Here is a 115,343-nt window from a genome sequence, read left to right as displayed (position 1 = left end):
CGCGCGCAGATGCAGAAACTGCGCATAAGCTCGGCCATGATGTCATCGTGCATATGCCGATGGAGCCGAATAAAGGCAAGCGGGAATGGCTTGGCCCAGGCGCGCTGACGACTGATCTCAGCGATAGCGAAATCCGCAAGCGGGTAGAAGCGGCGATCGACAATGTGCCATACGCGGTCGGAATGAACAATCATATGGGCTCCAAGGTAACGGCGGATGAGCGCGTGATGCGCATCGTTTTGACCGTTTGCAAAGAGCGGGGGCTATTTTTCCTCGACAGCCGTACGACGTACAAAACGGTGGTGCCGAAAATCGCCAACGAGCTGGGCGTACCGCTGCTCTCCAACCATGTGTTTCTTGACGATGTATATTCCGTCCAGCATATTGCCAAGCAAATCGGCGTGCTGCGCAAATATTTAGAGGAGCATGAGAACTGCGTCGCCATCGGCCATGTTGGACCTCCAGGCAAGAAAACGGCCGCAGTTCTGCTTCAATCAACGCCAGTGCTTCGGGAAAAAGCGGTAATCGTGAAGCTGTCCGACCTAGTCCAGCGAACCGACGAGCAGCAAATATTGCCTTAGGCCGTTCGCAATCGCGGAAGCCAGCTTCGTTTGTGAAACCTTATTCGTCAGCATTGCGCGATCGCCAGTATGGGACAGGAAGCCCATTTCCACAATAACGGCGGGCTGTTTAACCGTTTTGAGCAAATAATAAGGTTTCCCGATTACAGGCAGCGCACGCGTATGCTGCAATTGATTCAAAGCGTCCTGTATGCAAGAAGCCAGCAGGGCGCTTTTTCCATTGTCTTGATGCAGGACGAGGGGGCCGCGCTTTCCATTATTTTTGGCCCAATTAACATGCAGGCTGACGAATAGGGCAGTTTCAATCTCAGCGGTCAGCTGCTTGCGCTGCGACAGGTCGCGCCGATGGCGGGAAGAGGTCTGATGCCAGCGATTATCATCGCTTAAAGCATAGTCGCCGGTACGGTTCAGAATCGCGTTAATCCCTTGGCTGCGCAGCAGCAAATAGAGCTTTTGGGCAACGGCAAGATTAATATCCTTCTCAAGCGTGTCGCCGAATACGGTACCGCCGTCAATGCCGCCATGGCCGGCGTCGATTAATATGGCAGCGGTCGGAAGCGCGCGCTTGTAGTTGGGCGGATCGCTCTTCGCGTCCGCAGCAGCAGCTGCTGCAAGATCATTTTTAGAAAACGGAATGGGACTCCATAACAGCGTCATTATGACGATGGGTACGATCAATCTACGTGTATGCCAAATGTGCTTGAACCGATCTGAACGTTTGTTTGTAAGCTCTGATTGTGTTTGTTGGTTTTCCAATTCCGTCATCCCCTCTAGCCAAACTGCATGTGATCTGCACTTAGCGTGGCTCGCTGGATGGGAATTCATGCATGTTTATTGTAATGGAATCGCGGGAATGCTGTAGAGGCGAAGGGCAATGAAAGATTAGCGGATAAGCGCAATCGAGGAGTGATAACGAAATGGCAGATAAACGAGATGAACTCATTAAATATATGGCAGGACAATTCGTCCATTATATCGATACGCCAGCGGAAGAGCGCGAGAGAAGACGTCTTAGCAAACAAGCAGCCAAGTCGAGCCGTGAGCCATGGGTGACCCGTTGGTTCGGCTTGGCGCCGGTAACGTTATTCACTTGGATGCGGGGCAGCCGTGGAACGGCGCCGTCAGCCGTAAAAGCGGCCGAAAGCCGAGAGCAAGGATAATCCGATATAGCGCCTATAAGAAAGCCCGGTGCCTTCTGGATCGGGCTCTTCAAGCTGCAAATAAACGGCATGGTTCGACCATTGCTGGAAGCCGGTAATGCCCCATACGAACGTTGCCGATTGATCAAACAGTTCAGATACGTAACGTATCGGACGATTCGCTTCGATTGGTTTGAGCAATTGTTCAGCTTGCTTCAGCGAAACAGCAGGCGATGTCAGCCACGGCAAATCGGCATAGATATCGAAGGAGCTTCCCCGATAGGCACGAAAGACATGCGACTGCAGTCCGGCCGATACCGGGAATAACGCAGACTGTTGGATATGTGCTGAGGCGAGCTTCCAAGAGCGATCGTCGGCAGGCAAAATATCGCCGGTTGCAGCATCCGCATACAAAATCTCGCGATCAGAAGTGACGATACGCCATGCGGCTAATAGCCCATTTACATATAACCGCTCCGCTTGAAAGCTCGGCTGTTGGCTGCTTGGAATAACGCCTTGCCGTTCCAACGATACGCGCAGCGTTTGCAAGTCGAACAACGGACGCTTTCCTACGCCATATTCCCCTAACTCGAATCCGCCGCTAGTCGTCGCATTAACGATCATATATCCAACGGTTTTACCGCTTATCGTAATGATTACATACCAGGCATGCGTGCCTGGGCCAAGCGGCTCTATGGCGTATTCCGCTCCTGACCAAGAGGCAAAGGAGGGCTGCTTCGCCAGCTCATCCATCCATAACCGAACTTGATTTTCCAGCTTCCGCGCATCTGCCTTGGGAATTGGCTCGGTTGTTACAGCGGCCTGCACAGATGATGAACTGGGTGCTGCGCTCGCGATCGCAAGCGGTTGAAGCATAGCTGCTCCAAGAAGGGCTATAAGGAAAAGCTTTCTCGTATTGGGATGTCGCATCGTCATCTCCGCCTTTCGCTGGGGTTTGAAGCCGCTTACGTTCCTCTTCATTGTACGGACAAGCTCCCAAGAATGCTGTTGGAAGCTGTCGCGGAGACGCGTGCGGTATCCGTTCTAATTTTGTTGTCCGCTGTCAATCGATACCCGCGAGATGAAAAATGCCGCAGTTGATGGCAGACGCTGTAACGCGGGGCTCATATTGCCACCGGATTTCGGCTTGGCGTTTCTCGAATTGCTCGGCAATTGCTGCTTTATTTTCTTCAATCGCGGTTTCGATCAAAGGCTCGTAATAATGCTGAATGCGCCCAAGCTCCTCATCCAGCCGTTCGCTAGCCGCTGCTGCCCAGCTGTAATCCTGCTGCTTCAGCTTGCGCTCAATCGCTTGCTCAATCATCGACATTGCTTTGCTGAGCGATACGCCATTTTTCGTAATATGGACATTGGGCGGCAGCTTCGGCGTCAGTTTATAGGAAAGAAGCCTGTCGTGGAACCGTTCGACGACTTGTCCAGAAGCAAGGGAAACGCCGATCGAATGAAACTCATCCCGCTTGCGGTCGCAGGCGAATTCGATCTTCAGATTGACGCCAAGCCATGCCGTATAAGGCGTTGAATCATAGGGAAGAGCATGCTTGCGCTCCGGCTCCTGAAACAGGTACACATAGCTCCCGCTCGCGCTGCTCGCATCGAACAGCTGGTCAAGCTTGCGCGATCCAAAATGCAAATCCTCCCGCGGCATACGAACCGTATTCATCGCGCCATGAACGAAGCCGAACGACCGCCCAATGGCTGCTTCGGCGGCAGGAGTAAGCCCGCTGCTTATTGGAGCTGGCGCTGAGCCCGCTACAGGCACCATGCCCGTTGAGCTGTCGGCGCCGCCATTGCCGGTCGCTGGCGAGGAAGCGAGCTGCTCTTGAGCGGCAGCCTCGGCAGCATCATATTTGGCTTTATCCGTCACGAATAACATCGACATCGTCTCAGGATCGGCGCCCGTCCGATCGACAAAGCTCCAATAGTACGGGCGATTGGTGAGCGCGCGGTCGGCGGCAGGAGAAAGCTTTACCTTAAAATGGGAGGGCGACTTCTCTAGAATGGCGCATTCCGTTGCCTCGAGAAACCGCTGAACGTATTTGTGAACCTGGCGTTCGTTCATGGGCTCGCCTCCATTGATATGGTTTGGCCGACAGCATCGAGCATGTCAGCGAGCGGATTGTCTTCTTCGATAATTTCGGACTGCACCTCGTCGCGAATGCGGCTGAGCGAGCTGCCCAGACCATCGATACGATGCTGAAGCTCCGAGACATTGCCGGATTCGGCGACCATCTGGGCGATTTGCTGCTCGAGAGATAGCTCCTGCTTCTCGAACCGTTCTAGGATATGGTCCAATTCGCCGATGACAAGCTCGAACAGATTGATTTTCTCATGGAGCAGATTCACGATATGCTCCTCGATCGTTCCGAGCGTGCACAGGTTGTAAATGCGCACGTCATGCTTCTGGCCTAGGCGATGGACCCGTCCGATTCGCTGCTCGACGCGCATCGGATTCCACGGCAGATCAAAGTTGATCATATGGTGGCAAAATTGCAGATTGATGCCCTCGCCGCCGGCTTCTGTAGCGATGAGCACTTGCGCGCGTCCTCGGAACAGGTCCATCATCCAATCCTTCTTGCCGCGATTCATGCCGCCGCGATATGGCACGGCTTGCAGCCCGTGCGAGCGGAAATATTGCAGCAAATATTCTTGCGTTGCACGATATTCCGTGAAAATGATCACCTTATCATCGATCTCGCGAATGAGCTCCATCGCTTTTTCGGCCTTCGTATTGGCGGTAATCGAACGGATAACCTCAACAAGCGCCCAAATCTTCGCGCGGAGCGGAGAGTCCTCGGCCGTTTTCTTAAACAGATTAACCAGCGTTAAAAACACCGCATCGCGGCTGGAGCAAACCTCCCGCTGCAGCGTAACGAGCGACAGCATGCTTGCCATATCCGCAACGGTTTCGACTACGCGTTCTCGCACGAAAGCTGTGACGCCATCGTAGAGCGCCTTTTCCTCCGGCGATAGCGTGAGCGGGATGTTGCGGACGATCCGCTTCGTAAACTGAATGCCTCCATCGCCGCGGCGATTGCGTATCATAACGGCAGACAGCGCTTCCTGCAGCTGATCCTCATTCTTCGGCAGACGCTTATCGACGACGAAATTCGCGGCAAATTCGCTTTGGCCGCCGAGTTGGCCCGGCTTAAGAAGGGTAATCAGGTTATAGAGCTCGTCCAGATCGTTCTGTACAGGCGTTGCGGTTAAGAGCAGGCAGTACTTTTTGTTCAGCTGCGTGACGAATTGATAGTTGGTCGTTTTTTTATTTTTGAGCTTATGCGCCTCATCAATGATGAGGATGTCATATTCCTGCGCCATCAGCTTCTCCCTGTGAGGGTCGCGCTTGGCGGTGTCCATCGATGCGACGACGACATCGCATGCCCACGTATGCTCTTTTTTCTGAGCGACGGCCGGTATGCCGAATTTTTGATTCAGCTCGCGCACCCACTGCAATACGAGAGAAGCAGGCACGAGAATGAGGGCGCGCTTCACGAGTCCGCGCATCATATATTCCTTGAGCACGAGTCCGGCTTCAATCGTTTTGCCAAGGCCGACCTCATCGGCGAGAATGGCGCGGCCGCCCATCTCATGCAAGACCTTGCTCGCCGTCGAAATCTGATGCGGCATCGGCTCAAGCGAAGGCAGGCAGCGGAGGCAGCGCAGCTCGTCAAAGCTGCTCACTTGCTTCGCTAGTTCGGCTTCGACGGCAAGCTGGTAGAGCGGCCAGCTGTCCCAAGGCCCGTTGCGATTTAGTCGGCCTTGCAGCTCATCGAACCAAGAACGGTCAAATCGCCAATCGACGAGCGGGGTAAGCTTACGGTTTGCTTCTGCCGGTTCGGAGCGGGACGGATTCGTCGGCTCAGTCGGTTGCGTCATAGATGAGCTCCTTTTCTGCCATGCGGCGGGCGTGATTTCCATAGTATGGCCTTGTCGTCGGCAATTCATAAGAGAGAGAAAACGAGCGTAACAGAAAGGGACGAAATACAGAGAATAGACGAGGATGGACAAGCACGGGGAAGCATAGTAGGCGGAAGTTTACAAATTTCGGCGAAAACAGCGATCTGAGGCGATGTAGATCCATATCTGGTATAGTATAATGAGTAGCGCACACAATATATGGTACCAAAATCATACAATATAGATAACTTCATGGGCTGCGGGACCAAGAATAACGGGAGGTTGTCGACAGATGGTGACGACGCGAAATAATCGATTAGAAGGACTAAGCGAGAAAATATTTTTGGATCGCTACGCATGGAAAAATGCGGACACGAACGAGACGAAGGTAGGCGACGTCGTCCTGGTGCTGACGAAGGATGACCCGAAATTCCCAACCAAGGAAGTAGGCGAAGTCATCGCGCGCCGCGGCAGCGACGTGACGGTTAAGCTGCGCAGCGGGGGCACGATCGAATCGTCCGTAGAGAAGCTGACGCTGACCGTTGAGAAAACGCCGGAAGAAATGTGGGATCGCCTCGCAGGCGCAATGGCATCGGTCGAGAAGGAAGAGAAGCGGAAGGAATGGACGGAACGGTTCCGCTATATTCTCGATGACTGGAAGCTCGTGCCGGGCGGCCGGATTGCGGCTGGTGCAGGCGCAAGCGAAGAGCTGACGCTGTTCAACTGCTATGTTATTCCTTCACCAAAAGATAGCCGTGGCGGCATTATGGAGACGCTCACGGAAATGACTGAAATTATGGCGCGCGGCGGCGGCGTAGGCATTAATCTGTCGTCCTTGCGTCCTCGCCGTGCGATTGTTGCAGGCGTGAATGGCTCCTCGAGCGGCGCTGTTTCATGGGGCGGGCTATTCAGCTATACGACGGGCCTGATCGAGCAGGGCGGCAGCCGTCGCGGCGCGCTTATGCTTATGATCAACGACTGGCATCCGGATCTTCTCGATTTCATTACCGTCAAGCAAACGATGGGGCAAGTGACGAACGCGAACTTGTCGGTATGCGTGAGCAACGGCTTCATGAAGGCGGTCAAGGAGGATCTCGATTGGGAGCTTGTGTTCCCTGATACGAAGGCGACGGGCTATGACCAGTTGTGGGACGGCGATTTGGAAAAATGGCGCTCCAACGGCCATCCGGTTATCCCGTACAAAACCGTACGCGCTCGCGATGTATGGCATACGATTATCGAATCGGCTTGGAAATCGGCAGAGCCTGGCGTTGTGTTCATGGAATACTACAACCAGATGTCGAACAGCTGGTACTTCAATCCGATCATTTGTACGAATCCATGCGGCGAGCAAGGGCTGCCAGCTTGGGGCGTATGCAATCTATCGGCGATTAATCTGTCCAAATTCTATGATGAGGGCAAGGACGATGTGGATTGGAACGAGCTGGGCCGCGTGACGCGCTGGTCGGTGCGTTTCCTCGATAACGTCATCGACAAGACGCCGTATCATTTCCCGGAAAATGAAGCGAATCAGCAAAACGAACGCCGCGTCGGATTGGGCACGATGGGACTGGCAGAGCTCATGATTAAGCTGGGCATCCGTTACGGATCGCCCGAATCGCTCTCGTTCCTGGATAAGCTGTACGGCTTCATCGCCCGTGAATCGTATCTGGCTTCCTCCGAGATTGCTAGCGAGAAAGGCTCGTTCCCAGCGTTCGAGGCAGAGCCATACTTACAAAGCGGCTTCATGCAAAACATGGTCGAGGAGTACCCGGAAGTAGGCGATGCGATCATGAAGAGCGGCGTACGCAACGTAACCGTATTGACCCAAGCGCCAACGGGCAGCACGGGCACGATGGTCGGCACTTCTACAGGCATCGAACCATACTTCGCCTTCGAATACTTCCGCCAAAGCCGACTCGGCTTCGACAAGCAGCTCGTGCCGATCGCGCAAGAGTGGATCGATGCGCATCCGGGCCAAGAGCTGCCGGATTATTATGTAACGTCGATGTCTTTATCGGCGAAGGATCATATCCGCGTGCAAGCGGCGATTCAACGCTGGGTAGACAGCTCGATTTCCAAAACGGCGAACGCGCCGAACGACTTTACGGTCGAAGAAACGAAGGAGCTGTATGAGCTTGCATTCGATCTCGGGTGCAAAGGCGTAACGATTTATCGCGACGGCAGCCGTGACGTTCAGGTGCTGTCGACCTCTTCGAAGGATGAGAAGAAGGACGAAGCCGCAGCAGCGGTGGCAGAAACAGCAACAGCGGCAGCTGTTGAAACGACGACCGTCGGCGAGCTGAACGCAACGCTGAACGCCGATGTAACGCCGCAGCAGGAGCAAGTATTTGATAAAGAATACAAGCGCCGACCGCAAGTGCTGCGCGGCGCTACTTATAAAGTAAATACGCCATTCGGCATGGCGTACATTACGATCAATGACATGAACGGAACGCCAAGCGAAATCTTCCTCAATGTCGGCAAAGCAGGCTCTGACGTATTCGCGATGGCGGAAGCACTCGGCCGCGTATGCTCGTTGTTCCTCCGTTATGGCGATCACGGCAACAAGGTGAAGCTGCTCGTCAAGCATTTGAAAGGCATCGGCGGCTCTGGGGCGATCGGCTTCGGTGCGAATCGCGTGGAATCCATCGCGGACGCAGTCGCGAAGGCGCTTGAGACGCACGCGGAGACGGCAGAGGAAGCGGCAGCGTTGTACGCGGAGCCAGCAGCGGCAGCATTGCCAGCTGCTGCAGCACCGGCTGCACCAGCTCTGGCGGCTGGGAATGATGCTGGCGCGCATGCGCATGCAGGTCAGTCGTCGTCGCGCGACCTTTGTACGTCATGCGGATCGGCATCGCTGATTAATATTGAGGGATGTAAGACTTGTAGTAATTGTGGGTATAGTCGTTGTAATTAACTTTTCTCGGATCATAACATCATTACAGTAAAAAAGCCCACCATACATAATGGTGAGCTTTTTTACTGTGAAACATCTTAGATTCTTAAAATCCGTTCTATTTTATTGGTCTAAATTAACTCTTCAAACATTGTATTTTTATATTTTTATTGAGAAATTGTTAATTAGATTTTCAAATTCATTTACATATGCATTACTTAGCATTTTGCTTGGAGTGTGATTTGAATAATCAATATGATTTAATATTTTCATGTTATCGTATTTACCTACTTCTTCTGTTTTAAGAGTAGTTGTAAATATGATTTGAATATTTAATCTCGAGAAAAGCTCTAATACAATTGATTCTTTTTCTGTTGATAAGTCTTCAGCTCGAAACGAATCTACAATTATAGGTAAGTTGTAATGCAAGAGTGTCGCAAATGAGTATAGCTTGACTAAATGATACACTGTAGCTTCACTACCTGAAAATATCTGATTGTTTTTTGTGAAGATAGATTCGAAAATAATATTTCCTGCAGGATCAATTTTATTATATGTAGTATTCATTGTATCTGTAATCTCTTTTATTAAAGCTTGTTGTTGTTGTATCACGTCTTCTGAATCAATTTTATTATTAATAATAGCATTCTCTAAATTCTTTATTTCATCATCAATAACAATTATACGTTTTTCAGCATCAGTAGCATTAAACATATCATCTTTATAGGCAACTAATACTTCTAAACTAATTTTATCTTGCACAAGAATATTATTAATCTCTTCTTGACGCTTATTTATTTGATATGTAAATATCTCGATTTCTTCAGTATAAGCATTTATTTTTTCAGCAATTGACTCTAGAATTTGATTACGAATCTCAGGTGTTGAAACTTCAAAGCTATACGAATGTTTTCCTGAATTATTGTAACTAATATGTGTCGAATTGCACTCCATGCATCTTAGTTCCCCAGAGTCTATTGTTCTATTTAGTGATTTTAATTCTTTAATTGTAAGTTCATATTTATTTTTTCTAGATAGAGCATTGCTCCTTAATTTACTGTATTCTAAAATTTGTTCTGTTAGGGTTTCAATTTTTTCTATTTTTGATTTAAGAGTCAATTTATCGTTTACACTACTTAAATAAGTTGCAGCGGTATTAGTGGATTTTAAAATCTTATGCTGTTTAAGTAGCGTTTTTCTTTCATCTTTTAGATCATTAATTTTTCTCTTAACGAGATCAAAGTTTTCAACAGTATCAGTCACATTATTAATATTAACAAAGGAAAATAGCATGTTATAAAAATCTAACTTATTGTAGTAACCTTTATTAGTTATATTAGAAGTATCTTTCTTATCTTGACCTACAAAATTAAGTTGATAATATAGTTCTGGATCTACAATCCTTTCAATACCGTTTTTAGTGATTATAGGGAGTTTGAATATATTTCTTGTCCAATATCTTTTTAATTCAGATATACTATCGAAAACCATCAAAGTATTATTGGTTTTTAAGATAAATGAATTCGCTCTTCTACAAAGACTATATTGTACATCTTCAACTGAAAAAATAACGATGTGATAATAATCCAAGTAATTGAATGTAGATGGAAAAGCAGGGACATTGCCTAAACAAAACAAAAGGCTCTGAATTAGTATAGTTTTACCTCGATTATTCTCATCGCTTGATATAACATTCAATGCTTCTGTGAACGATGATTCAATGTATGCTTCACTAGAGTTACCGATTGCTACTTTTTTAATAATCATTATTGTATTCCATCCTTCACAATAGAAATAAAGTATTTTAAAGAAATAGCATCAAAATCACTTCTGTTAACAAATTCATTGTCTAGTTTGCTTAGTATCATATTGAGATTATCATGAGGGTTTGAGGAAATAATTGAATATATGTTTTCGAATAAGGACCAAAAATCATCGGCACGGTTTTTATTAAAAAGGGCTCTTGATAAAGCGATCTGGCAATCTTCTAGAACTGATCTTCTTTTTTCTTCAGGAGCTCTATTCAAAGTCGACATAAAAGAAATAGGCAAACCTTTATCGAACGGGTTTCTGTTAATTATTCTCCCTAACACTAGTAGTTTTATTTCGCTACTTGTTAAATGGTGACAGAAATCAAGGGCTTCAGAACTGGTCTCAATAGTAATGTTTTCAACAACACCAATATTTTTTTTACTTGACTGTTGATCTCTTATTTCATTAAAGATTGCATTTAGTGTATCTTCGTTTGGAATAATACGAGGATGAACGTTAACGATTGATTTGACGTATTCACTCGGTTTCTTATCATCGATAATAAATTGAACTTTCCCTAGGAATGTATTGATTTCTTCATCAGTAATTGAATGATGATCAATGTACGTTTTCTCTTTAGATTCCTCTAGAAGTCCTTCTTTAATTTTATTAATTGCTTCTGGTTTAATATTGCTAATATCAAAAATGTTAATAGTATTATTTAATCGGACTGTGTTTGAAACACCGCCCATAAAAAGAAGGAAATAACTAAATTTCATCTCACTTCGAAAATTTTTAAACAGTGTAACAAGTTCTTTACCAATAGCTTTTGGGGATGTAGTTTTAGCGCCCTTGGATTGCATATCCCACAGTTTTGTCCCCATCTTATCCATTCCAGTTAAGTCATTAAAAAAATCAACAACAAAAAAATATATATCATTACTGTCGTTTCTGAAATTCATTAAATATAGCAATGCTTTGGTTTCATATTCAGCGCCTGACGGTCGTAGTCTCTCTGAAGAAGTTACTGTATATGCCATTACCAACTAAACTCCTTTCCAATTAAACTTTCGCTAAATTGGTTACTTTTATCCCTCATATTAACATTGTTTCCACCTGAATTGCACCGAAAATATAGAAGTTGTATATATATGATATATGGGGTATATATAGATATATTAGGAGTCATGGTTTTTATTTGGTGGTCAATTAAAAATAGATACATTATTGAGTTTCTACTTAATAGTTAAATATATGTTATAATAGAATCAATAGGATAATAACGAAAAATAATAATTGTGAGATGAATTCATGAGAACTTTGTGCTTTTAAAGCGAATGGATTTATTTTTGAGAATGGAAGAAAGAAATTTATTATGGAATTGTCGAAAAATTTGAACCATAATTGGAGAATTATAAGATGGACTATTTTGTTGATGTATATAATCTCTATATAAAGTTTGATTCGATTAGTAAGTTTTATATTACTTTGGTTATTGGGCTATGTGCTTTTTTGTATAAGACTTTTTTAAGTATGCACTTAGAAGAACAGAAACAAAAAGAATCTATAATTCAAAAAAAAGTAGAGATTCTATCTCAATTTTACGCTTCGATTGTAATTTACATGAATAGCACGCAAGAGCAGGCTGAGCAAGAAAAGTTGATTGAAAAAATAGGAGAATGTTATCCATACCTAGATTATAGAACTAAAATGAAGATTGAAATGTATTATGCAAATCGATCCATATACACTTTAAATTCGTTAAAGGGAATTATTAAACAAATACTAAATAAATATGAGACCATTGGAGAGAATCAACTGGAATTTGAAAAATTATTTTCGATATTCTATAGATTACTTAAGCCGGTACTTCCATTGATCTTTATTCTAATAGTAATAATTGTTGGTGTGTCAAATTTTATTATATTTCATGATGCAAAAAGTAATTGGGAAAAATACTGTATTGTCTCAGATTATGCTTCGATATTGTTTTCACTTACAATTTTAATTAGCTTAATAAATTTAGTATTGCAGAAGTGGAGTGAATTTAGAAATCCAGGTCTTAGATTTTGGATTGGAACTTTCGTAGTAATCGTATGCCCTTATGTAATACTACTTATTGATTCCAACTATTTATATTTGGCTTTTGTAATTCAGATTTTATGTATAATTATATTATTAGTTCTTGATTTCAAAGTAAGGGAAAGTAGGTAGATGAATCTCTAATAAATGAGATAGATCATGTGTAATAATGTTGTAGAGATAATATAAATTCAGCTAATAACAGGACAAAACCCTTCCGGTACTTATTGGAGGGGTTTTGTCTTTTTGAAGCACTATAGTCAGACATAGTGCACTTATAACTAGCAATTTAGAAAACCTTATGCACAGTTCGACAGTCTTCTAAATCCCAAAGACTTATAGTAAACCATAACGAGATAGGGAGTGAAGCCGACTCCTCCATGTACAATTACACGAGCAATCTCAACTGGGGGATAAATCACTAAAATAAAAAAGGAGCGTTACCATGTCCAAAAAAACCGATTTCCCGCAGTCACTGTCCGAGTTGCTAGAGATAGACGACAAGGTGTATGAAAAGGATACGCGGCCTTGGGGGGAGGTTACCGAGTCCTCGATGGCTTGTTGGACGGAGCGCGGCACCGGCATCGAGCTTGAGCGTTCAAAGCTGATGCCAAACGCTTATGTGCTGAAGTCGCCGAGCGCGATCAATTTCGGTCTTCCTGTGCTTGAGAGCCGAGCGAATCCGGTGCGCACGCGAACGATGACGGAGCGGTTAGCGGTTGCTGAGCGGCGGCGACTTGATCGGTTTGAACGCACGAACCGCAGGTTCGAAACGTTGGGTGAACCGCATTGTCCAGAAGGGGTTCCGACAGGCATTCACCCCAAAACGGTTCCCTCCATTGATGCAAAGCGCGTTGGCCTAACATCGCGAGGGGCGAAGACGCTGCTGTCGGCAGACCCGCACGCAACGATCATCAACGGCGAGTCACGTCAATTCGTCTATCCGGATCGATATCCATACACCGCAGTGTGTAAGCTGTATATTAGCTATCAGCCTGAACCGGGCGCATCTTGGCGCCAGTCCGGTGAAGCGACCGGTTACCTCATCGGGAAAAGCACATTGATGACAAGCGGACACGTCCAACCGCTATCGGGCAGCGGCTGGATGATCAAAGTCGTCCCCGCGTGCTGGGCGGGCAGGTCAGTATTTGGAATCGGTTTCGTGACCTATGTCCGATCCACGCACTGGTGGAATTCGGATTCGGGCAGCGACATTCAGATTTGTCAGCTTTATGATCCGATCGGCGAACGAACCGGGTATTTTGGCTATCGCAGCTACAATTCGGACTGGGAGGATGGCGCATATTGGCACATGGCAGGGTATCCCTATGACCGCAGCCTAACCTCGATGTCGCGCCAGTCCGGCATCGCCGTTCGGGACGATGATGATGGCGACAACATTAACGTCAATGGCGACGACTATGACACGACGCAAGTGGAAAGCGATGCAGACGAAGCATCCGGCGCTTCGGGGTCGCCATTATGGGGATATTGGTCGGGCAAGCCCTATGCGATAGGCGTACATCATGGCGTGGAGCGAGACGGAACGATTTATGGCACCGAAATTTTATCATGCGCCTCGGGCGGCGACGGGTTTACCGCTGCGGCTCATTGGGGCAGGAGTATGTGGTCGTAGCCAGCAAGAGGTTTGTCATCAAGATAAGAGGTAAACAAGACCTTATCTAACGAATATTGAAGGAAAAAGCTGACATTTGTCGAATACCCCCTTTTATCAGAGTTTCATGAAAAGGGGAGCAGTGGCAGCATGAATCGAATCATACGCTGGGTCATCATCTTATCTCTATTCGCAGCTTTCATAGGGTATCAAGGAACGACGTCGCAACAATCCGTGGCTCATGCAACTGAGCAAACAATAGCAGATGGCTACACGAAGGATCAATTGGATGCTTTGAACTATTTGAATCAGGTTCGGTCCAAGCTGGGGCTTCAAACGGTGCAGCTGAACGCCAACATTACGAAGGCCGCGAAGCTGCATGCCCACTACTACAATACGAACCTTAGCAACGAGGAAGTGTCCTTGAAGGCGCACAAGGAGCAGAAGGGACTGCCCGGCTTTATGGGAGAGTCCGCTCCCGATCGCTTGAAAGCCTCGGGATGGGTAGCGTCCTATCAGGGCGCTTGGATCGGCGAGGTGATGCATTTTGGCCAGGGAACGAGCACCGATGCGATGAAAGCTTGGCTGGATAGCACTGCATACCATCGGACGATTATTCTCGATCCTGCTATTGTCGAAATCGGCATTGGCCTTGAGGAGGGCACCGCTGTTGTTAACGTAGCGGGTCCTTATCTGAACAAGCCGATGCGGGATGGAATCGCGGTATATCCGTATGACGGAATGACGAATGCGATCATTGGCTTCTACGGCAATGAGATTCCGAATCCGCTAACGAAGTTTGGCGTGAAGTATTCCGGCACGATTATTTCGGCGACGACGCCGGCCAAGCGGGTATGGTATAACGCGGTAATTACCGACGAGAAAGGCAAAAATGTACCATTTTACGCCGAGGATTATGATGATGAAACGCTGTATCTCTATCCTAAAAACGTACTGCAAGGGTACCAGGCGTATAAGGTTTCTTTGACCTATCAGCTAGAGGGTTCGGATGAGAAGCTGAACAAAACATGGTCGTTCAAAACAGGCGTAGGCCATAAGCTTATTGCTCTCCAGTCCAAATATGCGGAGGTCGTCGTGAACGAAGGAGGCGTACAGCCGCTTTCGATTATCAATCGGTATGATGACGACTCTTACGACGATTTGACGAATGTGACGTATTCGGTAACGCCTGTAACGGGGCTAACCGTTTCCGCCGATGGCATGGTGAAAGGGATCAAAGCGGGAACGTACACAGTTTCGGCAAAATCCGGCTCCATCAAGCTGCCTGTGAAGGTGAAGGTGCTGGCGAAGCTGAAGACCAAGGCGTATCCGGCAGCTAATCCATCCACGATGACGGACATCGCGAACCATCCCGCTAAATCGTCGATAGAATGGGCCATGCGTGAGGGTGTAATGACGGGTGCAGCGAAAAACCTGTTCAAGCCGGATGCTGCGGTGACGGAAGCCGAGTTTTGGACGATGTTTCTGCGGTTGTATAAGGTGAATTATGAGGCTTACAGTCCCGCAGCGAAGGGGCATTGGGCGGACGGCGCGTATCGAATTGCCACGGAACGGAACTTCCCGCTGGATGGCCTGAAGAAGAAGGAAGCGAAGGATGGCAAAATAACGCGGCTGAAGGCTGCGGAAATTATAGCGGCAGCCGACGGCGTGAATTACATCAGTACGAACGCGATTTGGTACGTCATTGCGATGGATTATGCTAGAGGCGTTACCGAGCGTTCGGTGGAAGGGTTTCAAGCTAATACGGCTTTAACGCGAGCGGAAACCGCGAAGATGCTGCAATATCTTGCGCCTAAACTGAAGGAAATGCGAGGACGTCCTACGGCGATCACTTCCGGGAAGACGTTGCCGAAATTGCCGTCGCGTACGTTGTACGTCAAGCCGGATAAGCTGGACGATTATTCAGTGTTCGCAGGCTATAGCGCTGACCGGAAGCTTACGGTTGAAGGAAAGTTTGTGAAGCATGCCGGCGAAGCTGTGCGGCTGCTCGTACAAGCAGATGGCAAGGCGCTGGAGGAGCAATCGATCGTACTGGACAGCAAGGGAGAGTTCCGCGTGACGCTCCCGGGGCCTTATCAGCAGAGCAAGTTGTCGATCTATGTGAACATAGAGAACGAAGCGTATTATGCCCTTGAGATTGAGGAAAACACGATGTATCTAGCGAAGTTCAAATAGGCAACAATATCGAAGTGTTTCGTAACGAAAGGAAAAGCAGCACGTCTTTTGATTAAGATGTGCTGCTTTTTTGGTTAAACATAGCGCATGAGGAGGCAATGCTGTGAAAATCGATTCGCATCTGCATTTTTGGAGCTATGATGAGCACGAATATGGCTGGATGTCCGAGCAGCATGCATGCATCAAATCAGATTTTCTGCCAAAGCATCTGAAGCCGCTGCTGGATCGCATCGGTTTCGACGGTTCGATATGCGTGCAAGCGAGGCAAACCTTGCAGGAAACGGAGTGGCTGCTCGCGCTTGCCGACCAGCATCCGATCATTAAAGGCGTTGTAGGCTGGGTGGACTTATGTGCGCCCGACATTGTTGACCGGTTGGGTGCATATGCGGCTAATCCGCTGCTGAAGGGCATACGTCACATCGTGCAGGACGAACCGGATGATGCATTTTTGTTGAGGGAAGATTTTCAGAGGGGCATTGCTGCGCTTCAGCCGTTCGGTCTCGCGTACGATCTGCTGCTGTTCCCGAAGCATTTGCCTTATGCGGTTGAATTGGTTATGAAATTCCCGAACCAGCTCTTCGTACTCGATCATATCGCGAAGCCGGATATCGCGAACCGACAGTTCGAGCCGTGGCGGCATGATCTGGCTGCGCTCGCTGCCCATCCCAACGTGTATTGCAAAGTGTCCGGCATGGTGACGGAGACGACGTGGGCGCAATGGGACGAAGAGGATTTCACGGACTATTTGGATGCCGTGTTCGCTTGTTTTGGTACGGGGCGCGTGATGATTGGCTCGGATTGGCCGGTTTGTACGCTGAGCGGCAGCTATGAGCGGACGATGAACATCGTGTTGAACTATGTGAAGCGGTTTTCGCTTGAGGAGCAAGCGCTTGTGTTGGGCGGGAATTGTGCTCGGTTTTATGGGGTTCTAAAATCAAATGATTTCGTCTTATCAGGAAGATTTCGGGAGCGATGCCATTCAATAGCTTGCAATACCAGCGGTGATGATTGGATTGCAGTGAGATCATTTAGCGGCATCCAAACAGCCTCACAGGAGTCTTGACCCTCGAAAGAGGCAATCGAAGCGATAGGCATGTTAGAATCTACGTTCGTTTCATATAGAATTGCAATATGGTGCACAAGTTCATCTTCTTTATTTCGAAGCGTCCACGTAACAAAGAAATCACAGACGCCAATAGGCGCCAGTCTAAGCAGTTCATAGCCCGTTTCCTCTTGAAACTCACGCTTAATGGCTATTTCCAGAGATTCAAATGGCTCCATTCGTCCTCCTGGCAGATCAAATTTTCCAGTATAGGGGCCCAGCGTTTTTCGAATAACGAGTAGTTGTTCATTAGAAATACAGATTCCATACACACCGATATGTCTGTGAAAATGATCGATTGGTTGTTCCATTTGGCGACTCCTTACTATACCTGATTTATATTCTCATAATTCCATTTATTAATAATAAATTCCTGCTTTTGAAGATTGTAAGATGTATGGTCCTATATAAAAAAACAGAGGGAGCGCGGAATATATTCTGCGCTCCCTCTGTTTTATTTGGATTGATGAGGCACCCTGTCGCTCGTGTCTTCAAGCCGATCGAACATCGCATAATAGATCGCCGCAGCGAATACCGCAAGCAGCGCGAGCAAAGCGAACGTCCATTTGAAGCCGATCCAGCCGGCGAGCGGGATGGACATCGGCGCAATCGTGCGGCCTAGCGTGAATCGCAGGCTTGCTGCGGCAAAATATTGCCCGCGCATCTCTTGCGGAGCGAGCCGTGCGACGAATGCCTGCTGCGGTCCGGCAGACATGAGCTCAGCCAGCGTGAAGACGGCGATGGCGGCCGAGAAGCCCCAGAACGTAGACATGCTGCTGAACATCAGCATGCCTATGGCATAAATAAGCGCGCCGCCAATAAATACGTAACGGTCGCGGTACATCGCCATCCATTTCGTGACGAGTAGGGTAAATACAGCAACAAACAGGCCGTTTTCCGAGACGATGAGGCCAAACAGCTGCTGCCCGGTCATCGTGAGATCCCAGTCACCGAAGGCGAGAATGGTCGTCTGGGAGACGGTTTCTTCCAGGAAGACAGGGAACAGCAGATCGAGCTGCATGAACGTCTGCGCGAGCAGCACGCCTGCGATGCTGAAGAGCAAGAATACGCGGTCTGCGGCTATGATTTTGTAATCGCGAAGCTGCGTGCTAATGGAGGAAAGCCAAGGTGCTCCGTCGCCCGATCGGCTGCGGTTTGCAACTTGCTCGGGGCGTGTCTCGCTTAGCTGACAGCTCATGACCATGGCGATGAGGGCGCAAATGATCGCCGCTGCCGCAAGCACGACATAAGGATTGTCATGGTACAAAAGTGACCCGAGCAGCGGACCTACGACGACAGCGATGTTCGCTGCCGTATAGAAGATTGCGAATACGCTCGACTGATCTTTTTCGTCGACAACGTCTGCAACCATCGCTTGGCTAGCTGGCCAATATAAGGCGCCGAAAAGGCTCGCTAAGGTGAAGCCGACAAAGCTAGCGACAGGCATGTTCACCCATGGGGACGCAGCGCAGGCAAACAGCGCGTAGCCCAGCGATTGGCCGCCGGCCGCGAATACCATCATCCGTTTGCGGCCGAATCGGTCAGCGCAATAGCCGCCTACTAGGTTCGCGAGCACGGACAGCAGCTGCGAGAGCACCAGCAGCAGGCCTGTCCAGCCTTTGCCGAACGCATCTGTAAAATAGATGGACAGGAACGGGAAAAATGTCCAGAAAATAACGTTGAAAGCCGCTTCGCCGCCAAGGCGAATTTTTAAATTGTGATCCCAATCTCTCATTCTCATGCTGTAACTTCCTCTAGCTGTTCGATTTCTATATGCAAGGCTTACTCATTATACAGGTTCGGCGGCAGGGGCGATATGCGTTTTCGGCTTTTCGCTTCGTCTAAGCGGGTGGTAAATATTGCGTTTCGCCATCTTGCGTTATTTGCGAAGCTTCGAAGGAATGACACCCTTATACTGCTTAAACAGCTTCGTAAAATAGTTCGGATTATCGCAGCCGATCTTCCCCGCAATTTCCGTTATGGAAAGCTCGCTCTCCAGCAGCAGTCGCTCCGCCTCGTTCACTCGGCACACGTTCACGTATTCGATAAACGTTCGGCCCGTCAGCTTTTTGAACATTTTGCAAAAATGATAGGGGTTCAAATTCAACCGTTTCGCGGCCTCTTCCACAGTGTGCTTGTCCCCAATATTCGTTTCGATATGGTGAATGAGCGATTTGAATCGATCTCGATTTTGAATATAACGGCGGTTTGCCGCAGGAGGGAGCTGCTCGGGTAGAAAGGCTCTTGCGAGCATCGTCAACAGGATATGCAGCTGCGATTTGATGATGAGCTGGAATGCCGGCCGCTTCGCGTTGAACTCGGAGATCGCTTGATCAAGAATGGCAAAATAGGTCGCACACGCGGGATCGACCTCCGCAGGCTGGACCGGAAATTGCACGCGTTCTTGCAGATAAGGGAGCAGAAAGCTCGCATGAATCGGATCATGCAGCCAGTCCTGAAATAAAGAAGCGTTAAACACAATCGATAGGAACGCAACCTCGCCTTCGCTGATGCTGTATCCGACATGCAGTCCACCGGCAGGAACCATTAACACATCACCGGGATGTGCGGTGTACGGCTGGCTGTCGATATGAAAAATGGCGCTGCCCTTCTCCATCCGTATGATCTCGAAGTGCTCATGCCAGTGGAGAAAGAGGATTTGCTGGTTTACTTTGACGTCACGATTGGCATTAAAGAAAAACTGGAACGGATAGGCTTTCCCGTCCAATGGGGTCGTTTCATGCAGTTCCCTAGGATAAGCCAATGCCGGATCAACTCCCACAAGATTAGACTATTATTGCACAAGATTAGAAGAGCTAAGCTTGATTTATAAGGCTATACTGAAGCTGACTTCAGAATCATACACCAATATAGGAGTGCTGCTCAAGATGGCGAGTCATCAGCTTCGTATAGGGGTATCAGGGAACGATTGATATTGAGAGCTGGCATGACCCGGTCAATAGCGGCGAGGATTTTGTCCCGAATCCGGTGTAATTAGCTAAAGGGAGGCTATTGAAGATGATGGGCGCAAAATACAAGGTGGCTGTCGCTGGCTGCGGCGGCATGTCAAACGCTTGGATCGACTACGCATTGGGTCGGCCGGATACCGAAATTGTAGCCTTGGTTGATATCAAACGGGAGTTTGCGGAAAGCATGCGAGAGAAGAAAGAGTTAGCCTGTCCGACCTTTACCGATATTGCCCAGGCGATCGAACAGACAGGGGCCAACCTCGTGTTTGATGTGACGATTCCGGCGAGCCATTTTGCAATCAGCAGCACGGCAATGAGGTTGGGCTGCAACGTGTTTGGCGAAAAGCCGCTCTCGGAGACGATGGAAGCGTGCAATACAATCATCCAGATCGCAGAGGAGACGGGCCGTTCCCATGCGGTTATGCAAAATCGCCGCTTTGATCCTCGTATTCGGTCGCTGCGCCAGCTGATCGCTGCGGGCACGATCGGCAAGCTGGGCTTTATCGGGGCGGATTTTTTCATCGGCGCACATTTTGGCGGGTTCCGGGATGCGATGGCAAGCCCGCTGCTGCTCGATATGGCGATTCACACCTTCGATCAGGCTCGCTTGATTACAGGCGCCAATCCGATATCGGTTTACTGCCAAGAATTTAATCCGCACGGGTCATGGTATGCCGGTAATGCGGCTGCGATTTGTATTTTTGAAATGTCCGATGGCTCGGTGTTTAATTATCGCGGCTCATGGTGCGCGGAAGGCGTCCCGACCTCATGGGAAGCGCAGTGGCGCATCACGGGCGAGAAGGGAACCGCGATTTGGGACGGGCAGGGCGAGCCATATGCAGAAGTCGTGGCGCCCGGCGATCAGGCTGAGAAGTTCATGAAGGATTATGTTCGAATCGATGCGGAGAGGCATTTGGCGGAGGACGGATACCTGTGGGGCCATCAAGGGTGTTTGGAGGAAATGTTCCAATCGCTGGAGGAAGGCAGATTTGCTGAGACGGATTGCAGGGACAACCGTTACAGCATGGCGATGGTGCTCGCGGCGGTTGAGAGCGCGAGAATCGGACAGAAGATAGATGTGGGGCGATTGATGAAGAGGTAGATCGTGCTGCCGCCCGGCAACACAACAGCAGGACGGTCGCGATTGTACCTGATGCAATGGCAGCGACAGTTTTATCGTATTGTTCATGCTGTGATTGCAGTTTGTGCAACCGTAAGTGGACATATCATGTGAAAGACACCTCCCGACAGAGGGATTCGTGAATGGCGTTGTATAATCTGCAATGATAAATCGTTATATCGATTGAAACGTATGCGCTCATTGTACAACTTGCAATGAGCGTTTTCGCATCGGTACATGAAGGATCCGCTCTATCTGGAATCAGCCAAGCGGCAAGCCCGTTACTTCTTCGACCGGCTGTCGGCTGACGATGTCGTTTACCGGGATTTCGATGCGCCGATTAATGAAGAGACGAAGCGGGATAGCTCGGCCTCTGCCATAGCGGCTTGCGTAGCACTGGAGCTGTTGTCCCTGCTGCCGGAAGGCGATAAGGACCGCATTGAATTGGAGCAAAATGTACAGCGCACAATGACCGGTTTGGTCCGCTCGTGAATTTGAATAGAAGTGGATGGACCGTACATGGCGAATGTGCGGTCTATTTTTTTGGAGATGCAGCACCCAATTATTCGATCCTGTGGTAAAATGTTCAAAATCAAATTGAATAGCTGGAGGGTTTCTATGCAAAAGCAAGGGTTCAACGCATTTATTCGTGACCGCTTCGGCCACCTATTGGACATGTTTCAAGAAAACGAAGAGTACGGCTGCCATAACTTCGGCGACTCGGACGATATTCGGAGCGTAGGCTATACAACGAATCTTACGCCTGAGGTCATTCAGCTTGCGGCAGAAGCTAAGGTGCAGCTTATTCTCACGCATCATGATGCGTGGGGGTTCATGCATGGCATGAAGGCGGAATGCTTGCGATTGCTGGAGGCGCACGGCATTGCCCACTTTTATATTCATTATCCATTGGATTTCGCCGAATTCGGGACATGCAACTCGCTGTTATATGAATTAGGAGCGAACGAAATCGTTCAACAAACGGCATTTAAAGAGCAGGCTGAAATCATCGGAATCGGACGATTAGCGGAGCCCGTTTCCTTCGAACAACTAATTGCGACGGTCAGTCGTCAATTAGGGGAAGAGGTGAAGGCGTGGAGGAATAATGCGAATCCGCTCGTTCGCACAATCGGCGTTTTGACAGGAGCGGGGCATTCAACCGATCTGATGAAGCAGGCGAAGGATGCGGGCTGCGACGTGTATATGACGGGCGAGAAGACGGTTTATTCCGTTCAATATGCCAAGTTCATTGGCTTGAATCACATAGTAGGGAGCCATACGTTTACGGAAATGTTTGGCGTGCGGTCATTGGCTTGCAAGCTGAAGGAAGCGTTCGCGGATGTCGACATTATTGAGCTGAAAGAAGAGCATTTCGAGTAACGACTACAAGGGGGAGCTGCTATGCAACGACAAGTTTTGCCGCTTCAATTACGGAATAAGGGGAAAACAATCAGGGGTTGGAGCGCAGCGCTGCTGATTTTCTATTCGATAGTTCTCATTTATTGGATGTTCTTTGCGTTCGGACGCGCGGAGCATGTCTCAGCTTCATATCGCTATAACCTAGTGCCGCTGCGTACCATTGGTTACTATTTTGAGCCGGAACGGCTGTTTCGTATCATATGGATGATTAACATAATCGGGAATATCGTGGTGTTTGTCCCGTTTGGCTTGCTGATGCGTTATGCATTTCGTTGGCGGCTTGCGAAGGCGGGCAGCGTTTTTGCGATCGGCATGCTGCTATTGGAGCTATTGCAGCTCGTAACGAAGCGCGGAACGTTCGACGTGGACGACTTGCTTATGAATTTGGCTGGGTTTTGGCTCGGCTGGCGGGTGGCCGAAAGGATAATAAATTAGCTTTTCGACTGCAGCACGGAATTGGAAAAGCAAGAAAGATCTAAGAAATATAGCTATCCAGTTCAATAATGTCGCCTATTATTGGAAATATGCGTTTGCTATGCTGGTGAGGCAGGTCTTGGAATACGAACGGAGGGCTTGCACGCTGCAGCGAGGCGGCACCCTGAGATAGGAGGTGGCTTAAACACGAATCTGTAATCGCTTACATTATGGAAGCTAACCTATGCATCAGCACACAGAAAGGGGCATTTCTAATGAATGCATTGCGCTAATTCGCATCAGCATGGACCATTCGTTGGATATGCGCGGAATTCGATCAATGAATCATCAATCTCAATTACGGGAGGTTTACCGATTCATATGAACAAGTTGCGTAAGAAAATATCAACGGTCACCGCTTTAGCGTTAATTACGAGCTTATGCTCGATTTTTCCAGTCGTAACGAGTGCAGCGATTCCATCATCGCCAGCGAACTCGACGATTTTGGGACCCAATGTTTATGTGTTCGATTCGTCGATGGCTGCCGCTGATATTCAAGGCGTAGCTAACGGCATTTATGGGCAGCAGGAGACGAATGAGTTCGGCGGCCAACGGTATGCGATGCTGTTCAAGCCTGGCGCCTACAACGTGAACTTCAATGTCGGCTATTACACATCCGTTGCAGGTCTGGGGCAAAATCCGGGTGATGTGAACATCAATGGCGGCGTGAATGTGAACGCGGATTGGGACAACGGCAATGCAACGCGCAACTTCTGGCGTTCGATCGAGAACCTGACCATTACGCCTGCCGGCGGCAAGACGCAGTTCGCAGTATCGCAGGCTGCGCCGATGCGGCGGGTGCATATTAAAGGCGGCTTGGACCTGTTCGACTTTGACAGTAATTGGAACGCGGGCTGGGCAAGCGGCGGCTATATCGCGGATACGATCGTAGATGGCGCTGTATTGCCGGCTTCGCAGCAGCAGTTTTTCGCTCGGAACAGCCAATGGGGCAGCTGGGCGAATGGCGTGTGGAATATGGTATTCGTCGGCGATAACAATGCACCGACGGGCCAATTCCCTGATCCTCCGTATACGGTCGTCGATAAGACGCCAGTTATGCGGGAGAAGCCTTATCTGTATGTGAACAACGCAGGACAGTATCAAGTGTTCGTACCGTCGCTGCAGACGAATACGCAAGGCGTTACTTGGGCGAACGGGTCGACGCCAGGCCAATCGCTCTCCATCGACCAGTTCTATATTGCGCAGCCAGCAACGGCTACGGCGGCAGCAATCAATACGGCATTGAGCCAAGGCAAAAATCTGCTCTTCACGCCAGGCGTCTATCACCTGAACGATACGATCCGGGTTCAAAATGCGAATACGGTCGTGCTTGGCATCGGAATGCCAACGCTGGTACCAGACAATGGGCAGGTTGCCATGTCTGTAGCGGACGTGGACGGCGTGAAGCTGGCTGGACTCGTATTCGATGCAGGCCCGCAAAACTCGATTTCGCTGCTTGAGGTTGGCCCGACGGGCAGCGCGGTGAATCATGCTGCGAATCCAACGTCGCTGCACGATTTGTATTTCCGCACGGGCGGCGCTACGGCGGGCAAGAATGACACGGCGCTCAAAATCAACAGCAATCAAGTGATCGGCGAGCACTTCTGGATTTGGCGCGCGGACCATGGGGCGGGCGCAGGCTGGACGACGAACGTATCCAAAAACGGATTAGTCGTCAACGGCGCGGACGTGACGATCTACGGCCTGTTCAACGAGCATCATAATGAGTATCAGACGTTATGGAACGGCAACGGCGGGCGGGTTTACTTCTATCAATCCGAAATTCCGTATGATGTGCCGAACCAGTCCTCCTGGATGAGCAAGAACGGTACGGTCAATGGCTATGCTTCCTATAAGGTAGCGGATAGCGTAACCAGCCATGAAGCTTGGGGCGTCGGCGTTTATTCGTACTTCCGCGACGCGGCGGTTAAGCTGAACAGCGCGATCGAGGTGCCGAACGTACAGGGCGTGAAAATCCACCATATGACGTCCATCTGGCTCTCTGGCATGGCAGGCAGCGAGATCACGCATGTCATTAATAACATTGGCGGCACGGTGTACGCGAACAACCCGACTACCGCCATGCGGCAGACGGTGAGCGAATTTGCGGGCACGGGAGCTGGCGATACAACAGCACCGAGCACGCCTTCGAATCTGACAGCTGCAGCTGCCTCCAGCAGCCAAATCAATTTGAGCTGGGGCGCGTCGACGGACAACGTGGGCGTAGCGGGCTATGATATTTACCGGAATGGAGCTGTAGTCGGCTCGTCAGTAACGACTACGTACAGCGACACGGGATTGGCGGCATCGACGGCATATAGCTATACAGTCAAAGCGAAGGACGCAGCTGGCAACAGCTCGGCAGCGAGCAATACAGCCAGCGCGACAACGCAAGCAGGCGGCGGAGGCACAGGAGCGGCGCTTGACCGCACGGGATGGACAGCAACTTCCACGCCATCGAGCGGCGATCCGACTTCTAACCTGTTCGACGGCAACTTGGCTACCCGTTGGAGTGCGGGAGCGCCAATGGCAGCGGGCCAAAGCTTGGTGATCGACATGAAGGCAGCGCAAAGCTTCAGCAAAATCGTCATGGATTCCACAGGCAGCGCGAATGATTACGCACGCGGTTACGAGGTGTATGTATCGAACGATGGCACAAGCTGGGGAAGCGCCGTTGCGACGGGCACAAGCACGGGAGCTGTCGTAACGGTTAACTTTGCCGCACAAAACGCTCGATATATTAAAATCGTTCAGACTGGAACGGCGACAAGCTGGTGGTCGATCCATGAATTGAATGTGTACGGCACGAGCGGCGGCGGTGGCGGCACTGGCACGGTCTATGACCGTACGGGATGGACGGCATCTTCAACGCCAACGAGCGGAGACGTGGCGTCTAATCTGTTGGACGGCAGCATGGCGACGCGCTGGAGCACGGGCACCGCTATGGCGCCAGGCCAATCGCTCACTGTGGACATGAAAGCGGCGAAGAGCATCAGCAAGCTCGTGATGGACTCGACGGGCAGCGATAACGACTATGCGCGCGGCTATCAGGTGTTTGTTTCGAACGATGGCACCAATTGGGGCAGCGCGATTGCAAGCGGAGCAGGCACAGGGCCGGTTGTGACCGTTACATTTGCTGCCCAGAACGCAAGATATGTCAAAGTGGTACAGACCGGAACAGCGACGAGCTGGTGGTCGATCCGCGAATTGAATCTGTATAGCTAATGCTTAGACCATTCCTTGGCAGCTGCGGGCGATGACCCGCGATGCGGCTAGGAATGGTCTTTTTTATACGATGTTTTCGATAGTTAGGGAAATCGCAACATCTAAAATTCGATGCTATTCATCTGAAATCTGATGCCTGTCTATTGGTTCTGCCATTTTATATCATTTTAAGTGTAAGCAGCAGGTTTCTTGTCGCATTATGCAACAACCGAGGGAGAATTAGGTTTACAAAATCTTGCTTCAATCTAGTCGTTGCATATGTCAAGGGGGTGACATTCAGCCTGTTGCACTACGTTATCGTTTGATCGATCTTCTACATGATTTACAGCATCGCCATCCTGTTCAATTACTGGAGGTACAGAGACGCATTATGAACAAAATGAAAAAAGTAATTTCATCCTTTTCGGTGTTGGCGCTTGTCTTGAGCTTGTGTTCGGTCTTCCCGGCCGTTTCGAGCGCGGCAACTGCTGCGAACAACACCATTTTCGGACCGAATGTGTACGTGTTTGATCCGTCGATGTCGACTAGCGACATTGAGGGCGCAGCAAATGCCGTATTCAACTCGCAAGAAACGAGCCAATTCGGCAATCAGCGTTTTGCGCTGATGTTCAAGCCTGGCACGTACAACGTTAACATCAAAGCGGGCTTCTACACGCAAATCGCTGGCTTGGGCCAAAACCCTGACGATGTGACGATTACGGGCGGCGCGAACGTCGATGCCAAATGGTGGGGAGGCAACGCAACGCTTAACTTCTGGCGTTCCTTCGAAAACTTCGCGATTAACCCTTCGAGCGGCGAGACAAAATTCGCAGTTGCTCAGGCAGCTCCGATGCGCCGCATGCATATTAAAGGCAATTTGAACCTGTTCGACTTCGACCAATGGTGGAATGCAGGTTGGGCGAGCGGCGGTTATATTGCGGACTCGATCATCGACAAGACGATCGTTCCGGCGTCGCAGCAGCAGTTCTTCTCGCGGAATAACCAGTACGCGACTTGGACGAACGGCTTGTGGAACATGGTGTTCGTAGGCGACTCGAACCCACCGCAAGGCACATTCCCCGAGCAGCCGTACACGGTAGTTGACCAAACGCCGGTCATGCGCGAAAAGCCTTACCTGTACATCGATAACGCAGGTCAGTACAAGGTGTTTGTACCGAACGCGTCGTCGAATACGAAAGGCGCAAGCTGGACGAATGGCTCGACGCCAGGACAATCGATCTCGATCGATCAGTTCTATATCGCACAGCCGAACACGGCTACGGCAGCAAGCATCAATGCAGCGCTGAGCCAAGGCAAGAACGTGATCTTCACGCCAGGCATCTACCACCTGAATGATACGATTCGCGTTAACAATGCGAACACGGTCATCCTCGGTCTCGGCATGGCGACGATCATGCCGGATAACGGACAAGTTGGCATGAGCGTGGCAGACGTTGACGGCGTTAAAGTGGCAGGACTGCTCTTCGACGCTGGTCCGAAGAAATCATCCAATTTGCTGGAAGTTGGACCAAAGGGCAGCGCGTTAAACCATGCAGCGAACCCGACATCGCTCCATGACCTGTTCTTCCGCGTTGGAGGCGACATTCTCGGCTTGGCTGAAACCGTTGTCACGATTAACAGCAACAACGTCATTGGCGACCACTTCTGGGTATGGCGCGCGGATCATGGCGCATCCGTAAGCTGGGAAACGGCTTCGACGAACGGCTTGATCGTTAACGGCAACGACGTGACGATGTATGGCTTGTTCAATGAGCATCATAGCGGCTATCAGACATTGTGGAACGGCAATGGCGGACGCACTTACTTCTACCAATCCGAAATTCCTTACGATCCGCCAAGCCAAGCAGCTTGGATGAGCAGCAATGGCACGGTGAACGGTTATGCTTCCTACAAAGTAGCTGACAACGTAACGAGCCATGAAGCTTGGGGCTTGGGCGTATACTCCTTCTTCCGCGACGCTGCGGTTAAGCTGAACAGCGCAATCGAAGTGCCGGATGTGCAAGGCATCAAAATCCACCATGCGACGTCGATTTGGCTGGCGGGCATGGCAGGCAGTGAAATCACGCATATTGTCAACAATCTCGGCGGCAAAGTAACGGCGAATGATCCAGCTGACGCGATGAGACAAACGCTGACGGAATTCATCGGATCGGGCGCTGCAGACACGCAAGCGCCGACGGCACCAGGCAACCTGACGGCAGCGGCATCATCGAGCAGCCAGATTAACCTGAGCTGGAATGCTTCGACGGATAACAAAGGCGTTGCAGGCTACGATGTCTACCGCAACGGAACGCTTGTAGGTTCTTCCGCTTCGACAACTTACAGCGATACGGGCTTGACGGCATCGACAGCTTATAGCTACACGGTAAAAGCGAAGGACGGAGCGGGCAATGCTTCGGCAGCGAGCAATACGGCAAGTGCAACGACGCAAGCAGGCGCAGTTTCCGGTACCTTGCTTGACCGTACGGGTTGGACGGCTTCCTCTACGCCAGTAAGCGGCGATTCGCCAGCGAATATGCTGGATGGAAGCTTGGCGACACGCTGGAGCGCAGGCACGGCTATGGCGCCTGGCCAAAGCGTGACAATCGATATGAAAGCAGCGAAAAACATTACGAAAGTCGTCATGGACTCGACGGGCAGCGACAATGACTATGCACGCGGCTACGAGGTTTACGTTTCGGCTGACGGCTCGAACTGGGGCAGCGCAGCAGCTAGCGGCACGGGCGCTGGCGCAGTGATTACAGCTAACGTATCGGCTCAAAACGTTCGTTACATCAAAGTCGTGCAAACAGGTACGGTTTCCAACTGGTGGTCGATCAGCGAACTGAACGTTTACAGCTCCAACGGCACAGGCGGCGGAGACATGCAAGCGCCAAGCGTGCCGGCGAATGTAACGGCAACTGCTGTATCCAGCAGCCAAATCAACCTGACTTGGGCAGCTTCGACTGACAATGTCGGCGTAAGCGGGTACGACGTTTATCGCAACGGCTCGGTAGTAGGCTCTGCAACAGCAACTTCTTATAGCGACACTGGCCTGACGGCTTCGACGGCTTACAGCTATACGGTGAAAGCGAAGGATGCAGCAGGCAACGCTTCTGCAGCTAGCGCAGCTGTTAGTGCAACGACGCAAGCTAGCGGCGGCAACAATGGCGGCAGCACCGGCGCTGCGCTGGATCGTACGGGCTGGACGGTTACCTCGATGCCGACCAGTGGTGATGGCGCAGCCAACATGATCGACGGCAGTATGGCAACGCGCTGGAGCGCAGGCACAGCAATGGCTCCAGGACAAGCCTTCGTCATCGATATGAAAGCAGTAAAGGGCTTTAACAAAATTGTGATGGACTCGACGGGCAGCGACAACGATTATGCGCGCGGTTATGAAGTGTACGTTTCCAATGACGGCTTGAACTGGGGAACGCCAATCGCGAGCGGTACAGGCACTGGCGCTGTCGTAACGGCAAGCTTTGCTACGCAAAATGCGAAGTACATTAAAGTGGTGCAAACCGGCACAGCATCGAGCTGGTGGTCCATCCGTGAAGTGAACGTGTATGGCGCAAGCGGCGGCACAAGCGATCCAGGCACTGGCGGCGGCAGCACGGGTACGGCGTATGACCGTACGGGCTGGACGGCAACGTCTAACCCGGTCAGCGGCGATCCTGCTTCCAACCTGCTGGATGGCAGCATGGCAACGCGTTGGAGCGCAGGCACGGCAATGGTTGCTGGGCAGTCGATCATCGTGGACATGAAAGCGGCTAAAAGCGTGAGCAAAGTCGTGATGGATTCGACGGGCAGCGACAATGACTACGCTCGCGGCTATGAAGTATACGTATCCAATGACGGCACGAATTGGGGCGCTGCGGTTACGAGCGGAACGGGCAACGGTCCGGTTGTAACGGCTAGCTTCGCAACGCAAAATGCGCGTTACATCAAAATCGTCCAAACGGGCTCGGCATCGAGCTGGTGGTCGGTGCGGGAGTTGAATGTGTTCAACTAACTAAAAAACCGGCATGAGCCATCATGAGAGGGAGAGATGCCAACTCCCTCTTTCTTTTTACCCAAAAAGGAGGATTATGAGGATGAAACGAGTTTCACTACCGAAATGGTACAAGAAAAAGGCGGTCATGATGATGACCTCGCTTAGCTTGCTAGCGACTTCGCTGCCCGTTATGGCAGCGCCGGCAGCAGCGGCAGCGGGCGATTATTTGCTCTCGCAGAACCGCCCAACGTATGCTTCTTCCGTATTGGGAGGCGGCGGCGCGAATCTGGCGGTCGATGGCGATATGAGCTCTCGCTGGGAAAGCAAGTTCGGCGTGGACGGACAATGGATCTACGTAGACTTGGGCGCTTCCGCAAACATTTCGCGCGTTCTGGTCAAATGGGAGGCCGCTTATGCGAAATCGTTCCGAATCGAGGTTTCGAATGACGAGTATACGTGGACGCCGATTTATACCGACACGAACGGTACCGGAGGAACGACGGACGTTAACGTCACGGGTACAGGGCGTTATGTTCGATTGTATTGCACAGAACGTGTACTCCCGGGGTATGGCATATCCGTGCATGAGTTCCAAGTGTTTGGCAACGGAGGCGTAAACCAGCCGCCGAAGACGCCAATGCCGAACGTCGCGCTGAATAAGCCAGCTTTCACTTCATCGATCCAAGACGATGCTTGGTACTTGCAGCCGAAAGATTATGAGACAAGAAACGTCAATGACGGCGACCGTTCCACGCGCTGGTCATCGCTTCAGACCGATCCGCAATGGGTGTATGTCGATTTGGGACAAACGACGCAGATCGGGCAAGTGACGCTGCGCTGGGAAGCGGCATATGCGAGAGCGTTCGATATCCAGGTATCCAATGATGCGCAAAACTGGACGACGGTTTACCGCGAGCTCCATGGCAAAGGCGGCGTGAACGAAATTCCGTTGTACACGAGCGGCCGTTATGTCCGGATGAACGGCATTGCGCGCGGAACGAATAATGGCTACTCGCTCTATGAGATGGAAGTATATCCATATCGTGCAGGCGATGCGCAGCCGACGTATGCCATTCCGGCTATTCCGCAGGCTTCCACGGTGAATGTGGGCAGCGGCAGCTACGAGATCAACGATATTACGCAGCTCGAAGCGCTTTATCCGAGAAATAAGACGTCCAATGTTCAAGGGCCAATTCCTTCGAATGACTGGTGGCAAAATTTGCTCGTTGAGCATCTCGGCAACAGCACGGGCATCGTGACGCTACCGCTGAAGAACAAGTACACGATCAATGGCCTCGGCATTATGAATCCGGGCGCAGGCTACATTAACGGCGACGGCGGGGCAGTTAATGCGGACGGCGAATCCGACTTGTTCCTGATGGCAAACAATATGCAGAACATTCCGGCCATCGAGACCAAAGTAGACGGCTACGGCGATTATTCCGTTAACGTGATCTTGAGCGACGACAATACGGCGAAGATGAAATCGACGTTCGTCAAAGGCTCGCCTTATGTATACAACACGTTCGCTGATCCGAATTCGCCGGAAATTTACTCCCTCGGCATGACGAAGCTGTTCGATGACAACGGCAATCCGATTTTGACGACGAACGGCTCGACGTATACGGCGGACCATATCGGCATTGAAGTAACGAATCAGGACTATGCAGCGACACCGCATACGTTTGTCCGGAATTATGGCGTATTCGTCCCGCCGGGAACGGTGTTCACGAAGGCTGGCAATAAGATCAAGATCAAGCTCGGCAGCGGCCAAAACTACATGTCTGTCGCGTCGCTCCCGGCTAGTACGGATTTGAACTATTATTATCAGCATGGCTATGCCTTCGTCACGGATACGAAGGTTGCTTATAACTACGATATGGCTAATGCCAAAATTACGACGACGTTCAACTCCGTTACAACATCGAAGCGCAGCGGCTTCTCGAATGATACGTTGCTGACGATGCTGCCGCATCAATGGAAAATTTCCAATGCGACAACGACTTCCCGCAGCTATGCATCGGTGCGCGGTCAGCTGAAGGTGCATGAAGGCAACACCTTCACGACATCGGATAAGTTCAACGGCATTCTGCCGCAATTCGCGGAGCCGAACGATTCCAGCTACTCGCGCGAGACGTTGATGTCGTATATGGATGTACTGGATACCGAGCTGGCGAACACGGGCGGTTTGATGAACCAAGACCCGTATTGGCAGGGCAAGGTGCTTCATCCTGCAGCGCTTGGCGCCATTATCAGCGACTCGATCGGCGACTATGCGCGCCGCGACCGTTACCTGTCCACGCTTCGCAAGGTTTTGGTTGATTGGTACACGTACTCGCCGGATGATGTGAAGCACACGTACTACATGCACTATTCGCCAGAGTGGGGCTCGATTTTCCCATGGGCAGCAGGCTGGGGCATTAATACAGGCCTGACTGACCATCATTACACGTACGGCTACTTCGTTTATGCGTCGGCAGTCCTGGCCGCATATGACACCGACTTTAAGAACCAGTACGGCGGCATGGTCGAGAATCTGATTCGCGACTATGCGAACCCGTCCCGCACGGATTCGATGTATCCTTGGCTGCGCAGCTTCGATCCGTATGAGGGCCATTCATGGGCTGGCGCTTATGCGGATAACAACAGCGGCAACAACCAAGAAGCGGCGGGCGAATCGCTCAACGGGTACGCTGGCGTATATCTGTGGGGCGTCGTAACGGGCAATGATACTTACCGTGACGTAGGCGCGTGGATTTTCACCACGGAGCTGAAGGCGATTGAGCAATATTGGTTCAACTACGATCAAGACAATTGGATCCCCGAGTACAAGCACGGCGTTGCAGGACAAGTATGGGGCAGCGCGAACGTCTATGGCACGTACTTCTCTGGTGCGCCTGTCAACATCTACGGCATTCACTGGCTGCCAACGGGCGAATGGATGAGCTATTACGGCAAAGATCCGCAAAAAGCGGGAGACCTGTACGCGGCATTCCTGAAGGATAACGGCGGACCTGAGGTTGGCTGGGAGCATATCGTATGGCCGTTCCAATCGTTAAGCGATCCGCAAGGCGTTATTAACAAATGGAATCCAAGCTTATTGCAGCAAAATGAAGTGTTCAATGCCTACTGGTTCATTCACAATATGAACAGCTACGGACACCGTACGACGGAAATTTGGGCGGATAACTGGTCTTCGGTAGGCGTTTATAAGAAAGGCAATGTGTATACGGCTCAAGTTTGGAACCCGACATCCGCGCCGATTACGGTACAGTTCCGCAATGCATCCGGCGTGACGGGCTCGGTAACGGTAGGCCCGCACTCCTTGATCAAAGCGGACCCGACGAAAAACATCGGCGGCGACACGCAGGCTCCGACGGCTCCTGCTAACGTGACGGCTGCAACGGCTGGCACGACGCAGATCAATTTGTCGTGGAACGCATCGACGGATAACAACGGCGTGTCCGGCTATGACATTTTCCGCAATGGCGTGAAAATCGGCTCGTCCCAAACCTTGTCGTTCGTCGACAAAGGGCTGACGCCGCTCACAACCTACACGTACACGGTGAAAGCGAAGGATGCGGCTGGCAACTTATCGGCTGCAAGCGCGGCAGCTACCGCGAAAACCAAAGGCTTGCAGGTTGCACTAAACCGCTCAACCTGGACAGCGACCGCTTCCACAAGCAGCGGCGACGCGCCAGCCAACATGCTTGACGGAAGCTTGGCAACCCGTTGGAACACGGGAGCAGCTATGGTGTCAGGACAAAATGTCATCATCGACATGAAGAGCGTCCAAACGTTTAACCAAGTCATTATCGATGCGAATGGAAGCGGAGATTACGCGCGCGGCTATGAGCTGTATGTTTCGAACGACGGCACGAATTGGGGCAGCGCGATTGCAAGCAGCACGGATACGAGTCCGTTGATTACGGCTAATTTTGCAGCCAAAAATGCTCGTTATCTGAAAATCGTACAAACCGGCACGAATCCGAGCTGGTGGTCGATTCATGAATTGACCGTACTCGTCGAGGACGGCACGACGGGCGGCGGAACGGATCCGGGCCCGACAGATCCAGGCACGGGGACTGGTACACCTGTATTGCTGGATCGGACGGGCTGGATGGCAACATCCAATCCTACGAGCGGCGATGCAGCGGCGAACCTGCTGGATGGCAGTATGGCGACACGCTGGAGCGCAGGCACGGCAATGGCGCCAGGCCAATCGTTGACGATTGATATGAAGGCTGCAAAAAGCGTAAGCAAGGTGGTCATGGACTCGACAGGCAGCGACAACGATTATGCTCGCGGCTATGAAGTGTACTTGTCCACAGATGGCACGAACTGGGGCAGCGCAGTTGCAAGCGGCACCGGCACTGCTGCAGTAATTACGGCAAACTTCACGGCTCAAACTGCGCGTTACATTAAAGTTGTTCAAACGGGCACCGTATCCAACTGGTGGTCGATCAGCGAGCTGAACGTATATGGCGCAAGCAGCGGAACTGGCGGCAATGGCGGAACGTCATCGGGCGTTGCTCAGGACCGCACAGGCTGGACGGCAAGCTCGAACCCATCCAGCGGCGATGCAGCGGCGAATTTGCTCGACGGCAGCATGACTACCCGGTGGAGCGCAGGAACGGCGATGGTTCCGGGCCAGTATCTGACGGTCGATATGAAGGCGACGAAAAGCATCAGTAAGCTGGTCATGGATTCGACGGGCAGCGATAACGATTATGCCCGCGGCTATGAGGTGTATCTGTCTGCGGATGGCACAAACTGGGGCAGCGCGGTTGCAACCGGAACAGGAAGCGGCCCGGTTATTACCGTAAACTTCACGCAGCAGAATGCGCGTTACATCAAGGTTGTTCAAACCGGCACGAATTCGAGCTGGTGGTCGATTCAAGAGCTGACGGTGTTCAGCTAACGAAACGGCGGCAGGCGCTCGAACGCTAGTATTCACAATATGCTATAACAGCTAATAACAAGTAGGGCGGAGCATCGCTATAAGCGGCTTCGCCCTATTTTTCATGTAGCGCAGAATCAAAAAAGAAGGTGTCCCGCAAGCTTAATCGCAGGGACACCCTCTTCCATTTGGTTATAGCTTTAGACAGGTAGCTCTAACGGACCGAGCAGCCTTTATTTGGCTCCAATCTGTCCCATCTGAATTCTAACGGACTCAGCTGCTGTTATCTAACTAATTTAGTTCCCATGAAGCTCCAATATGGCGAAATAACGGCTGTGAGGTCCGTTACATTTGCAATTGGGCGCGTTAGGAGCGATATAGCGGCTCTACGGTCCGTTAGCCTATTCTTTCTTAATTCGCACCACCATTTTTTTTGAATTGCGTAGGTGTGAGCCCGGTCCACTTTTTGAATGTCATACTGAAATAACGTTCCTCCTGATAGCCGACCATCTTGGCTACCGCATACATCTTATAATTTTTGCGCAGCAGCGACTTGGCATGCTCGATTCGGTATTGATGCAAATAATCGAGGAAGTTAATGCCGAGTTCCTGCTTGAACAGCGAGCTGAGATAGGTGTTGGATACGAAAACTTCCTTCGACACGGAATCGAGCGTCAGGTTCGTATGGTATTTGGCATGAATGATATCGAGCGCGCCTTGTACGGTGCGGTGAGTAGGAACCTGCGAGTTCAAGCCTGCTACGAGCGATCGAATGAGCTTCTTCACGAGCGTGGACAAGTCCTCCAGCGTTTCCATGTTCGGCACTTGCTTGATCAGGTCGACGATCCGTTGATTGGATTCCAGGGCGTTCACGTGCTGCTCTTGCGCAAGCTTTTGCAGCTCAAGCATGAATGCGGTAGCCCGCAAGCTTACTTCCGATTGGTCTGTCAGCGGGCCCCGGTGAAGCTGCTGCAGCCAAACCTCGGTTTGGTCCAACGCATCCTCGAACTTCATCGTTCGGAGATGGTGGAGGATGCTCTGCTCGAGCTTCAGCATTGATTTATCTTCGAAAATCGTTGCATCCGATGATGCGCCGTCAGCATTTTGCGCTAATTCGCTGTAGAGGACAATCGTTCCTTTGCCGGAATAGAAGCGGGTTTCGATCGCCTTCCAAGCTTGTTCATAGGATAGATGCAGATCATCGACGCTGCCGACCAGATTGCCTACGCCAATACTGACGGACATTCGCAAATATTGCTCTAGATTGATTTTTAGCCGGCCTAAGCTCAGCTTCGTTTCTTGAATCGACAGCTGCTTCTTCGGCGGGTTGGCGATCCATATGAAATCGTTACCATCGCGCACGACAACTACGTTATGGTCGAAGATGGGGTTAAACGTTTCTTGAATAATATTGAAGGCTGCGTATCGAATCAGCTCTTGATCGGTTTTATTGAATACCCGGTTGCCAGACGAATCGTCGACGCGAATAATGCCGGCCAGCAGATCAGTTGGTCGAATCGGGCTATTCCACTCCTCCAGCTGGTTCGAGCGGTTTTCAAGCTTCTGCCGCGGGCTGCGGACCCAACGCAGCAGCGACTGCTCGATAACGGTCGGCAAGCTGCGTTCCCATTTGTTCTGAATCGAGTGCATGGACGTTTGCGTTTCACGAATGGCCGTAATTTTCATCTTGGTGCTTACGATCAGTTGGACGAGCTCTTCCGTTCGGCAAGGTTTCAGCACATAGCCGTTTACCCCGAGCTGAATCGCTTTTTTGGCATATTGAAAATCGTCATAGCCGGACAGGACGATGACTTCAACGTTAGGCAGCGTAGCGCGCGCGGCTTGAATGAAATCAAGGCCGTTCATTTTTGGCATATGTATATCGGTAATGATGAGATCGGGAACAGGTCCTGCGGCTATGCGCTCGAGCGCTTCCAGTCCATCGCCCGCTTCCCCGCATAAGTGTAATCCGTTTTCCTTCCAAGGTATGGTATCTCTAAGTCCTTCACGAATCGTAATCTCGTCCTCAACCAGGAGTACATTCATCATGATCTCGGGTCTCCTCCCATGGAATGGCGATGGATGCAGTCGTCCCTCGTCCTTCTTGGCTGTCGATTCTTAGCTGCACCTCGGGGCCGAAAGCAAGCATAAGCCGTTCCTGTAAGTTTCTAATGGCAAAGCTTTGAGATGGATTCGTTGTCGTTCCTGCATCGCTTCGTTTCGTAATTTGCACGAACATATGGTTCAGCTCAGCCAATCGATCATAGGGAATGCCCGCGCCATTATCAGTGACGCTTATCATGAGCCGATCGCTGTCGATTTGGCATTTGACTTGAATGAAGCCATCCCCGTTCAAAGGCTCGATGCCATGGATGACAGCGTTCTCAACTAACGGCTGGATAAGCAGCTTCGGCACTTGCGCATGTCGCGCTCTTGGATCGATGTCCAAATCGAAGGTAATCCGGTTTTTGAAGCGCAGCCGCTGAAGATGCAAGTAGTGCTGGACGAGCTCCATCTCTTGCTCAAGCGAAATGATCGATCGACCGCCGCTTAACCGAAGACGAAACATGCGGGATAAGGAGTAAACCATCTCGGCGATGGCGGTTTCGCCGTTTCGCTGTGCAGACAGATAGATCATATCCAGCGTGTTGTATAGAAAATGCGGGTTAATCTGCTCTTGAAGCGTTTTTAATTCTGCTTCTCGTTGCTTAAGCTTCGTATTGTACACATCGTCGATGAGCTCTTTGATGCGTTCGACCATGACATTATAGCCGCGTCCCAATTGACCGATTTCATCGGTTGCCGAGAAATGCACCCGTTGGCTGAAGTCGCCGGTCTGCAGCATCCGCATCGATTTCAGCAGCTTCCGCATTGGCGTTGTGATGAATGATGTAGCGATCCACGAGAACAGCAGAGCGGTGAGCAAGCTGACGCTCATGAATATAATCGTAATCATGCTGATCCGATTCAGCTCTTGCAGCAGCGTATCCTTCGGTTGAATGACGACGGCATGCCAGCCGGTAAGGTCAGAGGAGGCTGAGGAGATGAGCCAATCTGATGATTGCAGAGTAGTAGGCATATCGCTTAAGGAAAGCTGCTTGATCTCTTTATTCGGTATGTTGCGATAGGAATGGCCAATCCAAGTCGATTCGGTACCGGTAAGGATCGTCCCGGCATCATCCAATACGAGCGCCTGCGCGTCGATGGAGTTAATGAGCTGCTTGCGCAGCTTGCTCTCCTGGACACCGACGATGATCATGCCTTTGGTTCGCAGATCAACGCTTTTGATCAGCTTAGCCAATACGATTTTGTTGTCGCTGTCGCCGACGAACAGCTTCTCAGAGGGCGGGATAAAGCCCCATGTTTCTTTGCCGTTCAGCTCGAGCGCGCTTTGAAACAGCTTGCTTTTTGAAAACAATGGATACGGCATGGCGCTGGTAAGCCCGGTCTGGTCAATGGCAAATGGCTGCCCAATCGATTTCATGCTGTTCGGTTCGAGCGGATAAATGATGAGGGATTGGATCGAATTGCGCGTAACCATTAAAGCAGAGAGAGTTGTAAAAGCTCTCCTGTGAACCTCGGGATCATCAGGCTTGGACAGCAGTTCTTGAACCGTTTCGGACAGTAAGAGATAGTTAGAGAAATCGATTGCATCTTGGGCGATGTTATTGAAATGGTCGATAGTTTGCCTTGTGAGATTCGTCTGATTTTGCCCGGCTTTGCTTAGCGCAAGCTGTGATGCGACGTAATAGGAGAAGTAACCGGTAAGGCCGATCGTAGCGATTAATAAAGGCGCCATCCAGCTAAGCAGTTTTAATCGAATAGGCCAGTTCCAATAGATGCGCTTCCAAGTGTTGAACAGGTGTAGTGCCTCCTCTGCGAAGTCATCTATAGTAGTTAAATTATACCGGATGTGCAGGAAGAGCGGGATAGGTTTGCAAAAAGTTCTTGAAAATGTATACCTAACTTCTAAAGTTCTCACTACAATATCTTAAAAATAGCACATGTTAAGAATAGGCAACAAGCGATATGATAGAGAGAAGAATTGCCATCGACTAGATAAGGTGGTCATCCATGAAGAAACCAGCAGTTATTCTCGCAGTTTTTGTTATTCTGCTATCGGTTGCCGCGTGCGGCGACGGCCGTACAAGCGGGCTGACAGGAGGGCGCGACATCCAGAACAGTGACAGTAGCATTGACGGGGAGAACGGACAACCGCAGACGATCACATTGAAGCTGTTTACGGCGTTATCTGATCGAATGAGCGGCGCAGGGAAAGTTGAACAAGCGATTATTGATCAATATATGATCGAGCATCCATCGATCAAAATCGAGGTGGAGGCGCTTCAGGACGAGCCCTACAAATCAAAGATGAAGATCTATTCCTCGACGAATTCGCTGCCCGATATTATTCAAACCTGGGGCCAGTCGTCGTTCATTAAGCCGCTCATCGATAACAAGATGCTGCTTGAGCTGCCTGCCCAGAAATTTGCGGAGAGCGGGTTTATTAAAGGCGCGACAGAAGGCTTCTCGCAGGACGGCAAGCTGTACGGGCTGCCTCGCTCAACCGACTACTTGGTTCTGTACTATAACAAAAAGATGTTTGCCGACAACAAGCTATCGGTTCCAACAAGCTTCGATGAATTGAAAGCGCTTGTAAAAACGCTCCGCGCAAAGGGGATCAATCCGATTGCGGTCAATGGCATGGATCGTTGGGTGTTCCCGATCTGGTTCGAGTATACGCAGCAGCGCCAGACCGGCAGCTTTGATCGGATGGATGATGCCTTGGCGCGTAAGATAAAGTTTACCGAACCAAGCTTCATAGCAGCAGCGACGCAGATGCAGGAGCTGGCGCAAGCGGGAGGATTTGCCGACGGCTATTTGACCGCGGATTATGGCGCAGCTAGAAACCTGTTCGGTCAGGGCAATGCGGCGATGTATCTGGTCGGCAATTGGGAGCTCGGCATTGCGACGGATGCGAATTTCACGCCGCAGTTCCGTCAATATGTCGGTGCGTTTTCGTATCCGGCATCGGATAAAGGGGCAGCTACGGACGTAGCTGCATGGTTCGGCGGCGGTTATTCCGTTTCAAGCGCCTCCAAGCATCCGGAGGAGGCGCTGCAATTTTTGGAATACTTCTTCAAGCCGGAGCATTGGGCGAATACGCTATGGGCGAATGGCGTGGGGACGCCAGCCTCTCGCTTCGTAAGGAGCAGCAACGAAACTGCGCTGCAGCAGGAGCTGTTCGAAATTTTCAGCAGCATGACGTCATCCAGCGGCACGCCGGTTCTCGATACATCAACGGTGGACTGGAAAGAGGCGATAATGGATTTGAATGCGAGGCTGCTCAACGGACAACTTACGCCAAAGCAGTTCGTCGAGGAATTGGACAAGGCGGCGGATATCGCGGCCAGCGTCCAATATTAAGGACAGCGATCGCTTACAAAAAGGAGATGCGCGCCGTGCCGTCAGGCTCGTCGCGCATCTCCTTTTTTGATCGGCGACTATGACGTTATAGCCGCTTGCCGTACTTGCGCAAATAATCCTCCACATCATTGTAGCTGCCGCTTTGGTTCGCATAACGTACGAAGTTTTTGGCGGTACGCAGCCATTCCAGCGTCGAAGGCGTTACCGTCTGCAGCGCACGCTCCATGTCCCGCATCTGAATGGGGCGCTCGACGTTCGTCTCCATGATCTCCTCCAGCACGAATTCGACTGCCCGCTCGCATACCTGTTCGATGTCGGCGCCAGAGAAATATTCGGTATGCTTAGCAAGCCAGTCATAGGCAATTTGTTCAGCCATACGCCCGTCCAACTTAAGCCTGAAAATAGTTTCGCGCGCGTCCTCATCCGGGGGCGCTACAAAAATTAATCGGTCGAATCGGCCGGGCCGCTTGAGCGCGTTATCGACATCCCAAGGCATGTTGGTCGCCCCCATGACGAGCACCTGATCCGTCGAGCTATCGATGCCTTCCATCTCTGTCAGGAACGTATCGACCAGCCCGCGGAAATTGGCTGAGGATTTGGAGCGGTCATGGCCGATCGCATCGATTTCGTCGATGAACAGAATGCTCGGCTTTTGCGCGCGCGCTTTGCTGAACAGCTCATGCAGGTTTCGTTCGCTCACCCCGATGTAAGGATCGAGAATATCGGCGATATGAATCGGGTAAAAGTTGGCGCGGCATTCGCCGGCAGTCGCTTTGGCGATAAACGTTTTGCCGCAGCCTGGCGGGCCGTAGAGCAGAACGCCGCCGCCCGCTTTTTTGCGAAACTTGGAAAACAGCCCTTGATTATAGAAGGGGCTGATGATTTTCATATGGATCGTTTTCTTCAGATCGCTTAGCCCCGCAACATCCTTGAACGAGATGCTCGCCGCTTCTGCGGCTGGCGCAGCAGTTGATTGCCCGCCGCTAATCACTTGGAACGGATGCGATCCCCGGTCACTGCGTTCGACAGGTCGTTCGTTCGAAGCAGGCGACACGGAGGGTGAAGCCGATTGAACGATTGCGACCGGCGGTGCAAGCGGTGAAGGCTCAGACGCTGCATGTGCGGATTCGTCTTGCGGGAGTTGCTTCGCCGGAAGAGAGGCGGCGAGTGCCAGTTTCTGAAGAAACAAAGGCTTTTGTTGCTCGTCCGCGATTTTCAGCCCCTCTGTGAAAGCAAGCACAGCTTCCATCGATTGATCGTTTTCCATATGCTCCACGCCCACCCAATACCAAGCCTCAGCTTGCTCGGGATGCGATTGTGCCATTTGCTGCAGCCAGCGTAATCGATTCATGATAGGCTCCTTCGTTTTGTCATTTTGTTCGCAATCAACCGACTGCCGAATATGAAAATAAGCCCTACTAGCGGATTTAAGGTCGCAATGCTGAACAGGATGCCGGCTAGCAAACCTAACACACGAATAGAGGTCGGTGAACCAAACATTGTTTTAAGAAAGCTGCGATTCGTATCTTTGGCCTCGTAATAGACCTGAACGACCACATTAGCGAAAATTAAGTAGAGCATAAATCCGATAGCAGCGTAGAACGGCCAGTGCACCGAAGGGCTGACGAAAGGATAAGAACCAAGCACAGCGACCGTGATCCAAAACCATAGGAACGGCATGCCGCCGATTCGATCCGCCAGATGATAGGGAAAGAGGAGCGCGTTCGCTTTTCGCTCGGCAATGCGCACGTTGCGCAGCAAAGACTCGTTCGTCGGATTTTTAATATAAGCTTCTCGAAAATGGCTGCGTGCCAGCTTGTAATTGCCGCTATAGAATTCCTTGATGCCAAGCTCGACGAGAAGAGCGCTCTCATCATCCTGATGCGTCACAAGCTTCTCTAGATGCATCATTTTGCTATGATCATGATTTCGGGCAATATCATAATAGAGGCTGTGCTTGAGGACGTTCGTATTGTTCGGGTCAATCCGCCGCGCTTCCGCTAACAGCTCGAGCCCACGCTCGCGTTGCCCGACTTTTATGAGCAATGAAGCATAAGAGGCAAGCACATTAACGGCGTTAGAATGGATGGCTAGAGCTGCCAGATAGCATTCTTCAGCCAAGCTCCATTGCTTTTCGGACGCATAGATGATGCCTAGCAAATAATGCACGTCGATTGGCGGATAGCCGGATTGATAGGCTTGCTGGAGATGCGTTCTGCTCGTCTCGTGCTCATTTAAGTGAAAGTAGGCGAGCGCGGCTTGATAATGCAGATGAGCATCCAAAGGATCTTCGGCAAGCGCAAGGTAGATAAGCTCTGAAGCTCTGCGGTAGTGGCTGATGCTCATATAATGATCGATTAAATGATGGACGTTTTGCTGCGAATGGTCCAATCCGGCGCCTCCTTTCACTTCATAATGGAAGACGTAACGATGGTTAAGTCAATGGCAATGCTGACTGCGCCGATGAGGAGAGCGATGCCTCTATGAAACAAGTAATGATAGTTGCCATGATAAATCATATGAAGGCGATAAGGCGTTTTGAGCATATGATAGAAAAACAAAAAGAGCAGCAGGTCGGGGAGCTTGAACAAAGGAAATAGAAGCCGATGATCCACCTCGAATGCGACAGGCAATAGCAGCGCCTCATAAGCGATTTTGACAGCTACAAACAGAATCGAGACTGTCCAAAGCAGCGCTAGCTTTTTCCCTTTGATCATGAGCATTCGGGCATTCAGGAGTCCCATGGCGGCTGCTGTAATCGCTCCGCCGAACAGCGCGGCATAGAAGAGGCTGGCAATGCGAAAGCTTCTAGTTTCGCGTGGGGAATACGTAAGAATCGGTTTATGTTCCATGCGGTCTCCTTATGTAAAGTTATGCCAAACCATATGCTTGATCATATCAAATAACAAAAAAATCCTCAATTGGTAGACTGGAATGGATAGATTAATCCGCTCACGAGGCAACAAAAGCATAAAAAAGCCGCTAACGGCAATGATGCCGAAAGCAGCTTGCTGCTTGCTTTATTTCATAATGACTTGCTTCATTCGCCATCCGGCCGAGGTGCTCTCCCGTTCGAACGTGAACGTGTAGGTCGCACGGTGTTCGGATTCATTTTGTTTCAATAAGGAAACGGATAATTGGACCTGCGCTGAAAGCGATTGGTCTTCGGGTATAGGAGGTTTACGATCCTTGTTCTTGTTGACGCGTATCGAGCGGATCGCATGCATCTCCGTCAGTAATGAGGCTTGCTCGCTATCGGGCAGGCCGATCGCAAGCTCCAGCAGCAAATCCTGATCGTGATGGTTAAGCGCTTCGACGACGCTTTCCGCTAATTGGAGAGGGGAAGCGCCATCCAGCATGCTGCGCAGTTGGCCGCCTGCCTTGTGAACCATTAATTGATGCGCGAGGTCAGGCGTTTCGGATTTGTGGGTGGTGCTGCCAAGAAAATGAAGGCAAAAATGGCCGGAAAAATCGTTGTCGGGTATGCCGTCCCCGCCGTGCGGCATGCCGTTCATCGACCCCGCTATCCAATATTGACCCGAGTGGACAAGCACGGCTCGGCGATTCCAGCTCCAATGGTCGTTGTAAATTTTTTTCATCATATGCGAATCTGCTTTGGATATCGGCTGCACATCCGCATGATCGCTGCCAGCTCGACGCTGCACGCGGAAGGACATCCCAGTGCCCATATCGGTAATCGTGAAAATCTGCTTCAGCGGCACAAGTTTCCGAACATCCGACCATTCGATCATTGCGCCATAATGGTTCGAGCGAAGCTGATTAGCGTAGGCGACCAGCTTATGGGCTGTAGCAGCATCAGGCACAAGCCTCTGCTGTGCGGCGGGGTCCCAAAGCATGCCTGTCGGCTCCAAGCGATAAATCGATTCCTTCTGGCCGTTAACGAGGCTAACCGCGACATCAGGCAGCCCGATTACCCCAGAGGCAGGCTCTCTTTTGGCCTTGGTCAACGCATGCGCAATGCTAACGCTCTCGATTCCTAAGCTGCTTGCTAACTCGTCGTGTCCATATCGGACGGTCAGGATCACCTTGCTTCCTTCCGGTTTAGGCGCACCATGGACAGGAGGGGCTATCACAGCTGTTAGAAGCAGAATGGATAAGATGGCGAGCAGTCGAGCGGACCGTTGACGAACAACCTTCACCTTCATGAACCTCCTCTGCTGCATCGAATTGGCTACTTCAATTCGCATGTAATTGCCGGATATATTGTTCGCTCTCGCTCGTTCAGATATGTAGGGGAGAAGTGGCCGACTGCTGGTACTTGTTGGTCGTAGCATAATCCGTCTCCTGTTGATGCACATTAGCGTTGAAGCTTACAGGAGGAATGCTTGCATGGTGCTGAAATGGATGGTTGCCGCTTTGCTGTTTACGCTACCCGCTTTGCCTAATCAGCTGCCTGAGCGTCTAATTGTGACACATGAGGGCCAGCAGCTGGCGGAGCTTGATCGTGCGAAATATACGGTGCCAATACCCGGGATTCCCGTTGCGGACGAAGCGCGCTTCAGGAAGCTGATGATAGAGCTGGAGCGCAGCACCAATCGTCCTGCTATGAATGCGGGTTTGAATGGATATGGCGGCATTACCCAAGAAAAGATCGGAAAAAAGCTGGATCGGAATCGATTCACGGAACAGTTTTATCGCTTCATGATTGAGGGCGGCGACAATCACATCGAGTTGCCGCAGCAGTCGATCTATCCTAAGGTAGACAGCGAGCTGATCTCGGTTATCCGTGAAAAGCGGATCGGGTATTACACAACCTATTACAACTCACGAAATGCGAATCGCTCGCATAATATCGCGTTAGCCGCGAAGGCGATTAACAATACGGTCGTTTTCCCCGGGGAATCGTTCTCGTTCAATGAAGTAGTCGGCATGCGTACGGTCGATAAAGGGTATAAAAGCGCGCCTGTCATTGTGCGGGGAGAGGTGTCGGAAGGGATAGGGGGCGGCATATGCCAAATCTCTTCGACCTTGTTCAACGCGGTTGACCGCGCAGGCATCCGCATTATTCAACGGTATTCGCATAGCCGCAACGTACCGTATGTACCGCCGGGCCGCGATGCGACCGTGAGCTGGTATGGGCCGGATTTTGTATTCCATAATCAATATAACCAGCCTATTTTGATCCGATCCTATGCGAATGTGGGGACTGTTCATATTGAAATCTATTCCTCTGAGCTGGTTCATTTCAAGCCGAAGGAAGTACCCCACGCCTCGCAGCAGCTCCCGGAAGAGGTAAAAGCGGAGCGCGGCGTTCATCGCCACAGTGCGGATTGAGGTCATAGTCTGGAATCGTGTACACTTGAAGCATCCGACCGGACAACCGGAGGCTGGCCGCTTGCGGCGAGCCTCTTTTTTTTTTGCAGGCATAACATTCATGGGAAAGGGTGTTTGAGGATGGATCGGCCGGCTCGCTGCCAACGAGCGTCAGCCGTGCAGCCGGGTTGGCGTTGACGAAGGCGATGAGCAAGGATCTTGCGCCAGCAGGCATCCGCGTGAATGCGGTATGCATCGGACTGATTCGCAGCGATCAAATCGAGCGAATGTGGCAAAGCGCAGCGCCGGAGCTTACGTGGGAGGCGTTCGCTGTCGATAGCCGCTTCCAAATTCCGCTCGGGCGGATTGGCGATGCGCAGGAGGCTGCGAATGTCATTACGTTCCTGTCGTCGTCGGCTGCTTCATACGTGACAGGCTCTGCGGTTAATATCGATGGAGGCACCTCAGCAGTTTTATAATCGGCTTTGTGTTGACGGTCTATAATGTAACTGATATAGTTACATTATAGACATCAGAACAATGAACATGACGCCTTATAGGCGAATACACGATCGAAGGAGGTGGAACAGGTGATTAGCAGTCGGTTTACGGTAGCGATTCACATTTTAGCGTTAATCGAAATGAGCGAAGGCTCCATAACGTCGGCGTATATCGCAGGCAGCGTGAATACGAATCCAGTTGTCATCCGGCGAATCATGAGCTTGTTGAGCAAGGCTGGCTTGATCGAATCGCGTCCCGGCGTTACGGGTATGAAGCTGGTGCGTCCGCTCGAGTCGATAACGTTTTTAGATGTATACCGAGCCGTAGAAGTACCCGAAAATGATGTGCTATTCGCCATCCATCAAAATTCAAATCCGCAATGTGTTGTCGGACGAAATGTTCAAAACGCATTAGAGGAGCCGCTGCTGGAAGCCCAGCGCCAGATGGAGCTGTCGCTTGCGAACACAACGGTTGCGCAGGTTGTGCGCCAGATGGAATCGAAGCAATAATTTTTTTTGCCACAATTAGTAACAACTTAGGTTACTAAACAAAATGTACCGTATCGATTATGCCTGTATTATTGCAATAAAGGATCGTTCTAATACAACTATTCGGAGGATGATGAACATGAAAATCGCAGTTATCGGAGCAAGCGGCAAAGCCGGACAATTGATTACGAAGGAAGCGGTTGATCGCGGTCATGAGGTGACGGCGATCGTGCGGAGCGCGGCTAAATTCCAAGGCGAAGCTGCTCATGTTGTAGAGAAAGAAATTTTTGATTTGAAAGCAGCTGACCTGTCGGCATATGATGTTGTCGTCAACGCATTCGGTGCTCCGCTCGGGCAAGAGCAGCTGCATCTGGAAGCGGGACGTGCGTTGATCGCTGCGCTGAAAGAAGCGCCGAATACACGTCTGATCGTCGTTGGCGGCGCGGGCAGCTTGTTCGTGGACGACTCGCATACGACACGTGTCTTCGAAACGCCGGAATTCCCCGAGTTCGTCCTTGCGACAGCGAAGAACCAAGGCCAGAACCTGCAAGAGCTGCAGCAATCCGAAGGCATTCAATGGACGTTCCTCAGCCCATCGGCTTTCTTCGACCCGGAGGGCAAACGCACAGGCGCTTACACGTCAGGCCTAGACCAATTGCTCGTGAACTCGCAAGGCAATAGCTACATCAGCTATGCCGATTATGCCATCGCGGTCATTGACGAGATCGAGAAGCCGCAGCATGTAAACCGCCGGTTTACGGTAGTAGGCGAAGCTGAATAAGGCGAGATAGCAGGCTCACAAGCACGGCACCCAGGCGGGTGCCGTTTTTCGTCTGAACGAGATGCTAATTACGCTACCCGGTCCATTCCTGTTCCAGAATGCTGTATAGGAGGGAGTCTCGCCAGCCATCTCGCATGCGCATGCTTTCCCGGATTTTACCCTCTAAGGTCAAGCCAGCTTTGACTAGAACTCGCGATGAGCCTGCGTTTCTCGGGTCGCAGGTGGCGTATCATGGTCTTTGATAGCAATAGCGAATACATATCTTGTTCGTGGCTCTTGTAAAGCATCGTTAATGACTTGTCTAACAAAAGCTTCCGTTTCGCCTTCCGTGTTCGGTCCCCAAGGCTGGTACTTGCAAACGATCTCCTGTGATGCGTATCGATGAACATCCATCCAGTCTTCATGCGTTAATTCTCTTAATTGTAGTTCGTTGTTCGGGTAGATGATTGTCATAGGTTTGCGCTTCATCCCTTCCGTTTTTTAATAGAATAGTTAGTTATTTACGGTTTGGCAACTGTTTCTAGGGCTTCAAGATGCGGGAGCAGGAGGGTAGCGCTGAATGTCGAAATCTACTTAAGCCGTCCCAACGGAAGGCTTGGAGGGAAAATGATGACTGCTTATACGATGCCGTTAGGCATTATTTTTGATATGGACAATACGCTGCTTCGATCGCATATCGATTTTCCTGCTATGAAACGGGAGGTGCATGCTTGGCTGGCAGCACGCGCGTTTGCAGCCGCTTCGCTCGATCTGAACCGATATACGACATCGATGCTGATTGAGGAAGCCAAGCAGGCTGGCATGTCCGCTGGGGACTATGAGGCAGTCATGCGAATAACGGCGGAGCATGAGGTGCGCGGGATGGCGGGCGCTGGACTTGAGCCGGGCGCAGTCGAGCTGCTCGATGCGCTGCACGGCCGATACATGCTGGCAATCGTGACGAACAATGCCGAGCAGGCAGCGGAGCGGGCGCTTACGGAGACGGGAATCATCGATCGATTCACTATTATCGTCGGGAGGGAAAGCATGCAGGCGATGAAGCCTTCGCCGAGCGGGTATGAGACGGTGCTGCGCCAAAGCGGGATTTCGGCATCAGAATGGCTGTCGGTAGGGGATTCTTGGATTGATGGAAAAGGCTCTGTCGATGCAGGCATCGCTTTCATCAGCTATGGGACAACATTGGAGGCAATGCGCTCGCGCGGCGTTGAGCCGATTCACAGCATTGAGGAGCTGATGGAGTTGGACCGATGGCTATCGCGCATAGGTGTGAAGTAAACAATGGGGTTTATAGGAGCATCCAAAAGAAAAAAAGTGAAAAAAGCTGCGTCTACTTCGAAGTAGGCGCAGCTTAGTTGGCGTTAGCTTAACGTGCCAGCCATCCGCCGTCCACGTTCAAGGCATGGTCGTTCAAATAGTCCGAAGCGGAAAAGCGAGGAATACGACAGGTCCCTACAGGTCATTCGTCTTCGGGCATGTCGAAGTAGAAGTACCCTCGGATCGGCGGTTATGCGTGTGGCATGGCATCATCGATCCTACCGACTTGCTTTATTTTAGATGAAACTGGATCGTGCGAGTGGACGCATCCCAGTGGGATGCAATTCCTAATGAGCGGCACACGAATTGGAACGGGAGCATGGTAATGCTGCTGGATGATGCACCGAATACGACGATTTCGGGCGGGTTCGTCATTTTGATGCCATTGACCGTGACTTGAGGGCCATCTGATGTTTGGAAGAAGGCGACAGATTGATCGCCACGCGTTAATGTCCACGTCGAATAGGAAGCATTATAGCTGTTAGGATCTGGCTTTGTAGTCGAATAAGAGACGTTCACGCCAAGCTCCTTCCATAACGCAGAGCGCGGTACCATGAGCGTTCCCTTGTAATAGCCCGCAGATAATGGCATGGAAACAGGCTGCCCGTTGACCACGAATCGAATCGGATCGGGAACGAGCTCCGGCTTGCCTTTGCTTTCCTCGGAGAAATAATGTCCTGCGCCAGGCAGGGCAGCTTCACCCCAAGTATAGAGCTTGCCTGCCTTATCCAGCGCGAGGCTCGAATCTGTACCTGCCGCGATCGATGTGATATGGGAGAGGCTTGAAACTTGCAGCACACGGTTCATTGCTGCGGGCGTACCCCCGGCTTGCCAGACTGTCCCGTCCGATCGCAGCCCAAGCAGATGAGAGGGACCGGCTTTGAGCGATACGATATGATTGAATCCTTTGACTTGCAACGGTTTGACGCTAACCGTTGATTTTTTGCCGGCGGGACCGAATTGTCCCGAATTGTTTTTCCCCCAGGCCCACACGGTGCCATCGGACTGCAAGGCGGCAGATACGTACTTAGCGGCTGCAATGCGGGTTACTTTACTTAATCCTTTTACCTGCTGCGGCAGGAATTGAAGCTCCTTGCTGCCATTGCCTATTTCGCCGTAATAGTTATAGCCCCAAGTCCAGACCGTGCCGTCCTTGCGCAGCGCCATGGCATGGTAATCTCCTGCATCTACGGCTATAATATCCGATAAACCTGGAACTTGTACGGGGATAGCTGCTTCAGTGGTCTCGCTATGTAAAAGATCGTTTCCCCATGACCACACCGTTCCGTCAGGAAGCAGCGCTAATGCTGCAGCACCGCCAAGCGATATGGATTGAACCTTTGGCGGGAGCCCGTTTTGCTTCTGATAAATCAAGTTATTGGCATCTGTCGCGCGTTCTGAGCCCGGGCATCCATTGCCGCTGCGCCAGACCGTGCCGTCTTGAAGAAGCACAAGCGAGCAAGCGAAGCCAGCTGCGGCTTGTTTGACGTTCTGCATGTCCGGAATGTAAGCGGGAAGATATTGATCATATACCGTGCCTAGGCCGAGCTGCCCATCTCGATTCCAACCCCATGCGGAAAGCGTCGCATCTGCACGGATAAAGACGGCGTGCCCATTGCCCACATCCATCGAAGTAATTTTAGTATGAATTGCGGGAGCAGTCGGGGATGCTGTTGCCGTGCCGGTCACTCGCGCTGCAGTTGAGGCTTGTTGTTCGGATTGCGCCAGTGCAACTGCAGAGGTTGACAAAAGAAATAGGCTTGCGATAAGCGATATTGCTAGCTTGCTGCATTTCATCATGGAACGTTCTCACCTCATATGGGAATAATTAACTCGCAATCAAGTAGACGCAGGTTCGGTAGGGAAGGTTGCTGACGAGTATTTTGTCGAGCTGAAGGATTCAGGACTTCCGAATGTCGAATGAGTAATCAACTAGGATGACGAAGAGAGGCTGTGACTTCATATGAATGCGAAACGATTGGCTGCTGAAAAAGCCGTGACCTATATCGACAATGGGATGGTTGTAGGGCTAGGAACAGGCTCGACCGCCTATTATGCCATCCATCATATCGCGAAGCGAGTTCAGGAAGGGCTGCGCATCCATGCAGTCGCCAGCTCGAAGCAATCGGAGACGCTGGCGCGCGAGCTGCAAATCCCGATCATTCCATTCTCGGACATCGAAACCATCGATATCAGCATTGACGGGGCGGACGAGGTGGATCCCCGGGGCAATCTCATCAAGGGCGGCGGGGGCGCGCTGCTGCGGGAAAAAATATTAGCCGTTAACAGCAACAAATTTATCGTTATCGTCGATGATTCCAAGGTTGTCCCCCAACTAGGCAAATTTCCGCTGCCGGTAGAGATTGTTCCCTTTGCATTCGAGCTGACGATGGGCAAGCTGAATCGGCTGGGGAGCAATGGAATACTGCGTATGCAAGGCGATCAGCCTTTTGTTACGGATAACGGCAATTATATCGTTGACTGTCATATGGAGCGCATTGCGGACGCAGCCCGACTAAGCGAGCAGCTGCATGCGATTCCCGGCGTAGTCGAACATGGCTTGTTTATCCAGCTGGCGGATACGATTATCGTTGGTTCCGAGGAAGGAGCCGAGCTGCTCAATCGGAATGGCGGTCAGAATTTGCAGCTGCCCGCCGGATTAGCGAAGCCAGCGCAACGCGCGCTTGCGGGTGCGGGCATTGGCAATCTGGAGCAGCTTGCCAAGCTGAGCGAGTCGGAGCTGAACCGGCTGCATGGCATTGGACCGAATGCAGTGCGTCAGCTGCGCCAAGCGATGGAGCATAACGGGCTTTCATTTCGCTAAGCTTGGGGAATGATAACAATAAGCGTTTTATCGGACGTTAGCCTAACAATTTTGATGCATTATAGTATTGACGTTCGGATTGTCGTATAATGATAGAAAGCGCTTTCTGGAGGGTTACGCTCATCAGCGCGCAAGGAGGAATGGTTTATGCACAAAACCGTCTGGATGATGGTCATCGTACTCGCCGTTTCCTGGGCGTTGGCGGGCTGCTCGAGTACGGAGGGGGAGAATCGTAACGCCGAAGCAGGCACGACTGCTGCTGGCTCGAATCGAAGCGAGACACTGACTGTGCTAACAAATCGGGTTGATTTGATTGAGAATGGCACCATGCGCCAATATGCAGCGCGATTCGAAAGCGAGCATCCCGGCACAACTGTCGAGTTTCAAGGGCTTAGCAATTATACCTCTGACATTATGGTGCGCCTGTCCACCCGCAATATGGGAGATGTGCTGCTGCTGCCAGCCAATCTGATGGCACAGGATTTACCGCAATATTTTGAGCCGCTGCCGAATGCCATGTTCGATTCGATTCGCTTTAAGGACTATAAGTCTTACGAGGGCATCAGGTACGGCATGGCGACCGGGGCGGCAACGATCGGGATCGTCTATAACAAGAAGGCGTTCGAAAAGGCGGGAATCCGCGAGCTGCCCACGACGCTGACGGCTTTCTATGCTGCGTGCGAGAAGCTGAAGAAGGCAGGGATAACGCCCGTATACATCAACTATGGGGCGCAATGGCCGATGAAGCTGTGGGGAGAAGAGCTGCTTGGGTTTATGACGGGCGACTCCTCTTATTTGAACAAAATGGCGGATACCGACAATCCGTGGCAGGTGGATAATGCATGGGGCAAGTCGATGAATATCGTTCAGACGCTGATTAATAAAGGGTACACCGAGTCGGGGCTGATTGCGAATCAGTGGGAAATATCCAAAAAGAAAATTGCTTCCGGCGAAGCGGCGATTTATTTCAATGGCAATTGGGTCATTAAACAGGTGATCAATGCAGGGGCGCATCCCGAGGATATCGGATTTTTCCCATTCCCTTATGATGATGGCCCTCAGCGCTACGCGCCGTTGGTGCCGGATTGGTTCATTGGCGTCAGTAAATTCAGCAGCAAGAAGCAGCTGGCGAAGGAATGGGTGGCGTTTTTCGTCAAACAATCGGGTTATGTAGAGGATGAGGGGTACTTGTCGGTAAAGGAAAATGAGAAAATTTCCGCTTTGCCGCAAGTTGAGCAGTTTCTTTCGTTCTCGCCGACATTCGTGGAGAGTGAGCCGCCGAGCGATCGATTCCTCCAAATCGCCGAGAAAGCGAATATATCGCTCTGGTCAGGGGAGTACATTCAAGAGTGGATCGCGTCCAAGGATTTGCGCAAAACGTTCGAGCAATACAACGAGAGATGGCGGGCAGCACGGGCGCTTGTGCATTAAGTGAGCAAGGATATCGCGTGCGAGTAGGCGAGAGGTTTTGATGTGAGAAGGGAGTCCCGAAGCTTACGCTTTGGGACTCCCTTTATTTTGTAACGGACCGTAGAGCCGTTATAGCCCTCGAAACACGCAGAATTGAAATGTAACGGACTCCACCGCCGTTATTTCGCCATTTTGGTGCTTGGTGAGGGCTGTTTGGGCCAAATAGCGGCCGCTCGGTCCGTTACAGCAAAAAGATGACTGATTAGGGTCAAATAGCGGCTCCTCGGTCCGTTACCGCAAGTCAAGTCGGCGTCACAGCAGCAAGAAGCATGTTGCATCATCAGAGCAAGTTGGCATCAGAGCAGCAGGCTGCACCAGAGTCAACACGGCGTCACCGGAGCAAGCCGCTTAGCCCTTGGTCCCGCGCCATCAAACCGTCAATATCATCGAGCGAGACGCTCCAGCATTTCGAAGCATGCTCGGCCGTTGTGGTAAGGGCATTTCCACGCGCCCACCTTCGGGTGGCCTTCCGTTGGAATGCCTTCGCGCGTGACGCTCCAGTACCATTCGCCGTTTTGCCGATCGATGAGGAATGATTCAATGAACTGCCACGATGCGCGAGCGGCTTGGGCGTACTGTTCGTCTCCGGTCATTTGGTAGGCGTTATAAAACCCGACGACCGCCTCGGCTTGCGGCCACCAATCTTTGTCCGTATCGATGAGGCCGGAGCGGTCCGCTTCGTTCGGAATGCCGCCGTCTGGGTCGACGCCTTCGCGCAGCGTAGCCTCAGCCATGGTTAACGCAATCGCTTTAACGGATTTCGTCAACGCTTCGTCTCCGAGCACCTCGGCCGCCTCAACAAGCAGCCAGCTGCCCTCGATATCGTGGCCATAGGAGATGTGGTCGGACTTGTTGTTCCAGCTTTCATCGAAAAACAGCTTAAAATGGCCGGTGCCGGCATCGACAATATGGTCAATCGTCACGTGAATGAGCGCTTCGAGCGAATGGCGAAGCTCCTCGGATGGCCATACCCGATACAAATTCGTATAACCTTCAAGCACATGCAAATGCGTATTCATCGATTTTTTCTCATTCAAGTCTTTATTGCTCAAGCTGAGCTCGTCTGTCGCGGTCCAATCTGCTGCGAGCGCTTCAAAGTAGCCGCCGTGAACGTTGTCGCGCCCGTGGCGTTCGATGAGCTTGAACAGGGCGATGGCCTCATCCAACGCTTCGCGATTGCCCGTGGCACGATAATATTCGGACCAGGCATAGATGGCGAAGGCTTGGCCGTAGACCTGCTTTTTATCCGAGGTCGGGTTGCCTTGCGCATCAAGCATCCAGTACAGCCCGCCATTACGCGAGTCGAAGAAGTGCTCCTTCAAGTAAACAAACGCGCGGTCCGCGATGAGCGCATAGGCCGGTTTGCGGTAAAGCCGATAGGCTGACGCGAAGGTCCACAGCATGCGCGTATTCAGGACGAGGCTTTTCTCTGCATCGGTCACCCGAATCATATCCTGCGTAATCTCGCCAATGAAGCCGCCGTTGTCGTCCAGGGCATGCTTCATCCAGAACGCGAGAATATTATTCTCCAGCTCCTGCCGTATCGCATGGGACCAATCCTGTTTCCATTGTGGTTGTGTCGTCATTGTCATCGTCATGTGATCGATTTCTCCCGTTCTGCTGTCTTTAACGTATAGTAGTCGCGGACGACGGTCTCCGCTTGCTTGCCGAACATGCAGTAGTCATCATTGCTCGAAGCTTCATTCTCGGCATACAGCTGGGCTGGCCAATCCCATAGCATGAAGCCGCCAACCCAGTCGCGCGTGCTGCAGCGGTCAAACGCCGTCTCAAAATAGCGCTTTTGGACCGACTCGTTTGGATCGCCTTGCAGGCCCCAATCATTCGGCAAATGTTCGGAGCCTTGGCGGCTCGGGCAACCTGCTTCCATGAAGAAGAACGGCTTGCCGTGCTTCTTAACGACCGCTTCGATGCGATCCAGCTGCTGATCCCAATCGTTGATCGGATAATAGCCGCTGGAGGAAATGACATCGACGGCATCCCACCAGCGCACCTGATCCTCTTGATATTTGTCGCAGTTATAGGTAACGATGCCGCTGTATACAGCTCTGACCTTCTGAATTAACGCGCGCCATTCCGATTCTCTGCGATCGGTCTGTACCATTTCGCAGCCAATGCACAGCATCTCGCAGCCGAGCTCTTCGGCAATCGCGGCATAATGCAGCATGAATGTAGTGTAGGAGGCGAACCATTCAGACCATTTGGGCTCGCACGGCACGTCATTGTCGAAAAAGTTAATATGCGCGCGCCATGTTCCATCCGTGCAATTGACGACGGGCTTCAGGCACACCTTAAGGCCATGTCGTTTCGCTTCGGTAATCATGCTGCGCACTTCCAGATCGGTTACCGTAGGTTCCTCTTGATACGCGATTGTTGTTGCTTGAGGATGCGCTTGCATTGCAGCGAAAGTGATAGCCGTCCAATTTACGTTCAGACGATCGACCATAAGCGCCATCGATTGGCGCGCTTCTTCGTTGTTCCAAGTGCCTCTAACGCCAGTCCAGCCCCATGTCATCCCGCCGATAAAGTGATCTAGCTTGCTCATGAACATCTCTCCGTTACTCATAATGAAAGGCTTAGTTGATTGCAAACTCAAATGAAGTTAGCATAACAAAAATGTGTTTTGTTATCACAAGTAAACATCAAGAACCCTCGTTTGGCAATAGGCTTGGGACAAAAAAATAATGTAAGCGATTAAATAAGCGAAGTCAGTCGGGAAATTACCTATATAAAAGGGGGAATGGTAAAATACAGCGCTTTCACATAAACCTGTTAGCTAGTTGTTATTATTGATGCAAAAGGTAAATTGAAGACCAGAAAACAAAACGTAGACCATTTTATCGATATCGATAAGGTTATATACTCAATTTGCAAGCGGTAACAAAACGATATGAGGGGGATAAAAAATGAAAAAGGCATTTTCGTTATTATTGGCAAGCGTTCTTATGCTAACAATATTAGCGGCATGTGGCGGAAAAGATAAGGAAGAAGTAAAGCCATCTGACAACGGCAACACAACGCCGACGACGGAAGCGACGGATAACAAGGGCGGGGAAGAGATTAAAGGCAAAATCGTTTTCCTGACGCAGCGCACGGACATGATCGGCAAAGAGTTTAAGGAATACAAAAAACGTTTTGAAGAGAAATACCCAGGCGTCGAAATTCAATTCGAAGGCGTGCTCGATTACGAGAAAACGTCGAAGGTACGGATCGCTTCCGGCAAATTCCCAGACGTTATTTTGATCGGACCAGGCATTGCAAACTCGGAATTCCCAAAATATTTTGCTCCGCTTGATGATATTCAATTCTCCGGCGACATTCGCTTCAAAGACTTGAAAGCGTTTGAAGGCAAAATGTATGGCGTTTCCTCCGGCAACAGCACGGTAGGTATCGTGTATAACAAAAAAGCATTTGCAAAAGCAGGCATCACGGCAATTCCTAAAACGCTTGATGAGTTTTATGCAGCGGCACAAAAGCTGAAGGATGCGGGCATTATTCCACTTGCTTCCAACTTCAAAGACAAATGGCCGCTTGATACTTGGGTTTACGACGTACCGACGATGATCGGCGGCGCATCGGATCACCAAAACAAACGCGCAGAAACCGACACGCCGTACACGATGGATGGCGTATATGGCCAATCGTGGTCCATTCTTCGTACGCTGCACGAGAAAGACTTGCTGGAGAAAGATATCAACTCGTCGAACTGGGAGAAATCGAAAAAAGACGTTGCGCAAGGCAAGTTCGGCATGTATTTGCTCGGCAACTGGGTCATCAATCAAGTCATTGAGAACGGTGCAGCATCCGAAGATATCGGCTTCTTCCCATTCCCTGCCGACAATTCAGGCTCGCTTAAAGCGCCGCTCAATCCGGACTGGTTCTATGCGGTTAACAAAGACGGCAACGTTCCTGCTGCTAAAGCATTCGTAAAATGGATGGTTGAGGAGTCGGGATACGAGGATTTCGCAGGCTTCATTCCGACGTTGACGACCAAAGAATCGAAGCTGCCGCAGCTGGCGGAGTTCAACAGCTACAATCCGCAATTTATCGAGCTTGGCGCATCGAACGATCTGGCGACTTCCATTCAAAATGACGCGCAGATCGATCAAAGCAAGTTCCTTCAAGAGTTCGTGCTTGTTAAAGATCCGCAAACGGTATTGGATAAGCTGAACAAGCAATGGGCTAAAGCGAAAAGCAAAGTAGCCAAGTAAGTTAAAGCGTACGCCGCCTAAGGAACGATGCTCCCGCTTGCGGAGCATCGATTCCCGATGCGGTGCGAAGCTCCTTCGAGCAGAGAGATATCTAGAGAATTTGGAGAGGATGGGATCCCATGCTCAGCAGGCTTCCTTTTGAAACGCAAAAAAGAATAATAATTGTCTCGTTTATCGCATTGCCCCTTCTCCTGCTGCTGACGTTCTCCTATTACCCAGCGCTTGAGCTCATTCGGCTTAGCTTTACGAACTGGGACGGCATGAGTCAGGAGAAAGATTGGATTGGCTTTGCTAACTATCGCGAAGTCTTTACGAATCCAGAAATTTTTGGCGTTTTTAAACATAATATCGCGTATTTCGTGGTTGGGATTGTGCAAAATATCGCGGCGATCTACTTCGCGATTGTGTTGAACGGGAAACTGAAAGGTCGTTATTTTTTCCGGCTGCTGCTTTTTCTCCCGTACATTTTGAACGGTGTAGCAGTTGCATATTTGTTCGGATACGTATTCGATACGACGGACGGATCGCTGAACTTTCTGTTAGGCAAGCTTGGGCTTGGCGGGGAAACGAGCTGGCTCGGTTCTGAATCGTTTGTGAATTACACGTTGGCTTCCATTGGCTTCTGGCGGTTTATGGGCTTTAATATGGTCATCTATCTGGCAGCGCTTCAATCGATCCCTGCCGATCTATATGAAGCGGCGTCCATTGACGGCGCGAACAATTGGCAAAAATTCCGTTTCATTACGGTTCCTAATATTTACAAAATCATTGAGCTAAACCTGTTCCTGACCGTAACAGGCGCGTTGGAAGTATTCGACCTTCCATTCGTCCTAACGAACGGCGGACCGGCTGGCGCGAGCGAGACCTTTGTTATGAAAATTATCGAGACAGCCTTCCAGTTTAACGACTATGGATTAGCATCAGCGATGAGCGTGGTCTTGTTGATAGCGGTTGTTGTTGTGTTGTCCATTCAGCGGTATTTCTTGAATAGAGGGAGAGACTAGCGATGACGAAAGCAAATCCGATATGGATCGGTATGAAATATATCTCGTTATTGATCGCGGTTTTCGTCGTCTTATACCCGCCTTATATCATTGTAGCGAATGCGTTTAAGACGCCGGACGAGTATTTGACGAAATCGACGATGTCGCTGCCGGACAGCTTTGTGCATTTTAGCAATTTTGCCGATGCGTTCAGCCAGGCGGATATGGGGCGTGCATTCGGGAATACGATCATTATCGTCTGCGTTACGCTTCTCTTGAACGTGCTGATCGGCGCCTCTTTCTGTTACGCGGTGACCCGATTTAAGTTCAAGCTGCAAGGGCCGCTGGTCGGTTTGTTCCTGTTTGCGACGATCATTCCTCAAATTACAACGCAGGTCATCAACTTCAAAACGATTCAAGGCTTGGGGCTGACGAATCATTTGATGGGACCGACACTGCTGTACGTTGGCGCAGATATTTTGCAAATATATATTTACATGCAGTTTATACGCAACATTCCGTACGATCTGGATGAAGCGGCGATGATGGAAGGCGCATCCTTGTTCAAAATTTTTTATGTGGTTATCCTGCCATTGCTGGGACCGGCAACGGCAACGATCATTATTTTGAAGACGATCTCGATTTATAATGATATGTTCACGCCGTTCTTGTACCTGACGAAGCCGGAGCTTGTCGTCGTATCGACCTCGCTTATGCGTTTCTTCGGTTCGAACAGCGGGAATTGGCAGATGGTTTCCGCCGCGATTCTTATCATCATGATTCCAACGGCTGTCATGTTCGTGTTCCTGCAGCGGTATATATTTGCAGGCGTTACCCAAGGTGCCGTTAAATAGCGTTAGCGCAAGTTAAATCATAAAGCTTTTGCCCGTTCATATACTGGCAAAAGCTTTTTTTATGTTTATTAGCATGATCATGCATATTGTTAGGTAAAAAAGCGTGTTGTACAATAACGATTAAGTGCATAGGCTACCGATATGTCGTATAATGTAGAGATTATTCGACAGAACAACGGGGCGGAAGGAATGTGGTGATGGAAACGAGACGATGGTGGAGGGGACTAAGATCTGCGCTGACTGACATGCCGATGGAACGCAAGCTGTTGATCGTGTTTCTCGGTGTGATTTCGTTGCCGTTAACCTTTATTGGATATCTTTCTTACTCGAATTACACCCATTCCATCGAGCGAACGACGGTGTCCTACTCCACAAACCTGCAGGAAGCGATGATGGAGCGCATCGACGATTATATCGAAGATATGATGCGCATTTCGTCCATTCCTGCCTATCAAGCCGAGATTAAACACAATTTGATACGCTCCAACCAATACTATGGACAGAGGATGAAGGCGAATTCGACATCGGTGACGGATTCGGTGCCGGAAGATTTTAATCAACTATTGTCCATTCAACGAGGCATACAGTCTTCGGTCAAGTTTATCAATAATATTAAACGCGGCGCGAATGTCGTCTACATTTTCGATGAATTTGGAAACGGATACTTTTCTACTGAGTCTGGCGCTGTTCGTCTGGATTTGGAGAAAAGCTATCGGCAATGGAAAGCGCAGGCGGAGCAATCTGGCGGTGAAGCGCTTTTGTTCGGTACGGAAACCTATACAAGCAATCTGAACAGCGTCAGAAGCGCCTTTACCGTCGTTCGTAAAATATTGGATGAAGCTTCGCTTCAGCCGATCGGTCTCATTGCAGTGGATGCGGATATTCGTGTGATCGAGGATCAAATTATCGATTTGGACAAGCTGACGCATGGCAAATCGTTCATTATCGATAAACAAGGCGGCGTTATTTACGATAGCGATAAAAGTCAGCTGTCAAAGCGAATCGACACCCCGATTATACGGCAAGCAAGCGGTAAAAGCGGCAGCTTCTATCAAACGGTTGACGGCCAAAAGCAGCTCGTTATTTATACGACGTCACCCGATACCGACTGGAAGCTATTCATTCTTATACCCGAACGGGAGTTAAACAAGGATTCCATTCGGATTCGAAACGCGACGCTGGCCGCTACCTTCGTCACTATCGGCGTTGCCTTGCTAATCTCGATCCTGCTGTCCTTCGCCTTAACCAAGCCGCTGCGCAAAATGATGCGTCTCATGCGGACCGTGCAGGAAGGGAATTTCAAGGTGCAGTTTCCGGTAAAGCACCGGGATGAAATCGGCCAGCTTGGCCATCAGTTCAACCGGATGATCGTTCGAATCGATCAGTTGATCCAGGACATCTATGAGATGGAAACGAAAAAGAACGAAGCGGAGATGCACGCGCTCCAAAATCAGATCAATCCTCATTTTATGTACAACACGCTCGAAACGATTCGCATGGTTGCCGAATTGAACGATGACGATGCCGCTGCGGATATGTTATCGGTGTTCGGCAAGCTGCTGCGATACAGCATCGGAGATGTGCGGGAGAAAACGACCGTCAAGGCGGAATTGGAGCATGTCCGCAATTATATCGAGATGCTCAATTATCGGTATCCGAACCGGTTTGACCTGCAGATGCACGCTGACCCGGCGTTCCATAACGTCCTTACGCTTAAGCTGCTGCTCCAGCCGATCGTAGAGAATGCTATCTACCACGGACTGGACGACCGCAAGGCGCGAATGCGTATTGCCATTATTGTTGAACATACCGAGCGCTTTCTCTTGATTCGTGTCGTAGATAACGGGCTCGGCATGACGGCGGAGACGCGCGAACGCCTCAATCGCTCCTTCTCTGGCATGGAGGTTAACGGAGAGAAGCGAGGAGGGATCGGGCTGAAAAATGTTTGTGAGCGCATCAAGCTGCATTACGGCCACAGCTACGGCATGGAAGCGCTAGAGGGGCTGGATGGGGGCACGGAGATTGTCCTTCGTTTGCCGGCCCCGCAATCGGAACTTGACACGCCATTCATTCATGGAGGGAAGACCAATGACTAAAAAAGTAACGATGCAGCAAATCGCGGATCATTTGGGCGTATCCAAATATGTGATCTCCAAAGCGCTCTCCGGCAAGAAAGGCGTCAGCGGCGCAACGCGAGACCGCGTTATCCAAACCGCGTCCCAACTCGGCTATTTCTCGCAAACCAGCGGCTACGTGAAGCCGATCAAGACTGTCCGTCCTGAAGAGACGCTCACGGAATCGGATGTAAAACAATCGATGTTTGTTCTGATGCCGAATATTCGGTTCCAAACGAAAGATTCCGAGTATTGGGGAAAAATACTCGACGGGATTACGAAACGCTTGGAGGAAAAAGGGATTGGCATGTTCATCGTGATGGAGCAGAACGTCGAAAGCTTCCTTCATTTGTTGAATCCAGAAGGCATTATGGGCTTAATCGGCGTAGGCGAGATCGCCACGTCCATGCTATTGGAAATTCATCGTCTAGGCGTTCCGATGGTTCTGGTTGATCATGAGGATCCATTGATTCCGTCCGATACCGTTTTCGTGAACAATTATGATTGCATGTACAGGCTGACCAAGCATCTGATCGGAATTGGGCATCGAAACATCAGCTTTATCGGCAATGACCGATATTCCAGAAGCTTCTTTGATCGCTGGAACGGATTCCGGAACGCAATGGAGGAATTCGATCTCTGGGTGAAGGATGACCATCTGACCGCGCTGGACAGCATGGAGCATTTTGATGAGCCGATCAAGGCTTGGGCTATGAGGAGGAAGAAGCTGCGATCGCTCCCGACGGCCGTGGTCTGCGCTAACGATTCGATCGCGATGGATGCGGCAAGAGCGTTCCGCGAATTAGAAATCGACGTGCCTGGCGAGATTTCCATTACCGGCTTTGATAACATCGATACCGTCAAACATACGCCTTCCTTGACGACGGTTAACGTCCCCAAGGAAACGCTTGGCGCGCGCGCAGTTGATAAAGTGCTGGAGCGTATCGCATATCCTAAGGAGCCGTTCGAGAAAATACTGATCAGCGGAGAAATGATTTATCGCGATTCCATCGGTTCTGCCAATTCGAAGGCCAGACTGCTATAGCGCAGCAAGCTCCGAAGAAGGAGTGTCATGAATGAAAGTGATGATCGTAGATGATGAAGAGATGATCCGGCTCGGGCTGGAAAAAATCATGTCCAAGCTGCATCCCAATCTGTCGGTTGTTGGATCGTACAGTAACGGCGCAGTCGCATGGGACAACTTTGCCAAGCTGTACAGCGATGGGCTGGATCTCGTTGTTACGGATATTAAAATGCCTTTCATGGACGGGATCAAGCTGATTGAGAAAATCAGAGAGGTCGCTTCCGATGTTCAAATTATCGTGCTGAGCGGGTTTGAGGAGTTCGAATATGCACGGGCCGCTTTGCGTTTTGGCGTGAAGGACTATCTGTTGAAGCCGGTTGATAAAATTCAACTGCAAGAGCGGCTTGTCGAGATTGAATCCCTCCGGCAAAAAGCGCTGGCTAACAAACCGGAAGAAAGCGCCGCGCCAATCGAGGATCGCGAGCATCATGCGGTGGAGCAGGTGAAGCATGAGCTTGAGCAATCCTACGATCAGCCGTTTGAGCTAGAGAAGCTTGCGCAATCCGTCGGAATGAACGGCAGCTACCTGAGCAGATTGTTTCGCATCCAGACGAATATGACTATGACGGATTACGTCATTCAGCTTCGCATTGAGAAAGCGAAGGAGCTGCTGATCGGCAATCCCGCGCTTCGCAACTATGAGATTTCACAGCTGGTTGGCTATCATGATCCGGTCTATTTCAATAAGTTATTTAAGAAAACGGTCGGCGTCACTCCGAAGGATTATAGAGAGGGAAAACGCGGAACACCGGGATCCTAGCACATAAAGCCGATGGCAAACTTTCCGAGAGGAACAGAAGTGAAAACGCTATTCTCTTCCTTGCGCGAAAGCTACTCCGTCGGTTATACTTTAATCAACTTGTCTGACAACCTGATATTATATCAACCGTTCTTGCGGCGGGCGAACAGGGGTGCAACATGAAAGTATCATTATTTATAACTTGTTTAAGCGATGCGATTTATCCGAATGTGGGCGAGTCGATGGTACGATTGTTGGCCGAATACGGCGTGAGGCTGGAATTCCCTCACGTTCAGACCTGCTGCGGGCAGCCGGCATTCAATAGCGGGTACTGGGACGATGCGAGGAAAACAGCGGCAACGATTATTGAAGCGTTCGAGGACTGCGATTTTGTTATCTCGCCATCAGGCTCCTGCACGGGCATGATTCATCATTATCCGAAGCTGTTCGAGCAGGATGCTTCGATGCTGGAGAAGGCGAAGCAGCTGCAGGCGAAGAGCTACGAATTTACGCAATTTATCGTGCAAGTGCTCGGAATTACCGACCTTGGGGCTTCCTTTCCTCACAAGGTTACGTATCATCCTTCTTGTCATGGCAGCCGATTGCTGGGCGTGAAGGAGGAACCGATCGCTTTGATGGAGAACGTTCGCGGACTGGAGCTGGTGCCGCTTCCTTTTGCAGAGGATTGCTGCGGCTTTGGCGGAACCTTTGCCGTGAAGATGTCCGATATTTCTGGCGCGATGGTGACGGAGAAGGTCGATCATGTATTGGAGACAGAAGCGGAAGTGCTGGTGGGCCTTGATATGGCTTGCTTGATGAATATAGGCGGCAATTTGCGATATCGGAATAAGCCGGTACGCGTCATGCATTTGGCAGAGCTTCTGTATGAAGGGGTGAAAAACGCATGAGCGGATCGCATAAGACGAGAAACGCAACAGTGAAGGAACGAGCGGGCTTGGCGTTGAATGACGAGTTTCTGCGCAAGGCGGTTAAATTTACGACGGAACGGCTTCGTTCAGGCAAAAAAACGGCGTCCGAGGAGCATGGCAATTGGGACGACTGGCGGGAGCGGGGCAGGCAAATTCGCATGCATACGATTGCGCATTTGGACTATTATTTGAATCTGTTTGCCGACAATGCGCGCGCCAATGGCGTGCATGTCCATTTTGCAGAGACGGATGTTGAGGCCGTGAAGATTGCACTGGCGATCGCAGAGCGCAAACAGGCAAAATCAGTCGTGAAGTCCAAATCGATGGTGACGGAAGAGCTGCATTTGAACCATGCGCTGGCAGGGATCGGCGTAGAGGCGATCGAGACGGATTTGGGCGAATACATTATTCAGCTGGCTGGCGAGACGCCATCGCATATTATTATTCCTGCGATTCATAAAAATCGGTACCAGATCGCAGACCTTCTTTCGGCGGAAGCGGGCGAGACGCTGGCGCCGGATACGCAGATTCTAGCCGGCTTTGTTCGGAAGAAGCTGCGCGAGAAGTTTCTGGAGGCTGATATTGGCATGACGGGCTGTAACTTTGCGATTGCGGAGACAGGCTCTATGGTACTGTTCGAAAATGAAGGGAACGCGCGAATGGTCACCACAGTGCCGCGTACGCAAATTACGCTGATGGGCATGGAGCGGATTATTCCTTCCTTCGAAGACCTTGAAGTGATGGCGACGCTGCTGCCGCGTTCTGCAACCGGCCAGAAGCTGACCGTATATATGTCCGGCATTACAGGGCCTAGGCGGGAGGAGGATGCTGACGGCCCTGATGAGATGCATATCATTATCGTCGATAACGGCCGTTCCAACCAGCTTGGCGATCCGGAATTCCAAGAGCTGCTGAATTGCATCCGCTGCGGCGCCTGCTTGAATGCCTGTCCGGTTTATCGGCATATTGGCGGTCATGCCTATGGCGGTACCTATAGCGGACCGATTGGCGCCGTGTTGACGCCTGCGCTGCAGAAAAATGTTGCGGAGTGGGACGATATTGCGAATGCGTCGAGTTTATGCGGGGCTTGCTACGAGGCCTGTCCGGTCAAAATTCCGCTGCATGACATGCTCGTTTATTTGCGGAGGCGAAAGGTCGAGGGCGGCCATGGCAATAAACTGGAATCGGCCGGGATGAAAGGCTTCTCGATGCTTATGGGCAATTCGAGGATGATGCGCGGCGCTTTGCGCTTCGGACAGCTTGGTCAGAAGCTGGTCGTGCGAGGCGATGTGATTCGAACGAAGCTTGGGCCTTTGAAAGGTTGGAACACCTACCGAGTGACGCCAAGCTTGCCCAAGCAAGCTTTCCGTGACCGGTGGACGGAGATTGAAAGCCAAACGGCTTCGAGCGCCAAGCCGATGGCGGCGTCGACCCAAGCGCGCATGGAAGCGATCGTACAGCATCGGAATGAAAGGGGGGGCGGACATGGCGGACACGCATAGAGAATGGCTCGATCAGATGGATGCAGCCTCACGGGCGAAGCAGAAAACGTTTATAGACGGGCTGACGGAGAAGCTGGGACGACCGAGGGTTGCCGAGGCGCCGGACCATCCGTTCCGCGGCGCGCCTGCGTTCTGGCGCAGCTTCGATTGGCCGTTGGAGGAGCGGGTGGAACGATTCGGGGCAAATTTCAAGGCGGCGGGCGGCCACGTTGCGCGGTTGGCGGACTGGGAGGAAGCGAAGCAGTATATCGCGGACAAAGCGTCGGAAATGCGTGCGCGATACGTCGTGCGCCAACGGCAGCCTGAGCTGGATGCGATGGAACTGGAAGCGGCGCTTTCGGAAGCGCAGGTGAAGGTATGGAACAGCAGCTCGGAGGAAGAATGGAGCGCACGGGCGGCGGAAGCGGATTTTGGCATCGTCGTTGCGGATTATGCGGTTGCTTACACGGGTTCGCTTGCTGTGTTATCATCGAAGGATAAAGGGCGTTCGGTTAGCTTGCTGCCCACTGTTCTGTTCGCGCTTATTCCGATTGATCGGCTGAAGACGAGGTTAGGCGAGCCGTTAATGGCGTTTGATGCGCTTGGACGAGAACAGCTTCCTGCAGGCATCCATTTTATTTCGGGACCGAGCCGCTCGGCAGACATCGAGAATGACCTGACGATCGGGGTCCACGGGCCAGGCATCGTATATGCGTTAATTATTGGTTGAAACAGCTGGGAAGCTGAAAAATAGATAGGAGCAAGTGAAATGGACGTAGCAAAGCTGGATAAACGCAATCATTACGAGGAAATTACCGAGCAGATTAAAGCGCTCATCGGAAGCGGTAAGCTGAAGGTGGGAGATAAGCTCCCTTCAACCAAAGAGATGTCGGAACGGTTCGGAGTCGGCCGATCGACGATGCGTGAAGCGCTGAGCGGGCTGAAGGCGATGGGATTAATCGAAATCAGACAAGGCGGAGGCTGCCGGGTCGTGAGAGAGCAGCCGCTTGCCGAACCCTCATCGGCACTGGCGTCCATGCGGCTGGATGGAACCTCCTTGCTGGAGCTCCTTGAAGCGAGGCAAGCGCTAGAGATATCCAACGCATCGATAGCTGCCGCTAAACGGAGCGAATCTGACATTGAACAGCTTCGACTGATCGTTGCAGATATGGTGGAAGCCGCAGGCGATGATGCTGCTGGCGAAAGGCTTGATGTGGCGTTTCATCAGGCAATTGCTCATGCAACCGGCAATTCCATTCTGGTACAGCTGTTTGACACGATTACACAGCAGACGGAGTCTGCCATTCGTGATGTGCGGCGGGCCGAAATGTATGCGAATCGAGCGGTTGCAGACCAATTACTGTGCGAGCACAACATCATCTGCGAGGCGATAGCTACGGGTGATGAGGCGCTCGCTGGTTCTGCTATGCGGGAGCATTTGCAACACGTTGCACGCATTGTGAACAAGCATTCAACGTAAATCGAAGAGACCGTTTCTTGCATGCACGCTCATGCAAGAAAAACGGTCTCTTCCTGTTTGCATCGGCCGTCAGATGGCGCGGAATGCATAAAGACGTCCCTGCACATTCTCGCTGCCGCTTCCGTCCGATGTCCACGCAGATTCGTATTCGCCAGCGAAGGAATAGCCGCAATCCCTTACGCTGCGAGTGATTTGAGGCAGATCAGGCGTTAGTTCGTCGAAGGTAAGCACAAGCAAGCCGCCTGTTTTGAGCGTACGGCGGAATTCTAATAAAGCTTCTCTGGCATCTGCTTGTTCCAGTCTTTCAATGACGGATAAACAGAATACGGTATCAAACTTCTCGTCATCGTACGGCAGCCGAGTGATATCCGAGCGAATAAATCGAAGCGCGTCGCGCTCCAAGCGCTCTTGAATCGCAGCTGCATCCAGCGCGGGCTCCTCTTCATGCTGCATATGCTCGAATACGGATTGCAAGGATACGATTCGAGGGTTATGACGGGTTTCGTAATCCGTCTGATTGGAACGGATAATGCCGCGGCTAAGCGAGGAATCTAAGACGACGCGGTGAGGATGAACGAATAGGCCCGACCATGCCCATTCCTCCGACCGAGTCCACCATGCGGCGGGCACTTTAAAAGCGAACGGGCGGTTCGCAGTGTTGGAATCGACGCGCTCCTCGTCAATCCAACGTGCTTTCCAATTGTGATCAGCGTTCATGTTCGGCTTGATCCTCCTTCGACGGCGCCAGTGGAATAGGTAGGCGTATTATTACGATATGATCGATTGTTTTCGTCTTATGCAATAATACTGACAATCTGTCGTCAACATTGCTGATATATGCTTACTAACGATAATGGAATACAGTCGGAAAGGGAGAATAGAATGAATACATTGTCGGGCAAAGTAGCAGTGGTCGCAGGGGCAACGCGGGGAGCTGGCCGCGCGATCGCTGTATCATTGGGCGAAAAAGGGGCAACGGTGTATTGCACGGGGAGAAGCACGCGCGAGCAACAATCCGATATGAACCGTCCCGAAACGATCGAAGAGACAGCAGAGCTGGTTACAGCCAGCGGCGGCTGCGGCATAGCCGTGCGAACCGATCATACGAATGAACAGGAAGTGCAGGCATTATTTGAACGCATACAACAGGAGCAGGGCGGCGTGCTTGATATTATGGTTAACGATGTATGGGGCGGAGACCCGTTAACCGAATGGGGAGCGACGTTCTGGGAGCATTCGCTTGCCGACGGGCTTCGAATCCAACGCCAAGCGGTTCATTCGCATATGATTACGAGCTACTATGCAGCCCCATTGCTGAAGGCAAGCCCTTCCGGACTACTAATTGAGGTGACGGACGGATGGGATTATCGGTATCGCGGCAACCTCTATTACAGCCTTGCCAAAATTAGCGTGATTCATCTGGCGCAAGCGATGGCAAGCGATTTTCGAGATGCAGGGGTGACGAGCGTCGCTGCAACGCCAGGCTTTTTGCGTTCAGAAGCGATGCTGGATCACTTTGGAGTGACGGCTGACAATTGGCGGGATGGCGTCGCAATCGAACCCCATTTTGCCCAATCGGAGACGCCTTACCTGCTTGGCCGCGGACTTGCTGCATTCGCTTGTGATCCGCAGCGCATGGAGTGGTCAGGGAAAGTGCTGACGAGCTGGGATTTGTCGGAGCGCTATAATATTGCAGATGCAGACGGCGCCCGGCCCCATTGGGGAAGGTATGCGAAGGAAATCGGCGTTTTCGACCCAAGCTAGGCAAAAGTCTTAGGTTGCAGTATAGTTAGTCTTATTGAGCGAACAAACCTGTGCGTGAAGGAGGAGATAGTCGGTGACGACGATTCGTAAACCGTGTCCGCCCAGTTTTCGTACGTTTGGGCTAGCTATACAAGCGCTTGTCGTACTTGCTAGCAATGAGCATACTTGTCCAAGCTGTACGATAGCGGATCAATTGCAGTCAGAAGCGACGCTGCTTCGCAAAATATTAGCGACGCTTGCGCGTGCGAGCTTAATCGAGACTAGAGAAGGGCGAGACGGCGGGTATCGGCTGCTGCGTCCAGCGGAGCAGATCACGTTAGCGGAAGTTTATCAAGCGCTTCAAATTAGCGAGGAGCTGGGGCGCAGCATGGAGGAAGCGACTGGGTCGCATCCGTTTGGCATCATGATGCAGGGCGTTTTTGCCAGCTTGGTAGCGGAACTAGACGAGAGTACGATGAAGGTGTTGGAGAAGCATACAATTGCCGAATTGATATCCCGGGCCTGAAGGATGGCTGTTCGCAAAAACGGCGCCACATCCTATTGACAGCATCTTTTCTTTGCAATATACTGTGTACAGAAATGAACAGTTACTCGCCTTTTTTTGAAGTTAACTGAGCGAAAATAGACACAGATTAATGGAGGGATTGTTAATGAGTGCAAACCAAGCTGTGAAACAAGATTTTATGACGGTAATTAGTGAACGCCATTCCGTTCGCAAGTATGACCCAACGGTTAAAATTTCCCGCGAAGAGCTGACGACGATGCTGCAAGAGGCAACGTTGGCTCCTTCTTCGAGCAATATGCAGCCATGGCGTTTCCTCGTAATCGAGGATCAGAAGCTGAAGGAAGAGCTGCTTCCGATTGCTTACAACCAACAACAAGTCGTAGACGCTTCGCATGTCATCGCCGTATTGGCTGACAAAGAATCGTATCGCCTTGCCGAGACGATCTATGACCGCGCTGAGCAAGCGGGTGTTATGGATGCGACTACGAAACAACGTATGCTGGGCAGCATCACAGGCGAGCAATCCCCTTACCGCAAAGAGGCGATCGCGAAGGATATCGGCCTTGTTGATGCAGGCTTGATCTCGATGCAGCTGATGCTCGTTGCCAAAGCGCATGGCTATGACACGGTGCCAATGGGCGGCTTCGTTAAATCGCAATTCAACGAAAAGTTCGCAGTGCCTGAGCGTTATGAGACGGTAATGCTCATTGCAATCGGCAAAGCAGCCGTTCCGGCTCACGCATCCGTTCGTCTGACGGTGGATGAAGTAACGTTCTGGAACAGCCTTACTTAATACGATGCAGCTAAAAATGCTTCGGCAACCAAGCCTAACGGCTTGTAGCCGGGGCTTTTTTTGTTTAATAAAAACATATTGAAATCGATTGCTAGCGCTGCTGTTCCATACGTATAATAGGCTTTGTGGGGAATTGACCCAATATAGATGCATCTACATATAATAACTTGATTATGACATAGGAGCAGTGATCGAATGGCTTATGAAGCGACGGAAGGATTATTTTACGGAGAGAAAGCGATATGGCTCCGAGCAGGCAAATATGAAGCAGCATTGCTGCCGAATATGGGTGCCAACCTTATAGCATTTCGCGATGTAGAGGCGGGATACAAGTTTTTGCGCGAGCCTGAGGAGCAGGAGATGGACATCTTCCGCGAACACCCGGCCATCTATGGCATTCCGGTGCTCTTCCCGCCAAACCGATACCGGGATGGCAAATTCGAAGTAGCGGGCATTAAGTATGAGCTGCCTGTAAACGAGCCGGCAACGGGCAATCATCTGCACGGTTTCTTCTACAATAGGCCATGGAAGGTCGTGGATAAAGGGACGGACGGGCAGGAAAGCTTCGTCGTGGTCAGCTACACCGTGGATGAAAACGATAACATTTACCAATACTTGCCGCATCATTTCGAAATTCGCATTCGGTATTGTTTATCCAAGAACGGACTTACGCAAACAAGCAGCGTTACGAATCTTGGAAATAAATTGATGCCTAGCATGCTTGGCTTCCATACTGCATTTAATGCGCCATTCGCGCCGGGGAGCAAGCGTGAGGACATAACCGCTCATGTCACGACGGGCGTACGGTGGGAGTTGGATGATCGGAGTCTGCCGACGGGCAAAACGATTCCGATGTCCCCAGCTGAGCTTGCCATAAAATCGCCGGCAGGCGGATCGCCGTTCGCGGAGCAGTTGGACAATCATTACTCTGCGGAGCCGGTAAACGGTCGCAATGTCGCAGAAGTGGTCGATCACCGAATTGGCGTCAAACTGGTATACGATGCGGGCACCAAATTTAAGCATTGGATGATTTGGAACAATAAAGCATCCGTCAATTACTTCTGTCCAGAGCCTCAGATCAATATGGTAGACGCGCCGAATCTTAATCTTCCTGATGAGACCAAAGGATTAGTCATTCTTCGGCCAGGCGAAGCGTGGACCGAAACAAGTCGTTTCTATGTCGAAACAGTGTGTTGAAAATTGTTGAATAGAATGAGAAAAAGCAAGCATTCGCTACTGCGAAATGCTTGCTTTTTTAGTCATTTTTTACGTGTTTCTTCTATTATAATAGTGCTCCGTGCAGCGACCTTGATTTGCCCGACAGCGGGCTGCCCGCTTAACAGCTCGGTGCCTTGAACGTCACCCAGTTCAACCGTTTGCACGGTGTCGTTATGATTCAAAATAAACACATAGGATTGGCCGTTCTTCGTTCTGCGAGTCGTTTCCATTCCAGACTTCGACGGCAGTATCGACAATATTCCGCGTTTTTCGCAAATTTCGCCGAGCAAGCCTTGCAAGAATGCTGGCTCCGGACTGGATGCCACGTACCATGCTTCGCCTTGGCCGAATAGGTTGCGAGTGACGGCAGGCATGCCTGCATAGAAGTCTTGTCCATATTCTGCAATGATATCAGCGCCCTCGACATGCAGCAGATCGCATAGCAAACCGCATTCATAGCTGCCGGTCAACGCGCCTAGCTTATCTTTTATAATGATCTGATTTCGCTGATCAGGGTATAGGGCATCGATTTCTTCTACCCAAATGCCAAGCATGTTGCGTAATTCGCCGGGATAACCGCCGAGCGTGACGATATCGTTCTCGTTGACGATTCCGCTAAAGAAGGTTGTGAGGAATGTGCCGCCATTACGAGTGAATTGTTCCAGCTTGGCTGCTAATCCCGGTTTCACCATATATAGCACCGGGGCGATGAGAATGTCGTAGGAACGGAAATCCGCATCGAGACCGACCATGTCGACTGCAATATTTTGCTGATAAAGCGCATCGTAATACTTATGCACTTCGGCCGTATATTGGAGTGCAGCGGATGGACCGCTGGAGTATTCGATCGCCCACCAATTGTCCCAATCAAATAAGATGCCGACCTTCGCATCGCTGCGCGCATCGAGCAATTTATCGCCCAATTGCTGCAGTTCACTGCCTAATTGCGCACATTCGCGGAACACGCGCGTATGCTCGTGACCGACATGCTCGATTAGTGCGCCGTGGTATTTCTCGCATGCGCCGATCGAGCGGCGAAGCTGGAAGAACATGACGCTGTCCGCGCTATGCGCGACCGCTTGATAGCTCCACAGCGCCATCACGCCTGGCCGCTTCAAGGCGTTATAGGCTTGCCAGTTTTGCTGGCTTGGCGTTTGCTCCATCAGCAAAAACGGTTGGCCTTCTTTTAATCCGCGCATCAGGTCGTGCATCATTGCCGTGTAGCTGAACGGTGTATCGGCAGAAGGATAGTTGTCCCATGAGACGATGTCCATATGCTGTGCCCATTTGAAGTAATCCAGCGGCTTGTATGCGCCCATAAGATTCGTCGTGACGGGAATGTTAGGCGTATGTTTCTTGAGTTCAGCATATTCTAGCTTATAGCAGTCAAGCATGCTGTCCGAGTTAAATCGCGTGTAATCAAGCGAAATGCCTTGGAAGCAGGTGTGGCGGGCGGACCATTGCTCACTGAGCATGTTGGGCGGCACGATTTCTTCCCAGTCATAGAAGGTGTGGCCCCAGAAGCGCGTATTCCACTGCTCGTTTAGCTTATCTAGCGTGCCATATTTGCTTCGCAGCCATACACGAAAAGCAGCAGCGCAATTATCGCAATAACACTCGCCGCCATATTCATTGGAAACATGCCACAGCAGCAGCGACGGATGGTCTTTATAACGTTCAGCAATTTTCGCTGCCAATTTTGTCGAATAAGTGCGGTAAACAGGGCTGTTCGGGCAAGAATTATGCCTGCCGCCGAACTTGCGTTTGCGACCTTCAAAGTCAGTTCGTAAAATCTCTGGATATTTGCGGGCCATCCATGCAGGATGGGCGCCCGTGCTTGTCGCAAGGCAAGCGTGGATGCCATTCTCCTGAAGCATAGCCATAATTTCGTCTAATGTGGAAAAATCATAGGTTTCATCATCAGGCTGCAGCATTGCCCATGAGAATACATTGACGGTTGCAATATCCATCCCTGCCAATCGAATCATTCTCATGTCTTCCGACCATACGCTGCGATCCCATTGCTCAGGGTTATAGTCCCCGCCATATAAGATTTTGGTTAATTTTGACGACAGCAAACTATCAGCTCCCCTTAATCGTTATGTCTGTATTTTACAGCATCAAAACACTGTCATACATATAACAATTAAAGGCCAGTATATAATAATACGGAACAAAGTTCAGTTGAACACTGCGCTTATCTTCGACCGACCTCTGACCATATGTCCGATACTTCAACCCGCAGCTCGGAAGCGATCAGCTCTGCTGTCAAACGCTGTGGCTTCGTAATTTTGCCATTGCGAAGCTTGGAGATGGTCTGAATGGAGATGCCGGTCGATAACGAAAGCTGGCTTGTCGAAATATCTCGTTTGGCCATCCAAATTTTGAGTTTCATGCCAGGCTGCCCGGAATCATTCGCTTCCTTCAGGTCCCATACGGAAAACGCAAATTCTTGAATGGCACCAAACCCGTCAAAAATCGGACATATGGTTGCTCTCATCTCCAAGCCGCTCATGTCCTCGAAGCTTACGGTTCGAACGACAATCTCCCGAGAGGAGCTGTCGATGCTGGCATTAGATAGCTGCTCCCTGATCATCTCGTGAACATTCGGATCCAGAAAGTCGAAGATCGATTGATGCAGAGGAGAATGATCTGCGCCTGTAAGCGGAGAGTAGTTCTGGTGAAACTTGCGTACGATATACTCATGATCGCAAATGCCGATGTTAAGCGCTTTTGCGACGGATGATTGTTGTTCTAGCCATTTGTCCGCACTCATATCCTTGGCAATGATCAGGTAATAGGTGCGTCCGGTTGCGTCCTCGTCACAGCAAGGTAGCGGCTTGATTTCCATCGTGATAGGTTTGACGCTTCCAAAGCTAGGCTTAAGTGTCGTCTCGATAATCCCGTGAACCAAAGCAGGCTGCTTGTTGCTATAAAGCTTGGGGAACAGCTGTCGAATCTGTATCGCTTGCAATCTATCGATCTCATAACCGGTCATTCGTATAAATGCAGGGTTGGCTTCGGTTATCGTAAGGGAACGGCCAGACCGTCGAACGACAGCTAGTGGTTGCTCCATCGTGTCGAATATATGCCGAAATATGTCCTACCATTCCTCTCTGATTTTATTTCTATCACGGTACAAGTATAGGCTTGTTGGCCCTTACGGACAATGATTCTTTTTAGCTAAAATGGTAAATGATTTGTTTCGTAAAGGAGATGAGGATTTAAAAAATTAAACCCGACCGTAGATAGAAGACGATAGTACGCCAAAGGGACCCAATCAAGGGATGACTCGGCCTCTTTCGTCTCTTAGCGTACTTTATCGTGGGAAGCTTTATCGAATAAGATGGATATACCCATGGGACAATACGTCCCCGGCGAGTCATCAGGGGGTCAGACATCATGAATGAAGTGAAGGAATTGACATGCATAATCGAGGGCTGCAGCAAGGCTGTAAAGGCAAAAGGCTTATGTGCCATGCATCACCAACGGGTGCTAAGGCACGGCGATCCGCAAATTGTAAAGACTCGAAGCGCGAAGCAACCAGTAGACTGTAATTGGATCGGTTGCGCACGCTCGGCGATCAGTAAGGGGTGGTGTTCCAAGCATTATTATATCAATCGTACATATGGGGGAGATAATCGTAAGCGAAATTAAGACATGTGTTAAGTGAGTGTTAACTACGTGTAAGATGGGAGTAAATAAAGTTAACTTAATTGATGAAAATAAGGGTTTCAAATTTTCAACCTTCTTGTATAATAGGGGGTATCAACGCCGACAGGGGGTGTAACCTTTGCCGAGACTAGCTGCGCCGCCTTATGGCATCACAATGCATGATTTGTATTTGTACAATGAAGGTGCGTTGTATCAAAGCTATCGGACATTCGGTGCTCACCGAATGAAGTGGAAAAGAAGGCTCGGTGTACGCTTTACCGTATGGGCTCCCAATGCAGTCAGCGTAGGTGTTGCAGGCGATTTCAACGATTGGGATGGATCGAATGATCAGTTGGAGAGGTTCGGTACCTCCGGCGTGTGGTCAGGGTTCATTCCTGGCTTGAAGGAAGGCGCTAGATACAAGTACGAAATCATCGCTTCAGACGGGACCAAACTGCTTAAAGCCGATCCTTATGCTTTCGGGTCCGAGCTAAGGCCGAATACGGCGTCAGTCGTAACGGACCTGAACGGATACGAATGGAACGATTCAGCGTGGATGGACAATAAGCGAAGCACCTTCGATCGACCGCTCCTCATTTATGAAGTGCATGCCGGCTCCTGGAAAATCCATGGCAAGGAGCAATTCCTCTCCTACTCGGAGCTAGCCGACCAATTGGTCGACTATGCAGCGTCAATGGGTTATACCCATATCGAGCTGATGCCGCTCGCCGAGCATCCGTTTGATCGGTCATGGGGTTACCAGATTACCGGTTTCTATGCTGCCACGAGCCGATATGGCTCGCCGAAACAGCTGATGCATTTCGTTGATCGTTGCCATCAGATGGGCTTAGGCGTCATCCTCGATTGGGTGCCGGGCCACTTTGTTAAAGACGAACATGGACTGCGCGAGTTCGATGGAACACCGCTTTACGAAGGCCCGAATTGGCGGAAAGCCGAGAAGCCGTTATGGGGCACCTTGTCCTTTGATTTCGGCCGCAGCGAGGTCGTCGGGTACCTCATCTCTAACGCGTTGTTTTGGTTGGATTATTTCCACATCGATGGCTTGCGAGTCGACGCTGTCGCGCATATGGTGGATCTCCACATGGATAAACCGCCCGACTTATGTACGCTAAACCCCTATGGCGGCAAAGAAGATCTGGATGCTCTCCGGTTTCTGCGCACGCTGAACGAAATTGTCTTTCACTACTATCCCGAGACGCTAATGATTGCCGAAGACTCCTCTGCTCAACCGGCTGTCACATCGCCCACCTACCTCGGCGGACTCGGATTCAACTACAAATGGAATATGGGCTGGATGAACGATATTCTTCGTTACATGCTTCTTGATCCAGCTGACCGCAAATATCACCATAATCTCATCACGTTCTCACTCCTGTATGCATTCTCCGAAAACTACGTGTTGCCGCTCTCGCATGATGAAGTCGTGCATGGCAAACGATCCTTACTCCACAAGATGCCTGGCTCCTATGAAGACAAATTCGCGCAATTAAGGCTGTTATACGGCTATTGGATGACCCATCCCGGCAAGAAGCTGCTATTTATGGGCAGTGAATGGGGACAGTTCGATGAATGGAAAGATCTTGACCAACTCGATTGGATGATCCTTGATTATCCATTGCACGCAAGCATGCATCGCTACGTTCGGCGGCTGAATGGCGTATATCGCTCGACTCCTGCCCTATGGGAATGTGATCGCGAGCCGGATAGCTTCCGATGGATCGATGTACATAACACGGAGCAAAGCGTTATTAGCTATGAACGCCGTGGCAGGGAAAGGGATACGATTTCGGTCGTCATCTGCAATTTCTCTAACCATGATTACGGGCATTACCGGGTCGGCGTTCCTGAGGAAGGTTTCTATGAATTAACGATTCATAGCGGTGAAGATGGATCAGAAGATAGCGGCACAACGTCAGCCTGGGCAGTGCATAGCGATCCGATCCCGTATCACGGCCGCGACCATAGTATTGAATTCCGGCTTATGCCGTTTTCATTTTTATTGTTCACCTACGAGGGCAGAGGTTAACAACATATTTTAACTGGGGGTTGATGTCTATGGGGCGTAAAGAAATGGTCGCCATGCTGCTCGCCGGGGGAGAAGGAAAGAGACTCGGTGTACTGACGAAAGACTTGGCAAAGCCGGCCGTTTACTTTGGCGGGAAATATCGCATTATTGATTTCACGCTAAGCAATTGCGCTCATTCAGGCATAGACACTGTAGGGGTGTTAACGCAATACCAGCCGTTGGTATTGAACCGATATTTGGGTATCGGAAGCCCGTGGGGACTTGACCGCCGAGATGGCGGAATGGCTGTACTGCCGCCGTTCGTGAAGCAAAAGGGCGGCGTTTGGTACAAGGGAACGGCAAATGCAATCTATCAGAACATGGGCTTCATTGACCGTTCTGATCCGGATTATGTGCTAATTATTTCAGGCGATCATATCTACAAGATGGATTACGAGAAAATGCTGGCGCATCACAAGAAAACAGGAGCGGACGTGACGGTCGCCGGCCTTGAAGTGCCATGGAAGGAAGCAAGCCGATTTGGCATTATGCATGCTGATGATGAGGATCGCATTACGGCGTTTGAGGAGAAGCCGAAGGTGCCTACAAGCAATACGGCATCGATGGGGATTTATATATTCTCGTGGCCAGTCCTGCAGCGATATCTTATTCGCGATGAGGCGAACCGCCATTCGTCGAATGATTTCGGGAAAGATATTTTGCCTGCGATGCTGAGAGACGGTATGAATATGTTTGTGTATCCGTTCCGCGGCTATTGGAAGGACGTCGGCACAATCGAGAGCTTATGGGAAGCGAATATGGATTTGCTGGATGATCGGCCGCCGCTTGATCTCACCGATCCGGAGTGGCGCATTTATTCCGTCAGCCCGAACCGTCCGGCTCAATATATAGCGCCGCAAGCTTCCGTTGTTTCGTCTATCGTAACAGAGGGATGCTTGATTGAAGGCGACATTAATCGATCGGTTATTTTTTACGGTGTACATGCGGCCCGGGACAGCGTGATACGTGAATCTGTCGTTATGCCGAACGCGAAAATCGGTGTTGGCGCACGACTTTATCGAACAATCGTTGGGGACGGGGCCGTCATTGCCGACGGGGTAACGATTGGCCACCCGGATCAGTCTTCGATTACAGTCGTTGGTAGCGACGAATTCATTTCCAATTACAAAACGCTGCTGGAGGTGGAGCCTTCATGAAAAATAAAGTAATGGGCGTCATTAACCTGATTCACGAGCCGGATGAATTGGAAATTTTAACGTCTGGCCGCTGCCCGGCAACGGTCCCGTTCGGCGGGCGTTACCGCCTGATCGACTTTATGCTGTCCAACATGGTGAATAGCGGGATTTCTCGCGTAGCCGTGTTCGCGCATACCAAATATCGCTCGCTAATGGACCATCTAGGCTCTGGCAAGCACTGGGATTTGCATAATCGGCAGAGCGGATTGTTTATTCTCCCCCCCTCTTCGGATGATCAGCAGGAGCTGCGTCGCGGCGACCTGTACCATATGTTCCAAAACCGTGATTACTTTACGCGCAGCCAACAGGAGTTCGTCGTCATTTCCCGCAGCCACGTCGTGTGCAATATTGACTTGGCGCCGGTCATCGATTTCCATGAGCGTCAGGACGCTGACATTACGGTCGTATGCAAACGCCAAACGGACCCGATTCCGGGCAAAAGCCGCAAGGTGGAGCTGAACAGCGCGGGGCGAGTGATTGGCATGCAGGATCATTATGGCCGGCTGGACAGCGATTTGCTGTCTACTGAAATTTATGTGATGCGGCGCGATTTCCTGATGGAGCTCGTCGAGACATCGTTGGCGCAAGGTCAAGAGCATCTCATCCGCCATGCGATCATGTCACGGCTGGATCGGTTGAATGTATACGGCTATTTGTTCGAAGGTTATCTCGGCATGGTGAACACGCTTGAAAGCTATTATTGGAATAACATGCAGATGCTGCGGTCCGATGTTTGGAAAGAGGTGTTCTTCCGTCCGGGCTCAATCTTTACGAAGGTGAAGGATGAGCCGCCAGCGCGATATTTGGAGGGGGCCAAAGTGTCGGGCTCGCTAATCGCGAATGGCTGCGTCGTCGAAGGCATGGTCATCAATAGCGTGTTATTCCGTGGGGTTAAGGTGCGCAAAGGCGCGATTATTCGCAATAGCATCGTGATGCAAAACGGCGTTATCGGCGAGAATAGCGTGCTCGATTATGCCATATTGGATAAGGATGTCGTCATTGATCAAGGGCGCGATATTCGCGGCGCGGCGGGGTCGCCGTTTCTCGCGGGCAAGCGCAAAGTGATTTAAAGCAGAGAGGGGGAAGTGCAGTGAACGTATTGTTTGCCACTTCGGAGGCTGTGCCTTTGGCAAAATCCGGCGGATTGGGAGATGTGGCCGGCGCGTTGCCAAAGGCGCTGAACGAGCGGGGAGCCGATACGCGTGTCGTGCTTCCCAAGTACGCGGAAATACCTTCAGCTTATCTTGAGCATTTCGAGACGATCCACACCTTTTCATTTCGATTCGGTTGGAGGCATCAATATTGCGGCCTGCTGCGCGGCGAAATCGAAGGCGTTATTTTTTATCTCATCGATAATGAGCAATATTTTAATCGAGGCGGCTTATACGGGTACGATGACGATCCGGAGCGTTTCGTGTTTTTCAATTTCGCGATTGCGGAGTGCTTGCCTCATTTCGGCTTCGTGCCGGATGTGATTCACTGCCATGACTGGCAGACTGCGCTGCTTCCGTTTCTGCTGAAAACGCGATATGCGTATGACCCGTTATGCCGATCCGTCAAGACGGTATTTACGATTCATAATCTTCGCTACCAAGGCGTGTTCGGCCAGAAGCTGCTTCAGGATTTGGTCGGGATGGACGATTTCTGGTTTTGGACGAGCGGCCTCGAGTTTTATGGCGCTGCCAATTGCATGAAAGCGGGGCTTCAGTATGCGGACAAGCTTACGACGGTAAGCGAGACGTATGCGCAGGAAATCCAGACCGAATATTGGGGCGAGCGGCTTGACGGCGTCATTCGTTGGCGCGCTGCAGATCTCCACGGCATTCTGAATGGTATCGATACGGATAGCTTTGACCCGATGAATGATCCTGCCGTACACACGCCGTATAGGGGCTCGATTAGCCGCAAACGCAAAAACAAATTGGTTTTGCAACGGGAATTTGGCCTGCCTGAATCCGAATCCATACCCGTCATCGGCGTTGTGACGAGGCTGGTGGATCAAAAAGGGATCGATTTGATCGACCGTGTGCTGGGTGAATTGTTGGATGAAGGGATTCAGCTTATATTCCTCGGAGCAGGAGAATACCGTTACGAGGAAATGCTGCGGGGCGCAGCGGCATGGAAGCCTGAGCAGCTCGCGGTGCGGCTGGGCTATAACGAAGGCTTGGCCAGACGCATCTATGCGGGCTCGGATATGTTTTTGATGCCGTCATTGTTTGAGCCGTGCGGGTTAAGCCAATTGATTGCGCTGCGCTATCGCACGGTGCCGATCGTAAGGGAGACCGGTGGGCTTCGTGACACGGTACAGTCATACGACGAATATACTAAAACAGGAAACGGTTTCACATTCGCCAATTACAATGCGCATGATATGCTTCACACCGTACGCAGAGCGGTCCAGCTGTACCGGGACGATGAGGAAGCATGGAAAACGATCATTGCCAATGGCGCGAAGGAAGACTATAGCTGGAGCCGTTCCGCCAAGTCATATATGTCCCTGTACGGTGAACTTCTGCCTTTGCGAAAGGAGACAGAAAGATGGCCCGTCACCTCGTAATCGGAAACGGCAAGATGCTGCTCAATATCGATAACCATTGTTTTATTCGGGATATTTATTATCCGTATGTTGGACAGCTGAACCACGTCGGCGGCCAGACTTGCCGCTTCGGCATCTGGGCTTCCGGCCGGTTTACTTGGCTGGATGATCCCGGCTGGAAATTCGAGCTTGATTATATTGAAGGCTCGCTCGTCACGAACGTCATAGCTAAACATGAGGCGCTCGGCGTTCAGCTGCATATTAACGATGGCATCCACCAGCGTGAATGCATTTATATGAAGCGTGTGGTCGTCCGTAATCTAACGGACGAGTCGCGCGAATTCCGGCTTTTTTTCCATCAGGACCTTATGATAGACGGCTCCGAGGTAGGGGATACGGCTGCCTACTACCCGGAAAATCATACGCTGCTGCACTATAAACGCTCCTCTTACTTTATGTTTAACGGCTTCTCTGACGAAGGCGGCATCATGCAGTATTCGACGGGCATCAAGCGGTTTCATTCCGCTGAAGGAACATGGCGCGATGCAGAGGATGGCGTGCTGATGGGCAATGCAATTGCGCAGGGCTCGGTGGATAGTACGCTTAGCTTTCGAACGACAGTGCCGCCTGGCGGAGAGAAGACCGTTTATTACTGGATGTCGATCGGCAAGAGCCTGGAGGAAGTGAAGGGGCTAAACCAGTACGTGCAAGAGAATCATCCGGAGAAGCTGCTTAGCCGCATCGTGATCTATTGGAAGCACTGGCTTCATCGTGCGGACAAGGATATGGGCGATCTGCCTGCAGACGTCGTACGCAGCTTCAAGCAGAGCCTGCTTATGGTGCGTACGCAAACGGATGAGAACGGAGCTATTATCGCAGCGAACGATACCGACATTTTGCAATATAATCGGGATCATTACAGCTACATGTGGCCACGGGACGGCGCGCTTATCGCAGAGGCGATGTCGTCTGCTGGCTTCCAGAGCGTGATCGCGCCGTTTTTCAATTTTTGCGCGCAGGCGCTGGCGCCAGAAGGATATTTGTATCACAAATACAATCCCGACGGAACGGTCGGCTCCAGCTGGCATCCCTATATCGTCCAAGGAAGCAGGAGGCTGCCGATTCAAGAGGACGAGACTGCGCTCGTCCTGTTTGCCTTGTGGAAGGACTACACGCGGCATCAGGTGATCGAGCTGCCGCAATCGCTCTATTCGAACCTGATCCGCAAAGCGGCGCATTTTCTAACGGAATATGTGGAGCACAGCTTGTCGCTGCCTAAGCCTAGCTATGATTTATGGGAGGAGCGTTACGGGATTTGGACATATACAGCCTCCTCCGTGTACGGCGGGTTGATGGCGGCAGCGTATTTCACCGAGCTGTTCGGGGATTATGAACGCAGCGATCATTATCGAGATACGGCGCAGTCGATTAAGCGAGGAATTCTGACCCATCTCTGGGATGAAGAATCCGGACGCTTCGCGCGAGGCCTCGTCCAGAAGGATAATCGCTGGGTGAAGGATATGACGCTCGAAAGCAGCTTGTTCGCCATTTGGGAATTTGGCGTGCTTCCGGTTGAAGATGAGCGTGTCGTGCGAACGATGCGGGCTATTAAGGAAGGGCTTCGCATCCGGACGAATGTAGGCGGAATAGCCCGGTATACGAACGATTATTATTTCCAGCAATCGGGCGATATCGAGAAAGTGCCGGGCAATCCTTGGATTATATGTACGCTGTGGGTGGCGAACTATGAGATTGAAGCGGCCAGCAGTCTAAGTGAGCTGGAAGGGCCGCGTCAGACGCTGCAATGGGTTGTTGATCATGCGCTGCAGAGCGGCGTGTTGCCAGAGCAGCTTAACCCTTATGATGGGGCCCCGCTATCGGTTGCGCCGCTTACTTGGTCGCATGCGACCTTCGTTCAGAGCGTAACGAAGTATGCGAGAAAGTATCGGGCTTTGCAAGGCTAGACGACAGCTGTTTCTGTTGCTGGTTATTCAGCGGCAGGGACGGCTGTTTGTTTTGTATCAAACTGGAAATGATGCGTTACTGCATAACGGTGGAGCGATACCGGAAGGTTATGCGATAATGGGGAGGACAACACGAGGCAAGCTTGCTTGCACGGGAATGGAGGCAGCACATATGGGAATAGCGCTCGAGGTCATGAATGCGACAGAGCAGGATTTGCCAACAATCGTAGACATATATAATTCGACCGTTGCCAGCAGGATGGTGACCGCCGATTTGGAGCCGGTAACGGTTGAGAGTCGGATGAAGTGGTTCCATGAACGGGACTGGGCGACACGCCCGATCTGGGTAGCCCGACAGGGCGGGCAAATCGTAGGCTGGGTCAGCTTTCAGCCGTATTATGCGCGTGAGGCGTACCGTGCAACGGCAGAGCTTAGCATCTATATTGGATCCGATTACCGCGGCAGCGGGATTGGCGGGGCATTATTGGAGCATGCGCTCCGTGGTTGCGATAAGCTGGGCATTAAGACGCTTATCGGGCTCGTCTTCGGGCATAATGAGCCGAGCCTTCGTTTGCTTGCCAAGTTTGGTTTCCAACAATGGGGGCTGCTCCCCGGGGCATGCGAGCTTGATGGCATCGAACGGGATGTTGTCTTGATGGGGCGTAAAGTGTAACGGCATTTCAGTGACTTGCCTAGAATGGAAAAGGGCTTCCGCCGCGCCGTAGCGCTAGCGGAAGCCCTTTTTCGCTTACTCGTTGCTCAACGGCTTAGCACCAAGCACGGAGAACGATGACGAGAAGAATATAGAGAACGAGAATAACGCCGATGCTAGTGCAAATTGTGCCAACTCCGCCAAGACCGCCGTATCCGTGTCCTGCTCCTGCAACAGGGTATCCCATAGTTCATGACCTCCTAAAATGGTACTGTGTGGTGATTTGATGTCTCACATCACATTGTTAATATATGTAGAAGCAGGGCGGATGTTATGGACGTTTATACCGGTTTTATCGGAATTGAGCATTCGCCTAGATGGACAGCCGCGAAGCTGGCGTGTCGGTTTGTCCTGACATGGCAAATGCCGGATCGCTGCCGACGGCGTCCGGCGAAAGGCATTATGGACACGCCGGCGGTAGAGGGCGGCGGCCTGCAAATTGGCGAATATGTTTAATCCGGGATTCGGCGCGGTGTGATTTTTGGCATCCAACGACGATCTGAGAGGCAGCGCCAGCGCTTGTAATCGTAATGCACCCCACGGATAGGAGAGGACAAGCGTTGAAGCGTTCCATCTCGACGATGCTGTCATCATCATTGGCATCGACAATGACGGGGATAGAACGATCAAAGATCGTATACGACTCGAAAAAAACATCGCCAGCATACGGATGATCCTCTTGCCGCTGTACAGCAAGACCGCGGAGCATCGCAGTCGATTCCACCCGATCGCCGATTTGCAGGACGCCGGCCTGCGAGATTGTATTAATATCAATGCCACCGACTTCGTAAGTGCGGTCTGGGCAGCATTCGGGCGCAGGAAAGGTCGGTTCGGGAAGCTCGATGTTCAGGAAAATGACGGGCATGTTAAGCGGTCTCCTGCATCACAATGCTACCGTTACAGGATTGGATTCTACGGCGCCAAACTGCGGCTCGCCGATCGCATTGTCAGCGCCTTCCGGCAATTGAAGCGGGGCAATTGGCCCGACCACTACGGATTCAGGCGGCGTATCGAACATCGAGTAGAGTGATACGGTGCCAGTGTCGCCAACCTGCAGCATGGATGAGCTCGAAACGCCGAGCACCTCGATCGAGCCTACGCAAATTTCATGATTAATGACATACATTCTCATACCGTATTGACGCCTCCTGCGTTCGTTCCGCCGTTAGCTAGCTTGTTCAAGTACTGGCGGAACGCCATTTCGATATCGCGAATTGTTTTCGTCGTTACTTGCTCTTCGATAGCGCTGTCGTCTTGCTCGTCATCGCCTTGATCCTTGCTGACCTGCTGCATATAATATTGAATGCGCTGCGGCATTTGCTTGCGAAGATCTTCGATGACGATGCGACGGTGAAAAGGATCTAACGGCAAGTTTTGTTCCATCTCAAAGGCGCCCAAGCGAATAGGAGCGGTCTGATCCAGATAAGCATCCACCCGCGATTGAATGGCCGAGAAGGGCGGGGGCGGCTGCGTGGCAGCCGGGGAGGCCGTCGGAAATACGTTAGGCGGTTTTTGAGCTGGCGCTGCTCCGGCTCCAGCTCCGGCCCCGGTCCCGGATTGTCCTGCGCTCATTCCTTTTTTGGCTTGCTGGACGATCAACTGGTCAATATCGGCTTCATCGCCATCAGAAGGAGGCTGAATGCCGATATTGAGCGTGCCATCCAGTTTCTCAACTTTTAATTGGTCAAAATGGTACTCCAGCTTCTCAATATTGTAGGTCGGCTTTCCTTCTACAGCCTTGAGCTGAGCGTACATTGCTTCCATCCGCGCGTTAAGCTGCATGATCTGATCCTGCTGCTGTTTCATCATAAGCTGCACTTGCTGTACCCATGAAGCCCAACCTGGCCAGCCTGTCGACGACTGCTGATGTTCGGGTGATATCGGGGGCTGAGGCTGTCGTGGCGGTAAGCCGCTATCGGAAATGGTCATTCATGTGCACCTCGCAATAAGGATCGAATTTAATTCGGATTCGGGAGCGGGACGAACGACAATGGGTTTTCTTCGCCTAGCTGAGGCGCTGGCCCGGTAAATCCGCCAGAGTTATAAAGCTGTGACAAGGATCGGATGGAACCCGCGCTTCCGACTTGCAGCACCGAGCTATTGGAAACGCTCTCTACGCGCAGTTGATTGATCGTAATCTGCTGATAAATCGTCCAGTTGCTCATATGACATTAACGCCGTTCCCAAGATCATTCGTTGTATTGTCTTGCACGTCCGGATCAATGGTGTTCGTTGCGCTGAGCGCATTGTTGGAATTCGCTAAGCCGCCTGTAAGGAAAGAGCCCGCGCCCGCATACGTTTTGGAAGCGCTGGAAGGCGACAATTGCACCGCATCTCCGAATTGGACGATCGAGCTGGAACCGACGCTTGTAATGTTGACAAAGCCTACGACGGATGGCATACGTTCCTCCAACCTCCTTCACATGTCGTTCGATATACCGTTATCGTATGCATGAATTGGATGTTGGTTCCGCTCCTGCCCATACGAATATAGTCACCGATGTACCGAATGCGGGCGCATTGGCATACGATAAAGAACAGAGCGGCGAAAGCCAGTGTTTGGCGAGGAAGGAGAGGTGCATGATGTCGAGGTGGGACGAATTGGAGCGATGGATGCAAGAGCAGCAGCTTCCTCGCGGTTTTGAGGCATTGAAAAACACGGGGTGGATTGAACGTTACGTCAAAACAATGATGACCAAGGCAATGCCGGAGCAAATGGCGCAAAGCGTGCAAACGGATCAAGCGGCGCAGCAAGGGCATAGCCGTGCGGAAACATTTGAAACGCATCATTTTATCGTTGTCAAATGGCCTCTCCCGCGCGGTGCGCATCCTTCCTCGCTCCGATTGCTCGTTAGGGAGGATCGTATCCGCATTGAAGGGTTGCCCGGGGATGGGAAAGATACGGTCAAACTGCCAAAGCTCGTGCTTCCGCGCGTATGCAAAGCGTTATGCCGCGACGGCATCCTGCAGGTGAAGCTGCGCAAAAGGCCTGTGAATCGGCAATATTACGAGACAACGATCCGATATTAATGATTATTTGTCATGATTTTGACGCAGAAGCATACTGGAAACGCTCCCGCCGTTCCTATATAATGTAGCGAGGCGGATTTTGTAAGGGACGAGCCCTTCTTGTTCGCTGTTTACATAACGAATAGACTTTCATTGGCAATGTAGCTTGCGAAACCAATTATCGTATAGGATACAGGGGGTTCCACCATGACGCTAGTAGACGTCAGCAGCGTGTCTCCGGCACTGTTTGTTCTTGGCGCCGTATTCATTTTGCTTATTTTCTCCTTGCTTAGCTTAGGCGTTCTAAGCATGTTCCAGCTTCGGTTCCGTTCAGGCTGGTACTCATTCGGCGGCGCAATCGTTAGTTCGGTTGTGTTTGTCGTCATTTTGAACCGATGGTTTGTTTGACTCGAGGGTAGCAGACCATCACCATTATTCCGCTAGCGGGATTGCCGGAATCGGCACTTCGTGCTAGCGGTTCTTTTGTATCAGGCGGCTATTTAGCTGCATATCTCAGGAGGTTGTCATCGATGTGGAGTGGACTATGGTTTTTAACGAATATGGTGTTTGTCGCATGCATTATTGCTTATTTATTCGCTCATCGCTCCGTTTCGGAGGCTAGAAGGATGGATACGCCGGTTGACCGGATTCGTACGTTATCGCGCAGGAGAATGGCGCTCGGCGTCGCCAGCGTTGTGATGTTTTTCGTAATGGCCGGCTGCTTTATGATTAATATGCGGTTGAATGGATAACAAGCCGGGAATTCCTGATTTCGTATAAATTGGAAGTTAAATATGTACAAAACGTGACAAACTCCCGTCTGAACGCAACCTTTGCCTGCTGTCTTACGTCCAATGGACATATACGCTTTTCGCTGATGGTAGCTGAGGCGATAAAGCAGTCAGCAGTAGATAAAGGAGTCGTTGTATTGAAAACGTTCAAATGGTTGTTGCTCACGTCCCTGCTCTTGTCTTTATTTACCACTTCCTATGTGATTACTCCACCAGTAGTACAGGCCGAAGGCGCTGTCACCGATATGATTACGATGAATAAGAATAGCAAGATTATCGTACATAATGGCGTCAGCACGACCGCTGCCCAGCCGCTAACCTTTATCAAAGGCGTTTCATACATCCCGTTGAAAGCGATCGCTGTCGAATACGGCTACAAGGTTACATACGATGCGGTGAAGAAAGACTTCATCGCAACGTTGGACAACACGGAGCTGCGGTTAAAAGCGAATTCAACAACGCTTATGCAGAACGGAACGAAAGTGACGATGTCCGGACCGGCGATTAATCAAGCAGGATCGTTTATGGTTCCGGTTAAAGCATGGGCCAACCTGACGGGGAGCAAGCTGACTTTGTCGGGTACGGTCATGAACTTGACGTGGTCGAAAGCGCCGACGAAGGCGACTGCAGCATTTGAAGTATTGGCGCCATCGGTCATCTATGCGCAGCAAACGACTGTGACGTATGTGGACAAATCGTTCGTTCCAGACGGTTCCGGCATTCAGAATGAGGTTTGGGACGGCCGCATGGACATTTTCCCTGAGCCAGGCACGTACACGATCACGCACCAAATTCAAGACGGCAATGGCGTATGGAGCGATCCGTACTCGGTAACGATCGAGGTAAAGGCGCCGAATCAGCCGCCAGTAGCCGATTTTACGATTGAGAAACAGGTATATCGCATAGGCGAGAACGTTATTTATACCGACCGCAGCACGGATGATGAGAATGCGATTGCGAAGACAACCTGGACGGGCAACAACAAGGCTTTCTTCGCGGCAGGCGATTATCCGGTTACGCTGGAAGTGCAAGATAACTACGGCTTAACCTCAACCGTGACCAAAATCGTATCTGTATCCAATGAAGTGCTGTATACGGAAGACGAATATGGGAGACTGTTTACGGCAGTTGGGGAGCGATACAAGATTAATGGATCGGCTGTGAAGGATTACCCGGCAATTGCGACGACGCCGATCTCGGAGCCAGCCCAAATGGTGCGCAGCAACAGCCCAGAGACATGGACGACGGAAGGGATCGCGTACGATGACCAGTTGCTAGGCGAAATTCGTTTCATGTTCCATAATCAAAATAACATTGGCGTTCCAGTTAGAATGTACCTGCTTGCGACGAATCTTGGCGACAAAACAGCAAATGTAGGTGTTGGCGCAACGGGCATCGGCGGTCCGAATCCACAGGTTGCCGCTACCGGCAAAATGTCTGCAGCACGTTATCTCGCAGCACTGAATGCGAAGCCTGCAACGACTTGGATGACTGTCAAGCCAGGCGAGACGAAAGAAGTGCTGCCGATTATCTCCAAGGCGCCGATTAAGCAAGATGATGTATTCTCGGCGTTCGCCGATTTAGTAACGGATCAGCGTTTGCAGTTCCAAATCGTCGTTGTGCAAGATGGCAAAGATCCGGTCGCGACGCTGCCAAGCTTGTCTTATCTGTCGCGCGACACGCATGTTCGCGGTACGTTCAATGGCACGAACCGGACGATTGAAATTAACAGCACGATTGGCCATCAGCCGCAGCGTATCGTCATCGGCGACGGTAAATCGGATACGTTCCAAGACGGGTATGACGGCTTGACTGGAAATTTGGAAGTGAACAGAGGCAACTTCGGCGTTCTTTACAAAATGAAGCTCATGCATGTCGCGCCGCGTACATTGATTTCGCTCAATCCGCGTGGCGGCTATTACATGGGGGCTTTCCTCGTTAACGGCAACCTCGTGACATTGCCAGCCAGCGGTACGACGGTGAAGGATGCGAATGAAGCAGGCGTATTGTATCGCACCGGAGAAAGCGAAGAAGCGGTTGAAATCGTGTTTACGATAGCGCCAGGCGGGAACTTGCCGATTAACATGGTATTCACGCCACTGCCAGAAATTCGCTGGTAGTCTTATAGAATCAGGCCGTTCCGGCTTTGCGACTGATCTGTGATCATGTCCAAGGCGGTTCGGTCTGATTCTTTTTTCTAGAGCCAGCCAAAAGTGAGAATTTGACGCCCACCCTATTTTCGGGCATGATGAATGAAAGGGAGAGGAGGGATCCGCTATGATGATCAAAGTGCTGCAGGCGCCTGTCCGCTTCTATCGGCGCGCGATCTCGCCGCTGAAGCCGCCAAGCTGTCGGTATTATCCGACATGCTCTTCCTACGCATTGGAGGCGCTGGAGAAGCATGGCGCTGCTCGTGGTTCCTGGCTGGCCGTCAAGCGGATTTGCCGCTGCCATCCGTTCCATACAGGCGGGTATGACCCTGTGCCAGAGCCTCGATCCAAGACATCGTCTTGACATCGGCTGGTCTCGTTCGGTATATTCTGTCATAAGGAAAGTATGTCACGATCACATATGAGCATATCATGAACCGATGAACGGATAAGTATGAGAAGCGACCATCCCAGAGAGCCGGAGCAGCTGTGAACCGGTATGGAGCGCATTCAGAAAATGGTCCGGGAGGACCCGCGATCGAGCAGGGGAGCGTGAACGGATAATGCAATGCCGTTTGGGCCTACTGTAAGAAGCGGCGTTTCGTTCCGCGTTATGGAACATGCCGTCTTCACGGACGGCGAATGGAGCTTCTAATGGCTGCGCAGATGTTGGGCGTGGATCCATTTAGAAGAAAATTGGGTGGTACCGCGTGAGTGAGAACTCTCGTCCCATGTTGGACGGGGGTTTTTTGTCGTCTTTTCAGGCAATAACTTCAAATTAAAGGAGCGAATTAGAATGAGTGAATCGAATAAGTCATTTTATATCACTACGCCAATTTACTATCCGAGCGACAAGCTGCACATTGGACATGCTTATACGACCGTAGCAGGCGATGCAATGGCGCGCTATAAGCGGCTTCGCGGCTATGACGTACGTTATTTGACCGGAACGGACGAGCATGGCCAGAAGATTGAGCGCAAAGCGCAGGAGAGCGGCAAGACCCCGCTGCAGTTCGTGGATGAAATCGTACTCGGAATCAAAGAACTGTGGAAGAAGCTTGATATCTCGTATGATGATTATATACGGACGACGGAGGATCGTCATAAGCGCGTCGTGGAACGTATTTTTACGAAGCTAGTGGAGCAGGGTGACATTTACAAAGGGGAGTATGAAGGCTGGTACTGTACGCCATGCGAGTCGTTCTTCCCGGAGCGACAGCTTAATGATGGCAACTGCCCGGATTGCGGTCGCCCGGTCGAGCTGGTGAAGGAAGAAAGCTATTTCTTCAGCTTGAGCAAATATGCAGACCGGTTGCTGCAACATTTCGAGGAAAACCCGGAGTTTATCCAGCCTGAGTCCCGTAAGAACGAAATGATCAATAACTTCATTAAGCCAGGGCTTGAGGATTTCGCCGTATCGCGGACAACGTTTGATTGGGGCATTAAAGTGCCAAACGACCCAAAACATGTTGTGTATGTATGGATCGATGCGTTGTTCAATTACATTTCGGCACTTGGCTATGACACATCGGAGGATGGGCTGTACCGCAAATTCTGGCCTGCTGATGTGCATCTGGTCGGTAAAGAAATCGTTCGTTTCCATACGATCTACTGGACGTCTATGCTGATGGCTCTTGATTTGCCGCTGCCTAAAAAAATTTTCGCGCACGGCTGGTGGCTGACGAAGGAAGGCAAAATGTCCAAATCCAAAGGGACGGTCATCGATCCAGTCAAGCTGATCGACCGTTATGGTCTGGACGTGCTTCGCTACTTCCTACTCCGTGAGGTGCCGTTTGGCTCAGATGGAGCGTTTACGCCAGAAAGCTTCGTTGAGCGGACGAACTTCGATCTAGCGAATGACCTCGGCAATCTCCTGAACCGTACCGTTGCGATGATCGACAAATATTTTGACGGCGCAATTCCGGCTTATACTGGGGATGTAACGGCATTCGATGTGCTGCTTCGCCAGCAAGCGGTTGAATCGATTGAAGCAATCGAAGCGGCAATGGAAAAAATGGAGTTCTCTGTCGCATTAACTGCGTTGTGGCAGCTTGTCAGCCGGACGAACAAATATATCGACGAAACACAGCCGTGGGTGCTGGCGAAGGATGAGTCAAAGCGAGCGGAATTGGCGTCCTCGATGTATCATCTCGCAGAGTCGCTGCGGATCGTATCGATCGTACTGCAGCCATTCTTGACGAACGCGCCTCGCGCGATGTGGGCGCAGCTAGGCATCGAAGCAGGTGAACTTACGACTTGGGACAGCGCCAAATCATTCGGCACGCTGCCAGGCGGTACGCGTGTTAGCAAAGCCGAGCCAATGTTCATGCGTCTGGACCAGGAGGAAGAAATTGCGTTCATCATCGCTTCGATGAGCGGGGGCACAGAGCCAGCGGCCGAAGATCCTGCAGCCGCAGTTGCGTCTGCGCCAGCGGAACGTCCAGCTGCGCCGGAGCAAGCGGAAGAAATCGGCATCGATGATTTCGCTAAAGTCGAGCTGCGCGTCGCGCAAGTGATCGCGGCCGAGCCGGTAGCGAAGGCGGACAAGCTGCTGAAGCTGCAGCTGGATCTTGGCTTTGAAACGAGACAGGTCGTATCTGGCATCGCGAAGTATTACACGCCAGAGCAAATGATTGGACGGAAAGTCATTTGCGTAACGAACCTGAAGCCTGTCAAGCTGCGCGGCGAGCTGTCGCAAGGGATGATCCTCGCAGCCTCGGAAGGCGATCAGCTCACTTTAGCAACGGTGCCTGGCAGCATGCCCAATGGCGCGATAGTAAAGTAATCCTGCTTGCAAAACTGCAAGAGAGCCTCCGGGCTCTCTTTTTTCTATCCTTCGAATGGGCTTTGAATAGTTCGCAGGATTTGTTCCGATAGTGATAATAAGGCTTTTGGTCTTTTTCGTAATTTCTCCGATTAGTGTTGACAGGTCCAGAGAAGCCCCCCTATAATGGCTAAAGCGAGTAATTGTTATTATTACGATTAAGAAATTCGCATGGATAGAAGAGACTTCGTGATCGGGAAATGGGGAGAATGGATGAAAAGGACGAAAAAATGGGACATGCGGCGCAAGGACATGCGCATATGGATCATAGGAACTGCTTTAGCCATCTTGTTGGCAGGCTGCGGCAATCAATCGGGCGCAAAATTAGCGGAGGACAAGACGAACGTAGTGACGAGCTTCTATCCGCTTTATTATTTGGCTAGCGAGATTGGCGGAGAGGATGCCAACGTCATCAACTTAATTCCTGCGGGCGTTGAGCCCCATGAATGGAGCCCGAAGAGCCGAGATCTCGACATTACGTCCAAAGCGCAGCTGCTGCTGTACAACGGAGCGGGGCTTGAGGGCTGGATCGAAGATTTTCTGCAAGGGCTGCCGAAGAGCAGCAAGCTGGTAACCGGCGAAGCTAGCGATGGCATTGCGCTGCTGAAAGGCGATGAAGACGAACGCGGCTTGGATCCCCACACATGGGTTAGCCCGAAGTCGATGCTTCAGATGGCTGACAATGTGAAGAAGCTGCTTATTCAAGTGGATCCGGCTCACCAAGCTGATTATGCTGCCAATTACGAGGCGCTTATTGGTAAGCTGAAGGCCTTGGATGAGCGGTTCACAACGCAGCTCTCGGCCGTTAGCCGCCATGACATCGTCGTATCCCATCAAGCTTTCGGATATTTGGCACGCGATTACGGCCTCCATCAGGTGCCGATTATGGGCCTTTCCCCTGACGCAGAGCCGCGGGCCAAGGATTTGCTCGACATCGCGAAGTTCGTTAAAGCGAACGACGTCAAATATATCTTCTTCGAAGAGCTTGTCTCCAGCACGCTTGCAGATACGCTTGCTCGCGAGGCCAAGGTCGATACGATGGTATTGAATCCGATTGAAGGCTTGACCCCGGATCAGGAGAAGAAGGGTGACGATTATGTTACATTAATGGATTCGAATTTGCAAAATCTGCTTAAGGCATTACAATAGCTTTAGTATTGCAACGTAAAGGAGGGCTGCTCATGTCGGAGCAACTGGTCATCGAGCGCCAGCGGCCGGCAGCAAACGCGAGCTGCCATGCGGATATTATTACGCTGAAGGATATCGCGTTCTCATATGAATCGCAGCAGGTCATGGAGAAGGTATCCTTCTCCGTACAGCAGCGCGATTTTACAGGCTTGATCGGATCGAACGGGGCAGGCAAGACGACGCTCCTGCGTATGATTGTCGGATTGCTGAAGCCGGCATCGGGGTCCATTTCGCTGTTCGGCACGCCGATCGCGCAGTTTAAGGATTGGCATCGAATCGGATATGTACCGCAAAAAAATTCGTTTAACCCGCTATTTCCCGCCACCGTGCGGGAAGTTGTGCTGTCTGGCCTATACGGCCGAAACAAGCAGTTTCGGCGTCTGACGAAGGCAGACCAGACGAAAGCGGACGAAGCGCTGCATGCCATGGGCATCGAGGATTTGGCGCCTAAGCGAATCGGCCAGCTGTCTGGCGGCCAGCAGCAGCGTGTGTTTTTGGCGCGGGCGTTAATCAATAATCCGGAATTGCTCATTTTAGACGAGCCGACAGTCGGGATCGATTCGGAGACGCAGGCGGGCTTCTTCCATCTCATCAAGCATATGCATCAGCATCATCGCATGACGTTCCTCATGGTATCGCATGACATGGATATGATTCGAGGCTACCTGGGAGAGAAGCCGGCACAGGAATGCGGCAAACTGAAATTTTATGTCCGTCATTCCCATGATGCCGAGGATTGCGGTGAGACGAATATTGCTCACAGCCTTAAGGGGCTGAGGCAAGTGCTGGAGAGAGAGAAAGAGGGCGTAGTCATTGGAAATCCTAACAACTGAGTTTTTTCAACGCGCACTTATTGGCGGCTTATTGATCGGAGTAACGGGACCGCTTATGGGATTGTTCCTTGTTTTGCGCAGATTGTCGATGATCGGAGATACGCTCGCGCATGTTTCGATCGCAGGCGTTGCGCTAGGCTTCTTGATCGGGGTATATCCGATCGCGGTAGGTCTGATATTCGCGCTGGCCGCTTCCTTCGCGATTGAGAAGCTGCGCAAAGCTTACAAGACATATGCGGAGCTATCCATTGCGATTATTATGTCAGGCGGAGTTGCGCTCGCCTCGCTGTTCTTTACGCTTGGGATGGGGTTCAACGTCAACGTCTCCAGCTATTTGTTCGGAAGCATTTATACGCTCGACAATATGGATCTCATTGTGATTGGCGCCGTAACGGTGGTTGTGCTGGTGCTGCTGCGCCTGCATGTCAAGGAGCTATTCCTCCTTACCTTCGACGAGGATGCAGCTGCTGTTAATGGCCTGCCGGTTCGTTATTACAATTTGATGATGAGCGTGCTTACGGCATTGGTTATTAGCGCTTCGATCAAAATCGTCGGCGCGCTGCTTATATCCGCGCTATTGACGATACCGGCTGCTTGCAGCCTTGTGGCGGCCCGCAGCTTCAGACAGTCTGTGTTCATCGTTGTCATCGTTGCGGAGATCGCTGTCATTGCCGGCCTGCTCATCGCAGGCGTATGGAACCTCGCGCCTGGTGCAACCATCGTACTGCTGCTCATCGCGATCCTGCTTGTGATGCTATTCGGGCGGACCCGCTTCCGTACAAGCGGTTAACCCAGAACAACGATTCGTATAGCCGTTAGAGACTGGAGTGAATGGAATTGACGGACGTTAATACAGGGCTAGCCTTTGCAGCAGGCATTGCTTCGTTCATCTCGCCTTGCTGCCTGCCCTTATATCCATCGTATTTATCCTACATAACAGGCGTATCTGTGACCGAACTCAAATCCAGCGAAAAGAGCGGCAGCGTACGTTGGCGTACGATGTCGCATACCTTGTTTTTCCTGCTCGGATTTTCGGTCGTGTTTTACACGCTCGGCTATGGAACGAACCGTTTTGCAGATTTTTTCAGTGAATATGAGACGTTAATACGGCAGCTGTCGGCGATTCTCATCATATTGATGGGTCTTTTCTTGATCGGGCTGTTTCAGCCGCAGGCGCTCATGAAAGATCGGAAGCTGCACATGCGGCTGAAAAAGCCGAGCTATATTGGCGCCTTTATTTTTGGAATCGGGTTTTCGGCAGGGTGGTCGCCATGCATGGGACCCGTACTGACGGCGATTCTCGCGCTTGCAGCGTCCTCTCCGGGAACATGGTTCCAAATGACGACGGCTTACGCGCTTGGCTTTGCGATTCCGTTCTTCGCGTTAGCTTTCTTCGTCGGTTCGACGAGATGGGTGTTAAAGTATTCCGACAAGCTGATGAAGCTGGGCGGCTTCGTTATGATTCTGATGGGTATTTTATTGTTCACGGACCGTATGACGCAAATTACGATCTGGCTTAATATGATCACGCCGGACTGGATGAAAATCTAAGCCCGCTTTTAAGTGAAATAATCGATGGTCGATTCAGGGAAATGATCGAAGATGCGCTCCGATAAATACATGCGGAGCGCATCTGCTTGTTCATCAGGGTAAACATATTTTCCTTGTCCCCAACGTCCCCATTTGTACTTGCGCTTCTCAATGTCCATCTCCAGCTTCGTTTTCGGATATCTTCGCTCAATAACGTTTTTGGCCGTTTTCGTAAACCGATGCTGAATCAGCTCGAACGTTAAGTTCTGCCTCGCCTCAGGCGGGAGTGATTTAGCCAGTTGTTCAATGAGCTCACCATAGCCGTCCTCCCAGCCTTCATGCCAGATGATCGGCGCGATGATGAATCCGATCGGATAACCTGCATGCGCCACTTTACTTGCCGCTTCAATACGCTCCTCAAAGCGCGAGGTGTTCGGTTCAAAATGGCGAATGACATATTTGCTGTTCACGCTGAAGCGAATGCGGGTGTGGCCATTGTGCCTGGCATCCAGCAGGGAGTCGACATGGTGGAATTTGGTAACGAACCGAAGCCGCCCAAACTCTTGATCGGCCATGAATTCGATGAGCTCGCGCAGGCTGCCGCTTATCGGTTCAAGCCCAACGGGATCGGATGTGCATGCAGCCTCAAACCGCGTAATTTCCGGCTTGCGCTCCTCGATGTAGCCGCGCGCGGCTTCCATAATGTCATCCGTATTCACATAAATGCGAATGTACGGCTTGGCGCCGAGCGTTGTTTGCAAATAACAATAGTGGCAATGGCCCATACAGCCTGTCGCGATGGGGATCGCATACTCCGCGGAAGGCTTGGACGTGTCGAATTTCAACGTTTTGCGGATTCCGACGACTAATGTTCGCTTGGCCATTTTGTATTGCTCCAGCTCCGTATCGCCAGGCAAATTGGTAATGCGATTATGGCTGGATGTCATCCGGTAAGGAATCCCTTCTTGCTGCGCCCAATCAAAAATCCGCCTGCCTTTGGGATATTCGAGCGACTTTGGTTCAAAGTAAATAAGATCAGGGATAAAGGACGGCTTCGGCTTAGGTTTCGCTGCCGGCGGTGCGGGTCGATCGAGAACGGTAGTGCTCATGAGACGGCCTCCTTGCACGATTTGGAACCTATAAGTCCATTCCTTCAAACATTAGTGTGCGATGTTCGGCTATAGGTCAAACCTGTGAACGGAAGGAAACATTTGGGCTGCGCGCCGACCGGATGCGGTTGCAGTTGCGTGGTGAACGTTGTATGATACTAGGAGCAGCGCCGGGAGACAAGGTGCACATTGGAAGTTAGGGGGTTCTCCAGTGCCGACACCGAGCATGGAAGATTACTTGGAACGTATATACAAGCTAATAGACGAGAAGGGCTATGCACGCGTGTCTGATATTGCCGAAGGGCTTGAGGTGCATCCGTCCTCTGTGACGAAGATGATCCAGAAGCTCGACAAGGACAACTATCTGATATACGAGAAGTACCGCGGGCTTGTATTGACGAACAAAGGCAAGAAGATGGGCAAGAGGCTTGTAGATCGGCATCAGCTATTGGAATCGTTCTTAGAGATTATCGGTGTACAGGAAGAGAACATATATCGTGACGTCGAAGGAATCGAACATCATCTAAGCTGGGACTCGATCACTTGCATTGAGACGCTGGTCGAATATTTCCGGGTTGACAGCACAAGGCTCGAAGAGTTAAAAGCGATTCGAAGCCAAATGGAGAATGAATAGGGCAATGAAGATAGAAAAGGCTGCTTTCGTCGCATTAGCGATAGAAAGCAGCCTTTTTGCTGTGCATGCGATTATCAGTGGTAACGAGGGAACTGATCATCATCTTTGCCGCCCTCGATAACCTTGAAAGGTACGGTCTTGCTGCTGCGCGAACGCGGCTTGGCAGCATTGCGCGATGTTCGGCCTGAGGCTTTGCGTCCGTTGCTGGTCCGATAGGCACGGGCACGGCCGCCAGGCGGAAACTTATAAAGTACAAATACGGCGCCCAGCACGATTACCGGGATCAGAACTGCACTCCATTGCCCCGTTCGCATGATTTGGGAAATCATTTGCACGAGACCCAAGACGATTAAAGCCGCCACGACGATGCCCCACGCTGCATCCTTATTCCGCCGTACCATCGCTCATCACCCTTTCTGCTGCCAAATCAACATTCGTTCGAGACTTATGACGCTTTGGAGCTGGACTGCTCCATCTGGCGGTCGAGCTCGCGCATCCGGTTGAAGGAAGCGATCGAGACTGCAACCTGATCGTCAGTCGGCTCCTTGGTCGTCAGCTTCTGAAGCCACAGGCCAGGATAGCCGAGGTAACGCAATACAGGAATTTCTCGCAATGCGTTCGTGAAGCGAAGCACTTCATACGAGACGCCGAGCACAACAGGCAGCAGCAGCAGGCGCAAGTAGACGCGTTCCCACATCGAATCCCAATGGAAGAAGGAGTATACGATTACCCCGACGAGCACGGAAAATACGATGAAGCTGCTGCCGCAGCGATAATGCAGCGTGTTGAAACGTTGGACATTTTTGACTGTGAGCTCCACGCCAGCTTCATAAGCGCTTATAACCTTATGCTCCGCGCCATGATACTGGAACAGCCGTTTGACGATAGGCGTCAATGAAATGATGTACAAATAGCAAAGCAGGAAGACGATTTTGATAAGGCCTTCAATCAGGTTGTGTAATAGTATATTCTCGAATGCTTGCCCAAAGAGCAATTGTTCGACCATCGCGGGCACGAGCGTAAAAATCGCCTTGCCAACGATGAAGGAAATGATGCCGGCTACAGCAACGCCGACGATCGCGCTAAGGCTGAGGCCTGAGCTTTTCGGTTTGTCGGTTGCGGCTGTGCTGCTCGTTGAAGCTTCTCCGTCCTTAGACGCTTCTCCTGCCTCATCGGCAGCGTAGGTTTCTACGGAGAAATTCAAATGCTGAGAGCCTTTGGCACTGGATTCTAATATGCCGACGACACCTCGAACGAGGGGAATGCGCTTTAATGGTTTTACCCAATTTTTGGTTGTGCGAGGAACCTCGTAATAAACGATTTCTTGATTGGTTTTGCGGCGAACGGCCGTGACGTTCACATGCTTGCCGGCGAACATAACGCCTTCAATGACGGCTTGTCCTCCGTAGATACTGTTCGATTGCGGCAAAAGGATTTCACCTTCCTTGTTTATGCATACAGCCTGCTTTTCATGCGGCTTTCTCTATTGTACTTCATTAAACGACCGTTTGCCACCGTCCGCGCAGCATGGCGGTTACCGATGGGATGAACTTGCCATACTAGAGATGGATACCTGCACATCTAAGGATAGGAAAGGGCGTGGACAACGGATGGCAAGGCAACAAAAGCACGCGGTCGTGTGGAGCCCGCAGTCGCATAAGTCAGGACAAAAGTCACAAAAGCATGCAAGAAATGATCAAGGAGATTCCAGCAAAAAGCATACGAATCCGTTAACCTTTTGCTTATCGCTCGGTTTTTTTGCGGGCTTGATATGGGGCGTCGTGCGCGGCGTGTCCTATTGGCTCCAATTTACAAAAGTAATGCCTGGCATGCTGGCAGAGCCTTTCTTCAAGCATAGTTTTCTGGATACAGGCTGGGGTTACGCCGTAGGCATCGCTGTCTTTATTGTGTTTAGCATGATCGCTGCACTGTTATATTACGCCTTATTCGGCAGACTTGCCGGTCCGTATATGGGCATTATTTATGGCCTGCTATGGTGGGTGGCGATATTCGCTGCTCTCGGACCTGCAATGAAGATAACGCCTGCTTTAACCGTTATTGGATGGGACACGCTGCTTACCGAGCTGTGCGTGTTCACGCTGTGGGGCGTATTTATCGGCTATTCGATCGCGTTTGAGTTTACGGACGAAGCTTCGCGTGAGCCGATTGGCTCCAAAGCAAGCCAGAGCAAAGCATAGCGATTCGAGGGCATGCGCAGGAAACTCTTCTCAAACGGCTTAAGCCTGTGGTAAAATGTCTAATGGACTTTTGCGCGGTTGCGCGGGAGCTAGCGGCATTCGCCGCAAGGAGGTGCAGCATGCGCAAAATAATCGTGCTTAACGGACCGAACCTGAATATGCTGGGCGTTAGGGAGCCGGGCATCTATGGTTCGGACACGCTGCCAGCGATCGAAGAACAGATTCGCGCGCTCGGCGAAGAGCTTGGCCTTGCCATCGATTGTTATCAATCGAACCATGAAGGCGCGCTTATCGACCGGATTCATGAAGCTTTCGGCCATGCCGACGGCATCCTCATCAATCCAGGAGCGCTAACGCATTACAGCTATGCGCTGCGCGATGCCCTAAGTACAGTTGCTCTGCCAGTAGTTGAAGTGCATCTGTCCAACATCCATAAACGCGAGGAATTCCGGCATCACTCGGTCATAGCGCCAGTTGCAGTTGGACAGATCGCTGGATTTGGTGCAGATAGCTATCTGTTAGGCCTGCGCGCGCTCGCAGCTCATTTGGCGCGAGCTTAAGAACGGCACGGCTAGAGTAAGCTTGGTCTGAATTGTGCGAGGAGGTATAACGGGAATGGCAAACACAAGAGTGGACCGTCTGCGCGAGAAGCTGGCGGAATCAGGCCTTGAGGCCATGTTGGTGACGTATTCGCACAATCGCAAGTACCTAAGCGGATTTTCCGGATCTTCCGGTATGCTGCTTGTTACGTCGAGCGATATTTGCCTGTTGACAGATTTCCGTTATATGACGCAGGCAGCAGAGCAGACGCAAGGCATTACGATCATTGAGCATGCGGCGAAGCCGGTCGAGACGGTACGTGATCTGCTTGCTGCCAAACAGCTTTCCGTGGTTGCGTTCGAGCAAGAGCATGTTACATACGCTGAATTCGCAGAGTGGACCAAGCAATTGGGCACAATCGCGCTTCGGCCTGTATCCGGATTAGTTGAAGCTATTCGGATGATAAAGGACGAGCATGAGATCGCGATTATGCAGGAAGCAGCTCAGCTTGCGGACCGCACCTATGCGTTCGCGCTAGGCATTATTCGACCAGGCATCACGGAGCTCGAGGTTGGCCTCGAGATGGAAACCTTCATGCGCAAGGGCGGCGCCTCTGGCCCATCCTTCGAAACGATCGTCGCGTCAGGCGAGCGCTCGGCATTGCCGCATGGCGTAGCCAGCGAACGCATTATCGGAACCGACGAGTTCGTGAAGCTTGATTTTGGCGCGTATTACAAAGGATACTGCTCCGACATTACGCGCACCGTCGTTGTTGGCCGTGCATCGGATCGGCATCGCGAGATTTACAATATCGTGCTCGAAGCTCAGCTTCATGCCTTGGCGAACATTCGACCAGGCATGTCGGGGCGAGAAGCGGATGCTTTAGCTCGTGATATTATTGCCAAATACGGCTACGGCGACAATTTTGGGCACAGCTTGGGCCACGGACTTGGACTTGAAATTCATGAAGCGCCTCGTCTATCCAAGCTAAGCGATACGATTTTAACACCTGGCATGACGGTAACGGTCGAACCCGGCATTTACCTCCCTGGCTTTGGGGGCGTACGTATTGAGGATGACATCGTTATGACGGAATCCGGGATTAAAATATTGACATCGTCATCGAAAGAGCTCACCGAGCTGCGCGTTTAATAATAACGCGATGGGCAAGTGAATCGTCAGAGATGAAGAGCAACAATAGCAGGAACTGCACCCGGCTTCATGCCGGACAGGCTTCGCTCATTATTAGGAGGGACATAAGCTGTGATCTCAGTTAACGATTTTAAAACAGGCCTTACCGTTGAAGTGGAAGGCGATATTTTCACGGTAATCGAGTTCCAACACGTTAAACCGGGCAAAGGCGCGGCATTCGTACGCTCCAAGCTCAAAAACCTTCGTAACGGCAACACGGTAGAAAGAACGTTCCGCGCTGGCGAGACGATCGGCCGCGCACAGATTGATAACCGTGCCGTTCAATACCTGTACAACTCGGGATCCGAGTACACGTTCATGGACAACGAAACGTTCGACCAATTCAACCTCGAGAAGGATCAGCTTGAGTGGGAACTCAACTTCCTTAAAGAAAATATGACGGTAAACATCGCTAGCTACAACGGCGAAATTATCGGCATCACGATGCCTACGAGCGTTGAGCTCAAAGTTATCGAAACCGAGCCAGGCATCAAAGGCAACACGGCGACGAACGCTACGAAAGCAGCGAAAGTCGAAACGGGCCACAGTGTGCAAGTGCCTATGTTCATCAACGAAGGCGATGCGCTTCTGATCGATACGCGCGACGGCAAATACATTTCCCGCGCTTAGTTGTCTCTGCGAGCGATTCGGATACGTCCGAGTCGCTTTTTTTGTATTCTGCATATTTTATAGACAGCAGTACCCGAATCCCCCGTTCGTATGCTATAATATTGTCTTGTATGCTAATGTCAAGGTTGGGAGTGAATCAGCTTTGTCGTTGATTGTGATGAAATTCGGCGGAAGCTCCGTCGGTACACCAGAACGAATGCAGCGGGTCGCACAGCGAATTATTCAAACGAAGGAAGCGGGCAACCGTGTAGTCGTAGTAGTCTCCGCTATGGGAGATACGACGGATGATCTAATTGATCAATCGAAGCTACTGAACCCGAACCCGCCAGCTCGCGAAATGGATATGCTTTTGACGACAGGTGAGCAGATCTCTGTTGCGCTGTTGTCAATGACGATACACCAGTTCGGCCACCAAGCGGTTTCGTACACAGGATGGCAAGCGGGGATTGTAACGGAAGCGGTACACGCTAAAGCACGTATTTCGGACATTCGTCCGGATCGGATTTTCAAATCGCTCGAGGACGGTCAGATCGTCATCGTAGCCGGTTTCCAAGGGATGTCTGAAGAAGGCGAGATTACGACGCTCGGACGCGGCGGGTCGGATACGACTGCCGTTGCGCTTGCGGCCGCAATTAAAGCCGATGTTTGCGAAATCTTCACGGATGTGGACGGGATTTATTCCACGGACCCGCGTGTTGTCAAATGCGCGCGCAAGCTGAACGAAATTTCGTATGATGAAATGTTGGAGCTCGCGCATTTAGGCGCTGCGGTCTTGCATCCGCGTGCAGTTGAATATGCGAAGCACAACAACGTGAAGCTTGTTGTTCGCAGCAGCTTCAACCAGAATGAAGGAACGACGGTGAAGGAGGTAGCGGTCATGGAGCAAGGCGTGGTCGTAAGCGGAATTGCTTTTGACAAGAACGTAGCGAGAATTAGCATTCTAGGTGTCGAGGATGTACCGGGCGTGCTGGCGAAAGTGTTCGGAGCACTCGCGAATAACGGAATCGATGTTGATATTATCGTGCAAAGCGGCGTTCAAGGAGGCAAAGCGGACTTCTCCTTCACGTTGTCCAGCGATGATGCCGAGAAAGCGATCGAGGTTATCGAGAGCATTAGCGGCGAGGTGCCATACCGCGAGACGACTTCCGAGGTTAACCTTGTGAAAGTATCGATCGTTGGCGCCGGAATGGTGAGCAACCCTGGAGTTGCGGCTACAATGTTCGAATCGATCTCGAAGCTTGGCGTAAGCATCAAGATGGTGAGCACGTCGGAGATCAAGTGCTCCTGCGTAATCGCTGCTGATAAGCTGAATGATGTTGTACGTGAATTGCATACGGCATACGGCTTGGATACGGCGGAGCAAGTGTTCGTAGGCGGACCGCAGGATCGTCGATAAGATTCGATTGGAAGAGACAGCTCCGGAGATAATTCGGGGCTGTTTTTTTTATGTGAACGCATATAGGACTTTTGGACTATTGTCGGGTTGTGCGCAACATGCTAATCTGATGAAGCAGCGAAAAGAAACCGGTTTCCTATTATTATGCACACGGTGAGGAGGTTATTTTCGGTTGTTGTATGCGGCGTAGTTAGTCGGTTTTCCGCTACATTATGAAAGCGCTTAATTAGAGAGAAAAGAGGGGAGGTTTATCATTTTGTTTACAGGGACCAAGTCGAGCAAGAGAGCGAGAAAGTTCGTCACGATGGGACTTTTTGCTTTGCTGTCTGTGCAATCGTTTGCTCTTGGCGTGTCTGCGCCTAAAGCGAATGCAGAGATTGCGGCATCCCACGTGTACCACAATCATATGCCTAACTTTTGGCCTTACTACGACACGACCGGCTATTCATCGGCTGCTGTCGGAGCGCCAATCCGGTACATGTACGATGGCCAAGTCATCGAGCTGAAGCAAAATCCGCCAGCCAATTACCCGTATTATTTGCCCAATGGCAATCCAATGCCGCATGACGATCTCGTTAGCTACTATTCGCATCATGCGAAGGTAGGCGCGTATCTGACATGGCCGTGGAGCGTAGCGACTACGCTTAAGCAGAATTATCCACAGGCGCAAATGCAGGTAACGATGTCTGGCTCAGCCGTGACGAACGTCAACGATCTGGTGTCGCATGGCGGGATTGCTGCTTACTCCAATACGAACTGGGCAGCGCCTTGGAAGACGGCGTATGACACGCTGAAGACGACGCTTGGCAACCGAACGATGGATTTGATCCATTTTTCAGGCCATCACTCGATGGGACCGCTGGTTGGCAACGACTACATGCTGAAAGATCTCATCTATCAGAATGTCGTGTTCGCACAGCCTAACTTCTTGGGCAACTCGTTCCAATCGTCCAAAGGGTATTTCCCGACAGAGCTTGGCTTCTCGGAACGGATTATTCCGGTGCTTGAGAAGATGGGGATTCAATGGTCGGTAATCGGCAATAACCATTTCTCGCGGACGCTCAAGGATTATCCTTACTTGAACGATCCAGGCGTAGATACGATGGTGTCGCCGCCTAACCGTGCAGACTTGCAAAACGTGAGCACAGTAGGCTCGTGGATCTCGCAGCCGATGTTCAACGAGGCGCAAGTTGTTCGTAATAAGTTCCCATTTGCTTCGACTCCGCACTGGGTTAAGTACGTAAACCCAACGACAGGTACAGAGTCCAAAATCGTTGGCGTACCTGTTGCGCAGGCTGAGTCATGGGAAGAAGGTTACCAAGGTTCTGTGACAGCCAAGGATATTAAGCCGTTCGAAGGCATTTCGTCGCAAAAGCAGTTCTTCGTCATCGCGCATGACGGCGACAATGCAAGCGGACGTGCAGGCTCCGAAGAAACTTGGCGTAATGCAGGCAACGTTACTTACGCTGACAGCGGCGTAAAAGGCATGGGTATCGACGAGTACCTGCGCACCAACACGCCTGCGGCTAACGATGTGGTACACGTTCAGGATGGCTCTTGGATCGATACGCGGGACTCTTCATCCGATCCGCAGTGGCATCACTGGAAGCTGCCATTCGGCATTTGGAAAGGACAATTCGCTGATTTCAACCGAGTCAACGGAACGAACTTCGAGCCGAAGAAGAACATCAATGGCGAGCAGGATGGCATGACGGTATCGTTCGAGTATGGCTATCACTACCTGGAGCGCAACTTCGCATTGCTGCAGGCAGCGCTCAACTATGCGCAAACAGCTGAGCAAATCTGGCTGGGTGACCATCCGAACTACTGGCAGCCGACAACAACGCTTGACCGCCAAGTAGCTCCTCCGGGCAACCAGTTGAATCCATGGATGCTGTCGTTCCCGACGAAGGGCGATGCGAGCCGCGATTATGCAGGCGGCGCGAACCCTGCCGAGCTGTCGTGGTACTTCCTCATTCCAGCAATGGATTCAGGATTCGGTTATTACGACGAGAATGTGGACGATTCGGTTAAACCGACGCTTTCATTCAACCAATCCTTGTTCTTCTCTAAACCGTATGTACAGCAGCAGCTGGCAAAGGATGCGACTGGTCCTTCGGTTTGGTGGCCGCAGCGTTGGCCGTACAACCCAGGCAGCGTAAACAAGGACAAGTCGGAAGGCTGGACGACGCAATACTTCGATAATACGTTTGCAGTTTATACGTACGCGTACGATGTGAGCGGCATCAACGACATTAAAGTCAAAGTTCGCACGCATCGCGACAAAACGGCTGACACAGCCGACAATACGTTCCGCGTCTACAACCCGACACAATTGGCAGCCTCCGGCGTCAGCAACATCGACCCGGCTAAAGTAAGCGATTGGGTCAGCTACAGCATGAACCGCCGCGATATGAAGCCGGATATGAACGGCGTGGCTTGGCAGGCTTCGACAACTGCGGTGCTGCAGAAGCTGAAGGCGCAAGAAACAGGCGACCTGTTCTACACGTATTTGGGCGACTATCGCGACCAGCTCGTCGATTATTACATTGAGGCAGTTGATGCTAAAGGCAATGTAACGAAGAGCGATATTCAAACGGTATATGTAGGCGCAGGCACGTACAAAAACGAAGGCGGAAAAATCGTAGAAGACGTTAACGGAACGATTAAAGGAACCTATCCGTTCATTACGGATAAACCGATCGTGCCGGATACGGAAGCTCCGACTGTTCCGACGAACGTAACGTCGCCATCGCAATCCCGTACGACGATTACGCTTTCGTGGACACCTTCGACGGATAACAAAGGCGTAACGAGTTATGAAATTTCTCGCAATGGCACAGTAGTCGGAACGAGCACGACACCGACGTTTACCGATAGCGGGCTTGCTTCGCTCACGTCCTATTCGTACGAGGTGACAGCGAAGGATGCTGCCGGCAACGTGTCTGGCAAGAGCACGCTGATCAGCTTCTCGACGAACAATCAAAGCAATGAAGTGACCATCTATTATAAGCCGGGCTATTCAGCGCCATACATTCACTACCGTCCAACAGGCGGAACGTGGACGACCGCTCCAGGCGTTGCAATGCCAGCAGCTGAGACGGCAGGCTACTTCAAGAAAACGATTGATGTTGGAACCGCAACAGGGCTTGAAGCCGTCTTCAACAACGGCTCAGGGACGTGGGACAACAATGGCGGCAAGAATTATACCTTCGGTCTAGGCACTTGGACATTCAGTGGCGGTACGATTACGTCTGGAGCGCCAACGCCGCCGCAGCCAACAGATACGGTGGCGCCAACGACGCCTGCGGGTGTGACGGCAACGGCTGCAGCAACAGGAACGTCCGTACAGATTGGCTGGAGCGCGTCGACTGACAATGTAGGCGTGACAAGCTACGAAGTACTGCGAGACGGCGTTGTCATCGTACAGACGACTTCTTTATCGTATACCGACAATGGACGTACGCCAGGCGCTACGCATGCGTACACGGTGCGTGCGCTAGACGCTGCAGGAAACAAATCCGCATTGAGCGCACCGGCAAGCGTAACGCTGCCAGTACCTGCAGATACGGTGGCGCCAACAGTGCCAGCTGGCCTGACGGCAACAGCTGCATCGACGGGGACGTCCGTACAGATTGGCTGGAGCGCGTCGACTGATAATGTGGGCGTTACAAGCTATGAAGTGCTGCGTGACGGTGCTGTCATCGTACAGACGACTTCATTATCGTATACCGACAACGGTCGTACGCCAGGCGCTACGCATGCGTACACGGTGCGTGCGGTAGACGCTGCAGGAAACAAATCCGCATTGAGCACGCCGGTGAGCGTAACGCTCACAGTACCGACTACGAACAAAGTAACCGTCTACTACAAGCCGGGCTATGGAACGCCTTATATTCACTACCGTCCGACGGGCGGAACATGGACGACTGCACCAGGCGTGCAGATGGCAGCGGCGGAAGTGACGGGATACTTCAAGATCACGGTTGATATTGGCACGGCAACAGGCCTGGAGGCGGTATTCAATAACGGCTCTGGCACATGGGACAACAATGGCGGCAACAACTACAACTTCGGCGTTGGCACGTGGACCTTCAGCTCAGGCACGATAACAGCTGGAGTGCCAGTGACGCCTCCGCCATCCACGCAGGGCGTTACGATTACGCTTACTGTACCTGCGAATACGCCTGCGACAGCGGATGTCTATCTCTCAGGCAGCGTGAACAACTGGAATCCAATTGATCCAGCCTACAAGCTGACGCGCGGCAGTGACGGCAAATATTCAATCACACTGCCTATAACAGCCGGAACTGCACTTACCTACAAGTTTACGCGCGGCACTTGGAGCAATGTGGAAGTTGCGTCGAACGGCGCGGATATCGCGAATCGGACCTATACGGTTCCAGCGGGCGCGTCCACCTTGGCATTGACGGTACAGAAGTGGAAAGATCTTTAAGCTTTGAATGCAATGGAATTAAAAATTGGGAGGTTTGTATTGATGCGTAAGACAAAAAGTAAAACGAAAAAGTCGATTTGGAAACTTTCTTTAATCGCCTTGCTTGCTGCGTTTCTTCTGACAGGAATCGTACAGCCGCTGCCAGCGAAACAAGCAGAAGCTGCTAAGATTGGCAATGGTCTTGATGAAAATGATACGATTTATCAAATCATGACGGACCGTTTCTCCGACGGTGATACTTCGAACAATGCAACCGGCACGGCTATTCGTTATGCTGAGAATTCCGACGAGGACTTCCGCTACATGAAAGGCGGAGACTGGCAAGGTATTATTAATAAGCTTCCTTATATCAAAAACATGGGCTACACGGCAATCTGGATTTCTCCGATTGCTGAGCCTCAAATCACGAGCCGTGACAATAACGGTACGGGCCGCAACACGGCTTACCACGGCTACAATGTTAAAGACCCGAACAAAGCGAATCCTTTCTTCGGCACGAAAGAAAAGCTGAAGGAGCTCGTGGACACGGCTCACAGCATGGGCATTAAGATCATTATCGACGTCGTGCCAAACCATGTGGGCGACTACATGCTCAACACGAACAACTTCTACGATATCGCGGGTCTCCAGCCTGCAGCGCCGTTCAACAACCCGGCATGGTATCACCATAACGGCGATATCAACTGGTCGCTGGTGGATGGCAGCTACACGGCAGCAACGCAAGACTATCTCGAAAATCACGATTTGGCAGGATTGGACGATATCGACTTCGACAACGCGCAAGCGAAGCAAGCGATGTTCGATTCGATTAAAGGCTGGTTCGATTATACCGGCGCAGACGGCGCACGCGTCGATGCTGCGAAGCTGGTTAATCCTTCCGTTCTTCATGAGCTGCAATCCTATCTGGGCGTAAATACGTTCGGCGAAAACTTTGACGGCAACGCTGAATTCGTTTCCCGCTGGGTAGGCAGCAATGCAGAGTGGGGCATGCTCGACTTCCCAATGTTCTTCTCGATCTTGAACTCGTTCGCTTACGGCCAATCGTTCGAAGCAAACGTGAAAAGCACGCTGGCACAGGATTTCCGTTATAACGGCTCCGAGAACCACATGGTAACGTTCATCGACAACCATGACCGCAACCGCTTCTTGACTGAAGCAGGTGGCAATGTACAAAAACTGCAAAATGCGCTTGCTTTCATCTTCACAATGCGCGGCTTGCCAGTTGTCTTCCAAGGCACGGAGCAAAACAAAGGCAACGGCAACGATCAAATCATGACGGGCGGCATCGCGGATACGTGGAACCGTTGGTCGATGGTGAAGCGCGATAGCAATGGCAATGTGATTCAAGACTACTTCAACCAAAATACGAACACGTATCAGTTTGTTGCTAAACTGAACGGCATTCGTAAAAATTATGAAGCTTTGCGTACGGGTAAACAACGTGAAATGTGGGCAGCACAAAATCTGTATGCATTCTCGCGTCGTGTAGATTCCGGTACGAACGTAGGACAAGAAGTAATCGGCGTATTTAGCAATGCAGCAAACGGCACGCAAACGGTTACGATTCCGCTTCGTACGGAGAGCACGCTGGCTGTTGGCACTGTATTGACGAACCAATTGGGTACGGATACGGTTACTGTTCAATCGGGCGGTGTAACAGGCAAACAAATTACGGTATCGGTTGACGCGAACTCTTCCAAAATCTATGCGGTTCAACAAAATGATACAGTAGCACCTACAACGCCAGCTAACCTGACGGCTGGTACGGTTACGAGCTCGTCCGCTACGATCTCATGGACAGCATCGACGGACAATATTGCTGTAACGGGTTATGAAATTTACCGTGATGGCGTTCTGAAAGGCACGTCGGCAACGCCGTCGTACACTGACACTACGGTACAACCTAGCACGACATATTCATATACCGTCAAGGCATATGATGCAGCAGGCAATAAATCGGCACTCAGCTCGATTCTCCCGATCACGACGCCTGTAGCTGGAACAAACAGCGTCACTGTTTACTACAAACAAGGCTACACGACACCTTTCATCCACTACCGTCCAGTAGGCGGCACTTGGACGACGGCGCCAGGCGTAGCAATGCCTGCATCGGAAGTTGCTGGCTACAACAAGTTTACGGTTAACGTAGGCGACGCAACGCAATTGGAAGCTGTATTCAATAATGGCAGCGGAACATGGGATAACAATGGCGGTTTGAATTACAAATTTAACCTCGGTACGTGGACGTTCAATGCGGGCACGATTACTGCTGGAGGCCCAACTGGCGGCGATCCAACAGCGCCAACGACGCCAACGAACGTTACGGCAGGCACGGTGACGGCAACGTCGGTGCCGCTGACTTGGACAGCATCGACGGACAATGTTGGCGTAACGGGCTATGAGGTTTATCGCGACGGCGTTCTGAAAGGAACGACGGCAACGACTAGCTACACGGATACAACTGCTGTAGCGAACACGACGTATGTGTACACGGTCAAAGCGTATGATGCAGCAGGCAACAAATCGACGGCAAGCACAGGCTTGACGGTAACTACGCCTAGCGGTGTTGATACGCAAGCTCCAACTTCGCCAATTAACGTAACAGCAGGAACGGTAACGACAACGACTGTACCGCTGACTTGGACAGCTTCGTCGGATAATGTTGGCGTAACAGGCTATGAGGTTTATCGTGACGGCGTTCTTAAGGGAACGACGGCAACGGCTAGCTACACGGATACAACTGCTGTAGCGAACACGACGTATGTGTATACGGTTAAAGCGTATGATGCAGCAGGCAACAAATCGACGGAAAGCACGGGCCTGACGGTTACAACGCCGCAAGCTGGCACGAATTCCGTAACGATCTATTACAAAAACACGAGCTTCACGAACAAATACATTCACTACAGCGTGAACGGTACGACCACTTGGACGACAGCTCCTGGCGTAGCGATGACGGCTTCTTCCTTTGCAGGCTACAGCGTTGTAACGATCGACTTGGGTGCTGCAAATGGCTTGAAAGCGGCATTCAATAACGGCAGCGGATCGTGGGATAACAACAATTCCGCGAACTATTCGTTCGGAGTTGGCACGTACACGCTTGTAAACGGCTCGATCTCGACAGGCGTACCGCAAGCGGACAGCTTGACGATCAATTTGACGGTACCAGCGAACACGCCTGCTAACGCCGATGTTTACATCGCGAGCACGTTGAACGCCTGGAATGCAGCTGATGTGAACTACAAAATGACGCGCAATGCAAACGGAACTTATTCGATTACGATTCCAGTAGCAGCAGGCACAGCAATTTCGTATAAGTTCACGCGCGGTGCATGGACGAACGTTGAAATCAACTCGAATGGTACTGACATTGCCAACCGGACGATTACGACGAGCGGTGGAGCACAGACATTGAACCTGACGGTTCAACGCTGGAAAGACCTGTAAGAAAAACGACGCCGACTCTATTTCTGCAATCGGCTCATGAGTAAAAGCCAAGGGCTGCTCGATTATGGAGCAGCCCTTGGCTTGTTTTATCGGTTATGCAATTATCGGCTGGTCGAAGCTCGCACAATGAGGGTCGGCGGAATGCGCCTGCTCTCCGCCCGGGTAGAGTAGTCGCCGATTCGCGCCATCAGCATCTCGGCTGCCTGCGTCCCCAGCTCGAATGTATCCATGCTTAGGCAGGTAAGCGGCGGGCTTGTATACGGTGCAAGGGGATAATCGTCGAAGGTTGCAACGCCAAGCGTTGTAGGGACGGCTACGCCCACGTCTCGAGCGGACTCCAATGCTCCGAAAGCCGTGTAATTGTTCATGCAGATGATGGCGTCCGGACGATCGTCTATCGGGAGCGACAATAGCTGATTCATGAGCAAGCGGCCATTGGCTTCATTCGCAACGCCGTGCTTGATATGGCATTCATCGAGCGCAAGCCCTTGCTCGCTAAGCGCTTGCCTGCAGCCTTTAAGCCTGCTTTCGAACAGTGGCTCGCCGCGTTCGCCTCCGACGAATGCCAGCCGTTTGTAGCCTTGGCTGATGAGATGGCCAGCAAGCAATCGCCCGCCTGCTTCATTGTCGATATTAACCGCGCTATACGGGGCGTCGATCGGCGCATCCCCGAGCAGCACATACGGAAAATGCAGCTCGCCAAGCAGCAGCTCCGTTCGAGGCGTCCAGATCGAGCTGTCTAGCAGCAAACCGTCTACCTTGCGATTACGGACGAGTCGATCCATAAAGGATGGATCAGGCACATAACCGTTCGTTGTCGTTTGCGATGACTCGTGGGAATTACAGATCGTTAACTCATACTGGTGCTTGCCTACGATACTTTCGATACCGCCGATAATAGGATAGAAGAAATGGTTCAGAAAGTCGCCTTTGCGCGATAAATCAATGAGCAAGCCAACTGTATTGCTGCTTTGCTTCGCTAGCTGGGTTGCGATGCTGCTGGGCGTATAATTCATGTCTTTCATAATTTCCCGAACTTTGCGCTTCGTATCCTCTGAGATGGACGAGGCATCGTTTAATACTTTAGAGACGGTCGATTTGGCAACGCCCGCAGCTTTCGCAATATCGTTTATTGTAATTTTACTCATAGCGAACAAAGGTCCTCTCGTAAATAACTTTGATAAAGCTTAGAAGGTATGATAATCTAGATTAAGAAACCGGTTTCCTAAAATGAAAAATCCACACAATTACATCTATTCTACTACAAAAAGAAAAGGAGTGCGAAATAGAAATGCCGAGTTCCATTCATCATGTGAGCGAACCGCCTTATGCCTACCCGTTGGACGAGTACCGACTGAAAGTAAGATTGAAAGTAAAGAGAGGGAGCGCCGCGTCCTGCGAAGCGCTGTATGCCGACCGGTATGATTCGCCGGGGTCCGAGCAGCCGATTTTGATGGAGAAAATCGGAAATGACCGCTATAGCGATTATTATGAGGCTGTGCTGCCTGCGCTGAAGCGCAAAGTCCGTTATTTGTTTCTTGTCCGTACGCACGCTGGCGAGTCCTATTGGGTAGGAGAACGATGCGTGTCCGCGCAGCGCGAGCTGGCTGGCAGCTTTCAGTTTCCTTATATTTGCCGCAATGAAGTGCATGCCGTTCCGGATTGGGCGCCGCAAGCGGTCTTCTATCAAATTTTCCCCGATCGGTTTCACAATGGCGATCCCTCGATCAGCCCGGCGGAAGCCGAGCCGTGGAACAGCGAGGTGCCGCCGACGCCACTTTCGTTATATGGCGGCGATCTGCAAGGGATAATCGATAAGCTTGACCATTTGGTCGAGCTCGGCATTAACGCCATGTATTTGAATCCGATTTTCCGTTCGCCATCGAATCATAAATACAATACGTCGAATTATTATGAGATTGACCCTTCCTTTGGCAGCATGGAAACGTTTAAGCAGTTTGTGAAGCAAGCGCATGAGCGAGGCATACGGGTAGTGCTTGATGCCGTGTTCAATCATAGCGGCGATGCGTTTTTCGCTTTTCAGGATGTCGTAGAGAACGGCGATAGCTCCAAATATCGCGATTGGTATTTTATCGATTCCACGCCAATCGTGAAGGAGCCTGCTCCAAACTATGAGACGTTCGGCAACGCAGAGACGACGATGCCGAAGCTTAATACGGCTTGTCCCGCTGTCGCAGACTATTTCCTCGATGTAGCGGAATACTGGATTCGCGAGACCGGGATAGACGGCTGGCGGCTGGACGTCGCTAACGAGGTGGATCGGAGATTTTGGAGGCTGCTGCGCGAGCGAATTAAAGGAATTGACGACCAGTTGCTGCTTGTCGGGGAGTTTATGCATGATGCGGCGCCTTGGCTCCATGGCGATCAGTTCGACGGCGTCATGAATTATTTGTTCCGCGAAGCTGCACTAGACTTCTTTGCCCGCCAGACGATAGGCGCCGAGACGTTCACAGAGCTGCTTGTTAGCTTGCAAGCCCGTTATACGGAGCAAGCGTTCGCTGCAATGATGCAGCTGCTGGGCAGTCATGATACGGAACGGTTTTTGACCGCTTGCCGCAATGGCGGCAGGGGCTGGAATAAGCGAGAGACGGCAGCGTCGCGCATGCAGCTTGCGATATGCCTGCAAATGACGATGCCCGGCATGCCTGTCGTGTATTACGGCGATGAGGTTGGCATGCATGGCGACAATGATCCCGATTGCAGAAAGCCGATGGTATGGGAGGAGCAGGCGCAGGATCGCGCGATATTCGATACCTATCGAACGATGATCGCACTGCGCAAGAAACACGCCTCGCTTACTAGCGGAAGCATGCGGATTTGGTTTGTGGATGAAGCGAACAACGCTTTCGGGTTCATTCGACGCACGGCGGAGGAAACGGCATTCGTCGTCATCAATAACGGGTTTAACCCTATTAACGTGCCTCAGTTGAACCTAGAAGGTACGGCGGTGGGCGGCAGCGCGGTTGTTGATGGCATCAGCGGCGAACGCTACACGGCTACAGCAGCCGGAGAGTGGGGAGCGCAACAGCCAATCGTCAAGCCATTCGGCTGTACCGTACTTATTCAATCTTAATCTCATGCAATGAGAAACAATTCAGAAGAAAGCTGGCCATTCCGCGCGAATGGCCAGCTTTTTTTGTGAGGAAAGACAGATTTGCTATGGCCAATACGACCTACGCGCGCGTCAGCGAGTCGCCGCTTAAGCGCGGCACGACGTCGCTAACATCCGTCCCTGCGCAATATTCGATATCCCGAGCTAGCCCCATTTTGGTTAGGCGTCGTCCGGTAGCGCTGTTGCTGATGGTTTCCGCTAGCGAATGGGCGCGGTTCCGATACAGGGCGAGCATAGCGCTGCCAAAATCATCAGTCTCCACCGATTGCGTGCAAAGCGACTCCATTCGATCGAGCAGCATGCCTGCGCATAAGCCGTCCTCAAGCGCAAATTCTTCATGGCTGCCTGCACAGAGGAGTACGACGTCTCGACGCAGCTCCAAAGCGGTACGCGCACATGCCGTCGCATTCACGAGTGCGCCAGTTAAAATATTTTCGGCACGAAGCGCTTTTAAGATGGCGCGAGTGCCGTTGGTTGTCGTGAGGACAATGCGCTTGCCGCCGACCGTATCCTTGCG

Annotated in this window: 92 protein-coding genes and 2 pseudogenes (2 of these 94 only partly in view); 61 read left to right on the top strand and 33 right to left on the bottom strand. The window is 51.2% G+C overall.

The features are described 5' to 3' along the window. Positions 1 to 581: the 3' portion of a divergent polysaccharide deacetylase family protein gene (locus PAECUDRAFT_RS17540; protein WP_006039474.1), read on the top strand. 274 nt of this gene lie to the left of the window's left edge; the window shows 581 of its 855 coding nt (coding positions 275-855); the start codon falls outside the window, past its left edge; it ends in the stop codon at positions 579 to 581. Here the strand turns inward: PAECUDRAFT_RS17540 and PAECUDRAFT_RS17535 are convergent. Further along, complete coding sequence (locus PAECUDRAFT_RS17535; protein WP_006039473.1) at positions 543 to 1,337, bottom strand: N-acetylmuramoyl-L-alanine amidase; 795 nt, start codon at positions 1,335 to 1,337, stop codon at positions 543 to 545. The two genes, PAECUDRAFT_RS17540 and PAECUDRAFT_RS17535, sit on opposite strands and share 39 nt — an antisense overlap. Before the next feature lie 161 nt (positions 1,338 to 1,498). On the opposite strand from PAECUDRAFT_RS17535, the gene PAECUDRAFT_RS17530 reads away from it, so the two are divergent. After that, complete coding sequence (locus tag PAECUDRAFT_RS17530) at positions 1,499 to 1,741, top strand: YqzE family protein (RefSeq protein WP_006039472.1); 243 nt, start codon at positions 1,499 to 1,501, stop codon at positions 1,739 to 1,741. On the opposite strand, the gene PAECUDRAFT_RS17525 is transcribed toward PAECUDRAFT_RS17530, so the two are convergent. The 3 genes from PAECUDRAFT_RS17525 to PAECUDRAFT_RS17515 form a co-directional block, all read right to left on the bottom strand. Continuing rightward, a complete protein-coding gene (locus tag PAECUDRAFT_RS17525; protein WP_040713026.1) occupies positions 1,703 to 2,701 on the bottom strand; it encodes a hypothetical protein in 999 nt (332 codons plus the stop codon). The genes PAECUDRAFT_RS17530 and PAECUDRAFT_RS17525 overlap by 39 nt on opposite strands. A gap of 82 nt (positions 2,702 to 2,783) precedes the next feature. Then, positions 2,784 to 3,800 (bottom strand): YqhG family protein, encoded by a 1,017-nt coding sequence (locus tag PAECUDRAFT_RS17520; RefSeq protein WP_006039470.1) that lies wholly within the window; start codon positions 3,798 to 3,800, stop codon positions 2,784 to 2,786. Further along, positions 3,797 to 5,617 carry a DEAD/DEAH box helicase gene (locus PAECUDRAFT_RS17515; RefSeq protein WP_006039469.1) on the bottom strand — a complete coding sequence of 607 codons (1,821 nt, stop codon included), beginning with the start codon at positions 5,615 to 5,617 and terminating at the stop codon, positions 3,797 to 3,799. The genes PAECUDRAFT_RS17520 and PAECUDRAFT_RS17515 overlap by 4 nt, the downstream gene beginning before the upstream one ends. Positions 5,618 to 5,930: 313 nt before the next feature. Here PAECUDRAFT_RS17515 and PAECUDRAFT_RS17510 point away from each other — a divergent pair, with 313 nt between their 5' ends. After that, positions 5,931 to 8,558 (top strand): adenosylcobalamin-dependent ribonucleoside-diphosphate reductase, encoded by a 2,628-nt coding sequence (locus PAECUDRAFT_RS17510; protein WP_006039468.1) that lies wholly within the window; start codon positions 5,931 to 5,933, stop codon positions 8,556 to 8,558. Between the two features lie 138 nt (positions 8,559 to 8,696). Here the strand turns inward: PAECUDRAFT_RS17510 and PAECUDRAFT_RS17505 are convergent, their stop codons facing one another. Together PAECUDRAFT_RS17505 and PAECUDRAFT_RS17500 are read right to left on the bottom strand one after the other, a co-directional pair. Next, complete coding sequence (locus PAECUDRAFT_RS17505) at positions 8,697 to 10,304, bottom strand: rhoptry family protein (RefSeq protein ID WP_006039467.1); 1,608 nt, start codon at positions 10,302 to 10,304, stop codon at positions 8,697 to 8,699. Continuing rightward, positions 10,304 to 11,329, bottom strand: coding sequence for a hypothetical protein (locus PAECUDRAFT_RS17500; protein ID WP_006039466.1), 1,026 nt, complete (start codon positions 11,327 to 11,329; stop codon positions 10,304 to 10,306). The genes PAECUDRAFT_RS17505 and PAECUDRAFT_RS17500 overlap by 1 nt, the downstream gene beginning before the upstream one ends. A 379-nt stretch (positions 11,330 to 11,708) precedes the next feature. Here PAECUDRAFT_RS17500 and PAECUDRAFT_RS17495 point away from each other — a divergent pair, with 379 nt between their 5' ends. The 4 genes from PAECUDRAFT_RS17495 (at position 11,709) to PAECUDRAFT_RS17480 (ending at position 17,245) form a co-directional block, all read left to right on the top strand. Beyond that, positions 11,709 to 12,503 (top strand): hypothetical protein, encoded by a 795-nt coding sequence (locus PAECUDRAFT_RS17495; protein WP_006039465.1) that lies wholly within the window; start codon positions 11,709 to 11,711, stop codon positions 12,501 to 12,503. Positions 12,504 to 12,816: 313 nt separating this feature from the next. Then, positions 12,817 to 14,007 carry a trypsin-like serine peptidase gene (locus PAECUDRAFT_RS17490; protein WP_006039464.1) on the top strand — a complete coding sequence of 397 codons (1,191 nt, stop codon included), beginning with the start codon at positions 12,817 to 12,819 and terminating at the stop codon, positions 14,005 to 14,007. A 129-nt stretch (positions 14,008 to 14,136) separates the two neighbouring features. Next, entirely contained in the window at positions 14,137 to 16,182 is a 2,046-nt protein-coding gene (locus PAECUDRAFT_RS17485) for an S-layer homology domain-containing protein (RefSeq protein WP_006039463.1), read from the top strand. A gap of 103 nt (positions 16,183 to 16,285) precedes the next feature. After that, positions 16,286 to 17,245 (top strand): amidohydrolase family protein, encoded by a 960-nt coding sequence (locus PAECUDRAFT_RS17480; RefSeq protein WP_006039462.1) that lies wholly within the window; start codon positions 16,286 to 16,288, stop codon positions 17,243 to 17,245. A 14-nt stretch (positions 17,246 to 17,259) separates the two neighbouring features. Here PAECUDRAFT_RS17480 and PAECUDRAFT_RS26440 read toward each other — a convergent pair. The 3 genes and pseudogenes from PAECUDRAFT_RS26440 to PAECUDRAFT_RS17470 all read right to left on the bottom strand — a co-directional run. Further along, a pseudogene (locus PAECUDRAFT_RS26440) lies at positions 17,260 to 17,595 on the bottom strand (NUDIX hydrolase); the annotation flags it as partial. A 143-nt stretch (positions 17,596 to 17,738) separates the two neighbouring features. Continuing rightward, positions 17,739 to 19,025: an MDR family MFS transporter gene (locus PAECUDRAFT_RS17475; RefSeq protein ID WP_006039460.1), complete on the bottom strand. Its 1,287-nt coding sequence runs from the start codon at positions 19,023 to 19,025 to the stop codon at positions 17,739 to 17,741. Positions 19,026 to 19,163: 138 nt separating this feature from the next. After that, positions 19,164 to 20,048: a helix-turn-helix transcriptional regulator gene (locus PAECUDRAFT_RS17470; RefSeq protein WP_006039459.1), complete on the bottom strand. Its 885-nt coding sequence runs from the start codon at positions 20,046 to 20,048 to the stop codon at positions 19,164 to 19,166. A gap of 257 nt (positions 20,049 to 20,305) precedes the next feature. On the opposite strand from PAECUDRAFT_RS17470, the gene PAECUDRAFT_RS17465 reads away from it, so the two are divergent. The 7 genes from PAECUDRAFT_RS17465 to PAECUDRAFT_RS17435 all read left to right on the top strand — a co-directional run bounded on the left by PAECUDRAFT_RS17465 (position 20,306) and on the right by PAECUDRAFT_RS17435 (position 35,388). Beyond that, the gene (locus tag PAECUDRAFT_RS17465; RefSeq protein ID WP_040713138.1) at positions 20,306 to 21,355 is read left to right on the top strand and encodes a Gfo/Idh/MocA family protein; all 1,050 of its coding nucleotides are present in this window, start codon (positions 20,306 to 20,308) and stop codon (positions 21,353 to 21,355) included. A 255-nt stretch (positions 21,356 to 21,610) separates the two neighbouring features. Then, positions 21,611 to 21,865 carry a hypothetical protein gene (locus PAECUDRAFT_RS17460; protein ID WP_006039457.1) on the top strand — a complete coding sequence of 85 codons (255 nt, stop codon included), beginning with the start codon at positions 21,611 to 21,613 and terminating at the stop codon, positions 21,863 to 21,865. 126 nt (positions 21,866 to 21,991) lie between these two features. Next, positions 21,992 to 22,753, top strand: a complete 762-nt coding sequence (locus PAECUDRAFT_RS17455) for a Nif3-like dinuclear metal center hexameric protein (RefSeq protein WP_006039456.1) — start codon at positions 21,992 to 21,994, stop codon at positions 22,751 to 22,753. Positions 22,754 to 22,774: 21 nt separating this feature from the next. Continuing rightward, on the top strand, positions 22,775 to 23,227 hold the full coding sequence (locus tag PAECUDRAFT_RS17450) for a VanZ family protein (protein WP_006039455.1): 453 nt from the start codon (positions 22,775 to 22,777) through the stop codon (positions 23,225 to 23,227). A gap of 360 nt (positions 23,228 to 23,587) precedes the next feature. After that, positions 23,588 to 26,491, top strand: coding sequence for a discoidin domain-containing protein (locus PAECUDRAFT_RS17445; RefSeq protein ID WP_006039454.1), 2,904 nt, complete (start codon positions 23,588 to 23,590; stop codon positions 26,489 to 26,491). 370 nt (positions 26,492 to 26,861) lie between these two features. Further along, entirely contained in the window at positions 26,862 to 30,485 is a 3,624-nt protein-coding gene (locus PAECUDRAFT_RS17440) for a discoidin domain-containing protein (RefSeq protein ID WP_006039453.1), read from the top strand. A gap of 82 nt (positions 30,486 to 30,567) precedes the next feature. Next, positions 30,568 to 35,388 (top strand): discoidin domain-containing protein, encoded by a 4,821-nt coding sequence (locus tag PAECUDRAFT_RS17435; protein ID WP_006039452.1) that lies wholly within the window; start codon positions 30,568 to 30,570, stop codon positions 35,386 to 35,388. Between the two features lie 390 nt (positions 35,389 to 35,778). Here PAECUDRAFT_RS17435 and PAECUDRAFT_RS17430 read toward each other — a convergent pair whose 3' ends face one another. Both PAECUDRAFT_RS17430 and PAECUDRAFT_RS17425 read right to left on the bottom strand, forming a co-directional pair. Then, on the bottom strand, positions 35,779 to 37,416 hold the full coding sequence (locus tag PAECUDRAFT_RS17430) for a response regulator (RefSeq protein WP_006039451.1): 1,638 nt from the start codon (positions 37,414 to 37,416) through the stop codon (positions 35,779 to 35,781). Further along, on the bottom strand, positions 37,394 to 39,166 hold the full coding sequence (locus tag PAECUDRAFT_RS17425; protein ID WP_006039450.1) for a cache domain-containing sensor histidine kinase: 1,773 nt from the start codon (positions 39,164 to 39,166) through the stop codon (positions 37,394 to 37,396). The genes PAECUDRAFT_RS17430 and PAECUDRAFT_RS17425 overlap by 23 nt, the downstream gene beginning before the upstream one ends. Positions 39,167 to 39,441: 275 nt before the next feature. On the opposite strand from PAECUDRAFT_RS17425, the gene PAECUDRAFT_RS17420 reads away from it, so the two are divergent. Next, positions 39,442 to 40,794 (top strand): ABC transporter substrate-binding protein, encoded by a 1,353-nt coding sequence (locus tag PAECUDRAFT_RS17420; protein WP_006039449.1) that lies wholly within the window; start codon positions 39,442 to 39,444, stop codon positions 40,792 to 40,794. A gap of 85 nt (positions 40,795 to 40,879) precedes the next feature. Here PAECUDRAFT_RS17420 and PAECUDRAFT_RS17415 read toward each other — a convergent pair whose 3' ends face one another. The 4 genes from PAECUDRAFT_RS17415 to PAECUDRAFT_RS24840 form a co-directional block, all read right to left on the bottom strand. Continuing rightward, positions 40,880 to 42,145 carry an ATP-binding protein gene (locus tag PAECUDRAFT_RS17415; protein ID WP_006039448.1) on the bottom strand — a complete coding sequence of 422 codons (1,266 nt, stop codon included), beginning with the start codon at positions 42,143 to 42,145 and terminating at the stop codon, positions 40,880 to 40,882. Continuing rightward, positions 42,142 to 43,185: a tetratricopeptide repeat protein gene (locus PAECUDRAFT_RS17410; RefSeq protein ID WP_006039447.1), complete on the bottom strand. Its 1,044-nt coding sequence runs from the start codon at positions 43,183 to 43,185 to the stop codon at positions 42,142 to 42,144. The genes PAECUDRAFT_RS17415 and PAECUDRAFT_RS17410 overlap by 4 nt, the downstream gene beginning before the upstream one ends. Positions 43,186 to 43,199: 14 nt before the next feature. Beyond that, complete coding sequence (locus PAECUDRAFT_RS17405; protein WP_006039446.1) at positions 43,200 to 43,646, bottom strand: hypothetical protein; 447 nt, start codon at positions 43,644 to 43,646, stop codon at positions 43,200 to 43,202. A 168-nt stretch (positions 43,647 to 43,814) separates the two neighbouring features. Beyond that, positions 43,815 to 44,954: a hypothetical protein gene (locus PAECUDRAFT_RS24840; protein WP_006039445.1), complete on the bottom strand. Its 1,140-nt coding sequence runs from the start codon at positions 44,952 to 44,954 to the stop codon at positions 43,815 to 43,817. Positions 44,955 to 45,144: 190 nt separating this feature from the next. Between PAECUDRAFT_RS24840 and PAECUDRAFT_RS17395 the strand changes: the two genes are divergently transcribed. From PAECUDRAFT_RS17395 to PAECUDRAFT_RS17380, 4 genes and pseudogenes are all read left to right on the top strand, one after another. Next, positions 45,145 to 46,089, top strand: coding sequence for a VanW family protein (locus PAECUDRAFT_RS17395; protein WP_006039444.1), 945 nt, complete (start codon positions 45,145 to 45,147; stop codon positions 46,087 to 46,089). A 128-nt stretch (positions 46,090 to 46,217) separates the two neighbouring features. Continuing rightward, positions 46,218 to 46,547: pseudogene (locus tag PAECUDRAFT_RS17390) on the top strand (SDR family oxidoreductase); the annotation flags it as partial. Between the two features lie 111 nt (positions 46,548 to 46,658). Further along, the gene (locus PAECUDRAFT_RS17385; protein ID WP_006039442.1) at positions 46,659 to 47,078 is read left to right on the top strand and encodes an Rrf2 family transcriptional regulator; all 420 of its coding nucleotides are present in this window, start codon (positions 46,659 to 46,661) and stop codon (positions 47,076 to 47,078) included. A gap of 118 nt (positions 47,079 to 47,196) precedes the next feature. Beyond that, on the top strand, positions 47,197 to 47,838 hold the full coding sequence (locus tag PAECUDRAFT_RS17380) for an NAD(P)-dependent oxidoreductase (protein ID WP_006039441.1): 642 nt from the start codon (positions 47,197 to 47,199) through the stop codon (positions 47,836 to 47,838). 183 nt (positions 47,839 to 48,021) lie between these two features. Here PAECUDRAFT_RS17380 and PAECUDRAFT_RS17375 read toward each other — a convergent pair whose 3' ends face one another. After that, positions 48,022 to 48,291, bottom strand: coding sequence for a GNAT family N-acetyltransferase (locus PAECUDRAFT_RS17375; RefSeq protein WP_006039440.1), 270 nt, complete (start codon positions 48,289 to 48,291; stop codon positions 48,022 to 48,024). Between the two features lie 153 nt (positions 48,292 to 48,444). Between PAECUDRAFT_RS17375 and PAECUDRAFT_RS17370 the strand changes: the two genes are divergently transcribed. After that, positions 48,445 to 49,113, top strand: a complete 669-nt coding sequence (locus PAECUDRAFT_RS17370) for an HAD family hydrolase (protein ID WP_233516781.1) — start codon at positions 48,445 to 48,447, stop codon at positions 49,111 to 49,113. Positions 49,114 to 49,383: 270 nt separating this feature from the next. Here the strand turns inward: PAECUDRAFT_RS17370 and PAECUDRAFT_RS17365 are convergent, their stop codons facing one another. Next, entirely contained in the window at positions 49,384 to 50,952 is a 1,569-nt protein-coding gene (locus PAECUDRAFT_RS17365) for an RCC1 domain-containing protein (RefSeq protein WP_040713024.1), read from the bottom strand. 163 nt (positions 50,953 to 51,115) lie between these two features. On the opposite strand from PAECUDRAFT_RS17365, the gene rpiA reads away from it, so the two are divergent. Both rpiA and PAECUDRAFT_RS17355 read left to right on the top strand, forming a co-directional pair. Then, a complete protein-coding gene (gene rpiA, locus PAECUDRAFT_RS17360) occupies positions 51,116 to 51,976 on the top strand; it encodes a ribose-5-phosphate isomerase RpiA (protein ID WP_006039437.1) in 861 nt (286 codons plus the stop codon). A gap of 147 nt (positions 51,977 to 52,123) precedes the next feature. Beyond that, complete coding sequence (locus tag PAECUDRAFT_RS17355) at positions 52,124 to 53,407, top strand: ABC transporter substrate-binding protein (RefSeq protein WP_006039436.1); 1,284 nt, start codon at positions 52,124 to 52,126, stop codon at positions 53,405 to 53,407. 422 nt (positions 53,408 to 53,829) lie between these two features. On the opposite strand, the gene PAECUDRAFT_RS17350 is transcribed toward PAECUDRAFT_RS17355, so the two are convergent. Continuing rightward, entirely contained in the window at positions 53,830 to 55,044 is a 1,215-nt protein-coding gene (locus PAECUDRAFT_RS17350) for an AGE family epimerase/isomerase (protein ID WP_006039435.1), read from the bottom strand. Further along, entirely contained in the window at positions 55,041 to 56,009 is a 969-nt protein-coding gene (locus PAECUDRAFT_RS17345; RefSeq protein ID WP_006039434.1) for a glycoside hydrolase family 113, read from the bottom strand. Before PAECUDRAFT_RS17345 ends, PAECUDRAFT_RS17350 begins: the two co-directional genes overlap by 4 nt. A 361-nt stretch (positions 56,010 to 56,370) precedes the next feature. Between PAECUDRAFT_RS17345 and PAECUDRAFT_RS17340 the strand changes: the two genes are divergently transcribed. The 10 genes from PAECUDRAFT_RS17340 (at position 56,371) to PAECUDRAFT_RS17295 (ending at position 67,339) form a co-directional block, all read left to right on the top strand. Further along, positions 56,371 to 57,675 (top strand): ABC transporter substrate-binding protein, encoded by a 1,305-nt coding sequence (locus PAECUDRAFT_RS17340; RefSeq protein ID WP_006039433.1) that lies wholly within the window; start codon positions 56,371 to 56,373, stop codon positions 57,673 to 57,675. A 119-nt stretch (positions 57,676 to 57,794) separates the two neighbouring features. Beyond that, positions 57,795 to 58,679, top strand: coding sequence for a carbohydrate ABC transporter permease (locus PAECUDRAFT_RS17335; RefSeq protein ID WP_006039432.1), 885 nt, complete (start codon positions 57,795 to 57,797; stop codon positions 58,677 to 58,679). Between the two features lie 2 nt (positions 58,680 to 58,681). Then, on the top strand, positions 58,682 to 59,512 hold the full coding sequence (locus PAECUDRAFT_RS17330; protein ID WP_006039431.1) for a carbohydrate ABC transporter permease: 831 nt from the start codon (positions 58,682 to 58,684) through the stop codon (positions 59,510 to 59,512). A 197-nt stretch (positions 59,513 to 59,709) separates the two neighbouring features. Then, positions 59,710 to 61,608 carry a cache domain-containing sensor histidine kinase gene (locus PAECUDRAFT_RS17325; RefSeq protein WP_006039430.1) on the top strand — a complete coding sequence of 633 codons (1,899 nt, stop codon included), beginning with the start codon at positions 59,710 to 59,712 and terminating at the stop codon, positions 61,606 to 61,608. Next, a complete protein-coding gene (locus PAECUDRAFT_RS17320) occupies positions 61,601 to 62,671 on the top strand; it encodes a LacI family DNA-binding transcriptional regulator (protein ID WP_006039429.1) in 1,071 nt (356 codons plus the stop codon). Before PAECUDRAFT_RS17325 ends, PAECUDRAFT_RS17320 begins: the two co-directional genes overlap by 8 nt. Before the next feature lie 31 nt (positions 62,672 to 62,702). After that, a complete protein-coding gene (locus tag PAECUDRAFT_RS17315; protein WP_006039428.1) occupies positions 62,703 to 63,470 on the top strand; it encodes a response regulator transcription factor in 768 nt (255 codons plus the stop codon). 158 nt (positions 63,471 to 63,628) lie between these two features. Next, the gene (locus tag PAECUDRAFT_RS17310; RefSeq protein WP_006039427.1) at positions 63,629 to 64,357 is read left to right on the top strand and encodes a (Fe-S)-binding protein; all 729 of its coding nucleotides are present in this window, start codon (positions 63,629 to 63,631) and stop codon (positions 64,355 to 64,357) included. After that, on the top strand, positions 64,354 to 65,880 hold the full coding sequence (locus PAECUDRAFT_RS17305) for a LutB/LldF family L-lactate oxidation iron-sulfur protein (RefSeq protein ID WP_006039426.1): 1,527 nt from the start codon (positions 64,354 to 64,356) through the stop codon (positions 65,878 to 65,880). Before PAECUDRAFT_RS17310 ends, PAECUDRAFT_RS17305 begins: the two co-directional genes overlap by 4 nt. Then, entirely contained in the window at positions 65,864 to 66,589 is a 726-nt protein-coding gene (locus tag PAECUDRAFT_RS17300) for a LutC/YkgG family protein (RefSeq protein ID WP_006039425.1), read from the top strand. Before PAECUDRAFT_RS17305 ends, PAECUDRAFT_RS17300 begins: the two co-directional genes overlap by 17 nt. Before the next feature lie 39 nt (positions 66,590 to 66,628). Further along, entirely contained in the window at positions 66,629 to 67,339 is a 711-nt protein-coding gene (locus tag PAECUDRAFT_RS17295) for a FadR/GntR family transcriptional regulator (protein WP_006039424.1), read from the top strand. Between the two features lie 69 nt (positions 67,340 to 67,408). Here PAECUDRAFT_RS17295 and PAECUDRAFT_RS17290 read toward each other — a convergent pair whose 3' ends face one another. Continuing rightward, positions 67,409 to 68,056: a class I SAM-dependent methyltransferase gene (locus PAECUDRAFT_RS17290; RefSeq protein ID WP_006039423.1), complete on the bottom strand. Its 648-nt coding sequence runs from the start codon at positions 68,054 to 68,056 to the stop codon at positions 67,409 to 67,411. A 165-nt stretch (positions 68,057 to 68,221) separates the two neighbouring features. On the opposite strand from PAECUDRAFT_RS17290, the gene PAECUDRAFT_RS17285 reads away from it, so the two are divergent. The 4 genes from PAECUDRAFT_RS17285 (at position 68,222) to PAECUDRAFT_RS17270 (ending at position 71,598) form a co-directional block, all read left to right on the top strand. Beyond that, complete coding sequence (locus tag PAECUDRAFT_RS17285) at positions 68,222 to 69,103, top strand: SDR family oxidoreductase (protein WP_006039422.1); 882 nt, start codon at positions 68,222 to 68,224, stop codon at positions 69,101 to 69,103. A gap of 73 nt (positions 69,104 to 69,176) precedes the next feature. Beyond that, entirely contained in the window at positions 69,177 to 69,608 is a 432-nt protein-coding gene (locus tag PAECUDRAFT_RS17280; RefSeq protein ID WP_006039421.1) for an Rrf2 family transcriptional regulator, read from the top strand. Positions 69,609 to 69,753: 145 nt separating this feature from the next. Then, positions 69,754 to 70,401, top strand: a complete 648-nt coding sequence (locus tag PAECUDRAFT_RS17275) for a nitroreductase family protein (protein ID WP_006039420.1) — start codon at positions 69,754 to 69,756, stop codon at positions 70,399 to 70,401. A gap of 195 nt (positions 70,402 to 70,596) precedes the next feature. Continuing rightward, positions 70,597 to 71,598 carry an aldose 1-epimerase gene (locus PAECUDRAFT_RS17270; RefSeq protein WP_006039419.1) on the top strand — a complete coding sequence of 334 codons (1,002 nt, stop codon included), beginning with the start codon at positions 70,597 to 70,599 and terminating at the stop codon, positions 71,596 to 71,598. A gap of 62 nt (positions 71,599 to 71,660) precedes the next feature. Here the strand turns inward: PAECUDRAFT_RS17270 and PAECUDRAFT_RS17265 are convergent, their stop codons facing one another. Both PAECUDRAFT_RS17265 and PAECUDRAFT_RS17260 read right to left on the bottom strand, forming a co-directional pair. Next, the gene (locus PAECUDRAFT_RS17265) at positions 71,661 to 73,697 is read right to left on the bottom strand and encodes a beta-galactosidase (protein ID WP_006039418.1); all 2,037 of its coding nucleotides are present in this window, start codon (positions 73,695 to 73,697) and stop codon (positions 71,661 to 71,663) included. A gap of 119 nt (positions 73,698 to 73,816) precedes the next feature. Then, entirely contained in the window at positions 73,817 to 74,707 is an 891-nt protein-coding gene (locus tag PAECUDRAFT_RS17260) for a helix-turn-helix domain-containing protein (RefSeq protein WP_267879184.1), read from the bottom strand. Between the two features lie 705 nt (positions 74,708 to 75,412). Here PAECUDRAFT_RS17260 and glgB point away from each other — a divergent pair. The 6 genes from glgB to PAECUDRAFT_RS17230 all read left to right on the top strand — a co-directional run bounded on the left by glgB (position 75,413) and on the right by PAECUDRAFT_RS17230 (position 83,728). Continuing rightward, positions 75,413 to 77,320, top strand: a complete 1,908-nt coding sequence (glgB, locus tag PAECUDRAFT_RS17255; protein WP_006039415.1) for a 1,4-alpha-glucan branching protein GlgB — start codon at positions 75,413 to 75,415, stop codon at positions 77,318 to 77,320. Positions 77,321 to 77,349: 29 nt separating this feature from the next. Then, on the top strand, positions 77,350 to 78,516 hold the full coding sequence (locus PAECUDRAFT_RS17250) for a glucose-1-phosphate adenylyltransferase (RefSeq protein WP_006039414.1): 1,167 nt from the start codon (positions 77,350 to 77,352) through the stop codon (positions 78,514 to 78,516). After that, entirely contained in the window at positions 78,513 to 79,625 is a 1,113-nt protein-coding gene (glgD, locus tag PAECUDRAFT_RS17245) for a glucose-1-phosphate adenylyltransferase subunit GlgD (RefSeq protein ID WP_006039413.1), read from the top strand. Before PAECUDRAFT_RS17250 ends, glgD begins: the two co-directional genes overlap by 4 nt. Before the next feature lie 20 nt (positions 79,626 to 79,645). Then, positions 79,646 to 81,112, top strand: a complete 1,467-nt coding sequence (gene glgA, locus PAECUDRAFT_RS17240) for a glycogen synthase GlgA (RefSeq protein WP_006039412.1) — start codon at positions 79,646 to 79,648, stop codon at positions 81,110 to 81,112. Next, positions 81,094 to 83,055: a glycoside hydrolase family 15 protein gene (locus tag PAECUDRAFT_RS17235; RefSeq protein WP_006039411.1), complete on the top strand. Its 1,962-nt coding sequence runs from the start codon at positions 81,094 to 81,096 to the stop codon at positions 83,053 to 83,055. Before glgA ends, PAECUDRAFT_RS17235 begins: the two co-directional genes overlap by 19 nt. Positions 83,056 to 83,227: 172 nt before the next feature. Next, positions 83,228 to 83,728, top strand: a complete 501-nt coding sequence (locus tag PAECUDRAFT_RS17230) for a GNAT family N-acetyltransferase (protein WP_006039410.1) — start codon at positions 83,228 to 83,230, stop codon at positions 83,726 to 83,728. A 94-nt stretch (positions 83,729 to 83,822) separates the two neighbouring features. Here the strand turns inward: PAECUDRAFT_RS17230 and PAECUDRAFT_RS25355 are convergent, their stop codons facing one another. The 6 genes from PAECUDRAFT_RS25355 to PAECUDRAFT_RS17205 all read right to left on the bottom strand — a co-directional run bounded on the left by PAECUDRAFT_RS25355 (position 83,823) and on the right by PAECUDRAFT_RS17205 (position 86,168). After that, positions 83,823 to 83,954, bottom strand: coding sequence for a hypothetical protein (locus PAECUDRAFT_RS25355; protein ID WP_006039409.1), 132 nt, complete (start codon positions 83,952 to 83,954; stop codon positions 83,823 to 83,825). 213 nt (positions 83,955 to 84,167) lie between these two features. After that, the gene (locus PAECUDRAFT_RS17225) at positions 84,168 to 84,632 is read right to left on the bottom strand and encodes a spore germination protein GerPE (protein WP_006039407.1); all 465 of its coding nucleotides are present in this window, start codon (positions 84,630 to 84,632) and stop codon (positions 84,168 to 84,170) included. A gap of 18 nt (positions 84,633 to 84,650) precedes the next feature. After that, a complete protein-coding gene (locus tag PAECUDRAFT_RS17220) occupies positions 84,651 to 84,899 on the bottom strand; it encodes a hypothetical protein (protein ID WP_006039406.1) in 249 nt (82 codons plus the stop codon). Then, positions 84,896 to 85,696 carry a Spore germination protein GerPC gene (gerPC, locus tag PAECUDRAFT_RS24835; RefSeq protein ID WP_006039405.1) on the bottom strand — a complete coding sequence of 267 codons (801 nt, stop codon included), beginning with the start codon at positions 85,694 to 85,696 and terminating at the stop codon, positions 84,896 to 84,898. Before gerPC ends, PAECUDRAFT_RS17220 begins: the two co-directional genes overlap by 4 nt. A 29-nt stretch (positions 85,697 to 85,725) precedes the next feature. After that, entirely contained in the window at positions 85,726 to 85,932 is a 207-nt protein-coding gene (locus tag PAECUDRAFT_RS17210; RefSeq protein ID WP_006039404.1) for a spore germination protein GerPB, read from the bottom strand. Continuing rightward, positions 85,929 to 86,168, bottom strand: coding sequence for a spore germination protein (locus PAECUDRAFT_RS17205; RefSeq protein ID WP_006039403.1), 240 nt, complete (start codon positions 86,166 to 86,168; stop codon positions 85,929 to 85,931). Before PAECUDRAFT_RS17205 ends, PAECUDRAFT_RS17210 begins: the two co-directional genes overlap by 4 nt. 179 nt (positions 86,169 to 86,347) lie before the next feature. Between PAECUDRAFT_RS17205 and PAECUDRAFT_RS17200 the strand changes: the two genes are divergently transcribed. From PAECUDRAFT_RS17200 to PAECUDRAFT_RS17155, 10 genes are all read left to right on the top strand, one after another. Continuing rightward, the gene (locus PAECUDRAFT_RS17200) at positions 86,348 to 86,797 is read left to right on the top strand and encodes an Hsp20/alpha crystallin family protein (protein ID WP_006039402.1); all 450 of its coding nucleotides are present in this window, start codon (positions 86,348 to 86,350) and stop codon (positions 86,795 to 86,797) included. 186 nt (positions 86,798 to 86,983) lie between these two features. Next, positions 86,984 to 87,184 (top strand): hypothetical protein, encoded by a 201-nt coding sequence (locus PAECUDRAFT_RS17195; protein WP_006039401.1) that lies wholly within the window; start codon positions 86,984 to 86,986, stop codon positions 87,182 to 87,184. 122 nt (positions 87,185 to 87,306) lie between these two features. Then, entirely contained in the window at positions 87,307 to 87,528 is a 222-nt protein-coding gene (locus tag PAECUDRAFT_RS17190; protein WP_006039400.1) for a hypothetical protein, read from the top strand. A 176-nt stretch (positions 87,529 to 87,704) separates the two neighbouring features. Beyond that, a complete protein-coding gene (locus PAECUDRAFT_RS17185) occupies positions 87,705 to 89,687 on the top strand; it encodes a stalk domain-containing protein (protein WP_006039399.1) in 1,983 nt (660 codons plus the stop codon). A 160-nt stretch (positions 89,688 to 89,847) separates the two neighbouring features. Beyond that, a complete protein-coding gene (gene yidD, locus PAECUDRAFT_RS17180; protein ID WP_040713110.1) occupies positions 89,848 to 90,081 on the top strand; it encodes a membrane protein insertion efficiency factor YidD in 234 nt (77 codons plus the stop codon). A 432-nt stretch (positions 90,082 to 90,513) separates the two neighbouring features. Further along, positions 90,514 to 92,502: a methionine--tRNA ligase gene (gene metG, locus PAECUDRAFT_RS17175; RefSeq protein WP_006039397.1), complete on the top strand. Its 1,989-nt coding sequence runs from the start codon at positions 90,514 to 90,516 to the stop codon at positions 92,500 to 92,502. Between the two features lie 252 nt (positions 92,503 to 92,754). Then, positions 92,755 to 93,690, top strand: a complete 936-nt coding sequence (locus PAECUDRAFT_RS17170; RefSeq protein ID WP_006039396.1) for a metal ABC transporter substrate-binding protein — start codon at positions 92,755 to 92,757, stop codon at positions 93,688 to 93,690. A 32-nt stretch (positions 93,691 to 93,722) separates the two neighbouring features. After that, positions 93,723 to 94,562, top strand: coding sequence for a metal ABC transporter ATP-binding protein (locus PAECUDRAFT_RS17165; RefSeq protein ID WP_006039395.1), 840 nt, complete (start codon positions 93,723 to 93,725; stop codon positions 94,560 to 94,562). Further along, positions 94,543 to 95,352: a metal ABC transporter permease gene (locus tag PAECUDRAFT_RS17160; protein WP_006039394.1), complete on the top strand. Its 810-nt coding sequence runs from the start codon at positions 94,543 to 94,545 to the stop codon at positions 95,350 to 95,352. Before PAECUDRAFT_RS17165 ends, PAECUDRAFT_RS17160 begins: the two co-directional genes overlap by 20 nt. 47 nt (positions 95,353 to 95,399) lie before the next feature. Next, positions 95,400 to 96,113, top strand: a complete 714-nt coding sequence (locus PAECUDRAFT_RS17155) for a cytochrome c biogenesis CcdA family protein (protein WP_040713103.1) — start codon at positions 95,400 to 95,402, stop codon at positions 96,111 to 96,113. A gap of 8 nt (positions 96,114 to 96,121) precedes the next feature. On the opposite strand, the gene splB is transcribed toward PAECUDRAFT_RS17155, so the two are convergent. Beyond that, a complete protein-coding gene (splB, locus tag PAECUDRAFT_RS17150) occupies positions 96,122 to 97,201 on the bottom strand; it encodes a spore photoproduct lyase (protein ID WP_006039392.1) in 1,080 nt (359 codons plus the stop codon). Between the two features lie 211 nt (positions 97,202 to 97,412). Between splB and mntR the strand changes: the two genes are divergently transcribed. Beyond that, a complete protein-coding gene (mntR, locus tag PAECUDRAFT_RS17145; protein ID WP_006039391.1) occupies positions 97,413 to 97,835 on the top strand; it encodes a transcriptional regulator MntR in 423 nt (140 codons plus the stop codon). A 74-nt stretch (positions 97,836 to 97,909) separates the two neighbouring features. Here mntR and PAECUDRAFT_RS17140 read toward each other — a convergent pair whose 3' ends face one another. Then, positions 97,910 to 98,236, bottom strand: coding sequence for a hypothetical protein (locus tag PAECUDRAFT_RS17140; RefSeq protein ID WP_006039390.1), 327 nt, complete (start codon positions 98,234 to 98,236; stop codon positions 97,910 to 97,912). Between the two features lie 44 nt (positions 98,237 to 98,280). Beyond that, the gene (locus tag PAECUDRAFT_RS17135; protein WP_006039389.1) at positions 98,281 to 99,264 is read right to left on the bottom strand and encodes a DUF1385 domain-containing protein; all 984 of its coding nucleotides are present in this window, start codon (positions 99,262 to 99,264) and stop codon (positions 98,281 to 98,283) included. Positions 99,265 to 99,445: 181 nt separating this feature from the next. Between PAECUDRAFT_RS17135 and PAECUDRAFT_RS17130 the strand changes: the two genes are divergently transcribed. The 7 genes from PAECUDRAFT_RS17130 (at position 99,446) to PAECUDRAFT_RS24830 (ending at position 111,693) form a co-directional block, all read left to right on the top strand. Next, entirely contained in the window at positions 99,446 to 100,033 is a 588-nt protein-coding gene (locus tag PAECUDRAFT_RS17130) for a YqhR family membrane protein (protein ID WP_006039388.1), read from the top strand. 119 nt (positions 100,034 to 100,152) lie between these two features. Continuing rightward, on the top strand, positions 100,153 to 100,593 hold the full coding sequence (aroQ, locus tag PAECUDRAFT_RS17125; RefSeq protein WP_006039387.1) for a type II 3-dehydroquinate dehydratase: 441 nt from the start codon (positions 100,153 to 100,155) through the stop codon (positions 100,591 to 100,593). 55 nt (positions 100,594 to 100,648) lie between these two features. Then, the gene (locus PAECUDRAFT_RS17120; protein WP_006039386.1) at positions 100,649 to 101,725 is read left to right on the top strand and encodes a M24 family metallopeptidase; all 1,077 of its coding nucleotides are present in this window, start codon (positions 100,649 to 100,651) and stop codon (positions 101,723 to 101,725) included. A 111-nt stretch (positions 101,726 to 101,836) separates the two neighbouring features. Continuing rightward, positions 101,837 to 102,394 (top strand): elongation factor P, encoded by a 558-nt coding sequence (efp, locus tag PAECUDRAFT_RS17115; RefSeq protein ID WP_006039385.1) that lies wholly within the window; start codon positions 101,837 to 101,839, stop codon positions 102,392 to 102,394. A 142-nt stretch (positions 102,395 to 102,536) separates the two neighbouring features. Further along, positions 102,537 to 103,790: an aspartate kinase gene (locus tag PAECUDRAFT_RS17110; RefSeq protein WP_006039384.1), complete on the top strand. Its 1,254-nt coding sequence runs from the start codon at positions 102,537 to 102,539 to the stop codon at positions 103,788 to 103,790. A gap of 256 nt (positions 103,791 to 104,046) precedes the next feature. Further along, on the top strand, positions 104,047 to 108,246 hold the full coding sequence (locus PAECUDRAFT_RS17105) for a carbohydrate binding domain-containing protein (protein WP_006039383.1): 4,200 nt from the start codon (positions 104,047 to 104,049) through the stop codon (positions 108,244 to 108,246). A 42-nt stretch (positions 108,247 to 108,288) separates the two neighbouring features. After that, positions 108,289 to 111,693 carry an alpha-amylase family glycosyl hydrolase gene (locus tag PAECUDRAFT_RS24830; RefSeq protein ID WP_006039382.1) on the top strand — a complete coding sequence of 1,135 codons (3,405 nt, stop codon included), beginning with the start codon at positions 108,289 to 108,291 and terminating at the stop codon, positions 111,691 to 111,693. 101 nt (positions 111,694 to 111,794) lie between these two features. Here the strand turns inward: PAECUDRAFT_RS24830 and PAECUDRAFT_RS17090 are convergent, their stop codons facing one another. Then, the gene (locus PAECUDRAFT_RS17090; RefSeq protein WP_006039381.1) at positions 111,795 to 112,841 is read right to left on the bottom strand and encodes a LacI family DNA-binding transcriptional regulator; all 1,047 of its coding nucleotides are present in this window, start codon (positions 112,839 to 112,841) and stop codon (positions 111,795 to 111,797) included. Positions 112,842 to 112,984: 143 nt separating this feature from the next. Here PAECUDRAFT_RS17090 and PAECUDRAFT_RS17085 point away from each other — a divergent pair, with 143 nt between their 5' ends. Next, entirely contained in the window at positions 112,985 to 114,787 is a 1,803-nt protein-coding gene (locus PAECUDRAFT_RS17085; protein WP_006039380.1) for a glycoside hydrolase family 13 protein, read from the top strand. A gap of 100 nt (positions 114,788 to 114,887) precedes the next feature. Here the strand turns inward: PAECUDRAFT_RS17085 and PAECUDRAFT_RS17080 are convergent, their stop codons facing one another. Then, a protein-coding gene (locus PAECUDRAFT_RS17080) for a 2-phosphosulfolactate phosphatase (RefSeq protein ID WP_006039379.1) crosses the window boundary here: on the bottom strand, positions 114,888 to 115,343 show its 3' portion. The gene runs 255 nt beyond the window's last position; 456 of the gene's 711 nt are visible here — the last part of the coding sequence; its start codon lies beyond the right edge, outside the window; its stop codon occupies positions 114,888 to 114,890.

The sequence above is a fragment of the Paenibacillus curdlanolyticus YK9 genome (assembly GCF_000179615.1).
Classification (GTDB): domain Bacteria; phylum Bacillota; class Bacilli; order Paenibacillales; family Paenibacillaceae; genus Paenibacillus_T; species Paenibacillus_T curdlanolyticus.
The sequence above is the reverse complement of the archived record's forward strand: the minus strand, read 5'-3'. Positions and strand labels throughout refer to the sequence as shown.

Bases quoted from the DNA above. Each gene is read 5' to 3' on its own strand.
- PAECUDRAFT_RS17530 (WP_006039472.1), top strand. From the start codon at position 1,499: ATGGCAGATAAACGAGATGAACTCATTAAATATATGGCAGGACAATTC.
- PAECUDRAFT_RS17525 (WP_040713026.1), bottom strand. From the start codon at position 2,701: ATGAAGAGGAACGTAAGCGGCTTCAAACCCCAGCGAAAGGCGGAGATG.
- PAECUDRAFT_RS17520 (WP_006039470.1), bottom strand. From the start codon at position 3,800: ATGAACGAACGCCAGGTTCACAAATACGTTCAGCGGTTTCTCGAGGCA.
- PAECUDRAFT_RS17515 (WP_006039469.1), bottom strand. From the start codon at position 5,617: ATGACGCAACCGACTGAGCCGACGAATCCGTCCCGCTCCGAACCGGCA.
- PAECUDRAFT_RS17510 (WP_006039468.1), top strand. From the start codon at position 5,931: ATGGTGACGACGCGAAATAATCGATTAGAAGGACTAAGCGAGAAAATA.
- PAECUDRAFT_RS17505 (WP_006039467.1), bottom strand. From the start codon at position 10,304: ATGATTATTAAAAAAGTAGCAATCGGTAACTCTAGTGAAGCATACATT.
- PAECUDRAFT_RS17500 (WP_006039466.1), bottom strand. From the start codon at position 11,329: ATGGCATATACAGTAACTTCTTCAGAGAGACTACGACCGTCAGGCGCT.
- PAECUDRAFT_RS17495 (WP_006039465.1), top strand. From the start codon at position 11,709: ATGGACTATTTTGTTGATGTATATAATCTCTATATAAAGTTTGATTCG.
- PAECUDRAFT_RS17490 (WP_006039464.1), top strand. From the start codon at position 12,817: ATGTCCAAAAAAACCGATTTCCCGCAGTCACTGTCCGAGTTGCTAGAG.
- PAECUDRAFT_RS17485 (WP_006039463.1), top strand. From the start codon at position 14,137: ATGAATCGAATCATACGCTGGGTCATCATCTTATCTCTATTCGCAGCT.
- PAECUDRAFT_RS17475 (WP_006039460.1), bottom strand. From the start codon at position 19,025: ATGAGAATGAGAGATTGGGATCACAATTTAAAAATTCGCCTTGGCGGC.
- PAECUDRAFT_RS17465 (WP_040713138.1), top strand. From the start codon at position 20,306: ATGGGCGCAAAATACAAGGTGGCTGTCGCTGGCTGCGGCGGCATGTCA.
- PAECUDRAFT_RS17460 (WP_006039457.1), top strand. From the start codon at position 21,611: ATGAAGGATCCGCTCTATCTGGAATCAGCCAAGCGGCAAGCCCGTTAC.
- PAECUDRAFT_RS17455 (WP_006039456.1), top strand. From the start codon at position 21,992: ATGCAAAAGCAAGGGTTCAACGCATTTATTCGTGACCGCTTCGGCCAC.
- PAECUDRAFT_RS17450 (WP_006039455.1), top strand. From the start codon at position 22,775: ATGCAACGACAAGTTTTGCCGCTTCAATTACGGAATAAGGGGAAAACA.
- PAECUDRAFT_RS17445 (WP_006039454.1), top strand. From the start codon at position 23,588: ATGAACAAGTTGCGTAAGAAAATATCAACGGTCACCGCTTTAGCGTTA.
- PAECUDRAFT_RS17440 (WP_006039453.1), top strand. From the start codon at position 26,862: ATGAACAAAATGAAAAAAGTAATTTCATCCTTTTCGGTGTTGGCGCTT.
- PAECUDRAFT_RS17435 (WP_006039452.1), top strand. From the start codon at position 30,568: ATGAAACGAGTTTCACTACCGAAATGGTACAAGAAAAAGGCGGTCATG.
- PAECUDRAFT_RS17430 (WP_006039451.1), bottom strand. From the start codon at position 37,416: ATGATGAATGTACTCCTGGTTGAGGACGAGATTACGATTCGTGAAGGA.
- PAECUDRAFT_RS17425 (WP_006039450.1), bottom strand. From the start codon at position 39,166: ATGGCGCCTTTATTAATCGCTACGATCGGCCTTACCGGTTACTTCTCC.
- PAECUDRAFT_RS17420 (WP_006039449.1), top strand. From the start codon at position 39,442: ATGAAGAAACCAGCAGTTATTCTCGCAGTTTTTGTTATTCTGCTATCG.
- PAECUDRAFT_RS17415 (WP_006039448.1), bottom strand. From the start codon at position 42,145: ATGAATCGATTACGCTGGCTGCAGCAAATGGCACAATCGCATCCCGAG.
- PAECUDRAFT_RS17405 (WP_006039446.1), bottom strand. From the start codon at position 43,646: ATGGAACATAAACCGATTCTTACGTATTCCCCACGCGAAACTAGAAGC.
- PAECUDRAFT_RS17395 (WP_006039444.1), top strand. From the start codon at position 45,145: ATGGTGCTGAAATGGATGGTTGCCGCTTTGCTGTTTACGCTACCCGCT.
- PAECUDRAFT_RS17380 (WP_006039441.1), top strand. From the start codon at position 47,197: ATGAAAATCGCAGTTATCGGAGCAAGCGGCAAAGCCGGACAATTGATT.
- PAECUDRAFT_RS17375 (WP_006039440.1), bottom strand. From the start codon at position 48,291: ATGACAATCATCTACCCGAACAACGAACTACAATTAAGAGAATTAACG.
- PAECUDRAFT_RS17370 (WP_233516781.1), top strand. From the start codon at position 48,445: ATGATGACTGCTTATACGATGCCGTTAGGCATTATTTTTGATATGGAC.
- PAECUDRAFT_RS17365 (WP_040713024.1), bottom strand. From the start codon at position 50,952: ATGATGAAATGCAGCAAGCTAGCAATATCGCTTATCGCAAGCCTATTT.
- rpiA (WP_006039437.1), top strand. From the start codon at position 51,116: ATGAATGCGAAACGATTGGCTGCTGAAAAAGCCGTGACCTATATCGAC.
- PAECUDRAFT_RS17355 (WP_006039436.1), top strand. From the start codon at position 52,124: ATGCACAAAACCGTCTGGATGATGGTCATCGTACTCGCCGTTTCCTGG.
- PAECUDRAFT_RS17350 (WP_006039435.1), bottom strand. From the start codon at position 55,044: ATGACGATGACAATGACGACACAACCACAATGGAAACAGGATTGGTCC.
- PAECUDRAFT_RS17345 (WP_006039434.1), bottom strand. From the start codon at position 56,009: ATGAGCAAGCTAGATCACTTTATCGGCGGGATGACATGGGGCTGGACT.
- PAECUDRAFT_RS17340 (WP_006039433.1), top strand. From the start codon at position 56,371: ATGAAAAAGGCATTTTCGTTATTATTGGCAAGCGTTCTTATGCTAACA.
- PAECUDRAFT_RS17335 (WP_006039432.1), top strand. From the start codon at position 57,795: ATGCTCAGCAGGCTTCCTTTTGAAACGCAAAAAAGAATAATAATTGTC.
- PAECUDRAFT_RS17330 (WP_006039431.1), top strand. From the start codon at position 58,682: ATGACGAAAGCAAATCCGATATGGATCGGTATGAAATATATCTCGTTA.
- PAECUDRAFT_RS17325 (WP_006039430.1), top strand. From the start codon at position 59,710: ATGGAAACGAGACGATGGTGGAGGGGACTAAGATCTGCGCTGACTGAC.
- PAECUDRAFT_RS17320 (WP_006039429.1), top strand. From the start codon at position 61,601: ATGACTAAAAAAGTAACGATGCAGCAAATCGCGGATCATTTGGGCGTA.
- PAECUDRAFT_RS17315 (WP_006039428.1), top strand. From the start codon at position 62,703: ATGAAAGTGATGATCGTAGATGATGAAGAGATGATCCGGCTCGGGCTG.
- PAECUDRAFT_RS17310 (WP_006039427.1), top strand. From the start codon at position 63,629: ATGAAAGTATCATTATTTATAACTTGTTTAAGCGATGCGATTTATCCG.
- PAECUDRAFT_RS17305 (WP_006039426.1), top strand. From the start codon at position 64,354: ATGAGCGGATCGCATAAGACGAGAAACGCAACAGTGAAGGAACGAGCG.
- PAECUDRAFT_RS17300 (WP_006039425.1), top strand. From the start codon at position 65,864: ATGGCGGACACGCATAGAGAATGGCTCGATCAGATGGATGCAGCCTCA.
- PAECUDRAFT_RS17295 (WP_006039424.1), top strand. From the start codon at position 66,629: ATGGACGTAGCAAAGCTGGATAAACGCAATCATTACGAGGAAATTACC.
- PAECUDRAFT_RS17290 (WP_006039423.1), bottom strand. From the start codon at position 68,056: ATGAACGCTGATCACAATTGGAAAGCACGTTGGATTGACGAGGAGCGC.
- PAECUDRAFT_RS17285 (WP_006039422.1), top strand. From the start codon at position 68,222: ATGAATACATTGTCGGGCAAAGTAGCAGTGGTCGCAGGGGCAACGCGG.
- PAECUDRAFT_RS17275 (WP_006039420.1), top strand. From the start codon at position 69,754: ATGAGTGCAAACCAAGCTGTGAAACAAGATTTTATGACGGTAATTAGT.
- PAECUDRAFT_RS17270 (WP_006039419.1), top strand. From the start codon at position 70,597: ATGGCTTATGAAGCGACGGAAGGATTATTTTACGGAGAGAAAGCGATA.
- PAECUDRAFT_RS17250 (WP_006039414.1), top strand. From the start codon at position 77,350: ATGGGGCGTAAAGAAATGGTCGCCATGCTGCTCGCCGGGGGAGAAGGA.
- glgD (WP_006039413.1), top strand. From the start codon at position 78,513: ATGAAAAATAAAGTAATGGGCGTCATTAACCTGATTCACGAGCCGGAT.
- PAECUDRAFT_RS17235 (WP_006039411.1), top strand. From the start codon at position 81,094: ATGGCCCGTCACCTCGTAATCGGAAACGGCAAGATGCTGCTCAATATC.
- PAECUDRAFT_RS17230 (WP_006039410.1), top strand. From the start codon at position 83,228: ATGGGAATAGCGCTCGAGGTCATGAATGCGACAGAGCAGGATTTGCCA.
- PAECUDRAFT_RS25355 (WP_006039409.1), bottom strand. From the start codon at position 83,954: ATGGGATACCCTGTTGCAGGAGCAGGACACGGATACGGCGGTCTTGGC.
- PAECUDRAFT_RS17225 (WP_006039407.1), bottom strand. From the start codon at position 84,632: ATGCCCGTCATTTTCCTGAACATCGAGCTTCCCGAACCGACCTTTCCT.
- PAECUDRAFT_RS17220 (WP_006039406.1), bottom strand. From the start codon at position 84,899: ATGAGAATGTATGTCATTAATCATGAAATTTGCGTAGGCTCGATCGAG.
- gerPC (WP_006039405.1), bottom strand. From the start codon at position 85,696: ATGACCATTTCCGATAGCGGCTTACCGCCACGACAGCCTCAGCCCCCG.
- PAECUDRAFT_RS17210 (WP_006039404.1), bottom strand. From the start codon at position 85,932: ATGAGCAACTGGACGATTTATCAGCAGATTACGATCAATCAACTGCGC.
- PAECUDRAFT_RS17205 (WP_006039403.1), bottom strand. From the start codon at position 86,168: ATGCCATCCGTCGTAGGCTTTGTCAACATTACAAGCGTCGGTTCCAGC.
- PAECUDRAFT_RS17200 (WP_006039402.1), top strand. From the start codon at position 86,348: ATGATGTCGAGGTGGGACGAATTGGAGCGATGGATGCAAGAGCAGCAG.
- PAECUDRAFT_RS17195 (WP_006039401.1), top strand. From the start codon at position 86,984: ATGACGCTAGTAGACGTCAGCAGCGTGTCTCCGGCACTGTTTGTTCTT.
- PAECUDRAFT_RS17190 (WP_006039400.1), top strand. From the start codon at position 87,307: ATGTGGAGTGGACTATGGTTTTTAACGAATATGGTGTTTGTCGCATGC.
- yidD (WP_040713110.1), top strand. From the start codon at position 89,848: ATGATCAAAGTGCTGCAGGCGCCTGTCCGCTTCTATCGGCGCGCGATC.
- metG (WP_006039397.1), top strand. From the start codon at position 90,514: ATGAGTGAATCGAATAAGTCATTTTATATCACTACGCCAATTTACTAT.
- PAECUDRAFT_RS17170 (WP_006039396.1), top strand. From the start codon at position 92,755: ATGAAAAGGACGAAAAAATGGGACATGCGGCGCAAGGACATGCGCATA.
- PAECUDRAFT_RS17165 (WP_006039395.1), top strand. From the start codon at position 93,723: ATGTCGGAGCAACTGGTCATCGAGCGCCAGCGGCCGGCAGCAAACGCG.
- splB (WP_006039392.1), bottom strand. From the start codon at position 97,201: ATGAGCACTACCGTTCTCGATCGACCCGCACCGCCGGCAGCGAAACCT.
- PAECUDRAFT_RS17140 (WP_006039390.1), bottom strand. From the start codon at position 98,236: ATGGTACGGCGGAATAAGGATGCAGCGTGGGGCATCGTCGTGGCGGCT.
- PAECUDRAFT_RS17130 (WP_006039388.1), top strand. From the start codon at position 99,446: ATGGCAAGGCAACAAAAGCACGCGGTCGTGTGGAGCCCGCAGTCGCAT.
- aroQ (WP_006039387.1), top strand. From the start codon at position 100,153: ATGCGCAAAATAATCGTGCTTAACGGACCGAACCTGAATATGCTGGGC.
- PAECUDRAFT_RS17120 (WP_006039386.1), top strand. From the start codon at position 100,649: ATGGCAAACACAAGAGTGGACCGTCTGCGCGAGAAGCTGGCGGAATCA.
- PAECUDRAFT_RS24830 (WP_006039382.1), top strand. From the start codon at position 108,289: ATGCGTAAGACAAAAAGTAAAACGAAAAAGTCGATTTGGAAACTTTCT.
- PAECUDRAFT_RS17090 (WP_006039381.1), bottom strand. From the start codon at position 112,841: ATGAGTAAAATTACAATAAACGATATTGCGAAAGCTGCGGGCGTTGCC.
- PAECUDRAFT_RS17085 (WP_006039380.1), top strand. From the start codon at position 112,985: ATGCCGAGTTCCATTCATCATGTGAGCGAACCGCCTTATGCCTACCCG.